Source organism: Streptomyces albicerus (genome assembly GCF_008905045.1).
Lineage (GTDB): Bacteria > Actinomycetota > Actinomycetes > Streptomycetales > Streptomycetaceae > Streptomyces > Streptomyces albicerus.
The window spans coordinates 52787-166762 of sequence record NZ_VWMY01000004.1 but is presented as its reverse complement, the minus strand read 5'-3'; the positions used below and the strand labels follow the sequence as shown (position 1 = coordinate 166762).

At 70.2% G+C, this 113976-nt stretch carries 102 protein-coding genes and 6 pseudogenes (1 of these 108 running past the window's edge); 63 read left to right on the top strand and 45 right to left on the bottom strand.

Annotated features, from left to right (window positions below; genetic code table 11):
• From GAS53_RS04850 to GAS53_RS04840, 3 genes are all read left to right on the top strand, one after another.
• A protein-coding gene (locus GAS53_RS04850; RefSeq protein ID WP_225858732.1) for a non-ribosomal peptide synthetase/type I polyketide synthase crosses the window boundary here: on the top strand, positions 1-2771 show its final stretch. The gene continues 10228 nt to the left of window position 1, outside the view; the window shows 2771 of its 12999 coding nt (coding positions 10229-12999); its start codon lies off the left edge, out of view; it ends in the stop codon at positions 2769-2771.
• 117 nt (positions 2772-2888) lie between these two features.
• Positions 2889-3176, top strand: coding sequence for a hypothetical protein (locus GAS53_RS04845; RefSeq protein WP_151476153.1), 288 nt, complete (start codon positions 2889-2891; stop codon positions 3174-3176).
• 307 nt (positions 3177-3483) lie between these two features.
• Positions 3484-4278 (top strand): hypothetical protein, encoded by a 795-nt coding sequence (locus tag GAS53_RS04840; protein ID WP_151476152.1) that lies wholly within the window; start codon positions 3484-3486, stop codon positions 4276-4278.
• Between the two features lie 118 nt (positions 4279-4396).
• Here the strand turns inward: GAS53_RS04840 and GAS53_RS04835 are convergent, their stop codons facing one another.
• From GAS53_RS04835 to GAS53_RS04800, 8 genes are all read right to left on the bottom strand, one after another.
• Positions 4397-5695, bottom strand: a complete 1299-nt coding sequence (locus tag GAS53_RS04835) for a type 2 periplasmic-binding domain-containing protein (RefSeq protein WP_225858730.1) — start codon at positions 5693-5695, stop codon at positions 4397-4399.
• Positions 5692-6918: a hypothetical protein gene (locus tag GAS53_RS04830; RefSeq protein WP_225858729.1), complete on the bottom strand. Its 1227-nt coding sequence runs from the start codon at positions 6916-6918 to the stop codon at positions 5692-5694. The genes GAS53_RS04835 and GAS53_RS04830 overlap by 4 nt, the downstream gene beginning before the upstream one ends.
• Positions 6915-9221 carry a serine/threonine protein kinase gene (locus tag GAS53_RS04825; RefSeq protein WP_151476151.1) on the bottom strand — a complete coding sequence of 769 codons (2307 nt, stop codon included), beginning with the start codon at positions 9219-9221 and terminating at the stop codon, positions 6915-6917. Before GAS53_RS04825 ends, GAS53_RS04830 begins: the two co-directional genes overlap by 4 nt.
• Before the next feature lie 100 nt (positions 9222-9321).
• Positions 9322-9642, bottom strand: coding sequence for an SCO5918 family protein (locus GAS53_RS04820; protein WP_151476150.1), 321 nt, complete (start codon positions 9640-9642; stop codon positions 9322-9324).
• A 52-nt stretch (positions 9643-9694) separates the two neighbouring features.
• Positions 9695-10093, bottom strand: coding sequence for a CBS domain-containing protein (locus tag GAS53_RS04815; protein ID WP_404829173.1), 399 nt, complete (start codon positions 10091-10093; stop codon positions 9695-9697).
• A 61-nt stretch (positions 10094-10154) separates the two neighbouring features.
• Positions 10155-11699 carry a DEAD/DEAH box helicase gene (locus tag GAS53_RS04810; RefSeq protein WP_151476149.1) on the bottom strand — a complete coding sequence of 515 codons (1545 nt, stop codon included), beginning with the start codon at positions 11697-11699 and terminating at the stop codon, positions 10155-10157.
• Between the two features lie 337 nt (positions 11700-12036).
• Complete coding sequence (locus GAS53_RS04805) at positions 12037-12240, bottom strand: cold-shock protein (RefSeq protein ID WP_151476148.1); 204 nt, start codon at positions 12238-12240, stop codon at positions 12037-12039.
• A gap of 437 nt (positions 12241-12677) precedes the next feature.
• Positions 12678-13049: a hypothetical protein gene (locus GAS53_RS04800; protein WP_151476147.1), complete on the bottom strand. Its 372-nt coding sequence runs from the start codon at positions 13047-13049 to the stop codon at positions 12678-12680.
• 550 nt (positions 13050-13599) lie between these two features.
• Between GAS53_RS04800 and GAS53_RS04795 the strand changes: the two genes are divergently transcribed.
• Positions 13600-13941: a MerR family transcriptional regulator gene (locus GAS53_RS04795; RefSeq protein WP_151476146.1), complete on the top strand. Its 342-nt coding sequence runs from the start codon at positions 13600-13602 to the stop codon at positions 13939-13941.
• A 92-nt stretch (positions 13942-14033) separates the two neighbouring features.
• Here GAS53_RS04795 and GAS53_RS04790 read toward each other — a convergent pair whose 3' ends face one another.
• Positions 14034-15488, bottom strand: a complete 1455-nt coding sequence (locus GAS53_RS04790; protein ID WP_151476145.1) for a glyceraldehyde-3-phosphate dehydrogenase — start codon at positions 15486-15488, stop codon at positions 14034-14036.
• Positions 15489-15978: 490 nt separating this feature from the next.
• Complete coding sequence (locus GAS53_RS04785) at positions 15979-16557, bottom strand: TetR/AcrR family transcriptional regulator (protein WP_151476144.1); 579 nt, start codon at positions 16555-16557, stop codon at positions 15979-15981.
• A 295-nt stretch (positions 16558-16852) separates the two neighbouring features.
• Between GAS53_RS04785 and GAS53_RS04780 the strand changes: the two genes are divergently transcribed.
• The 10 genes from GAS53_RS04780 to GAS53_RS04735 all read left to right on the top strand — a co-directional run bounded on the left by GAS53_RS04780 (position 16853) and on the right by GAS53_RS04735 (position 26555).
• Positions 16853-17425 carry a 2Fe-2S iron-sulfur cluster-binding protein gene (locus GAS53_RS04780; RefSeq protein WP_151476143.1) on the top strand — a complete coding sequence of 191 codons (573 nt, stop codon included), beginning with the start codon at positions 16853-16855 and terminating at the stop codon, positions 17423-17425.
• Positions 17422-18414 carry an FAD binding domain-containing protein gene (locus tag GAS53_RS04775; protein ID WP_151476142.1) on the top strand — a complete coding sequence of 331 codons (993 nt, stop codon included), beginning with the start codon at positions 17422-17424 and terminating at the stop codon, positions 18412-18414. The genes GAS53_RS04780 and GAS53_RS04775 overlap by 4 nt, the downstream gene beginning before the upstream one ends.
• Complete coding sequence (locus GAS53_RS04770; protein ID WP_151476141.1) at positions 18411-20561, top strand: xanthine dehydrogenase family protein molybdopterin-binding subunit; 2151 nt, start codon at positions 18411-18413, stop codon at positions 20559-20561. The genes GAS53_RS04775 and GAS53_RS04770 overlap by 4 nt, the downstream gene beginning before the upstream one ends.
• The gene (locus GAS53_RS04765; protein ID WP_151476140.1) at positions 20554-21705 is read left to right on the top strand and encodes an XdhC family protein; all 1152 of its coding nucleotides are present in this window, start codon (positions 20554-20556) and stop codon (positions 21703-21705) included. The genes GAS53_RS04770 and GAS53_RS04765 overlap by 8 nt, the downstream gene beginning before the upstream one ends.
• Positions 21706-21786: 81 nt before the next feature.
• On the top strand, positions 21787-22026 hold the full coding sequence (locus tag GAS53_RS04760; protein ID WP_192582954.1) for a hypothetical protein: 240 nt from the start codon (positions 21787-21789) through the stop codon (positions 22024-22026).
• On the top strand, positions 22026-22403 hold the full coding sequence (locus GAS53_RS04755; protein WP_151476139.1) for a toxin Doc: 378 nt from the start codon (positions 22026-22028) through the stop codon (positions 22401-22403). Before GAS53_RS04760 ends, GAS53_RS04755 begins: the two co-directional genes overlap by 1 nt.
• A 366-nt stretch (positions 22404-22769) precedes the next feature.
• Positions 22770-22973 (top strand): cold-shock protein, encoded by a 204-nt coding sequence (locus tag GAS53_RS04750; protein WP_151476138.1) that lies wholly within the window; start codon positions 22770-22772, stop codon positions 22971-22973.
• Positions 22974-23260: 287 nt separating this feature from the next.
• Complete coding sequence (locus GAS53_RS04745) at positions 23261-24799, top strand: DEAD/DEAH box helicase (protein WP_151476137.1); 1539 nt, start codon at positions 23261-23263, stop codon at positions 24797-24799.
• Positions 24800-25038: 239 nt separating this feature from the next.
• Positions 25039-25470: a hypothetical protein gene (locus GAS53_RS04740; RefSeq protein WP_151476136.1), complete on the top strand. Its 432-nt coding sequence runs from the start codon at positions 25039-25041 to the stop codon at positions 25468-25470.
• A gap of 326 nt (positions 25471-25796) precedes the next feature.
• Positions 25797-26555 carry a YqjF family protein gene (locus GAS53_RS04735; RefSeq protein WP_225858728.1) on the top strand — a complete coding sequence of 253 codons (759 nt, stop codon included), beginning with the start codon at positions 25797-25799 and terminating at the stop codon, positions 26553-26555.
• A 26-nt stretch (positions 26556-26581) separates the two neighbouring features.
• Here the strand turns inward: GAS53_RS04735 and GAS53_RS04730 are convergent, their stop codons facing one another.
• From GAS53_RS04730 to GAS53_RS04720, 3 genes are all read right to left on the bottom strand, one after another.
• A complete protein-coding gene (locus GAS53_RS04730) occupies positions 26582-29137 on the bottom strand; it encodes a SpoIIE family protein phosphatase (RefSeq protein WP_151476134.1) in 2556 nt (851 codons plus the stop codon).
• Between the two features lie 253 nt (positions 29138-29390).
• Positions 29391-31013 (bottom strand): CocE/NonD family hydrolase, encoded by a 1623-nt coding sequence (locus GAS53_RS04725; RefSeq protein WP_151476133.1) that lies wholly within the window; start codon positions 31011-31013, stop codon positions 29391-29393.
• The gene (locus GAS53_RS04720; RefSeq protein WP_151476132.1) at positions 31010-31618 is read right to left on the bottom strand and encodes a TetR/AcrR family transcriptional regulator; all 609 of its coding nucleotides are present in this window, start codon (positions 31616-31618) and stop codon (positions 31010-31012) included. Before GAS53_RS04720 ends, GAS53_RS04725 begins: the two co-directional genes overlap by 4 nt.
• Positions 31619-31846: 228 nt before the next feature.
• Between GAS53_RS04720 and GAS53_RS04715 the strand changes: the two genes are divergently transcribed.
• Entirely contained in the window at positions 31847-32452 is a 606-nt protein-coding gene (locus tag GAS53_RS04715; RefSeq protein WP_151476213.1) for a response regulator transcription factor, read from the top strand.
• Between the two features lie 170 nt (positions 32453-32622).
• Here GAS53_RS04715 and GAS53_RS04710 read toward each other — a convergent pair whose 3' ends face one another.
• The 6 genes from GAS53_RS04710 to GAS53_RS04685 all read right to left on the bottom strand — a co-directional run bounded on the left by GAS53_RS04710 (position 32623) and on the right by GAS53_RS04685 (position 41743).
• Complete coding sequence (locus tag GAS53_RS04710) at positions 32623-34569, bottom strand: ATP-binding cassette domain-containing protein (protein WP_151476131.1); 1947 nt, start codon at positions 34567-34569, stop codon at positions 32623-32625.
• Entirely contained in the window at positions 34566-36362 is a 1797-nt protein-coding gene (locus tag GAS53_RS04705; RefSeq protein WP_151476130.1) for an ABC transporter ATP-binding protein, read from the bottom strand. Before GAS53_RS04705 ends, GAS53_RS04710 begins: the two co-directional genes overlap by 4 nt.
• A gap of 76 nt (positions 36363-36438) precedes the next feature.
• Positions 36439-36558 (bottom strand): SapB/AmfS family lanthipeptide, encoded by a 120-nt coding sequence (locus tag GAS53_RS04700; protein WP_151476129.1) that lies wholly within the window; start codon positions 36556-36558, stop codon positions 36439-36441.
• Positions 36559-36565: 7 nt separating this feature from the next.
• Entirely contained in the window at positions 36566-39178 is a 2613-nt protein-coding gene (gene lanKC / locus GAS53_RS04695; protein ID WP_151476128.1) for a class III lanthionine synthetase LanKC, read from the bottom strand.
• Positions 39179-39438: 260 nt separating this feature from the next.
• On the bottom strand, positions 39439-40866 hold the full coding sequence (locus GAS53_RS04690) for a coniferyl aldehyde dehydrogenase (RefSeq protein ID WP_225858726.1): 1428 nt from the start codon (positions 40864-40866) through the stop codon (positions 39439-39441).
• 88 nt (positions 40867-40954) lie between these two features.
• Positions 40955-41743 carry an SDR family NAD(P)-dependent oxidoreductase gene (locus GAS53_RS04685; RefSeq protein WP_151476127.1) on the bottom strand — a complete coding sequence of 263 codons (789 nt, stop codon included), beginning with the start codon at positions 41741-41743 and terminating at the stop codon, positions 40955-40957.
• Between the two features lie 72 nt (positions 41744-41815).
• Between GAS53_RS04685 and GAS53_RS04680 the strand changes: the two genes are divergently transcribed.
• From GAS53_RS04680 to GAS53_RS04655, 6 genes are all read left to right on the top strand, one after another.
• The gene (locus tag GAS53_RS04680) at positions 41816-42430 is read left to right on the top strand and encodes a TetR/AcrR family transcriptional regulator (RefSeq protein ID WP_192582953.1); all 615 of its coding nucleotides are present in this window, start codon (positions 41816-41818) and stop codon (positions 42428-42430) included.
• On the top strand, positions 42427-42828 hold the full coding sequence (locus tag GAS53_RS04675) for a maleylpyruvate isomerase N-terminal domain-containing protein (RefSeq protein ID WP_151476125.1): 402 nt from the start codon (positions 42427-42429) through the stop codon (positions 42826-42828). Before GAS53_RS04680 ends, GAS53_RS04675 begins: the two co-directional genes overlap by 4 nt.
• Entirely contained in the window at positions 42828-43229 is a 402-nt protein-coding gene (locus GAS53_RS04670) for a hypothetical protein (protein ID WP_151476124.1), read from the top strand. The genes GAS53_RS04675 and GAS53_RS04670 overlap by 1 nt, the downstream gene beginning before the upstream one ends.
• A gap of 437 nt (positions 43230-43666) precedes the next feature.
• Positions 43667-44605 carry a MerR family transcriptional regulator gene (locus GAS53_RS04665; RefSeq protein WP_151476123.1) on the top strand — a complete coding sequence of 313 codons (939 nt, stop codon included), beginning with the start codon at positions 43667-43669 and terminating at the stop codon, positions 44603-44605.
• Positions 44606-44685: 80 nt separating this feature from the next.
• A complete protein-coding gene (locus GAS53_RS04660) occupies positions 44686-45264 on the top strand; it encodes a GNAT family N-acetyltransferase (RefSeq protein ID WP_225858725.1) in 579 nt (192 codons plus the stop codon).
• A gap of 396 nt (positions 45265-45660) precedes the next feature.
• Positions 45661-47334, top strand: a complete 1674-nt coding sequence (locus GAS53_RS04655; RefSeq protein WP_151476121.1) for a hypothetical protein — start codon at positions 45661-45663, stop codon at positions 47332-47334.
• Positions 47335-47513: 179 nt separating this feature from the next.
• Here the strand turns inward: GAS53_RS04655 and GAS53_RS04650 are convergent, their stop codons facing one another.
• Positions 47514-47774 (bottom strand): hypothetical protein, encoded by a 261-nt coding sequence (locus tag GAS53_RS04650; protein ID WP_151476120.1) that lies wholly within the window; start codon positions 47772-47774, stop codon positions 47514-47516.
• Positions 47775-48292: 518 nt separating this feature from the next.
• On the opposite strand from GAS53_RS04650, the gene GAS53_RS04645 reads away from it, so the two are divergent.
• The 3 genes from GAS53_RS04645 to GAS53_RS04635 all read left to right on the top strand — a co-directional run bounded on the left by GAS53_RS04645 (position 48293) and on the right by GAS53_RS04635 (position 50174).
• A complete protein-coding gene (locus GAS53_RS04645; protein WP_151476119.1) occupies positions 48293-48919 on the top strand; it encodes a hypothetical protein in 627 nt (208 codons plus the stop codon).
• A gap of 290 nt (positions 48920-49209) precedes the next feature.
• Complete coding sequence (locus tag GAS53_RS04640; protein ID WP_151476118.1) at positions 49210-49395, top strand: hypothetical protein; 186 nt, start codon at positions 49210-49212, stop codon at positions 49393-49395.
• 212 nt (positions 49396-49607) lie between these two features.
• Positions 49608-50174, top strand: a complete 567-nt coding sequence (locus tag GAS53_RS04635; protein WP_151476117.1) for a snapalysin family zinc-dependent metalloprotease — start codon at positions 49608-49610, stop codon at positions 50172-50174.
• 254 nt (positions 50175-50428) lie between these two features.
• Here GAS53_RS04635 and GAS53_RS04630 read toward each other — a convergent pair whose 3' ends face one another.
• Entirely contained in the window at positions 50429-52612 is a 2184-nt protein-coding gene (locus GAS53_RS04630; protein WP_151476116.1) for an MMPL family transporter, read from the bottom strand.
• Positions 52613-52927: 315 nt separating this feature from the next.
• On the opposite strand from GAS53_RS04630, the gene GAS53_RS04625 reads away from it, so the two are divergent.
• Both GAS53_RS04625 and GAS53_RS04620 read left to right on the top strand, forming a co-directional pair.
• Positions 52928-54154 carry a sensor histidine kinase gene (locus tag GAS53_RS04625; protein WP_225858722.1) on the top strand — a complete coding sequence of 409 codons (1227 nt, stop codon included), beginning with the start codon at positions 52928-52930 and terminating at the stop codon, positions 54152-54154.
• The gene (locus GAS53_RS04620; RefSeq protein WP_151476115.1) at positions 54151-54828 is read left to right on the top strand and encodes a response regulator transcription factor; all 678 of its coding nucleotides are present in this window, start codon (positions 54151-54153) and stop codon (positions 54826-54828) included. The genes GAS53_RS04625 and GAS53_RS04620 overlap by 4 nt, the downstream gene beginning before the upstream one ends.
• 117 nt (positions 54829-54945) lie before the next feature.
• Here the strand turns inward: GAS53_RS04620 and GAS53_RS04615 are convergent, their stop codons facing one another.
• Positions 54946-55866 carry a helix-turn-helix transcriptional regulator gene (locus GAS53_RS04615; protein ID WP_151476114.1) on the bottom strand — a complete coding sequence of 307 codons (921 nt, stop codon included), beginning with the start codon at positions 55864-55866 and terminating at the stop codon, positions 54946-54948.
• 136 nt (positions 55867-56002) lie between these two features.
• Here GAS53_RS04615 and GAS53_RS04610 point away from each other — a divergent pair, with 136 nt between their 5' ends.
• From GAS53_RS04610 to GAS53_RS04585, 6 genes are all read left to right on the top strand, one after another.
• On the top strand, positions 56003-57355 hold the full coding sequence (locus GAS53_RS04610) for an MFS transporter (protein ID WP_225858721.1): 1353 nt from the start codon (positions 56003-56005) through the stop codon (positions 57353-57355).
• 25 nt (positions 57356-57380) lie between these two features.
• Positions 57381-58418, top strand: a complete 1038-nt coding sequence (locus GAS53_RS04605; RefSeq protein ID WP_151476113.1) for a zinc-dependent alcohol dehydrogenase family protein — start codon at positions 57381-57383, stop codon at positions 58416-58418.
• A gap of 96 nt (positions 58419-58514) precedes the next feature.
• Positions 58515-59165 carry a (2Fe-2S)-binding protein gene (locus tag GAS53_RS04600; RefSeq protein ID WP_151476112.1) on the top strand — a complete coding sequence of 217 codons (651 nt, stop codon included), beginning with the start codon at positions 58515-58517 and terminating at the stop codon, positions 59163-59165.
• An 11-nt stretch (positions 59166-59176) separates the two neighbouring features.
• A complete protein-coding gene (locus GAS53_RS04595) occupies positions 59177-60157 on the top strand; it encodes an FAD binding domain-containing protein (protein WP_151476111.1) in 981 nt (326 codons plus the stop codon).
• Positions 60154-62349: a xanthine dehydrogenase family protein molybdopterin-binding subunit gene (locus GAS53_RS04590; RefSeq protein ID WP_151476110.1), complete on the top strand. Its 2196-nt coding sequence runs from the start codon at positions 60154-60156 to the stop codon at positions 62347-62349. Before GAS53_RS04595 ends, GAS53_RS04590 begins: the two co-directional genes overlap by 4 nt.
• A 152-nt stretch (positions 62350-62501) precedes the next feature.
• Entirely contained in the window at positions 62502-63671 is a 1170-nt protein-coding gene (locus GAS53_RS04585) for an XdhC family protein (protein WP_151476109.1), read from the top strand.
• Positions 63672-63899: 228 nt separating this feature from the next.
• Here the strand turns inward: GAS53_RS04585 and GAS53_RS04580 are convergent, their stop codons facing one another.
• Positions 63900-64604: an SDR family NAD(P)-dependent oxidoreductase gene (locus tag GAS53_RS04580; protein ID WP_151476108.1), complete on the bottom strand. Its 705-nt coding sequence runs from the start codon at positions 64602-64604 to the stop codon at positions 63900-63902.
• A gap of 226 nt (positions 64605-64830) precedes the next feature.
• Here GAS53_RS04580 and GAS53_RS04575 point away from each other — a divergent pair, with 226 nt between their 5' ends.
• On the top strand, positions 64831-65529 hold the full coding sequence (locus GAS53_RS04575) for a TetR/AcrR family transcriptional regulator (RefSeq protein ID WP_151476107.1): 699 nt from the start codon (positions 64831-64833) through the stop codon (positions 65527-65529).
• A gap of 34 nt (positions 65530-65563) precedes the next feature.
• The gene (locus GAS53_RS04570; RefSeq protein ID WP_225858720.1) at positions 65564-65992 is read left to right on the top strand and encodes a hypothetical protein; all 429 of its coding nucleotides are present in this window, start codon (positions 65564-65566) and stop codon (positions 65990-65992) included.
• Positions 65993-66229: 237 nt separating this feature from the next.
• Here the strand turns inward: GAS53_RS04570 and GAS53_RS04565 are convergent, their stop codons facing one another.
• The 3 genes from GAS53_RS04565 to GAS53_RS04555 form a co-directional block, all read right to left on the bottom strand.
• The gene (locus GAS53_RS04565) at positions 66230-67660 is read right to left on the bottom strand and encodes an FAD-dependent oxidoreductase (RefSeq protein WP_151476106.1); all 1431 of its coding nucleotides are present in this window, start codon (positions 67658-67660) and stop codon (positions 66230-66232) included.
• Positions 67661-67863: 203 nt separating this feature from the next.
• Positions 67864-68385, bottom strand: a complete 522-nt coding sequence (locus GAS53_RS04560) for an MFS transporter (RefSeq protein ID WP_225858718.1) — start codon at positions 68383-68385, stop codon at positions 67864-67866.
• Between the two features lie 360 nt (positions 68386-68745).
• Positions 68746-69360 carry a BlaI/MecI/CopY family transcriptional regulator gene (locus GAS53_RS04555; protein ID WP_151476105.1) on the bottom strand — a complete coding sequence of 205 codons (615 nt, stop codon included), beginning with the start codon at positions 69358-69360 and terminating at the stop codon, positions 68746-68748.
• 454 nt (positions 69361-69814) lie between these two features.
• On the opposite strand from GAS53_RS04555, the gene GAS53_RS04550 reads away from it, so the two are divergent.
• From GAS53_RS04550 to GAS53_RS04540, 3 genes are all read left to right on the top strand, one after another.
• A complete protein-coding gene (locus tag GAS53_RS04550) occupies positions 69815-70312 on the top strand; it encodes a DUF2975 domain-containing protein (protein WP_151476104.1) in 498 nt (165 codons plus the stop codon).
• Entirely contained in the window at positions 70312-70533 is a 222-nt protein-coding gene (locus tag GAS53_RS04545; RefSeq protein WP_151476103.1) for a helix-turn-helix domain-containing protein, read from the top strand. The genes GAS53_RS04550 and GAS53_RS04545 overlap by 1 nt, the downstream gene beginning before the upstream one ends.
• A gap of 298 nt (positions 70534-70831) precedes the next feature.
• Positions 70832-71374, top strand: coding sequence for a DUF1707 SHOCT-like domain-containing protein (locus GAS53_RS04540; protein WP_151476102.1), 543 nt, complete (start codon positions 70832-70834; stop codon positions 71372-71374).
• 514 nt (positions 71375-71888) lie between these two features.
• Here the strand turns inward: GAS53_RS04540 and GAS53_RS04535 are convergent.
• Positions 71889-72086: pseudogene (locus tag GAS53_RS04535) on the bottom strand (glutathione-dependent formaldehyde dehydrogenase); the annotation flags it as partial.
• Between the two features lie 45 nt (positions 72087-72131).
• Positions 72132-73344 (bottom strand): annotated as a pseudogene (locus GAS53_RS04530) (RNA-guided endonuclease InsQ/TnpB family protein).
• A gap of 53 nt (positions 73345-73397) precedes the next feature.
• On the opposite strand from GAS53_RS04530, the gene tnpA reads away from it, so the two are divergent.
• From tnpA to GAS53_RS04505, 5 genes are all read left to right on the top strand, one after another.
• Positions 73398-73826 (top strand): IS200/IS605 family transposase, encoded by a 429-nt coding sequence (gene tnpA, locus GAS53_RS04525; protein ID WP_151476101.1) that lies wholly within the window; start codon positions 73398-73400, stop codon positions 73824-73826.
• 124 nt (positions 73827-73950) lie between these two features.
• Positions 73951-74349, top strand: a complete 399-nt coding sequence (locus GAS53_RS04520) for a hypothetical protein (RefSeq protein ID WP_151476100.1) — start codon at positions 73951-73953, stop codon at positions 74347-74349.
• A gap of 356 nt (positions 74350-74705) precedes the next feature.
• Positions 74706-77945, top strand: a complete 3240-nt coding sequence (locus GAS53_RS04515; protein ID WP_225858716.1) for an ABC transporter permease — start codon at positions 74706-74708, stop codon at positions 77943-77945.
• The gene (locus tag GAS53_RS04510) at positions 77945-80740 is read left to right on the top strand and encodes a hypothetical protein (RefSeq protein ID WP_151476099.1); all 2796 of its coding nucleotides are present in this window, start codon (positions 77945-77947) and stop codon (positions 80738-80740) included. Before GAS53_RS04515 ends, GAS53_RS04510 begins: the two co-directional genes overlap by 1 nt.
• Positions 80737-81756, top strand: coding sequence for an ABC transporter ATP-binding protein (locus GAS53_RS04505; protein WP_151476098.1), 1020 nt, complete (start codon positions 80737-80739; stop codon positions 81754-81756). The genes GAS53_RS04510 and GAS53_RS04505 overlap by 4 nt, the downstream gene beginning before the upstream one ends.
• A gap of 134 nt (positions 81757-81890) precedes the next feature.
• Here the strand turns inward: GAS53_RS04505 and GAS53_RS04500 are convergent, their stop codons facing one another.
• The 5 genes from GAS53_RS04500 to GAS53_RS56045 form a co-directional block, all read right to left on the bottom strand.
• On the bottom strand, positions 81891-82400 hold the full coding sequence (locus GAS53_RS04500) for an SRPBCC family protein (RefSeq protein WP_151476097.1): 510 nt from the start codon (positions 82398-82400) through the stop codon (positions 81891-81893).
• 159 nt (positions 82401-82559) lie between these two features.
• Positions 82560-83060: a GNAT family N-acetyltransferase gene (locus GAS53_RS04495; RefSeq protein WP_151476096.1), complete on the bottom strand. Its 501-nt coding sequence runs from the start codon at positions 83058-83060 to the stop codon at positions 82560-82562.
• 159 nt (positions 83061-83219) lie between these two features.
• Positions 83220-83768 (bottom strand): dihydrofolate reductase family protein, encoded by a 549-nt coding sequence (locus GAS53_RS04490; RefSeq protein ID WP_151476095.1) that lies wholly within the window; start codon positions 83766-83768, stop codon positions 83220-83222.
• A 2-nt stretch (positions 83769-83770) separates the two neighbouring features.
• A complete protein-coding gene (locus tag GAS53_RS04485; RefSeq protein ID WP_151476094.1) occupies positions 83771-84652 on the bottom strand; it encodes a metalloregulator ArsR/SmtB family transcription factor in 882 nt (293 codons plus the stop codon).
• Between the two features lie 88 nt (positions 84653-84740).
• Complete coding sequence (locus GAS53_RS56045) at positions 84741-85631, bottom strand: LysR family transcriptional regulator (RefSeq protein ID WP_318721145.1); 891 nt, start codon at positions 85629-85631, stop codon at positions 84741-84743.
• Positions 85632-85758: 127 nt separating this feature from the next.
• Here GAS53_RS56045 and GAS53_RS04475 point away from each other — a divergent pair, with 127 nt between their 5' ends.
• From GAS53_RS04475 to GAS53_RS04445, 7 genes and pseudogenes are all read left to right on the top strand, one after another.
• Entirely contained in the window at positions 85759-86313 is a 555-nt protein-coding gene (locus GAS53_RS04475) for a nuclear transport factor 2 family protein (RefSeq protein ID WP_151476092.1), read from the top strand.
• A gap of 4 nt (positions 86314-86317) precedes the next feature.
• Positions 86318-87232 (top strand): SDR family NAD(P)-dependent oxidoreductase, encoded by a 915-nt coding sequence (locus GAS53_RS04470; RefSeq protein WP_151476091.1) that lies wholly within the window; start codon positions 86318-86320, stop codon positions 87230-87232.
• Between the two features lie 178 nt (positions 87233-87410).
• Positions 87411-88874, top strand: coding sequence for a membrane-associated oxidoreductase (locus tag GAS53_RS04465; protein ID WP_151476090.1), 1464 nt, complete (start codon positions 87411-87413; stop codon positions 88872-88874).
• A 189-nt stretch (positions 88875-89063) separates the two neighbouring features.
• A pseudogene (locus GAS53_RS58240) lies at positions 89064-89174 on the top strand (oxidoreductase); the annotation flags it as partial.
• Between the two features lie 233 nt (positions 89175-89407).
• Positions 89408-91657: an MMPL family transporter gene (locus GAS53_RS04455; RefSeq protein WP_151476088.1), complete on the top strand. Its 2250-nt coding sequence runs from the start codon at positions 89408-89410 to the stop codon at positions 91655-91657.
• Positions 91658-91664: 7 nt separating this feature from the next.
• Positions 91665-92993, top strand: coding sequence for a sensor histidine kinase (locus GAS53_RS04450; RefSeq protein WP_151476087.1), 1329 nt, complete (start codon positions 91665-91667; stop codon positions 92991-92993).
• Complete coding sequence (locus GAS53_RS04445) at positions 92990-93682, top strand: response regulator transcription factor (protein ID WP_151476086.1); 693 nt, start codon at positions 92990-92992, stop codon at positions 93680-93682. The genes GAS53_RS04450 and GAS53_RS04445 overlap by 4 nt, the downstream gene beginning before the upstream one ends.
• 108 nt (positions 93683-93790) lie before the next feature.
• On the opposite strand, the gene GAS53_RS04440 is transcribed toward GAS53_RS04445, so the two are convergent.
• Together GAS53_RS04440 and GAS53_RS04435 are read right to left on the bottom strand one after the other, a co-directional pair.
• Positions 93791-94246, bottom strand: coding sequence for an NlpC/P60 family protein (locus GAS53_RS04440; RefSeq protein ID WP_151476085.1), 456 nt, complete (start codon positions 94244-94246; stop codon positions 93791-93793).
• A 91-nt stretch (positions 94247-94337) separates the two neighbouring features.
• Positions 94338-94910 (bottom strand): GNAT family N-acetyltransferase, encoded by a 573-nt coding sequence (locus GAS53_RS04435; RefSeq protein ID WP_151476084.1) that lies wholly within the window; start codon positions 94908-94910, stop codon positions 94338-94340.
• Between the two features lie 834 nt (positions 94911-95744).
• Between GAS53_RS04435 and GAS53_RS04430 the strand changes: the two genes are divergently transcribed.
• From GAS53_RS04430 to GAS53_RS04420, 3 genes are read left to right on the top strand one after another with little or no spacing between them, the layout of a single operon-like run.
• Positions 95745-96302, top strand: coding sequence for a sulfite oxidase-like oxidoreductase (locus GAS53_RS04430; protein WP_151476083.1), 558 nt, complete (start codon positions 95745-95747; stop codon positions 96300-96302).
• A 2-nt stretch (positions 96303-96304) separates the two neighbouring features.
• The gene (locus GAS53_RS04425) at positions 96305-97015 is read left to right on the top strand and encodes an FAD-binding oxidoreductase (protein ID WP_151476082.1); all 711 of its coding nucleotides are present in this window, start codon (positions 96305-96307) and stop codon (positions 97013-97015) included.
• A gap of 28 nt (positions 97016-97043) precedes the next feature.
• Positions 97044-97313 carry a DUF6510 family protein gene (locus GAS53_RS04420; RefSeq protein ID WP_151476081.1) on the top strand — a complete coding sequence of 90 codons (270 nt, stop codon included), beginning with the start codon at positions 97044-97046 and terminating at the stop codon, positions 97311-97313.
• Here the strand turns inward: GAS53_RS04420 and GAS53_RS04415 are convergent.
• The 4 genes and pseudogenes from GAS53_RS04415 to GAS53_RS04405 form a co-directional block, all read right to left on the bottom strand.
• Positions 97303-97788, bottom strand: a complete 486-nt coding sequence (locus GAS53_RS04415) for a hypothetical protein (protein ID WP_151476080.1) — start codon at positions 97786-97788, stop codon at positions 97303-97305. The genes GAS53_RS04420 and GAS53_RS04415 overlap by 11 nt on opposite strands.
• 167 nt (positions 97789-97955) lie before the next feature.
• A pseudogene (locus GAS53_RS58765) lies at positions 97956-98150 on the bottom strand (helix-turn-helix domain-containing protein); the annotation flags it as partial.
• A gap of 244 nt (positions 98151-98394) precedes the next feature.
• Positions 98395-98889, bottom strand: a complete 495-nt coding sequence (locus tag GAS53_RS04410; protein WP_151476079.1) for an SRPBCC family protein — start codon at positions 98887-98889, stop codon at positions 98395-98397.
• Positions 98886-99239: an ArsR/SmtB family transcription factor gene (locus tag GAS53_RS04405; protein ID WP_151476078.1), complete on the bottom strand. Its 354-nt coding sequence runs from the start codon at positions 99237-99239 to the stop codon at positions 98886-98888. The genes GAS53_RS04410 and GAS53_RS04405 overlap by 4 nt, the downstream gene beginning before the upstream one ends.
• Positions 99240-99717: 478 nt before the next feature.
• Between GAS53_RS04405 and GAS53_RS04395 the strand changes: the two genes are divergently transcribed.
• The 4 genes from GAS53_RS04395 (at position 99718) to GAS53_RS04380 (ending at position 102220) form a co-directional block, all read left to right on the top strand.
• The gene (locus tag GAS53_RS04395) at positions 99718-100161 is read left to right on the top strand and encodes a MarR family winged helix-turn-helix transcriptional regulator (protein WP_151476076.1); all 444 of its coding nucleotides are present in this window, start codon (positions 99718-99720) and stop codon (positions 100159-100161) included.
• Complete coding sequence (locus tag GAS53_RS04390) at positions 100154-100681, top strand: aspartate carbamoyltransferase (protein ID WP_151476075.1); 528 nt, start codon at positions 100154-100156, stop codon at positions 100679-100681. Before GAS53_RS04395 ends, GAS53_RS04390 begins: the two co-directional genes overlap by 8 nt.
• A gap of 200 nt (positions 100682-100881) precedes the next feature.
• A complete protein-coding gene (locus GAS53_RS04385; protein WP_151476074.1) occupies positions 100882-101343 on the top strand; it encodes a GNAT family N-acetyltransferase in 462 nt (153 codons plus the stop codon).
• Between the two features lie 223 nt (positions 101344-101566).
• Positions 101567-102220, top strand: a complete 654-nt coding sequence (locus tag GAS53_RS04380) for a class I SAM-dependent methyltransferase (protein WP_151476073.1) — start codon at positions 101567-101569, stop codon at positions 102218-102220.
• A gap of 473 nt (positions 102221-102693) precedes the next feature.
• Here GAS53_RS04380 and GAS53_RS04375 read toward each other — a convergent pair whose 3' ends face one another.
• The 3 genes and pseudogenes from GAS53_RS04375 to GAS53_RS04370 form a co-directional block, all read right to left on the bottom strand.
• Entirely contained in the window at positions 102694-102861 is a 168-nt protein-coding gene (locus tag GAS53_RS04375) for a dihydrofolate reductase family protein (protein ID WP_151476072.1), read from the bottom strand.
• 34 nt (positions 102862-102895) lie between these two features.
• Positions 102896-102961 (bottom strand): annotated as a pseudogene (locus tag GAS53_RS58235) (hypothetical protein); the annotation flags it as partial.
• A 126-nt stretch (positions 102962-103087) separates the two neighbouring features.
• Entirely contained in the window at positions 103088-103570 is a 483-nt protein-coding gene (locus GAS53_RS04370; protein ID WP_404829172.1) for a sigma-70 family RNA polymerase sigma factor, read from the bottom strand.
• Between the two features lie 297 nt (positions 103571-103867).
• Here GAS53_RS04370 and GAS53_RS54995 point away from each other — a divergent pair, with 297 nt between their 5' ends.
• Positions 103868-104353 carry a hypothetical protein gene (locus tag GAS53_RS54995; RefSeq protein WP_192582963.1) on the top strand — a complete coding sequence of 162 codons (486 nt, stop codon included), beginning with the start codon at positions 103868-103870 and terminating at the stop codon, positions 104351-104353.
• Positions 104354-104638: 285 nt separating this feature from the next.
• Here GAS53_RS54995 and GAS53_RS04365 read toward each other — a convergent pair whose 3' ends face one another.
• Positions 104639-105655 carry a LacI family DNA-binding transcriptional regulator gene (locus GAS53_RS04365; protein ID WP_151476071.1) on the bottom strand — a complete coding sequence of 339 codons (1017 nt, stop codon included), beginning with the start codon at positions 105653-105655 and terminating at the stop codon, positions 104639-104641.
• 284 nt (positions 105656-105939) lie between these two features.
• On the opposite strand from GAS53_RS04365, the gene GAS53_RS04360 reads away from it, so the two are divergent.
• From GAS53_RS04360 to GAS53_RS04345, 4 genes are all read left to right on the top strand, one after another.
• A complete protein-coding gene (locus GAS53_RS04360) occupies positions 105940-107253 on the top strand; it encodes an extracellular solute-binding protein (RefSeq protein ID WP_151476070.1) in 1314 nt (437 codons plus the stop codon).
• Positions 107254-107367: 114 nt separating this feature from the next.
• Positions 107368-108357: a carbohydrate ABC transporter permease gene (locus tag GAS53_RS04355; protein ID WP_151476069.1), complete on the top strand. Its 990-nt coding sequence runs from the start codon at positions 107368-107370 to the stop codon at positions 108355-108357.
• Positions 108358-108370: 13 nt separating this feature from the next.
• Positions 108371-109312, top strand: a complete 942-nt coding sequence (locus tag GAS53_RS04350; RefSeq protein WP_151476068.1) for a carbohydrate ABC transporter permease — start codon at positions 108371-108373, stop codon at positions 109310-109312.
• 94 nt (positions 109313-109406) lie between these two features.
• Positions 109407-110867: a GH1 family beta-glucosidase gene (locus tag GAS53_RS04345; protein ID WP_192582949.1), complete on the top strand. Its 1461-nt coding sequence runs from the start codon at positions 109407-109409 to the stop codon at positions 110865-110867.
• Between the two features lie 249 nt (positions 110868-111116).
• Here the strand turns inward: GAS53_RS04345 and GAS53_RS04340 are convergent, their stop codons facing one another.
• Both GAS53_RS04340 and GAS53_RS04335 read right to left on the bottom strand, forming a co-directional pair.
• A complete protein-coding gene (locus tag GAS53_RS04340) occupies positions 111117-111803 on the bottom strand; it encodes an alpha/beta fold hydrolase (protein ID WP_151476067.1) in 687 nt (228 codons plus the stop codon).
• Positions 111804-111805: 2 nt separating this feature from the next.
• On the bottom strand, positions 111806-112138 hold the full coding sequence (locus tag GAS53_RS04335; RefSeq protein ID WP_151476206.1) for a DinB family protein: 333 nt from the start codon (positions 112136-112138) through the stop codon (positions 111806-111808).
• Positions 112139-112288: 150 nt separating this feature from the next.
• Here GAS53_RS04335 and GAS53_RS04330 point away from each other — a divergent pair, with 150 nt between their 5' ends.
• Positions 112289-113251 carry a helix-turn-helix transcriptional regulator gene (locus tag GAS53_RS04330; protein ID WP_151476066.1) on the top strand — a complete coding sequence of 321 codons (963 nt, stop codon included), beginning with the start codon at positions 112289-112291 and terminating at the stop codon, positions 113249-113251.
• 491 nt (positions 113252-113742) lie between these two features.
• Positions 113743-113976, top strand: a pseudogene (locus tag GAS53_RS56035) (IS200/IS605 family accessory protein TnpB-related protein); the annotation flags it as partial.

The window sequence follows — 113976 nt, the reverse complement described above, 5'->3', positions numbered from 1 at the left end:
CAGCGGCCATCGATGCCACGCCCGCCGCCGACCCCACCGGGACGCATCAGGCTGCCCCGGCCGTCACCGCTGCCGACGAAGCCCCCTCAGGCCCGGCCGGCCCCGCCGAGAGCCGTCCGGCCGAGTCGGCGGTCACCGCCACCCACGGCGACGACGGCTCGGGGCTTGACGGCCCCTATCCCCTCACACCGTCCCAGCGGGGATTCCTCCTCGCCGAGACCATCGCACCCGGGGCGGGCTCCGGCTGGCTGGCCCGGTTCCGGCTCAGCGGCCCGCTGCGCCTCGACGTGTTCCAGCGCGCCGTCGACGTCCTGATGGCCCGTCACCCCATGCTCCGCACCATGTTCCCCGCCGGTGCCCGTCCGCCCGTTCAGCAGGAACTGCCGCCCTCGCTGCGCCTGCCCGTCGAGACGGAGACCCTGGCCCACCCCGATTTGCTGGAGTCGCGAGTCAGCGAGGAGGCGCGGCGCCGGTTCGAGCCCTGGGCCTGGCCGCTGCTGCGCCTGCGCCTGTTCACCATCGGCACCGACGAACACGTCCTTCTCGTCCACGCCCACCACCTCATCGGCGACGGATACAGCGCGGCCCTGCTCGCACGGGAACTCCTGTCGGTGTACGACCGGTTCGGCCGCGGCCTGCCCGACGGGCTGCCGCCGCTGTGCTCGACCTTCCGGGACCACGTGGCCCTCCTCGCCGCGCGCCCGCCCGCCACCGGCCCGCAGGTGCAGGAGTACCGCGCCCGTCACCTGGCCCCCTACACACCGCCCGTGCTGCGCGGACCGCAGCACGACAGCGCCGACGGGTCACCCGGCTTCCGCACGACGGGTTTCACTCTCGAGGCCGGGCAGACCCAGGCGCTGCGCCGACTCGCGCTGGACGCCGGCAGCACGCTGTACGCTCCGCTGCTCACCGCGTACTACCGCGCCCTTGCGGATTTCACCGGTCAACGCGACCTGGTGCTCGGGCTGGCCGTCACCGGACGCGAGGAGACCGCACAGGACGCGCACCGTGTCATCGGCCCGTTCGCCGAAGCGGTGGCACTGCGCCCGGCCCTGCCCGACGAGCCGGGCGCGCCCGCCTTCGGCGAGGACCTGCGGCGGATCGCCGCCGAGACGGTCGCGGGCCGAAGCGCAGGGCCCACCGACCTGCGTACCGCCGGGGGACTGCCGCGGACCGCCCAGTTCTTCTTCACCTTCCTCGACTTCACCTCTCTCGGGACGCCGACCGGCGGCACCCTGACCCTGCACACGGACGACACCGACACCGCGCTCGCCCCGCCCCCGGTGGGCACCGATGTGTTCGTGGCCGTGCGGCCGGCCGCCAACGGCGAAGGGCTGCGCGTCACCATCCGGGTGTCGGCAGCGGCCCTCGCCGACGACCAACTCACCGATTTTGCGGGCGAGATGCGTCGGCAGTTGGAGGACGCGCTGCACGAGGCAACGCACGACCTGTCGCGCGACGACGGCGCGGGCAGGGCACCTCACGGTCCCTCAGTTCCGCAGCGTCGGCCGGGACCCGGTGAGCCGTACGCGGGCACGGGCGGCCAGGATCCGCGTCCAGGGCCTGACACGGGCCGCACCGACCGACGCGCCTCCCGCACCCGCCTCGCCTCCCGCACCCGCCTGGACGCCGCTCTCGTCGGATACCTGCCCGCGCCCCAGCACCTCGCCGCCTTCGCCGGACTCCCGCACGAAGGGCTGGGGCGTGAACAGGTGCGTGCCCTGCTCTTCCCGGACGGCCGCGCCAGGCTGCTGGAGGAGATCACCACACCTCTCGGCAGATCTGGTTTCGTGTCGATGCCGCTGTTCGCCGACGAACTGGTCCCCAGCGGTGACCTGTCCGCCAGGACCGCACGTGCCGTCGAGCACGCCGCGTCGCTCGGGGCGCGCTGCGTCTCGCTCGCCGGCATGATTCCGTCCCTGACCGGCTACGGCTACGACGTCCTGCGGGAAGCGTCGCCGACGACGGCGACGATCACGACCGGGCACGCGACGACCACCGTCTCCGTGGTCAAGACCGTCCACGCCGCACTCGCGGCAACCGGCCGCCACCTGGCGCACCTCACCCTCGCGGTCATCGGCTGCGGATCCATCGGCACGTCGTCGCTGCGGCTGCTGCTGGCCCGAAGCCCCCGTCCACCGGCCCGGCTGCTCCTGTGCGACCTGCCCGGCAGCGGCCCGCGGCTCCGTGGACTGGCCGCGGACCTGTCCTCCAGCGAGCCCGCGATGCGCATCCAGGTCGTCGAGTCCGGCCCGAGTCTGCCCGCCGAGGTGTACGAGGCCGATGTCGTCGTCACCGCGGTCAGCGGTGCCACGACCCTGCTGGACATCGACCGACTGCGGCCCGGAACGATCGTCGTCGACGACTCCTTCCCGCACTGCTTCGACACCGCGCGGGCCCTTGACCGTATGAAGGACAAGCAGGACGTCCTCGTCGTCGGCGGCGGGCTGCTCGCCCTCGACGACACCGAGACACACCTGTCGCAGGAGCTCCCGGCCGTCGCACTCGCGGGCCACGCCACCCACTTCCGGCTGTCCGGCACCCTCGCCTCGTGCCGCCTGGAGTCGCTGCTCCACGCCCACATCACCGACCCGGACCGCGCGTTGCCGCCCGACACGGAGCTGCCACTGATCCACGGCCTGGTCGACCTGCCGCGCGCCCTCGCCTACTGGGACGCCGCCGAAAGCACCGGAGTCCGTCCCGCCCCGCTGCACCTCCTCGACCACGTCGTCACCCCGGGCGCCCTCGACGCCTTGCCTCCACCGCGCTGAGGCTGAGTGCCTGTGGAGAATGTCGCCTGCATCGAGGTCTCACCCGCCCCGATCGCGCACTGGCACTCACGGAGCGGCCGACGGCACGATGTCCACCCAGAGCCCGAGGGGGTAGTCATGAGATCGCGCCTGCAGTGGATCCACGGCCGCGGAGAGCGTGTCGTCGTCGCACGCAAACAGACGTTCACGGCCGAGATCTTCCTCAAGTTCTTTGTCCTGGCCGGCCTGCTGTACATGCCGGTTCTCATCTTCCAATGGGGTGAGTGGATCCCATTCGCCGGAGCGAGCGTCTACCTGCTCTGGGAACTCGGCCGGATCAACAGCGCACTCGGCGAACTCGCCGACCTCTGGAACGAGCAGTACCAGCAGCGGCAGGAGTCTGCTCGAGTCGACTCCCTCCGGTGACACAGCGGTCGGCGACTGCATGACGATTCCGCAGTCGGCCAGGGCACTCGCCTCCGCAGGGCTGCCGGGCCACGGGACGGCCCTGCCTGCCCACTCCGCCGAGGAGCAGGGTGTCAGGGCGTCGAGGGTTGCTCCGATATCCGTCCGAAGCCGTGCTGTTGCTGTGTACGGGAACGGTGACAACGGTGTCGTGGATCAAGGACATCACTGGCCCCGCACCTCACGTTCGGCGCATGGTGATCACACGCCAGTTCGCCGAGAGGGCCGGGTATGACCAGCCCGGCTCTTCCTTGAGGGGGAAGCCATCATGATCACTGTCCGCCGTACCAAGTCCTTCCTGATCGCCGCCGCGTTCGTCGCGGGCACCACGCTGCTGACGGCCTGCCAGAACGACACGACGGACGGCGCGGCCTCCGCCTCGGACGGCGGGGACGGGAAGCCGGCCGGGGCGGCGCAGGCGGCGTCGAAGGGCGAGGGGATCAGCGGGACCTTCGCGGGCGGCACGGTGGAGTACCTGGCGCCGGGCAAGTACATCGTCAACGCCAACGGCAAGGACCAGCAGTTCTTCGTCGCCGAGGACACCAAGGTCTACGGGGCGGGCACGATCTGCGGCGAGTACAACCCGGCGGCCGACACGGTCTGTTCGACCGATGACCTGGAGAAGGTCCTCAAGAGCGGATCGGTGGCGGCGGACGTCGTCATGAAGGACGGCATCGCCGTGAAGGTCACCGAACAGGCCGCCCCGGACGAGGGCCCGGCCGTCGACGACAGCGAGGACGGCGCCGCCTCGGGCGACGGGGACCCGGAGAGCGCGCTCGACGGCGTCAACCAGGGCAAGGGCGTGAACGGCACATGGTTCGGCACGGTGTCCTACCTGGCGCCGGGCAAGTACACGGTGTCCGACATGAAGGGCACCGAGCAGCAGTTCTTCGTCGCGGACGACACCGAGATCTGGGGCACCGGCGACATCTGCGGCGACGCGGAGGGCCAGGCAGCCACCGCGTGCACCGAGGCGGAGCTGGAGAAGGCCGCCGAGGAGGGCGTCTCGGCAGAGGTGAAGGTCAGCAACGGCATCGCCACCCGCATCACCGACGACCACTGACCTCCGCCCCACAGCTGATGCAGTACGGGCTTCGGAGAGGGCCGGGGCCGGCCATGAACGCCGGGGCCCGTAACGTGACTTGCGAGGGGCACGAGTACGGCCGGGCGACCCGCCCCGCTCACCCGCCCGGGCTCGCGCAGATGTCCTCGGGCGGACGGAACGAGGGGCCGTCGGCCGACTCCTCGTCCACCTGGACGCGTACGGTCTCCAACTGCTGGAGCAGCGAAGCGACATGCGTGTCCGTGGGGTCCCGGAAGAACTCGAGGACCGCGCGGTGGAAGGCGTCCCGGAGCTCGGGCGGCATCACGTCCGAGGCGTCGAAGCAGAGTGTGCGGGCACGTGAGTTGAGCAGGGACTCGATCTCCTGCTCGACGGGGTTCGTGGGCGCCGTGGGCGGCAGCCCGACCGTGTTCGGGAACAGCGGACGCACCGCCGGGGCCGCCTCGGCCCGCCAGCGTTCCCGCCCCGCCGGGCTCGACAGCCGCTCCACCAACTCCTGAGCAGCCGGGTCGTCACTGAACACGGCGGCCATGTCACCCGCGACCTCGTACGCGTCGCGGTACTCGGCCCGCCCGTCCAGGAACCGGGCCGACGGCTCCACCCGGACGTCGTCGCCCGCGTACACATACCGGATGAAGGCGCTCTGGTGCTCGTGGGTGCAGTCGAAGCCGGGGGAGTCCAGCACGCCGCGCGGTCCGTCGGGCCCGGACGTGCCCTCGTACGACGTCGTCAGGGACCGCTCGATCGACGCCCCGGAGCGGTCGCCGAGCAGCCGTGCCCAGGTCGTCCAGGCCCGCACAACGGCCGGGTCGCGCCAGCTGAGCCTGCTCGTCGCCCACTCGGTGTAGAGGGCCGGGCCCGCCTGGTGGAGCAGGATGTCCTCGATCCAGTCGGTGCCGGGCCAGCCCGAGGTGGCCTGCGAGGCGAGCCCCACGCACCACGTCGGATCGTCGCTCGAAGTCCCCTCCTTGCTCCACACCAGGCTCTTCAGGTCGACCTTCAGCGGCACCCAGTACGTGCGGCGCCTGCCGTCCACGAGCAGTGTCGGCGCCCACGGCGGGTACGCGCGCTCGGCGGTCTCCTCGACGAGGGGCTTCAGCTCGTCGCGGCGGGCGTACTCGGTGAGTTCGCCGATGCTGTTGAGAATCGCCACGTCCGGCGGGGCGTCCGCCTCCAGCTGCGAGACGAGGGTCTCGCGCAGCGAGCGGGTTCCTTCGTACGTGTACGTCCTGCCGGTCCCGTCGTCGAGCCGCTTCAGAGCGGCCTCGAAGGCCTCGCCCTCCGCGCCGGTCCAAGGCCCCAGCACGACGAGCGGGTCGGGCGGATCGGACGTACAGCCGGGGACGAGGGCGAGCAGGCAGACCGCGAGGAGGGCGCGCAGGACACGGCTCATGAGACGGCTGATGGCACGGTTCATGAGACGGCCCCCGGACGGGCGACCACGAGATACTCGCGCCGGTATGCGTGCAGAGCACCGCCGGCGAGGCCGGCGCCGACCAGGCCCGCGGGGAACACGAAGGGGGCGATCCCGTCCAGGAAGGCGAGCCGCCCGCCGGACAGTCCGTCGTCGATCCGGGCTTCCAGTACCTCGATGGCCCAGGGGTCAGGGCCGTCGAAGGGGCGCTCCTCGGCGACCGTCTCCGTCGCGGGCGAGGTCCGCTCGGCGAGCGCGTCCGCCACCGGGACGGCCTCCGTCTGGGCATGCTGCGCCAGCAGCGCGTCGGCCGTGAGGAGGGGCACGGCGAGCAGCGGCAGGGCGGCGGTCGCGAGCGGAATGCTGAGCCGGATCCGGAAGCGGCGGCGTAGGAAGGACACCGTGCGCCAGAGCCCGGCGGCGAGCAGCACGAGGGCGAGCGCGGACACCACGGCGGCCGCATGCACGCCTGCGCCCCAGGCGGCACGGTCCGCGAGCCGTTCGCGCAACTGCCGCTCGAGCCCGGCGACCCGGTCCACGATCGAGGTCGCGCCGGAGCCGGTCGTGGGCGGACACGGCGGAAAACGATCCTGGCTGTCCGCGGCGGCGACCGGAGCCGAACAGAGCATGCTGCGCGCGTATGTGAGCTCGGCGTCCCGCAGCACCGGGTCGGTGGCGTGCCCCTGGGCCCGGCCGATCCAGCCCGTGTAGTCCACGACCAGCGCGGACACCACACGCAGCTCCTGCTCCTCGGCCACGGTCAGCGCTCCGCTGCGGGTGACCTGGTTCAGGCTCTGTGTCGCCCGCGCCACCCGTGTCCGGTAGCGCTCGCTGAGCCCGCTGAGCTCCGCCGCCCGGCCCTCGTCGAGGTTCTCCTCGGCCTCGCCCTGCGCGATGAACAGCGACGCCTTGGCGTTCGCGAGTCCGACCAGCGCGGGTCCCAGCCGGTCCTGCATGTACGCCGAGTCGTCCCGCACGTCCGCGTACGCCCAGCCGAGCGCCCCGAACGCCACCACGGCGAGCAGCGGCAGCGCGACGAGCCGATCGCGCAGATACGCGCGGTTGCGACGGCCGGCCGTCGACGGCCACAGGTAGCGCCAGACGCGGCGCGCGAGTTCGGCGGCGATGACGCGTGCGGCCCGCGCCGCGCGCAGGAAGCGTGCGGACGGCGGCGTATCGGCCCCCGCGTTCCGGTTCGCGCGCCGAGGCCACGCCGCTCCGTTCACTCGCGAGCCGTCCGGGCGTTCTTCCTCGGCGCCGGCGTGTGGGCGATCGCCCGGAGCCAGGTCGTGACTCTCTTCCCGAGCCATGGGCTGTCCCTGTGGTGTCGGAAGGCGAGCGGACGGACCGCATAGGCACGGTCCAGGAGGGTCTCGGCGACGGCCGTGTCCTCGGGGGAGGCGGAACGGGCGGCCTGGTGGGCGAGGGTGAGGTAGAGGCGGGAGAGGTCCCTGCGGAGGCCGGGCTCGTCGGACGGGAGGCCGAGCCGTTCGTCGGCAGCCGCGGCCAGCGCGGCCAGGCCCGCCCCGTCGACGGCCCCGCGGGCGAGGACACCCTGCACGGCCTCCCACACCTCCGTCGTCATCCGGACCCGGGCCTGCTCGTCCGTCAGCCCGTGCGCGTGGAAGAGCCGGGCCAGCCGTTCCAGTACCTCACGGAGCCGCTCGGCCGCCTCATCCGGGTGCTCGGCGGTCCGCACATGCTCGACGCCGACACGAACGGCGGCCGTACGCGCGGCAGTCCGGTGCCGCGAGTGCTGCGGCACCGCGTCCAGTGCCCGCAGGACGTCGTCCCACGCCCGCTCTCCGCCCAGCGCGAGGCGTGCCCGCACCCCGCCGAAGGCCGCGCTGCCCAGCGACGGATTGCGCAGCCGCACCGCCTCGTAGAACGTCAGCGCCTCGTGCCAGCGGCCGAGGCGTTCAGCGCAGTAGCCGAGGGCGAGCTTGGGCGTGTACTCGCCCGGGATCGCCGCGTACACCTGGTCGAAGTGCCGCCGCGCCGCGGCCACTTGGTCCCGGCCGAGCGCGAGCAGCCCGCGGTGCCAGTCGAGCCGCCAGTCGTGCGGGGCGCGCTCGGCCCCGATCAGCGCCTCGGCGGACCGCAGTTCACGCTCGGCGGCCTTGGTCCCGCCCCCGGCACCCCGCAACCGCAGGCGGCAGCGCAGGAGATGCACCTCCGGCGAGTCCCGCCAGTCCGCGGTGTGCTGCAGCAGCGCCTCCGGGGCGGCGTCGGCCAGCCTGCTCAGCTGCGCGTGGTGGTCGTCGTGCGGATCGGGCCGCGGTACGGGCAGCCGCTGCGCGACCTCGGCGGGCGACGGCGGCGCGTACGGGGCGCGCACATCCGGCGCGGCCCACCGGGCGAGGGGCGGCGCGGATCCGAGCGCCGCGTCGAGCGCGTACGGCGACTGGAGGAAGAGCGGCGACGGTTCGAAGGTCTCCAGCCCGGTCCGCAGCGACCGCAACTCCCGGAAGACTCCGCGCAGTTGCTCCTGCATCTCCCGTGCGGTGGCGAACCGCTCGGCCCGCTCGCTGCGGGTCGCCCGGTGCAGCACCCGAGCCAGTGACACCAGACCGAGCCCGCGGGGAGGCGGGGCCGTCATCGAGTGGGCCTCGGGGATCTCGGGGTCGTCGCCCGGTGGGCCCAGCCGACTGATCACGTCGAGGCGTCCCAGCTCGGCCAGATCGTCCGGTGACCGCCCCAGCCCGCTCAGCCGCCGCAGGGTCTCGCCCAGGCTGAACAGGTCGTCCTGGCCAGTGGATTCACCGTTCGCGCCGACGGTCGGGGCGCAAAACCCGTACGTGGTGTGGCCGGGGAGGCCGGCCACGCGGACGCTGCCCACATCGATGATCTTTGTCGTGGTCCCGTTGTGCATGACGTTGTCCGGTTTGAGGTCGCCGTAGACCTTGCGGGGCTGGTCGGCGTGCAGGTATCCCAGCGCGGCCAGGATCCGCACCCCGTAGGCGAGTACGAACTCGTGGAAGCGGCTCCTGCCGAACTCGGCCGGGGTCACCTGGGCCCGCGCCCGCACCTCTTCCAGCGTGAGCCCGTCCACGTACTGGAGGACGAGGAAGTCCCCGACCTCCGGATGGTGCCCGTAGTTGAAGACACGGATGATGTCGTCGTGGCTGAGATCGACCAGCGCCCGCCGCTCCTGGGCCAGGGCCCCCGCCGAAGCCGCCGCCTGCTCCGGGTGCAGGATCTTGATCGCGACCTCGCGGTTGTCGACCTTGGTGTCGCGTGCGAGATAGACCTCGCCCATTCCCCCGTAGCCGAGCGGCCGGATCAACTGGTACTGCCCGGCGAGCAGTTGCCCCGACGGCAGCGGGAGCCCGTCCCGCTCACTGCCGTGCGACGGTGAGGGCCCCAGCAGGGTGATCGAGGGCAGCAGGACCGGGTCGGGATTCTCCTCGGGCAGTTCGACTTTCGCGCCTCGCAGGAATGTTGGCTGCGCGGCGACGACGTGCGGTCCGAACGGCCCACTGGATTCCGGCACTTCACCGGTCGCCTCTCTGCCCGCAGCCCCTTCCATGCGTCCTCAGGATAGACGCGCGGGCCGGGAATGGCTCCGTGTCGAGGTGAGGATGATGTGGCCGATCCGTCCGGCTGCGGTCGTGGCGCGCCGGTCGCCGCTACGGCTGGGTCGGCGTTCCGAGCAGTGCCGATGCGGTCTGGAGCGGGGTGAGCACGGTCGCGGGAGTGCGGTCGGGGGTGGGGGCGGGGGCGCTCCGGCATGTGAAGCCGAGGCGGGTCAGCGCACGGACCATTTCACCGCTGCTGAAGTCGCGGCGGTTTTGCTTGGTGATGACTTCGCCGACCTGCTTGACAGGATAGTGGCGGCGGCCGATGAGTACGGAGTCGCCTGTGACGGCCTCGGGCTTGATGCCCTTCATCGATGCCTCCACATCGCTCTTGACGAGGTCGAACGGGAAGCGGGCGATGATACAGCGCATGTTTGCCTCACAAATCGGGGGAGAGGGCCGGACGGGTGGGTGACCCGAGGGCCTAGGGGTGGGGGAGGACGAGGACTCCGAGGGCGTAGCCGTCCTCGTCGATCACGGGGGACGCCCCGAGTTTGCGGCCCTGCATTGCGTCTTCGGCATCGTGGCGCGGCATCAGGACGGGCGTGAACGGTCCACGATCGTGGACGATGTCCCGCAACCGGGTGTCGTCGGTGTCCCAAGGGGTGCTCGGGATGGCGGCGAGCTGGTCCCGGGTCACCAGACCGGTGCAGCGGCCGTCGGCGTCACAGACCACCAGATGGGGGATGCGAGCGCTGGTGAGAACCGACAGAGCCACGTCGACCGCCATGTCGTCGCGGACCTGCGGCCCCGGTGTGGTCATGGCGTCGCCCGCAGTCTGCGCGGGGCCGTTCGTCCGGCACAACTGTGTCCGAAGCGTCAAGTGCGGTCTCCTTCTGGCAGGGGCGGGCCGACGAGCCGGGTGTGGTGGGCTTCGTCGTGGGCTACGCGGTCCTACCGAGAGCCTGTCCCCGGTTCTCACCGGATGCGGTCCGGGGCGAGCCGCCCGAGCGGCGGGCCTGGGCGGGGCGGCTGCGTCGCCCGCGGGAGGAGGACGCGCCGCGCTTGGGGCGCTCTGCGGCCGGTGCGGTGATGGTGACAGGAACGCCGGACGGGGCCTGGGCACCGGTGATGCGGCTGAGCTCGGCCTCGCCGGAGCGGACCTGGGCGGTCTGCGGGGTGATGCCGGCGTTGGACATCAGGCGGCTCATGTCGCGGCGCTGGTTGGGCAGGACGAGGGTGACGACGCTGCCGGACTCGCCGGCACGGGCGGTACGGCCTCCGCGGTGCAGGTAGTCCTTGTGGTCGCTGGGCGGGTCGACGTTGACGACGAGGTCGAGGTTGTCGACGTGGATGCCGCGGGCGGCGACGTTGGTGGCCACCAGCACCGTGACATGGCCGGTCTTGAACTGGGTGAGGGTGCGGGTGCGCTGAGGCTGGGACTTGCCGCCGTGCAGGGCGGAGGCACGTACACCGACGGCCAGGAGATCCTTGGTCAGCCGGTCGACGGCGTGCTTCGTGTCGAGGAACATGATCACCCGGCCGTCGCGGGCGGCGATCTCGGCCGTGGTGGCGTGCTTGTCGGCGCCGTGGACGTAGAGCACGTGGTGCTCCATGGTGGTGACCGCGCCGGCCGAGGGATCCACGGAGTGGACGACCGGGTCGTTGAGATAGCGACGGACCAGTAGGTCGACGTTGGCGTCGAGGGTGGCGGAGAACAGCATCCGCTGGCCCTCGGGGCGTACCTGGTCGAGCAGTGCGGTGACCTGGGGCATGAAGCCCATGTCCGCCATCTGGTCGGCCTCGTCCAGCACGGTGATGCCAACCTGGTTCAGGCGGCAGTCACCACGGTCGATGAGGTCCTTGAGCCGGCCCGGCGTCGCGACGACGACCTCGGCACCGGCGCGCAGCGCGCTCGCCTGGCGGCCGATCGACATCCCACCGACCACCGTGGTCAGCTTCAACTTCAGCGACTGCGCGTACGGGGTGAGAGCGTCGGTGACCTGCTGCGCCAGTTCACGGGTGGGCACCAGGACCAGAGCGAGCGGCTGGCGCGGTTGCGCGCGCTGCCCGACGGTGCGGGCGAGCAGCGCCAGTCCGAAGGCGAGGGTCTTGCCCGAACCTGTGCGGCCACGGCCCAGGACGTCCCGGCCGGCCAGTGAGTTGGGCAGGGTCGCCGCCTGGATCGGGAACGGATCATTCATCCCGAGACCGGCGAGCACCTTCATGAGGGCGGGCGGCATGTCGAGGTCCGCGAAGGACTCGACGGGAGGCAGTGCGGGGGTGCGGGTGACCGGCAGAGCGAACTCCTGCGGGAGCCCGGCAGGCCTGCGCCCGTAGCCGCCGGACCGGCTCGGCGCTCCCGAACGGCCGGGGGCGCCGGAGCGGCCGGCGGACGCTGAACGGTAGCTGCCGCCTCGGCCCGAGCCTGCGGGGCTGCCGCCTCGGCTGCGGGAATAGCGGTCGTTCGTGCGAGTGGTGCGGTTCATGCAGAACCTTCCTCGATGCGGCGCGTATCGAAGAATTCCGGCAGAAAGACCGCACGGAGCTTCACAAGAACGAGCCGGAAAAGATGAGACGAAGCACAGGGACTTGACTGCCGCCTGCTTCGAAAGAGTGAATACGCCCCGCGAAGAGATCGCTGGGGAAATACCGATGGAGGGCGGTTGGAAACCTTCGCCCGATCCCGTTTCGATGCGCTGCGGCAGTCGACCGGGCTGTCTCGCACCGCTCGTCAGGGCCGGCACGGGCGCGGAGGAGGGGTTACGAGCACGAGTTGGGGCCCGCACCCAAGGTGCGGGCCCCAACTCGTGAAACGCGTCAGCGTCAGGCGGGAGTGATGTTCTCCGCCTGCGGGCCCTTCTGGCCCTGGGTGACGTCGAAGTTCACCTTCTGGCCCTCCTGCAGCTCGCGGAAGCCGGAGGAAGCGATGTTCGAGTAGTGGGCGAACACGTCGGCGCCGCCGCCCTCCTGCTCGATGAAGCCGAAGCCCTTTTCCGCGTTGAACCACTTCACGGTGCCAGTAGCCATGTCATATCTCCTTACGGGGCAGTGCCCTGGGATCGCAACGTGCGAGCCCGGCGTTGCCGCGATGATTACCCCGTCCGGAAGGCACCGGCAAATAAAAAAGTGCTCTCATCGGCGCGTTGGGTCGATGAGGGCACTTGAAGTCTTGGGAACCACAACTGCAACTGAGCTCAACAGTAGCACGAGGCGGGTCCTGGTGCGCTGGATTCAAGTCGGCACTCCGCTGCCCCTTGGAATGCTTGCCGCTCCACGAGTCATTTCTGCAGTGACCGCATTAGATATTTCTCCTGGAATTTTCCGGCAGAAAATCGGGCAGACAGAAAATCGCTGTCCGGCCACGGGTGAGAAGTCACCCGCTCCCGCCCGCTCGCGTCCCCTTGGAACCATGTCCCAGTCGCGCGCTTCACCCACCCGAGTGAACGCGCCGGTCGACGGTGTGATCAGTGGTCGCTGTAGCTGACGTCGCCGATGGTCCAGGCGCTGACGTCATCGAGGGCGATACGGTACATCCCGCCCGTTTCCGGAATCCCCAGGCTGCCCTGGAGGATCCGTGCGACGTGGAAGTGCAGATGGGTGGGAAGTTCGTCGGCCTGCTTGGGGCGACGGTCCGTGTCCGTGAATACGGCAGAGAACGCGCCCAGGCGGTCGGAGTCCTGGAGGACCTCCGCCACGCGCTGCCTCCACATGGACTCAGGGGCCAGTCGGCCGGTGATGACGGCTCCCTGAACGACCACGGTGAGAGACATCTGATTGCTTCGCTCCGACTCCACCAGATCGGCGATGCCAACGAGCAGTTCATCAGGCTTCGACATGACCGCTGATTCTACTCCCGCGGAGATCGAGGCCGGACGTTCCGGCCGGGGGAGTGCCCACGCCGCGGACCGTACGGCGCCGAGCCCCGGCCTTGGCACGAACGGTGCGACTCGCGGTGCGCGCGGACTCCCGCCGACTCGGCGCAACTGGTACGGAGATCGGCTGACGGAGTCTTCCATGACGTTCTGGAGCAGAAGTACGCGGCCTGGCCGTGTAGAAAACCTGCCGTAGCGAGAATAGACATGCGTGTCCAGCAGGGCTAGGGTTTCGTCACGTAGCCAAGAGATCAACCGAGGTAAAGAAGACCGGCACCATCAGGATCGCCCGGGCGAGGAAAGCGAACAGCCCGGGTACCGCAAGGCCCCGGACTGGACGGTGGTCCCGGTCACACATCCGCGATCCCCGCATTCACCCTCCCTGTTGCGCACAGGTGTGCGGATGCAGAAAGCCGGCCCAGTGAACAAGCCCGGCAGATGGTGTTGGCATCACCTCGGGGCTCTGGTGTCGAACGTCACCAGAGCCCCCGCCCTTTTTCCCCAAGAGGTGTAAGTGACCGCAGATTCCCCGCTCGACCGCCTGGATGACGACGACTACCCCGCCTACACCATGGGGCGGGCCGCCGAGATGCTCGGCACCACACCCGCCTTCCTGCGTGCGCTCGGTGAAGCTGGCCTGATCACCCCTCTGCGCTCCGAAGGCGGACACCGCCGCTACTCGCGCTACCAGCTGCGCATCGCAGCCCGCGCCCGTCGGCTCGTCGACGAGGGCACCCCGATCGATGCCGCCTGCCGCATCGTCATCCTGGAGGACCAGCTCGAGGAAGCCCGACGCATGAACGACGAGTACCGCCGCGCCGCCACGGACTCCCAGAGCAAGCCCGCCGACAGCTGACCACCCAGTAGGGCCGCACCCACCGGACGGCCACCGCGACACCGTTGAAACGGCGCGACGTACGCGGACCGGGACCGGACAGTCCGCCGAGATCAGGCCGCCGGGGCCGGGTAGGTCGGGTACTCCACCCCGGAGACGTGCTGGACGACGCGGATGACCTGGCAGGAGTAGCCGAACTCGTTGTCGTACCAGAGGTAGAGGATCGCGTTGTCGCCGTCGACCTTGGTGGCGCCGGCGTCGACGATCGAGGCGTGGCGTGAGCCGATGAAGTCGCTGGAGACCGCGTCGGGAGCGGTGGTGAAGTCGATCTGGCGCTTGAGCGGGGACGTCAGCGACACGTCGCGGAGGTGGTCGAGGACCTCCTCGCGGGTGGTCTCGCGCCCGAGCCGCAGGCTGAGGATCGCGATGGAGACGTCCGGCACCGGGACACGGATCGAGCTGCCGGTGATCGGCGCCTTGAGGTCGGGCAGCGCCTTGGCGACGGCGGAGGCCGCACCCGTCTCGGTGATGACCATGTTGAGCGGCGCCGAGCGGCCGCGACGGTCGGCCTTGTGGTAGTTGTCCAGCAGATTCTGGTCGTTGGTGAACGAGTGGACGGTCTCCACGTGGCCACGCAGGACGCCGTACTCGTCCGCCATCGCCTTCAGCGGCGGGACGATCGCGTTGGTCGTACAGGACGCGCAGGACAGGATCCGCTCGTCCGGCTTGATCATGTCGTGGTTGACGCCGTGCACGATGTTGGGGACGTCGCCCTTGCCCGGCGCGGTCAGGACGACCTTGTCGATGCCGGGCCGCAGGTGCTCCGACAGGCCCGCGCGGTCGCGCCACTTGCCGGTGTTGTCGATGAGGATGGCGTCCTTGATGCCGTACGCCGTGTAGTCGATCTCCGACGGGTCGTTCGCGTAGATCACCTTGATCGCGTTTCCGTTGGCGATGATCGTGCTGTTCGCCTCGTCGACGGTGATCGTGCCCTGGAACTGGCCGTGGATGGAGTCCCGGCGCAGCAGCGAGGCGCGTTTGACGAGATCCTCGGCGGCCCGGCCGCCGCCCCCGCGAACGACCACGGCGCGCAGCCGCAGTCCGTTGCCGGAGCCGGCCTTCTCGATGAGCAGGCGCGCGACGAGGCGGCCGATGCGGCCGAAGCCGTACAGGACGACGTCGCGTCCCTCGCCGCGCTCGATCTTGTTGGCGCCCGTGGCACCGGCGACGGCCTCGGCGGTGAACTCCTCCACCGAGAGACCGCGGTCGTCGGTCCTGTACGTCGCGGCGAGCATGCCGATGTCGATCTGGGAAGGGCCGAGATCGAGGGCGGCGAGCGCCTGCAGGAAGGGCAGCGTCTCGGTGACCGAGAGCTCCTCACCGGCGATCTGCCGGGCGAATCGGTGGGTCTTGAGGATGCTGACCACCGACTTGTTCACCAAGGAGCGGCTGTGCAGGAGGACGGTGACGTCCCGTTCCCGGTGCAGCTTCCCGATGATGGGGATCATCGACTCCGCGATCTCCTCGCGGGTCTTCCAGTTGGTGAACGAGTCGTCGTTGACAGTCACAGGTTTATCTTTCGAGCTAGACGGCGCTCATATGCTAAACCTACGCCGCTTCGATCATGCACCCGGTGCCGTCTGAGGGCGAAGCTGCCAAGGCTGAGCGGTTCCACAGCCGGCCTGGTCGCGCAGGGACCGCGCTGCAACTCTGCGTGGGCCAGCGGGAGTTCGGTGGCGGGGCGGATGACCGAGGGCTCGAATTCCAGCGGGCCGGCAGCCGAGGTGATCGCCTGGTGCGGCACGCTGCTCTCGATCAGCGCGCCGACGTTGACCGCCGGGACTGACCCGCGGCGAACAGGCTCGCGCCGTCACCGCGCTCGACCATGGCGGGCAGTACGGCTCGCACCGTCACCGCGCTCGACCATGGCGGGCAGTACGGCTCGCACCGTGGTGACCCCCGACGGCAGGACCCGGCCCTGAGCCGTCGGCCCGGCCGTCGGGAACCACCGGAGCCCGTCGCGGACCGTAGTCTCGCCGCCCCCTGACCGGGCAGCGCTCACCGCCCGGGTGCTCCCGCGCGCAGTCCGTCCATGACGAGGTCCAGGAGCCGGGTGGCGCGCGGTTGCCAGTCGCCGCCGGGATCGATCTGCCAGAGGCCGGCGATGGCGAGCATGAAGTCGTCCGCGGTCACTCCCGGACGGATGGTGCCGACCTGCTCGTTGGCGCGGAGCAGGAGTTCGGTCGCGGAGGTCACCGGGGTGTGCCCCGGTTTCGCCGGGCCCCCCGGCGCGCTGGTGGCCTGGCGGATCGCGTCGGCCAGGCCGGCCTTGGCCATGGCGAACCGGGCGAGGTGGTCCATCCACTCGCGCAGAGCCTGGGCGGGTTCCCGGGTCTCGAGCAGTTCGGCCGCGGCGTCGGCGACCTGCTGCATCTCGTGGCGGTAGATCTCGAGGACGAGCGCCTCGCGATTGGGGAAGTTGCGGTAGAACGTGCCCTGCCCGACGCCCGCCTGCTTGGCGATCACACTCAGCGGGGCGTCTGCGGAACGTGTCAGCTCGGCCAGCGCCACTTCCAGGATGCGCTCGCGGTTTCGCTGCGCGTCCGAGCGCAGAGGTGCGTCCTTCTTCTGCTGCACTCGTCCTCCTCACGGTCGTGGCCGAATCCCGGCCTTGCTTAACCGGACAGCTGTCCGCTACGTTTTTTCGAGAGCGGACAGCTGTCCGGTTGTGCTCACCATAGCGGTGGGCGCGGCCTGCGCGGGCAGCCGGTGACCGTCGTCACCGGCGTGCCTTCTCCGCATCCTGCATGGTTCCGAAGCCACATCGCTACGTACATCGCCCTCTCTCTTTGTCTCGCGATACGTCTCCCGATTCGACTGACTGCCGGAGCGTCCCCTCGACGTGTTCCGGATCTGCGAAAGAAGGCTGATCATGGCCCCAGCCCCCTCGTCGACATTCAGTGCCATCACCCTGAACATCAACGGCGAGAAGCACACGCTGTCCGTCGACCACCGCACCACCCTGCTCGACGCACTGCGCGAGCGCCTCGATCTGACCGGCACCAAGAAGGGCTGCGACCAGGGACAGTGCGGTGCCTGCACCGTCCTGCTCGACGGGCGCCGGGCCGTGGCCTGCCTGCAACTCGCGGTGGCGGCCGAGGGACGTGAGATCACCACCATCGAAGGCATGGCCGAGAGCGACCAACTGCACCCGGTGCAGCAGGCGTTCCTCGACCTGGACGGCTATCAGTGCGGCTACTGCACCCCTGGGCAGATCTGTTCGGCCGTCGCCGTCATCGAGGAACACGCGGCGGGCTGGCCGAGCGCCGTCACCGATGACGTCCGTCCCGAAGCCGGGCCACCACCGCTGACCGCGGACGAAATCCGGGAGCGGATGAGCGGCAACCTGTGCCGCTGCGGCGCGTACGTGTCCATCGTCCAGGCGGTCGCCCGCGCGGCCGCAGCCGAGGCGGAGACCACAGAGACCGCGGAGGCTGCGGCATGAAGGAATTCGGATATCAGCGCGCGTTCGACGTCTCCGGCGCGGTCGCGCTCCTCGATGCCGATCCGGACGCGCGCGTCCTCGGCGGCGGCACCAATCTCGTCGACCTGATGAAGACCGGTGTCGAGCGGCCCGCCCGGCTGGTCGACGTACGCGAACTCCCGCTGGACAAGATCGAGTTGACGGACGACGGCGGTCTGCGCATCGGCGCGACCGTCACCAACAGCGACCTCGCCGTCCACCCCGAAGTACGCCGCCGCTACCCGGCGTTGACGCAGGCCGTGCTGGCCGGCGCCTCCGGGCAACTGCGCAACATGGCCACGGTCGGCGGCAATCTGCTCCAGCGCACCCGCTGCGGCTACTTCGCCGACGTGACCAAACCCTGCAACAAGCGCGTCCCCGGCAGCGGTTGCCCCGCCATCGAGGGCGAGCACCACAACCACGCCATCCTGGGCGCCTCCGAGCACTGCGTAGCCACCCACCCCTCGGACATGGGCGTGGCACTGACGGCCTTCGATGCCGTCGTGACGTACGAAACGGCCGACGGGCCAGGCGAGTTGCCGCTCACCGAGTTCTACCTGCCCGTGGGCGACACCCCGCACCTGGAGACCGCCCTGCCGCCGGGAGCACTGATCACCGGCGTTACCCTGCCGCCTGCCCCGGTTACCGTCCTCTCGCGCTACCGGAAGGTACGCGAGCGCGCCTCGTACGCGTTCGCGATCGGCTCGATCGCCGCCGCCCTCGATGTCCGGGACGGCGTCGTACGCGACGTACGCCTGGCCTTCGGCGCGGTCGCGTCCCGGCCGTGGCGCGCCCGGGCGGCCGAACGCGTACTGACCGGGGCACCGGCCGACGCCGCAACCTTCGCCGCCGCCGCGGACGCCGAACTCGCGGCCGCGGAGCCGCTGCCGCACAACGCCTACAAGGTGACCCTGATGCGCAACCTCGTGGTGGCCGTGCTGACCGAACTCACCGAGGAGAGCACCCGATGACCACCGCCACGACCGGGACCACGACGGCGAAGGGCTCCGTCGGCACCGCGCACACCCGCGTGGAGGGCCGCGACAAGGTCACCGGAGCGGCCCGCTACGCGGGAGAGATCCCCTTCGCCGAACTCGCTTACGGGTGGCTGGCGCTGTCGACCGTCGCCCGTGGCCGTATCCGCTCGATGGACACCGCGCCCGTTCTCGGGATGCCGGGCGTGCTCACCGTCCTGCACCACCAGAACGCCCCGCGTGTCGACAGCGACTACGTCGGCATGCTGGGAGTCCCGCCGGACCCGACCGCGGCCGTCTTCCAGCACGACCGGGTGCCGCACGTGGGCTGGCCGGTGGCCCTGGTCGTCGCCGAGACGTCCGAACAGGCCAGGGAGGCCGCCGAGGCGCTGGTGGTGCACTACGAGGAGGAGCCGCACGATGTGGCGTTCTCCGGCGAACACCCGGACGCCTACCCGCTGGACGCGCACATGCCGGCGGTGACGGAGAAGGGGGAACTGGAGCCAGAACTCGCCGCCTCCGCCGTCGTCATCGACGCGGAGTACACCACACCTGAAGAGCACCACAACCCGATGGAGCCGCACGCGGCGACCGCCCTCTGGGACGGCGGCCGACTCGAAGTCGTCGACTCCAACCAGGGCACCATGTGGGTCGCCGACGAGCTGGCGAAGCTGCTCTCGCTCGACCCGGCCTCGGTGCGCGTGCGGTCCGAACACGTCGGTGGCGGCTTCGGGAGCAAGGGGGTCCGCGCGCACCAGGTGGCCGCCGTGATGGCCGCGACCGTCCTCCAGCGCCCGGTCCGGGTCGTCATGACCCGCCGTCAGATGTTCGCGCTCGCCGGCTACCGGAGTCCCACGACACAGCGCATCCGGCTCGGCGCCGACACCGATGGGCGGCTGCGCGCGCTCGACCACCGCTCTCTGAGCCTCACTTCGACCGTGCACGAGTTCATCGAACCGAGCGCCGGAGTGGGACGGGTGATGTACGACGCCGACGCCCACCACACGGCCAACCGCCTTGTACGGCTCGACGTGCCCACGCCGACCTGGATGCGCGCCCCGGGAGAGGCGCCGGGGTCGTTCGCGCTGGAAGCGGCGCTAGACGAGCTCGCCGAGAAGTGCGGCATCGACCCCATCGAGCTGCGCGTACGCAACGAGCCCGAGCGGGGTCCCGTGTCCGGACTGCCGTTCAGCAGCCGCGAGTTGCTCACCTGCTTCCGGGAGGGCGCCCGCAGGTTCGGCTGGGCGGACCGGGACCCGCGTCCCGGTCTGCGCCGGGAAGGGCGCTGGCTGCTGGGCACCGGCACGGCGGCGGCCTCCTTCCCCGCGGGAGCCATGCCGTCCACGGCGGCCATGACGGCGGAGGCGGACGGCACCTTCACCGTGCGGATCAACGCGTCGGACATCGGAACCGGGGCACGGACCGCGCTCACCCTGATCGCCGCCGACGCGCTGCAGGTGGCACCTGACCGTGTCCAAGTGCGCATCGGAGACAGCGATTTCGGACCGGCGATGATCGCCGGCGGCTCGATGGGCACCCGTTCCTGGGCGTGGGCGGTCACGGCCGCGGCCGACGAGCTCCGGCAACGACTCGCCCTGAGCGCCGGTCTCCCACCGGAGGGGATCACGGTGCGGTCGGACACCTCCGAGGCCATCGGCGCCCTGGCCCAGAAGGAACGGCACTCCTTCGGGGCACAGTTCGCCGAGGTCGCCGTGGACCCCGCCATCGGCGAGGTACGCGTGCGCCGCATGCTCGGCATCTTCGCGGCGGGCCGGATCGTCAACCCGCTCACGGCCCGCAACCAGTTCGTCGGAGGAATGACCTGGGGCATCTCCATGGCCCTGCACGAAGAGGCGGTCCGGGACCAGGCCACGGGCGGCCACTACGGCGCCGACCTCGCGGGCTACCACGTCGCCACCCACGCCGACGTACCGCTCATCGAGGCGGACTGGGTGGACGACCCGGACCCGGACGACCCGGTCGGGATCAAGGGCATCGGCGAGATCGGCATCGTGGGCGCCGCGGCGGCGATCGCCAACGCGGTCTGGCACGCGACCGGCGTACGCCACCGGAGTCTGCCCATCCGGCCAGACCGCGTCCTGGCGGCGGGCGGGGAAGCGGTTACGGGAGCTCCGGATGCTTGACATCGCCGAGGAGCTGAACCGCTGGGCCGAGGAGGGCCGGGACTTCGCCGTCGCCACCGTCGTGTCCGTCGGCGGCAGCGCGCCACGCGGCCCCGGCGCCGCCCTCGCCGTCGACAGCGCGGGCACGGTCATCGGCTCGATCTCCGGCGGCTGCGTGGAAGGAGCGGTGTACGACCTGTGTGTTGAGGCACTCCAAACCGGCGAGACCGTCCTCGAACGGTTCGGCTACAGCGACGAGGACGCCTTCGCGGTCGGCCTGACCTGCGGCGGAGTCATCGACGTCATGGTCACGCCGGTCGGTACGGACTCGCCTTTCAGGACGGTCTTCGTGTCGGCGCTCTCGACCGCCGCCGGGGGCGAACCGACGGCCCTGGCCCGGGTCGCCCGGGGCCCGGCCGAACTCCTCGGCAGGGCACTGCTCGTGGGCCCCGATGGCTCGAAAGGATCGTATGAGGGCAGTCTCGGCGGCCACGCGAAGCTGGACCGGTCGGCGGCGGCCGAGGCCCGGGCCATGCTGGACGCCGGACGCACCGGCACGGTCGAGCTAACGGAGGACGGATCGCACTGCCCAGGTGGCCTCACGCTGCTCGTCGAGTCGAGCGTGCCACCGCCCCGCATGATCGTCTTCGGCGCGATCGACTTCGCCGCGGCGCTCGTGCGCGCGGGCAAGTTCCTCGGCTACCACGTGACCGTGTGCGACGCCCGCCCCGTCTTCGCCACCCGGGCCCGCTTCCCCGAGGCCGACGACATCGTGGTCGACTGGCCGCACCGCTATCTCCGGCGCACGACGACCGACGAACGCACGGTCCTGTGCGTCCTCACCCACGACGCCAAGTTCGACGTACCCCTGCTGAAGGCGGCGCTGCGGTTGCCGACCGCGTTCATCGGCGCGATGGGCTCGCGGCGCACGCACGCGGACCGCGAGCGCCGACTGCGGGAAGTCGGCTTGAATGAACGGGAGTTGGCCCGCCTGAGGTCGCCGATCGGCCTCGACCTCGGTGCCCGTACGCCCGAGGAGACCGCCTTGTCCATCGCGGCGGAGATCGTCGCGGCCCGCCGGGGCGGCACGGGCGTTCCGCTGACCGGCTCGGGGACGCCGATTCACCGTGACGGGGGAGAGCGCGGTGCCGTGGCGGCCGCGTGAACCCATGGCAAGGCACGGGCAGGAAGGAGTGACGCACGGTCGCGGCTCGCCTTACAGGTACCAACTAGGTACCATCCCTGTATGCCATCACTGAATGTGTCGTTCACCGACGACGAGCTCGAGGGTGTGCGCGCGGCCGCCGCCGCCGAAGGAAAGAGCCTCAAGCAGTACCTGCATGATCTCGGCGTCCGTGAGATGCAGCGTCGGCAGTTCGTGGCCGGCGCCGCCGAATGGGCCGACCGGCTGCGCGGCGAGTTCGACGAGGCGTTCCCCGACGAGGTGCCGGCCTCCGAGAGTCACGACGGGTCCGCGGCTGCCTGATGCACCTCCACGTCGATGTCTCCTGGCTGCTCGATATCCAGGAGGTCGCTCTGGTCCGCGAGGACATGTCGGTCTCGGACTACTCCGCGCTCGTGGCGGCCGTAGCCCGGCACAAGACCAAGCTGCCGACCCTGGCCGCGGCCGATCCGGACGCCGCCTGGCGCGCGGCTGCGCTGATGCACACCATCGTGCGCCTGGAACCGCTCCCGAACCGCAACAGCCTGTACGCCGCGTTCGTCGCCGCTCAGTACATGGACCAGTCGGGAGAGGGCATCGACCCTCCCTATGGCGCGCTGTCCGACCTCGTACGCAAGATCCGCGACACCCGCGTCGGAGTCCGCGCCGTCGCCGACCAGCTGAGGTCCTGGAAGGTATGAGACGGGCTCTCTTCTGAAGGGTCGCCGTGCCGTGGCCACTTGGGGCGGAGTGCCCGGCGTCCGTCACGGAGCGGCCCCCCGCGTGGCGGCCGCCGGTGCGCGCCCCATCGGCGGGGTCCGGGGCCGGGCCCGCCATCCGTCGTCAAGCGCGTTCCGGTGGAGCGGTTCAGCCGTTGCCGGATGGGCGTGCCGTGATAGTCTTGATCCAGTTGCAGTTGTGGTTCCCGAAGACTTCAAGTGCCTTGGACGATTTCATATCGTCGGGCACTTTTGTATTTCCGGCGCTCTTTCCGGACGGGTTCATTGCGGCGGCACGGGGGTCCACACAGTGTGGGCCCCGGAATACTGCCCCGAAGGGGATATGACATGGCTACTGGAACCGTCAAGTGGTTCAACTCGGAAAAGGGCTTCGGCTTCATCGAGCAGGACGGCGGCGGCCCGGACGTCTTCGCCCACTACTCGAACATCGCGTCCTCCGGCTTCCGTGAGCTGCAGGAGGGCCAGAAGGTGAACTTCGACGTCACTCAGGGCCAGAAGGGCCCGCAGGCGGAGAACATCACTCCCGCCTGACGCTCAAGCGTACGAGGCAGCTGGGGCCCACCTTGCGGTGGGCCCCAGCTTGCTGCTTTCTCCAGGGATTGCCCCTGGCCCGGCGGGGGCCGCGGCCCAGGCCCCCTCCGTAACCTGCCCCGCTCTCCCATTCCGGGACATTCCCGGCCGCTTGATGACGGCTGCCCTCATGCGCCGCGTCGGTACGGCCGGTTTCGTTTGGTCCTACATCGGCTCGTTCTTGCAATTCATTCGGCTCATATCCGCCGGGAATTCCTCGATACGTGCCATATCGAGGAAGGTTCTTCATGAACCGATCGGCTCGCACGAACGACCGTTTTTCCAACGCCCGCAAGGACGGCTTTTCCGGTTCCGACCGAAGCGGCCGCTCCCGCTCGCAGAGCCAGGGGCGCCCTGTCGCCCGTTCGGGCGGCAACGGACGCCGTCCCTCCGCGGTGCAGGGCGAGTTCACGCCGCCGGTCACGGTCACCCCGGCCCTCCCGGCGGTTTCGACCTTCGGTGAACTGGGCCTTCCCGCCGAGTTGCTGGAGATGCTCACCAGCCTCGGCATGAACGAGCCGTTCCCGATCCAGGCCGCCACGCTGCCGAACTCCCTCGTGGGCCGGGACGTCCTGGGCCGCGGGCGCACCGGCTCGGGCAAGACGCTCGCCTTCGGACTGGCGCTCCTCGTCCGCACGGCCGGGCGGCGTGCCGAGCCCCGGAAACCGCTGGCCCTGGTCCTCGTCCCCACGCGTGAGCTGGCCCAGCAGGTCACCGATGCGCTCACCCCGTACGCCCGGTTGCTGAAGCTGCGGCTGGCCACCGTGGTCGGCGGGATGTCGATCGGCCGGCAGGCCGGCGCACTGCGGGGCGGTGTCGAGGTCGTCGTCGCGACTCCGGGCCGCCTCATGGATCTCGTCGAGCGCAAGGACTGCCGCCTGGACCGGGTGGACATCACCGTCCTGGACGAGGCGGACCAGATGGCCGACATGGGCTTCATGCCCCAGGTCACCGAGTTGCTCGACCAGGTGCGGCCCGACGGCCAGCGCATGCTTTTCTCGGCCACGCTGGACCGCAATATCGACCTCCTGGTCCGTCGCTATCTCCATGACCCGGTGGTCCACTCGGTCGACCCGTCGGCGGGCGCGGTCACCACGATGGAGCATCACGTGCTGTACGTGCACGGCGCCGACAAGCACGCCACCGCCACAGAGATCGCCGCCCGTGACGGGCGCGTCATGATGTTCCTGGACACCAAGCACGCCGTCGACCAGTTCACCAGGCACCTGCTGAGCAGCGGCGTGAGGGCGGCGGCGCTGCACGGCGGCAAGTCGCAGCCCCAGCGCACCCGCACCCTGGCACAGTTCAAGACCGGTCACGTCACGGTGCTGGTGGCCACCAACGTCGCCGCCCGCGGCATCCACGTCGACGACCTCCACCTCGTCGTCAACGTCGACCCGCCCAGCGACCACAAGGACTACCTGCACCGCGGCGGCCGTACGGCCCGTGCCGGCGAGTCCGGCAGCGTCGTCACCCTCGTCCTGCCCAACCAGCGCCGTGACATGACCCGTCTGCTGTCGGACGCCCGCATCAGGCCGCAGATCACCCAGGTCCGCTCCGGCGAGGCCGAGCTCAGCCGCATCACCGGCGCCCAGGCGCCCTCCGGCGTTCCCCTCAGCGGTAGCGCGCCGGCCGCGGAGCGCCCCCAGCGCGGCGGTGCCCCCTTCCGTGGCATGGGCACCCGCCCGGGCCGGGCCGGGCGTGCCGGTGGCGAGTCCCGCCGGTCCGCCGAGGCCCGCCAGACAGCCGAGGCCCGCAAGGCAGCCCGGGTTCGTCGCGGCGCCTAGCAGGGCCGAGCGCGAGCTGAAAGCCTCGCTTGTCGCTTGTCCTCGGTCCCCCTGCCCGGCGGAGGGGGACCGAACGGGTGAATCCCGCTTGCGCATGAGCATCACGTGCCCAGCCGGGGTCGCTACGACCGCAGGTCACAGGGATCACGGTGGACGATGCCGAGCGGCGGTGGGCGCGGAGATCCACCATTGTGGAGACAGATGCGATCACATCGCCCACATCGGGGAAGTCGAGTCCCATGAGCGAATCAGAGTTTTCGCCCGAAGGTCGGCCCGTGGACCTCTATCTCGACCTACTGCGCGCCCGTATGGCTCCAGCCGACTACGCGCTGCTGCTTCGTATGGTCGAACCAGTGCTCGAGGCAATGGAGGAGCAACGTGCGGGAACGATCGAGTTGAGTCTGGAAGGCCCGGATGGTGCCAGCGTCTCGCAGGAGATCCGTGACGAGGCGTCCCTCGTCGTGGCGGTCGCCGTCACGGGCCGTCTGGACAACCAGATCGTCGAGATCGAGACCGAGGAGACCGGACCCATCAGGGTCGTCACGGATTCGGGCACCGCGGCCGATCCCGCCCGGTGCAGGGAGATCGCCGACTTCATCGGTGAACGGCACCGGCAGGACGAGGAGCTGCGAGGTATCGCAGAGGTCAGCGGCTTGCCCACCGATGTCTGATACGCGCCGCGGCATCCGGCCCCGGGTGTGGCGGACAGCGGCGAGACATGGGCAGGGCGCCGGCCTGCTCGGTATCCCGGAACTCACGCCTGGTCAGGGGCAGCCGTACGCGAGGTGAGCCGCGTTCGTGCGAACTGCGGGTGAGAGCAGGCGCACCTCAGGGCGTGCGACGGGCGGCCACTGCCCCGCCATGCCCACAGGAGGCACGGGCGTGCCTGTTCCGGGCCGCGGGGTCTCCTCCCCGCAGGGTGCGTGCCGGTGCCAGACTCGTCACACGGCATGCCTTTTCGCCGTGCCCCGGGCAGGGCCCTGCGATGCTGGCGCTCGTGTCGATCACCTCTTCCGTGCCGGAACCGATCACGCCCGATGCCCCGGTCGCACTCCACCGTCCCCTGCTCACCCAGCAGTGGTTGGACCTCACATTCGTGCACTGGGCCGTGGATCCGGCGGCCGTGGCGGGACTGCTACCGACCGGCACCACCCCCGACACCGTCGATGGCGTCACGTTCGTCGGCCTGGTCGCGTTCCGGATGCATCGGGTGGGCTGGCTGCGCCTGCCGGGGGTGCCGTACTTCGGTTCCTTCCCGGAGACCAATGTGCGCCTGTACTCGGTGGACGCGTACGGGCGGCGCGGCGTGGTCTTCCGCTCCATGGACGCGTCCCGGCTCGTGCCGGTGCTCATGGGGCGTCTTGCCTTCCGGCTGCCGTACGTGTGGTCCCGGATGTCCGTGCGGACCCGCGAGGACACGGTCGGCTACACCAGTGCGCGGCGCCTGCCGGGACCGCGCGGTGCGCACAGTCGGCTCCTCGTCAGGCCCGGGGAGCGCATAACCGAGCCGACCGGTCTTGAACACTTCCTGACCGCCCGGTGGGGCATGCACAAGCCGTTCTTCGGCGACGCCGGGTTCCTGCCGAACGACCATCCGCGCTGGCCGCTGCACCGGGCGACGCTGGTCGCGTACGAGGAGAACCTCATCGAGTCGGCCGGGATACCGGCGCCCTCCGAGGAACCGGTGAGCGTGCTGTACTCCCCGGGCGTTCCCGTACGTCTCGGCCGCGCCGTGGCAGGCCCTCCGCGCAGGTGAGTTCCGTACGGGGGAGTGCCGTCGGCTCAGTGGCGGTGCCGGGGCGTCGGACGACGGGTGGTGAGCAGCAGCGCGATGTCATCGGGGCGGTCGGCGACATGCCGGGCCGTGGCGGTGAGCCGGTCGGCGACACCGGCCAGTGAACGCCGGCCCGGGCGGGCGGCGGGGGAACCGGCCCGGGCCAGGGCCACGCGCAGCGCGGTGATGCCCTCGTCGATGTCGACGCCGGGCCGCTCGACCAGCCCGTCCGTGTAGAGCGCGAGGATGGCGCCGGGCTCCAGCTGCAACTCCGTCACCGGGTACTGGGCCTGCGGGTCGACTCCGAGTACGACACCGCCGGGGATGTCCAGGATGTGGGTACGGCCGTCCGGGTACCGGATGATCGGTGGCGGATGCCCTGCCCGGGCCACCCGGGCCAGACCGGTGACGGGATCCAGCCGGATGTAGCAGCAGCTGGCGAACTGGCCGGGATCGAGGTCGATCAGGAGGTGGTTGGTGCCGCTGAGGACCTCGTCGGGCGGACGGTCACCGAGCGCGAAGGCCCGTACAGCGCTGCGTAGTTGACCCATGGTGGCGGCCGCCTGCACGCCGTGTCCCTGGACGTCGCCGATGACCAGGGCCAGACCGTCCCCGGACTCGACGACGTCGTACCAGTCCCCTCCCACGTCCATCCCCTGCGTGCCCGGCAGATAGCGCCCGACGGTCTCCACCTGCGGGTGTGACGACAGGCGCCGGGGGAGGAGGGCCTGCTGAAGACCGCGTGCTAGGGCGGCTTCGGAGTCGTAGCGCTGCGCCTTCTCCATGGCGTGGGCGATCAGTCCGGCGAGCGCGGTGAGCACGGTGCGTTCCTCGGTGCTGAAGCCTCGGGGGCGGTCGAAGCCCAGGATGCAGGATCCGACCGGGCGTCCGGAGGCGATGAGGGGCAGGAAAGCGCGGGCGCCCTCCGTCGCGTCGAGCGGGATACCGGGGTACGCGGCCGCGAGCTGGTGCATCGACTCGAAGAAGATCGGCCGGCCGCTGGTGAGAGTCTCGACGCCGGGCAGCCGGGTGTCGAGACCCACCCCTTCGAACGGGGCGAGGAATCCCTTGGGGAAACCCGTTTCCCAGGCCAGATACAGGTGCCGGTCCTGCAGCAGGTAGATGGCGAGCCGGCGGCCGCCGAAGGCCGGCAGCAGTTCCTGCATCACGACCGCGGACACCTGGCGGGCGGTGACCGCCTCCGTCAGCGCGATCGCGAGGACGATCGGACGGTACAGCGGAGCCATGGAGGTGACTTCGGCCGCGGATCCGTCGGCCTGGGGCATGGCGGCCGTTTCAGGACTCTCGTGTGGGGGCGCGGGGTCGGGAAGCGGATCCTCCACCCGGTTCGCCGGCACCACTTTGCAGGTCAGAATGTCGGGACCGGGATAGACGGAGAGCGCGAGCCAATCACCCCCGTGAGACTCCGACGGCGGCTTCTCACCGTCTTGGAGAGGCCGTACGACATGGAAGTGCACCGGGTCCGGTGACAGCAGGGCTTCGCGCAGATGGTCCTCGTAGGCAGGCCGGTCCAGCCACGGCACTCCCTCTCCCAGGGGGCGGCCCAGAAGCTGTGTCCGCGGTCGGCCCAGGAGCTGCGTGGCCCGTCGATTCGCGTAGACGATCAGGCCCAGCCGGTCGAGGCAGAACACGCCCTCCGGGAGCAGGTCGGCCGCTCCGTCGGCCGCCGAGCCGCTGCCCGGATCGAGGACCAAGCCGCGGACCGGGTACGGGCCGGACGCTACGGACGCCTCGTGCGGGGTCCAGAGTTCCAGCAACCGCAGGGTGCCGACGGCGGTGTGCACCTGCAGGGGCAGGGGCGGCGGTCTTCCTGCGGCCGTCTCCCTCAGGGCGGTCAGGATCTGCTGCGCGTCGGCTGCGGCCACGGCGTCCGCCAGCGCCTGCGGAGTGTCGGCGAAGTTCTCCGGCGTCACGCCGAGCAGGGCATGCAGACGGTTGTCCGTGGTCACGACATCCGTCGCAGGATCCCAGGTGAAACGCCCGATGCGCTCGACAGGAGGGCCGGCGGACGGTGGCCGCACGCACAGCGGCTCGCCGTCCCATGCGACCTGCGGCCCAGCGCTGTCCTCCAGGCTCCGAAGAGCCGCGCCCAGATCCTCGGCCAACTGCGCCATGCGGTCACGGTCGGGCAGCACCTCGGTGGCGTCCGACACCGAAGGACGCAGGAGGGTCAGTACGCCGTAGGTCGTCGACTCTCCCACGACGGGCACGTACACGGACCCGAACTGGAACGGCAGACCCGCCGCGAACTGGGGGTAGCGGCGCATCGTCTCCGTGGCGTCCGGGAGCACCACCTGGACTCCCAGCCGGTAGGCGTCGGCGACGGGGAACCGGCGGTCCACATGCAGGCGCCACCAGGGGCGGAACAACGGCCCGGGCAGCCCCGAGAGCACGGCCAGCCGCAGCAGTCCGGGCGTACTGGAGCGCAAGTACACGCCCCCGGCGAAGCCGCCGGCCGCGCTGATCGCCTCCATGGTGATCCCGGTCAGCAGCGTGGCCAGGCGTCCGGGCGTCCGGGTGTCGTGCTCGGCTCTCCCAGTCATCGGCCCTACCTCGTCCGTGCGCCGCCAAGTGGCTGACACAGCAAGAATGCGCCACGACGCCCTCCGCCTGCACCCGGGCGAGGAACTTCGCCTATGGACCCGGAGAGGGTACCGGGGCCTGCGCGGCCTGGAACATCCCTCGGTCCGTGTAGGGACCCGTGGTCTAAGCCCTTGCTCCGGCCCTGAAGTGGGATGTCCTGCCGTGGAAGGGACGGACTGAATGCGGCGGCACGTGTGTGTCAGCCGACGGTGGTCAGCCCGCTTCCCGTACCGGGAGGACGACCGCGGAGGGGTGTGCCGGGTCGTGGAAGACCTGCTGGTGGGCGATGCGGAGGGCGGTGGCGGTGGCGCGGGGTTCGCCGGTGCCGGGGTTGCGGTTGTAGCGGGGGAAGGCGCCACTGGAGACCTGGAGGCGGATGCGGTGGCCGCGCTTGAAGCGGTACGCCGTCGGCCACAGCCGCACCTCGGCCCGGGCGGTCTGGTCGGCGCCGGTCAGGCCGGTGAGGCCGTCGCACACATTGGTCGAGCGGCCTTCACCGTCGACGTCGCACAGTCGGACGAACACGTCGGCGTACGGAAGGCTGGAGCGGAACCAGATCTCGGCGTTGATCTCGCCGATCACCTCAGCGTCCTGGTCGAGGGCGGCGGTGGTGTAGACGAGGACGTCGGGGCGTGCTTCGAGCGTGGTGTTGTCGACACGGCCCGATTTCACGCCGACTGCCATACGTACGCCGCCGACGGCCGGGGTGGGGTCGGCCGGGTCGTAGCGGTAGCCGTCCGGCGCTGATTCGGCGGGCTTCTCGACGGACAGGGCACCGCCCGGCTGGAGGTGGAAACGGCGCGGCTCGTATCCCGGCGGCGGCCAGGACGGGAAGTCGCGCCACTGCTCCTCGCCCATCACGAACAGGCGGACCGGCGCGCGATCGGTCGGCCTTTCGCCGTAGGCGTGGGCCAGTCCGAAGTCGAGGGCCTCGGCCGTCGCCACTTCCCCCACGCCCAGGGAGATGTGCGCCCAGGGTCCGACGGTGAGTCGGGCACTCCGTCCGGCGTCCTGCAATGTCCGGTAGTCGCGGATCTGGCCGGGGAGGAAGATGTCGTACCAGCCGCCGACCGTGCTGACCGGAACGGTGCTGTCGGCGAGGCGGTGGCTGTGGTCGAGGACCTGCCAGAACGGCGAGTCGGCGTCGTGGGTGATGACGTTCTGGAAATAGTCGGAGGGGCGGCCGATGGCCGCGGTGTCGGCCTGGCTGAGAGGCAGCGTGTACCAGGCGTGCCGTTCCTTGCGGATCCGCAGCAGTTGGCGCAGCAGCGCGAACCGGCGTTCCTGCTCGGCGACCTGGAGGCCCCAGCCGAGCGTCGCCTCCAGGGCGAACGACTCCTTGCGGAGGAACTCCAGGGTGAAGGCGGATTCGGACACCGACGGGATCATCGCCTTGACCTGGGGCGGCAGTTGGCCGGCCACTGCCCACTGGGTGAAGCCGAGGTAGCTGCCGCCGTAGAGCACGACCGCGTCCCCGCACCAGGGCTGTTTGACCAGCCAGTCCAGGGTGTCCAGGCCGTCCTCACGCTCGCAGCGCAGCGGATCGAAGTCGCCACCGGATCCGAAGGTGCCGCGTGTGCTCTGGACCAGCACCTGGTAGCCACGCTCGGCCAGCGGCCGGACCAACTGCGCGGCGATCATGCCCGACCTGCCGTAGGGGATGCGGACGAGCGCGGTCGGCAGGCCGTGGCCGCCGGATCTGGGGGCCCAGCGGTCGGCCAGCAGTTCGGCTCCGTCGCGCATGGGCACACGCAGGTCGCGTTCGACGGCCAGGTCCCTGGTAAGGGGCGGGGGCAGGTGCAGCATGCGCTGGACGAGGTGACTGCTGAGCTTCATCGGACGGGGCCTCCGTCTGTGGGGGTGTGGCTGCTGCCGGCGAAGACCGACGCGAGGCGGAGCAGGCGCTGTGTCAGTTCCTCGGGGTCGAGGGGATCGTCGCCGTCTGTCAGCCAGTCGTTGACCACCGCGCCGGTGCCGCCCGCGACGAACGCCGTCAGATCCCGCGTCGTCTGATCGTCCAGCTCGTCGAACAGCTGCCCTACGGCCTTCTCGTTGGCGGAGCCGAACAGGCTGTTCAGCGTCCGGGTCATGGCGAACGCGCACGAGCCGGTGAGCATCGCCCGGTAGTAGCCCCGGTGCCTCGCGAAGTGCCGCGCCATCGTCGACACGCCCGCAGCCGCGTCGGTGTCGTCGCCGGCCTGCGTGACCAGTTCCCGTCGGACCAGGTCGGCCGCCGTCTCCACGAGCAGGGCGTCACGGTCGCCGAACTGGAGGTAGACCAGCTGCCGGCTCACATCGGCCGCCTCGGCCAGGTCCTTGACGGGGATGTCCGTAGTGCCGCGCTCGGACACCAGGCGTTCGGCGGCGGCCATCAGAGCGGAGCGCGAGCGCAGCACGCGGCGGTCCTGGCTGCGGGGTTCCCGGGTGGATTCGGGCTGCATGGCCTAATGGTAGACACGTGTAAATAACGGGACAAATGTAAAAGAGGGTGGCGAAGGCCTGGGCTCGGGAGATCGAAGCGCATACCGGGGCCGACGGCGGCTTCAGAGGCCGGGCGGGGCGGCTTCCGGCAATTGGGTAGATAACTGGAGATACTTCGTACAGCGTCGTCGGAGTGTCCGGGACGCGTCCGCGCGATGGAGGCCGCGTACGGCCGGGCGGGAGCGATGTTGATCCGTGTTCTTCTCGTCGAGGAGACAGACCTGGTGCGCGGGGCACTGGCTGCCCTGCTGACACGTGAGGAGGACATCGACGTGGTCGCGGCATCACCGGGGCACCATCAGACCGTCCCGCGGGCGCTGTGGTGCCAGCCCGATGTGGTCGTCATCGACGTCGACGGCGATGAGGACGAGGCGCTCGGCATCTCGCTGGAGCTGGCGGCGCGGCTGCCGGATTGCCGGACCCTGCTGGTGGCCGGCAAGGCGACCCCTGAGTATCTGCGACAGGCGCTGGCGCTGAGTGTCGCGGGCCTCATCAGTAAGAACGGCCCCTGCGACATCCTGGCTCAGGGGATCCGCAAGGTGGCGGCGGGCGAGCGGTTCATCGATCCGTCACTGGCGCTGCTGGCGCTCTCCTCGGCGGAGAGCCCGCTGACCTCGAGGGAACTGGAGGTTCTGCGGCTGGCGGCGGACGGCACGCCGACGCGTGAGATCGCCGACCGGCTGTCGTTGTCGGTGGGCACGGTCCGCAATCACCTCAACGCGGTCTCCAGGAAGACCGGGGCGCGCAACCGCATCGACGCGATCCGGATCGCCCGGGAGTCGGGGTGGCTGTAGGGCGCCCTCCCTTTTTTGAGGGCGCCTTCGCCGCCGCTTCGCCGCCGCTTCGCTCAGCCACTGTCGACAGTCGACCGTGCTCGATGGCTCGTCCCTCACGATCTCCGCGCGCTCTCCTTTTCGACAGCGGCCGCTCCGCTTTGGCTCAGCCGCCGACCCGGCACTGCAGATCAGGATCGGGCCTGAGCGTCGGCCGCCACGTGGTCCCAGTGGCCGATCAGGTCGCGGTAGAGGGCGCAGTCGGCCATCAGCCGGTCGTGCGTGCCGAGGCGGCAGCGCGGGCCGTCCATGACGAGGACGAGGTCGGCGCGCAGGGCGGAACTGATCCGATGGGCGCAGACGACAAGGGTGGCCGGGCGGCGGGCGAAGGCCCGCTCGGCGACCGCCTCGGCGGCCTGGTCGAGGTGGCAGGTGGCCTCGTCCAGCAGAACCAAGCGGGCGGGCGGCAGCAGGGCGCGGACGAGAGCGACCAACTGACGTTCACCGGCGGAGAGCTGGGCCGGGTTCACGGGTGCGTCGTAGCCGCCGAGGCGTTCGGTGAGCGGTCCCGCGCCGATGGCGCTGACCGCCGCGTCGAGGTCGGGCGGGGTGACCGTGGGGTGGAGGTAGGTGAGGTTCTCACGCAGGGTGCCGGCGAAGACGTACGCCTCCTGCGGGATCAGCACGCGGGACCGGGACAGCCGGCCGCTGTCCAGGGACCGGACCGGGACACCGCCCAGGCGGACATGGCCTGCCTGCGGGTCGAGCACTCCGGCGATGAGCGCGGCGAGAGTGGACTTGCCGGCCCCGCTGGGCCCGACAACCGCCAGGTGGGTGCCCGGCGCGAGGGAGAGATCGAGATCCCGGACGACCGGTTCGGCGGAGCGGGCGTAGGCGAAGGTGACACCGCGCAGCTCGACACCGCCGTCCCCCGGCTGCACTCCCCCCGACACACCGCTCATCACTGCGGGCTTCGTCGAACCGGCGGCTGCGGGTGGGACGTTGTCCGGCTCGGCGTTGGTGGCTCGGGGCGGGGCTGTCCCCGGTGTTCTTGTCACCGTCGCGGGTGAGGGGCGGGAGGCCCCAGGCATGTCCGAACCGGCGGTCGCGGGCGGGACGTTGTCCGGCTCGATACCGGTGGCTCGGGGCGCGTCCGCCGCCGGTGCCCCGGCCACCGCCGTGGGCGACGGGTCCGCCGCCTCGATGATCCGGCCGAGGGTGACCAGCAGCCACAGCCCGCTGCCACCGACGCCCTGGACGAAGCCTCGCAGGGCCGGTTGCAGGCTCTGCGAAACGTAGGTCAGCGCGCCCAGGATGGCGCCGACCGTCAGGCCGCCTCGGACCAGCCAAGGGGCCCCGGCCAGGATGAGCACGATCGGCAGCCAGCCGCCGACGCCCAGCGCGGCGGTCCGCAGGGCGGCGAGCCGGGCCAGGGCGCGGGCCGCGCTCGCCGCCGCATCGATGCGGATGCCGGCCCGGTCGCGTACGAGGTCCTCGGCGCCGCAGGCCGCCACGTCCCGCAAGCCGTCGGCCACCGCGCTCACGTGCTCGGCGATGGCCTCGTCGGCGAGGACGACCGCCCGCTGCCGGGCCGCCAGCGCCCGCAGGGCCAGCAGGAAGAGTCCGAGCCCGGCCGCCAGGGGCGGCATCACGAACAGCAGGAGGGCGGGATCGAGTGCGGCCAGCCCGAGCAGCACGCTCACCGCCGTCACCGTGAAGGTCTGCACGAACATCACGACCGCCCCGTACGACTCGCGGGCGATCTCCACCTGCTCGGTCAGCCGTGCCACACCGGCCGTGTCGGCGGGCTGACCGAAGGAGGCGGAGCGGTGCAGCGTACCGGTGGTGACGAGGGTGACCAGGTCGTCGCGGAACGGCTCGACGACCCCGGCCAGTTCGAGCGTGGCCCGGCGGGTGCCCCACGCGCCGACCAGGACGGCGCAGGCCAGCAGCCCCAGCCAGGCAAGGCCCTCCGCGCTGCGACCGGCGAGAAAGCCGTCGTCGACGGCGCGGGCGACCAGCCAGCCGGACAGCAGCGCGGGCACGGCCTGGAGCAGCGACCAGCCGGTGAGCCGGACGAACTCCCGGCGCCGCGTGCGCAGCGCGGAGCGCAACAGCCCACGTGCCCCCCGGATCACCGCACGCCCCCATGGAACTCCGGTTCAGGAAGCACGCCCTCGTCGACCTCCGGCTCCGGGTCCGGAAGCACGCTCTCGTGGTGCTCCGGTTCCGGACAGAAGACGGCCCGGTACTCCGGCTCTGCCCACAGTTCCCGGTGAGTGCCCTGACCCTGGACATGGCCCGCCCCTAGCCAGACGACGAGGTCCGCGCGAGCGGCGGTGGAGGCCCGGTGGGTCACGACGAGTCGCGTACGGTCGGCCAGGGCCCCGGCCCCGGTGAGCACCTGGCTGATGTGGTGCTCGGTGACGGTGTCGAGGCTGGCCGTCACGTCGTCGAGCACGAGGAGACGGCCGTGCGGGCCGGCCTGTACGAACGCCCGTGCCAGGCCGACCCGTTGGGTTTCCCCACCGGACAGCGGTGCTGTGCTGAGCCGGGTGCGGTACCCCTCGGGCATGGTCCGGATGAAGGTGTCGGCGCGCGCGCCGACGGCCCCGGCCGATACCTCCGCGTCCGAAGGCCTCCGTGGCCCGAACCCGATCGCGTCGGCGAAGGTGTCGCCCAGCAGCACCGGGCGTTCGAAGCCGTACGCGACGCCCCGCCGCAGCTCCGCGCGGTCCATGTCGCGCAGCGGCACTCCGTCGAACCGCACCTCGCCCTCGTCCGGATCGGTCAGCCGCCCGGCCAGCGCGGCCAGCAGGGACTTGCCGGATCCGGAGCGCCCCACGACGGCGATGAGGGACCCTGCCGGCAGGTCCAGGTCGACGCCGTCCAGCACGGCGTCGCCTTCGGCGGTGCGCATGGTCACCCGGTGGAACTCCAGACGGCCGCCGCCGGCAGCGGGCAGCCGCGCGTCGCCGTAGGCCACCATGGGTTCGCCCAGCACCTCGGCCACCCGGCCCGCGGTGGCGCGCGCGAAGGCAAGCCGGTTCACCGAGGCCACCAGCGAACTCACGCCGGTGGCCAGCAGGACGTACTCGCTCGCGGCGAGCATCTGACCCAGTGTGATGCGGCCCCGGGCGAGCTCCAGTCCGGCCACCGCCAGTACGGCGACCTCCAGCAGGGGGACGATCGTCGCGTCCCGTGCGGAGACCCGGGCGAACGCGCGCCACATCCCCATGCCGTGGCGGTGCAGTTCGGGCAGCGGCTCCAGCACCCGGCCGGTCTCACGGGCCGTGGTCCCGGCGGCGGTGATGGTGCGGATTCCGGTGAGGGCGTCGACGAGCCGGGCGGCGATCCGGCCCTGCGTGGCGAAGTAGCGGTCGTTGAGGTCGGAGACGTCGCGGACAAAGGCGCGGACCACCAGGACGACCAGCGGAAGTCCGGCGAGGAAGGTGAGGCACAGCCAGGGGTCTATGAGAGCCAGGGCCACCACCGCCCCGACCGGAGGGACCAGTTCGGTCACCGCCCACACCAGGCCCGCCGGGGCGCTGCCGGCCCGGGCGGTGTTGCCCACCAGGCGGGCCACCAGGTCTCCGGGGGTGTAGCGGCGAGTGGCACGGGTGCCCATGTCGAGGACGTGGCCGAGCAGGGTGTGCCGGAGCCATGCCGTGGAGCGGGAGTTGGCGACGGCGCCGGCGTAGTCGTCCGCGGCGTCGCACACCACGAGCAGTGCCACGGCGACGGCAGACAGGGTCAGCCACAGGGTGGAGTCGCCGCGCCCGAGGACGGCGTCGACCGTGCGGCCCATGACGGCGGGCAGTACGACGTAGAGCCCGGCGAGCAGGAGGGAAGTTGCGGCCAGGACGCCGCCCCAGGTACCGCCCCGCCGGACCGCCGTCAGCAGCAGACGGTCCGCCGCGCCTCGGTCCACCGGCTGCTCCCGTCGTCGTACCGTTCCAGCGGACGGGGCGGGGACACTGGAAGTGTCCCCGCCGTGGTGGTCAGGACTAGCAGAACAGCAGGCTGAGGCGGCTTCCTCCGCAGCCCTTGCTCGCGCGGCTGCCCGGCGGCGGGCGGTGGCCGGTCTCGGTGTCGATGGTGAGGCCCTGCAGTTCGAGGAGCGACATGATGTCCTCACCTCCTCTCTGGTACTCGCGTGGGGACGGGGTAGTCATGAGCGGGCAGGTCAGCGGTCAGGAACGGCAGTCCGGCCGGCTGGGAGTGGAAGGCGGCGCCCAGGGCGAGCAGAACGCCCGCGCCGCCGGTGGCCAGGTCCATGGACAGCCGCATCAACTGCTCGCCGGGGAACGCCAGTCGGCCGTCGAGCAGGCAGGCGTGGCGGGCCAGGCGGCGAACGTGGTCCGCGACCACGGGGTCCCGTGCGGCGGCGATGCCAGGCGGGTGCGGGCGGCTGAGATGGAGGATCATCCCGGCGAGGCCGTCGAAGAGCCCGGGCTCGATGTAGAAGGACGCCCTGGCGGCCTTGCGGATCGCTTCGGCGGCGGTCGAGAATTCTTCGTCGGCGCGGTGGGCCAGGTAGTCCTCGAGCACCATCGCGATGCCCACGCTGCCGTCGGCGAGATAGGGCATGGTGCGGTAGCCCTCGTTCACCTCCATGGACCCCTCCTCGCGCACGACGCAGCGGCGCAGGTCCTGGCGCAGCGCAGTGGCGGCCAGGTCGAGGAGGGTCGGATCCCCGCTGCGCTCGTATAGGCGCAGGAACAGCAGCGCGGGTCCGGACGCCCCGAACATCAGCCCCGCTCTCGGGTGGGCGCCACCGCTGGTCTCCGGTACGCCGTCGGCCGGACCCAGGCGTTCGGCGACGGCTTCCGCCACGCGGCAGGCGGTGTCACGGCAGGCGGCGTCGCCGGTGGCGGCTGCGAAGTGCAGCAGGTTGAGCCCGATGCCGGACAGGCCGCCGTTGAGGTCGAGGGGCAGGGGTTCCCATCGCTCGCCCAGGCACATGTCGAGGACCTTGACGGCTTCCTCGTGGTGCCCGAGGTGTTCGAGGACGTGGGCGACGCCGTGCAGGCCGTCGTAGAAGCCGAGGCGGGTGCCGGGTTCCGGGTGAAGTGCGTGCCGGATCAGCCAGTCCTCGTGGTCGGGGTGGCGTCCGGCGCCCGTCACGTCCAGTGCGTACAGCACGCCCGCAGCACCGTGGGCGACGTCCAGGCCGCCTCCCGGGATCATGAACTGCTCGATGTCGCCCGGGAAGAGCCGGTCACTGCGCTGGGGCGTGGCGGAGGCGAGGACGGCGGAAGCGATCGATTCCCTGGCGCGGAGCCAGCCCGACTGGTCGGCCTCCAGGCGGGGCTCGTCGCCCGCTCCGGCGGTGATGCCGCCGTCGCCGGTGAGGGTGCGTACGGCCTCGTCGAGGAACCGGTGGGGCACCGGGAACAGTCGAGCGGCCTCCCTGGCAAGTTGCCCCGCCTTGCCGCCGTCCAGTTCGATCAGGCCGGTCAACGGCAGGAACAGGGAGAGCCGCAGGCTGGCCAGCGCGTACCGGTCGATGTCGAATCCGGTGACGTCGGGCGGGGCGATGAAGCCCGGGGCGGCGAGAACCTGGTGCTGAGCAATCGCCACGTCCGACGCGCCCTCGAAGTCGATCAGCACCACCCTGCCGTCGGGGCGGACCAGGATGTTGTCCGTGTGCACGTCGCCGATGACGATGCCCCGCTTGTGGACCGCCGCGACCGCGTCCTCCACCTGCCGGTGGATGTCGAGGGCCCAGGTGGTGTAGTCGGCGAAGGCGGCGGCCGCGGGGGCCAGCGCGGCGAGCGGATAGCGCTTGACGAACTCGTTGTACAGAGCCGCCCCCTCGATGAGCTCCTCGACGAGGAAGTGGTGGCCGCCCAGTTCGAAGTGATCGCGGAGCGCGGGGACGCAGGGCAGGCCGCGCAGCCGTTCCAGGGCGTCCCGCTCACGCTCCAGCCGGGTGACGGCGTCCGCGCCGTCCGGTGTGAGACCCGCGTGGGGCCGAGCCTCCTTGAGGACGACGCGCTCCTGCGTGCGCGTGTCCACGGCGGCGTACAGGCCGCCGGCGTTGGAGAAGTGCAGCGCCTTGTCGATCCGGTAGGGCAGATCGGCGACGGTGGTCTGCCGGCTCTCGGCGAGGTGCGGTTCGAGGTATCCGGGCAGCCGCACCCACTCCGGCACCTGAAAGGTGGGACCCCGGAGATCGGGCACCAGACGCCCGGAGGGATCCTCCACCGCCTGCTCCAGCACACCGTCGGCCGACACGCAGTACCGGTCGGCGAAAGCCCCGTATCTGACGTAGAGGGGACCGGCCCCCCAGCGCAGGTCGCTGAGAATGTACGGTCCCGGTCGGCCGTCGAGGACGGTGCCCAGCTCGGTGAGCACGCGCTCGCACTCGGCCTCGTCCACGGGGTAGACGGTCACGAACTTCCCGCTGGAGCCGCGGTGCGCGTACTTCGCGTTGGCGAGGAACAGGATGTCCACGCTGGGAAGGAACTTGAAGGCGACGCGGTGCGGGAGGCAGTAGTCCCACACCGCGTCCAGGATCGCCTGCGCGTTGTCCAGACATGCCGAAACGTGGATTTTCCAGCCCTGTGGCGGAAGCACCGCGTCGGCGGGACGGCAGACCAGCCAGTCACCGAGTTCCTCGCGCTTCCACGACGCCGGGAGCGGGTGCCGGGCCTGCCGGAAACTGCCACGCGTCCGGTGGTGGGACGGAGCGTCGTAGAAATGCGGGTGCGTGAGGCAGTACACCTCGTACCGCTTGTCCACCGAAGCCTCCCGTCAGGGGCGCTCTCCTCCTTGAGCGGGTGCCTCGCGGCGGCGGTGCGGCGCCGGGCGGAGAACGGAGGGCCGGGGATGCTGTTGCCGCCTTCCCGGCGCCTCTCACCTCCTACGATGGCAGAGTGCAGGGGCACGGACATCGATCGTCTGTCACCGGACGAACGTGAGATTCGCATGGGCCGCCTGTACGAACCTCACATCCCTGTAGGGATGGTCGGGTCCCGCTGAATCTGCTCGGAGGCCGCCGGTTAGCGAAGGAAGAAGTTGAGGAGAGCGTCGGTGCGCTTGCCGAAGGGGGCATACAGGAGGCGGGCGGCGTTCCAGCGGCCTTGCACGTAGATGCCCTTGGGGTGGCTGAGCGTCCGGAAGCCCTCGATCCCGTGGTACTGGCCCATGCCGCTCGCGCCGACGCCGCCGAAGGGAAGGTCGTCCTGCCCGACGTGCATGATGGTGCCGTTGACGGTGACGTTGCCGGAGGTCGTGCGGTCGAGGACCTTGTGCCGGTCCGCGTCGTTGTTGCCGAAGTAGTAGAGCGCGAGCGGTCGTGGTCGTGCGTTGACGTAGTCGATGGCATCGTCGATGTCGCGGTAGGGGAAGACCGGGAGGATGGGGCCGAAGATCTCCTCGTGGGCTATCCGCATCTCGTCGGTGACGCCGAGCACGACGGTCGGTGCGAGGGTGTGCGGGCGGTGGGCGGCCTCGCCCGGCCGGTGACCGACCTCAATGATGCGTGCCCCGTGGCTGCGGGCGTCTTCGAGCAGGTCGGCGAGGATCGCGTACTGCTTGTCGTTGATGATCGAGGTGTAGTCCTTGCTGGTCGGGCCGTCGGGGTAGGCGGTCTTCACCAGTTGGTCGTAGCTGTCGATGAAGGTGTCGATCTCGGACTCGTGCACCAGGGCGTAGTCGGGGGCGATGCAGGTCTGCCCGCCGCTGAGGAGTTTGCCGAAGACGATGTCGGACACGGTCCGGTCGGTTACGTGTCCCTTGGCGACGATGGTCGGGGACTTGCCGCCCAGTTCCAGTGTGACGGGGACGAGGTTCTCGCTCGCCGCCTTCATCACGGCTCTTCCGACCTCGGTGCTGCCGGTGAAGACGAGATGGTCGAAGGGCAGGGAGGAGAACGCGGCACCGTCGCCGCTGACGATCGTGACCTGCTCTTGTAGGAAGAGCTCGCTCAGTATCGACGCGAGCACGGTGTTCGTCGCCGGGGTGAACTTCGACGGTTTGAGCATGACGCGGTTGCCGGCGGCGATCGCGGTGACGACCGGCATCAGGGAGAGGTTGACGGGATAGTTCCACGGTGAGATGACCCCGACCACTCCTAGCGGCTGGTACTCGATGCGGTTGGTTCCGAAACGCATGTGCCAGGCGGTGTGGCGGCCGGTCGGGCGCATGAACCGGCGGAGATTGCGCTGAAGGTAGTCGATGCCCTGGACGACGCCGCCGAGCTCCATCATCGCGGTCTCGTGGCGCGAGCGGTTTCCGAAGTCGGTGTTGATCGCCTCCTCGATGGCACTGCGCCGGACGATCAGTGCCGCCTTGAACCTGCTTAGTTCGCTGCGCCGCGCCGCCAGTGAGGGCGCGCCGTCGCGGCGGTAGGCAGCGCGCTGAACAGCGAGGATATGGCCGAAGCGCTCCGCGTCCGTGGGCTGTGGGGTGACTTCTGTGATGGTCACGATGGTGGTCCTTTGCTGCTGGTGGGGACGACGGAGGAGCAGTGCCGCCTGGGACGTGGAGCGGGTCGCCGAGAGCGGCGGCCTCCGGTTAGCGGCGGGCCATGCGGCCCATGAACCGGACGATCAGGCGGCGCGGCAGGACCTTGCTGGCGAGGGCGAGCGGGCGGCCGTTGGTGATCACCGACGGGGGCGCGGAGCGGCGGTCGAGCGTGTCGAGGGCGGTCCTGACGACGTGGTCGGGGGTGACTCGCTTCGCGCCGTAGTCGGCCGTCTCGCTGCCGGCGGCGTCGTAGAACTCGGTCTTCGTGGCGCCGGGGCACACGGCGAGGACGCGTAGGCCGGTGCCACGGTTTTCTTCCCACAGCGATTCGGTGAAGCTGAGGACGAAGGCCTTGGTGGCGCCGTAGACGCTCAGGTACGGGGTCGGCTGGAAGCCCAGCAGGCTGGCGACGTTGATCAGGATGCCGGTGTCGGCGGAGTTCAGCGGGTCGATGTAGGCGCGGCTGAGGTCGACCAGCGCGCTGACGTTCAGCGCGATCATGCTCTGCAGGCGGTCCGGGTCCTCGTCTGTGAGGGCGTTGTGGGTGCCGAAGCCGGCGTTGTTGACGAGTCCGGTGGCGTAGATGCCGCGGGATTCGAGTTCGGCTCGCAGCGTGCGGCCGGCGTCGGGCCGGCCGAGGTCGCGGGCGACGACGGTCACCGTGACGCCGTGGGCGCGGGTGAGCTCGTCGGCCAGGTCCTTGAGCCGGTCCGCGCGGCGGGCGACGAGTACGAGATCCGCGCCGCGACGGGCCAGTTGGCGGGCGAATTCCGCGCCGAGCCCGGAGCTGGCTCCGGTGACGATGACGGTCTGGCGGCGATAGTCGATTTTGCTCATGTCTGCACTCTACGCACTCTCTTGCACTGAGTGCAAGTTATTGCATCTCGCGAAGAGATGTACCATCGATGCATGGCTCAGAAACCGGCACCTCTTCGTGAGCAGACCCGCTCGGTGGTTCGCACACTCCTCACCAAGACCGCCCTCGAACTGTTCGCCGCCAAGGGGTACGACGACACGACACTCGAGGAGATCGCCGCCGCAGCGGGCGTCTCCAAACGGACCCTGTTCAACTACTTCCGCAACAAGGAGGACCTCGCGCTCAACGGCCTGTCCGAGCAAGGGGAATTGATCGCCGCGCGGCTCGCCGAGCGCCCGGCTGACGAAGACCCGTGGACGTCGCTGCGTGCGGCGTTCCAGGTGCTCGAGGAGATCGACCTCACCGCCGAGCGCCGGCTCGAGATGACCACGCTGCTGTTCGGCAACGAATCCCTGCGCGCCGGACACGCCGAGAAGCAGGCTCGCTGGCAGGACCTGTTCGCACCGCTGATCGAGCCGCGACTGCCCGACTCCGACCACCGCACCCTGCAGGCACGCGCGATCGCGGCCGCGGCGATCACCTGCCTCCAGGCAGCAACAGAAGAGTGGATGCGCCTGGGCGGACAGGCCGACCAGTTCGACCTCTACGACACGGCCGTACAGGCCATCCGCCGCCCCGCCGCACAACCAGAGAAGAAGACGGCATGACCGATCGCCTGCCCACGGTGGACCTGCCGAACATGGCCGCCGCCCTCCGCGCCGAACGCGCCGAGATGCTGAACTTCACCAGCAGCCTCACCGACGAAGAATGGACCGCGCCCAGCGCCGCGGCCGGATGGCGCATCGCCGACGTCGTCGCCCACATCGGTGCGACGGCGCGGGGCGCCTACACACCCGCCGGGCTGCGCACGAGCTTCGCCACCAGCCTCGAACAGGCGAACGAAGACCCCGTCGACCGACGGCGAGACTGGAGCCGTGCCAAGGTAATGGCCGAGTACCAGCGCGCCAGCCGGCGAGCCACCACACTCCTCGACGTCGTCAGACGCACGCCCGCCGCCCGAGTGCGGTACCGCTGGCCGATCTCGGTCGCCACCCCCTGGGTTTGATGATCGGCGGCGCACTCGTCTTCGACCATCACACGCATCTGCGCCACGACCTGGCCCCAGCGCTCGGCCGGCCCGTGCCGCCCACGGATGCGGACAGAATGCGCGCGGTCCTGACGTGGATGATCGCCGTACTGAGCAATCAGGTCGCGCGGGCGCCGGTCGCCGGGCTCGACGCCCGCGTCGCACTGACTCTCACCGGCCCCGGCGGCGGGACCTGGTGGATCGACGAAGCAGGCGGCCTGGCTCCATCCGACGGCGCGGTCGCCGCGCACGTCACCGCCCCCGCGCTGACCTTCCCCGACTGGGGCACACAACGGTCGCCCTGGCGCGACAGCGACGTGACGGTCACCGGCGACACCGAGCTCGCCGCCCGCTTCCTCGACACCGTCAACGTCATCTGATCGGGGCACGGGAAGCCTGCCTCCCAGGCAGCCCCGGACCGCTCGTCCGCTACGCGGACGCACCGGCCAGAGCGACGGTGCGTTGGGGGATCGCCCCCTACGCGACGGTGAGGCTGCGGCGGCGCGCAGCAGGAGGGGCATCCGGCGGCTGTGCGAGGCCTGCGGCCAGGAGCGCTTGGCGCTCCCTCACAAGTGGCGGCATCCGGGGGGCGGTGCGGCTGAGCCGGGCTCCGAAGTGGGGTGGAATCGCGAGGCGTTGACGAGCTTCTGGACCTCGGCGGGCAGCTTCTCGCCGGAGTCGACCACGAAGATCTCGACTGCGTCGCGGCAGCCGGTCGGAGACGAAGAATTGCCAAGACGTGTGGATGACGAGTGGTTGGCGCCTGGCAGGCGAAGGGGCTTGAGTCTCCCGTAGGGGGAGACGCAAAGGTGGGGGCATGGACGGCGACACGCTTTACTCGATCGGCGAGCTCGCTCGGCGGACCGGTCTCACAGTCAAGACCATCCGGTTCTACTCCGATCGCGGAATCGTGGCGCCGACGGACCGCAGCCCGGCCGGCTACCGCCTCTACAACATCGACGCCGTCGCGCGCCTGGACCTCGTGCGAACCCTGCGCGAGCTGGGACTTGACCTTCCCACGATCCGCAAGGTCGTGGACCGGGAACTCTCGCTTCCCGAGGTCGCCGCGGCGCACGCCGAAGCACTGGCAGTGCAGATCGGCGTCCTGCGCCTGCGACGCGCGGTGCTGACGGCGGTGGCCGAGCGCGGGTCCACCCCTGAGGAGACGGAACTCATGCACCGACTGGCCCAGCTCTCCGAGGACGAACGCAGACGTCTGATCGGAGATTTCCTCGATGCCGTCTTCGGCGGTCTTGGCGACGCCCCAGGGTTCATGGGGGTCATGCGCTCGATGACCCCCGAGCTGCCCGACAACCCCGAGGCGGAGCAAGTCCAGGCGTGGGTGGAGCTGGCCGAACTGTCCCTGACCCCGGAATTCCGCGCCGCCGTGCGGCGGATGGCCGAGGACCAGGCGGCTGAGCAGGCCCAGAGCGACATGAAGGGCCCGCGCCGCGACATTGCCGTAGCTGTTCGTGACCACGTCGCGCCGGCCCTGACGGCCGGCATCGACCCGGCCTCACCCCAAGCCGATCCGATCGTCTCGGCCTTCACGGCGCACTACGCGCACCTCCTCGGCCGTCCCGACAACGTCGAGCTTCGCCGCCGACTGTCGGCCCGGCTGGAGAACGTGAACGACCCCCGCAGGGCGCGGTACCTCCAACTGCTCGCGGTGGTCAACGGCTGGCCAGCTCCGGAGAGCCTGGCGCCGGTGCTCGACTGGTCCGTCCAGGCGCTGCGCGTCCGGACACAGCGATGACGGGGCGGTCGCAAGGCGGAGGCGGTGTGGGCCGGACACGGCTGGCGTCGGATGAGAACGCCGCCGCAGATGATCGGTTGGTGCATGCCCCCGTCGTCCTTCAGGTAGCCCCGACGCCGACCTCTCCCGCTCTCGTTCTTCGCCCCTGGTGCACGGAGGACGTTGCCGCATTGGTCGAGGTGTGCCGGGATCCCGGATTGCGCCGCTGGACGAGCCATGTCGTGGAGAACGATGCTGACGGGGCACGGTGGGTGCAGGCCCAGCAGCGGCACTGGGCAGCGGGGGACCGGTTCAGTTTCGGGGTCCTTGAGGCACAACCCGCGGCACAACCCGGTTCAGTTCGTGAACAGTTGGTGGGCAACGTGGTCCTCAAGGAAGTCACCTCCGGCAAACCGGCGGCCGAAGTGGGCTACTGGACCGCGGCGCACGCACGCGGGCGGGGAGTGGCTCCCCGCGCTCTGGAGGCGCTCACCGGCTGGGCCTTCGACACCTTCGCGGCCGACGGGCTGGAGCGTCTCGAACTCCTGCACCAGGTGGACAACCTGGCTTCGTGCCGGGTTGCGCAGAAGAGCCGGTACGACTTCGACAGCGTCCTCCCCGCGGCGCCGCCCTCCTTCCCTCGCGACGGCCACCTGCACATACGGTGCCTGAGTGCCTGAGTGCCTGAGTGCCTGAGTGCCTGAGTGCCTGAGTGCCTGAGTGCCTGAGATCCTGTCCCTGGAACTGACGCGCATGTCGTCAAGTTGACTCCGGTCAATTCGCACGCGGCCCCGCGTGTAGATCATTCGAGTTGCCCCACCGGAAGCCGTGTCGCGTAGCCGCACGGCATTCGGAGACCCGGGTCGGCATACCCACCCTTCACGTCAGGGCCGACGAGCAATTCAATGTGCGCTCGGGATCGCCACCAGCCTCGGAGGTACAGGTCTCTCGGGGTTCCGGCCATGAAGGGAAAGCAGGCGTCGGGCGGGCATGGCTCAGCGTCATGATGGGAAGCCCGGCTGGGCAGACCAGCCGGTTCGCACCCCTGGTCGGCCGTACATGTACAGGAGAGGCGCATGGACTACTACGATCTCGGCACCCACAACCGCCCCGTGACGACGTCGTCCCCCCAGGCTCAGACATGGTTCGACCGCGGCCTGATCTGGGCGTACGCCTTCCACCATGAGGAAGCCGTCTCGTGCTTCGAGGCAGCCGCGGCGGCGGACCCCGACTGCGCCATGGCCTACTGGGGCATCGCCTACGCCCTCGGCCCGAACTACAACAAGCCCTGGGAGTTCTTCGACGGTGAGGATCTGACCCGCACGGTCGACCGAACCCACGCCGCCGTGGAACTCGCACAGGAGAAGGCAGCCGGCGCCACCCCCCTCGAACAGGCGCTCATCGGCGCGCTGCGTGCCCGCTACCCGCAGGCGGAGGCCGTTGAGGACTGCTCGGTGTGGAACGAGCCCTACGCCGACAGCATGCGCGCCGTGTACGAACTGGCCCCCGACGACCTCGACGTCGCCACCCTCTACGCCGACGCGCTGATGAACCTCACCCCCTGGCAGCTGTGGGATCTGCGCACGGGCGAACCGGCCGAGGGTGCGCGCACGCTCGAGGCGAAGGCGGTCCTCGAGCGGGCGATCGCCACCGGGGCCGGAGCACGGCACCCGGGCATCCTGCACATGTACATCCACCTGATGGAGATGTCCTCGACCCCCGAGACCGCGCTGCCCACGGCGGACCGGCTGCGCGGCCTGGTCCCCGACGCCGGCCACCTGCAGCACATGCCCACGCACCTGGACGTGCTCTGCGGCGACTACCGGCGCGTGGTGTCCGACAACAGCACGGCGATCGTCGCCGACGAGAAGTTCCGCGCGCGGTCCGGGGCGATGAACTTCTACACCCTGTACCGGTCGCACAACTACCACTTCAAGATCTACGGCGCGATGTTCCTCGGGCAGTCGCAGACCGCCCTGGAGACCGCCGCCCAACTCGAGGCGTCGATCCCCGAAGAACTGCTGCGGGTGCAGAGTCCGCCCATGGCGGACTGGCTCGAAGGCTTCCTCGCCATGCGGGTCCATGTGCTGATCCGCTTCGGCCGCTGGTCCGACATCTCGAATCTGCCGCTGCCTGCCGATCCGCAGTTGTACTGCGTGACGACCGCGATGCTCCACTACGCACGCGGTGTCGCGTTCTCGGCCACCGGCCGCATCGCCGTGGCCGAGGGCGAACGTGACCTGTTCCGCGAGGCGGTCACCCGCGTTCCGGAGACACGGATGTTGTTCAACAACACCTGTGCCGACATCCTCGCGATCGCGTCGGCGATGCTCGACGGCGAACTGGAGTACCGCAAGGGCAACCACGAGGCCGCGTTCGCCGCGCTGGAGCGGTCGATCGCACTGGACGACGGACTTCCCTACGACGAGCCGTGGGGGTGGATGCAGCCCACCCGGCACGCGTACGGTGCCCTGCTCCTCGAACAGGGGCGGGTCGCGGAGGCGGAAGCCGTCTACCGGGCCGATCTGGGGCTCGACGACACTCTTCCGCGCGCCTTGCAGCATCCCGGCAACGTCTGGTCCCTGCACGGGTTCCATGAGTGCCTCGTCCGGCTGGGCAAGGTGGGGGAGGCGCAGATCGTGGCCCAGCAGCTGAAGATCGCCGCCGCCCTGGCGGACGTACCCATCGAGGCGTCCTGCTTCTGCCGCCTCGAAGCGGTCACCGGCGCCGCCGACCCCGGTTGTTGCTGAGGCCCATCGGCCGGCCGGGGCCGTGTGAGGGACGTGGGCGGCGACAAGCCCTGTGCCGCCGTCCAGCGGCTCAAGAGCCTCAGCGCCCAGATCGGTGGGCTGCCGGGGGAGCAGGCCTGGTGTATTGGCTCGAAATACCGTTGGCCGCTGGGTAGTTGAGGGGAGCTGGTTGAGCGGGGTCAGTCTCCCATGGGGCATGAGCGGGAGTGTTCCCAGTAGCGGCGGATCTGCTCGCTCTCTTCGTCGTTGCCGTCGGGCGTGCCGCACATGCACAGCCCGGCGCGGGGGTCGATGAGGTTGGCGGCCTCGCGGTGACCGGCCTCCCGCAACTGGACAGCGAGCTGGTGGGCGTAGTCCTGAACGAGGAGTGCTGCTGTTGGTCCGGTATGCCCGGTGCCGTCGCGTCGTAGTTCCTGGATCAGTTTGGTACGTGCCATCATGCGGTCGACTCCTCGTCCGGGTGCTGCGGACCCCCAACTGCCTTGCGCAGCTGCTGAATGGTCCTGCGAGCCACGATGGCCTTGACGGGCGGCGTGGACCGCGTGCGGCAGGTGCCCAGCGGCGGATGCGTCGGCCGGACACGGCCACCGGGCCGCTTCAGTGTCGCGTACTGCGCTGCAATGTCGAGCATTGGCCACCGGCCTCAGCCTCCAGGCCTCCTTCCCCGCCGCGTGGCCTGGTCCTGTCGTCCTCCACGGCGTCGGCTGGTGTCAGCCCGGCGGCAAGCGCACACCCGAGGACCACAGGGCCCTGCGCACTGTTCTACGAGGCAGTGACGTGGACGCCCCGGGCCCTCACCTGCAGCCTCGCGTCAGGCGGCGCCTGTCCGGGCGGCGCCCTGTCCGTTTCCGGCGCAGGATGGGATGAGGACGACATTCCTGGGGGGACTCTCTAGCGGGAGGCCGCCATGACGGCGTCGCAGAGCGAAGAAACCACCCGGGCAGGGAGAAGCGGAACCTTGTGGACCGGGATCGCCGGGATCCTGGCCGGCGGACTGCTGATCGCCGGCCAGGCCCTGACCTGGCGGACGCCGGACACCGAGGACGACGACGCCATCCGTGAGGTCGTGACCTTCTACTCCAAGGACAGCAATCAGGCCCTGTCCGAGACCGCCGCCCTGCTGCTGCTCGCGGCCGGGCTGGCCTTCCTGTGCTTCCTGCCGGTGCTGGTACGTGCCGCCGGCAGCCGCTCCACGGCCGCGCTCGCGGGCGGGACCGTTTTCGTGGTGCTCCTCATGGTCTCGGCGATCGCCGGGAACATCTACGGAATCACGGCGAACCAAGCCGACGTCTTCCGGGTCGTACCCGAGACGGCCCTGATCGCGATCCTGCTGCTGGACGTGGCATACGGGGGACTCATCGGAGCGATGGTGGGCGCGGCCGTGCTGCTTCTCGCCATCTGGCGCACCACCCGCACCACCCGTGGCACCGAGGGCGTCACGGTGCTGCCCTCCTGGCTGGCCTGGGCTGCTCTGGTCGTGGGCGTGCTGTGCCTGGCAGGGCCGTTCAGCGCCTGGCTGACTCCGATGCTGCTGGCGGTGTGGCTGGTGGCGGCCGGTGTTGTGGTGATGCTGAAGCGGTCATGAGGTCGTGCGAGGGCGGGCCGGAGACCTTGTCGATCAACCAGCAGGCCAAGCGCGGCGCCTTGGGGCCTTAGGGCGGACCACCTCAACGGGCCTGCGGCGTCCGGCTTTCCGCGGCGCGGTCGGGGAGTTGTCCCGCTGACGGGTCCGAGGGTGTGACCACCGTCGCCACACCCAACTGCGTTGGCAGGGGCGGCTCGTCAGGCTCCTGGACCTCACTTCCTGCCCTCTGGGGCAGGTGTGCGACGGTGCTGACCAGGGCATGGCTGAGCAAGAGACCGGCAGGAGGCCAATTGATCAGTCTTGGAGCGGGTGCGCTGGTTCTTTTCTGCTTCCTTGACGTCCTCGTCGTGCTTTCCATGCTCGGAGCCGTCGACAATGTCGGGCCGATCCTCCTCTTCGGCAGCCTCGCCTCGTTCGGCATCGGGATGTTCGAACCGACGATTCGCTCGCTGCTCGTACGACAAGACCAGCAGTAGGCAGCGCGGACCCGGCAGCCGCGTGGCTGCGGCTGCCGTCGTTCGGCCTCATCGTCCCGACCGCCACCTTCCAGGAGCATCTCTGCCGACGGTGGGCGCGAAGTGTGACGTGAGAATCTGCGCCGGAATGACGGATTGGCGTCCGTGCTCGCAGGGCAATGAGCCAGGGAATGTCATGTGCACGACTACCTTCCCCCACAAGGAGGTCGACCATGCACGTCCGTAAGCTGACAGGTGGATTCGCTGTCGTCCTGGCCGTGACCCTTTCCCTGATGGGCGGCCAGGCCATGGCCGCCCCTTCCGCGGTGGCGGACCGCGCCGCGGCCGCGCGCGTACTCACCTACGACGCCAGTGGTTCCGCGGAGTTCAAGTCCGCGGTCGACCGGGGCGCGGCGATCTGGAACGAGAGCGTCGAGGCCGTCGAATTACGGCCGGCCGCTGCCGGGCAGCGCGCCAACATACGGATCCTGGCGGACAACGGCTGGCCCCGGGCGCTGCCTACCACGCTGGGCAACGGAACCGTCTACATCGGACGACAGGCGGTGGACCAGGGCTATGACACGATCCGCATCTCGGCCCACGAACTTGGCCACATCCTCGGTCTGCCGGACCGCAAACCCGGACCGTGTTCGAGTCTGATGTCCGGTTCCAGCGCGGGCACCGCATGCAAGAACCCCTATCCGGACACGGTGGAGAAGGCGGAGGTCGAGGACAGCTTCGGCGGTGCGCTGGCGCGGACGGGCGCAGCAGCGCCGCATGGCGTCGTGATCATGGACTGACGCGGCGCGGGACGCCGGGGTGCGGGTGTTCGTACGCCGCGGCACGAAGGTGGCGTCCCGGTGCGTACGCTTCTCGGCCTGGTCCAGGGCCGAGAAGCGTGAGCGTCGGGACGCGTCCTGCCGTTGCGGTGTGCCCGGCCGGGCATCGTCGCATTGGACGGCGGCCTCCACGAGGAACTCCCTCCGACTCCACGAGGAACTCCCTCCGATCGGCGGGTTGTCGGGGGCTCTGCCGGACGGCCGGGGGCGTGGCTTCAGCGGCTTCCGGGTGCGGGAGCCAGCACCGGCTCGGGGTGAGGCTGCCGGTCGGTGTCCTCGACGCCGATGCGGGGCAGCCGATGGTCGAGCCAGCGGGGCAGCCACCATGTCGCGCGCCCCAGCAACGCCATGGCCGCGGGCACGAGCACCATGCGGACGATCGTCGCGTCGAGCACGATCGCGGTCGCCAGGCCCAGGCCCATCATCTTGACGAGCGGCGACGGGTTGGCGACGAAGCTGAGGAACACCACCGTCATGACCAGTGCGGCAGAGGTGATCACCCGGCCCGTGGCCGCCATGCCCCGTGCCACCGACTCGGTGGTGTCGCCTGTGGCGTCGTACTCCTCGCGGACACGCGAGAGCAGGAACACCTCGTAGTCCATGGACAGACCGAACAGGACCGCGAAGAAGATGGTGGGCAGGGGTGAGGCGATCGAGACGGTGCCTTCCAGGTTGAACAGGGCCCCGAGCCAGCCCCATTGGAAGACGGCGACCACGACTCCGTATGCCCCGCCGATGGACAGCAGGTTGACCAGGGCGGCCTTCAGCGGCAGTACGACGGAGCGGAACACCACCATCAGCAGCAGGAACGACGCCGCCAGGATCGCGGCGATGAACACCGGCAGGGTGTCGGCGAGTTGCTCGGTGAGATCGTCGGTCATGGCGGTCAGGCCGGATACGGCGACGTTGTCGGGGACGAGGTCACGGACGCGCTCAAGGGTCCGGGAGGTCTCGGCGTCCGCGGGCGCGGTGGTGGGGAGCGTGGGCAGCACGACGGTGCCCCCGGTCGCGGAGGTCTGCGGCTCGCCGACCGTGGCGATGCCGGGGTCGGCGGCGATGCGCCGGGACAGGGCGGGGACGTCCTCGGCGTCGGCACCGGGGCGGGTCAGGTCGGCGACGATCAGAAGGGGAGCGTTGAAGCCCGGACCGAAGCCCTCGGCCAGCAGGTCGTAGGCGCGGCGGTGGGTGGTGCTCGTGGAGTCGTCGCCGGCGTCGGGGAAGCCGGTCTCCATGCGCAGCGCGGGGGCGGCCAGCGCGAGCAGGACCGCGGATGCGGCGAGCAGGTAGCGCCACGGCCGGCCGGACACCCGGTGGGCGAAGCGCCACCATGCCGTGTCCTCGGACTTCTTCACGGGACGGCGATTACGGCCCCGGAAGCGCCCTTTGGTCACCCGGCGTCCTTTGTGGACTCGGTCGCCCAGGAGCGACAGCAGGGCAGGCAGCAGCGTCAGGGCGGTCGCCACGGCGAAGAGAACGACCAGGGCGGTACTCAGGCCGATCGACGTCAGAAAGCCCAGGCCGGTCAGCGCGAGAGCGGCCATCGCCACGACGACGGTGCCGCCGGCGAACAGGACGGCCGCGCCCGAGGACTCCATGGCGTTCGACAGTGCGGTGGCGTTGTCCTGGCCGGTGGCGCGGTTCTCGCGGTGACGGGCCACGATGAACAGGGCGTAGTCGATGCCGACGCCCAGGCCGATCATCGCGCCGATCGTGGGGGCGGCGGTGGAGACGTCCATAGCGTTGGCCAGCAGCGTGACGCTGCCCAGGCCCGCGGCGACGGCCACCAGGGCGAGTGCGATCGGGACCAGCGCGGCCACGATCGTGCCGAACGCCACCACCAGGATGACGAATGCGGTCAGCAGACCCGCAGCCTCCGCGCCCGAGGTCTTGGTCTCGGCGTTGATGAAGACGGCGTCGCCGCCCAACTCGGCGACCACGCCGTCGCCGCGTGCGGGCTCGATCGCGTCGGTCAGGGCCTCGATCTCCTCGGGGTCCACGTCCATCGCGGGCACGTCGAACGCGATCTGGGCGTAGCCGATACGTCCGTCGGGGGAGAGCGCGCCGGCGGTGAAGGGATCGCCCACGGTGGCGACGTGCTTCACGTCGGCGATCCGGGCGACCGCGGCATCGACGGCAGGCCGGTGGCGCTCCAGTCGCTTCCCTTCCGGCGCGGCGAAGACCGCCATGGCACTGCCACCGGACGCTTCCGGGAAGCGTTCTTCGAGCAGCTCCATCGCCTCCTCGCTCTGGCTGCCGGGAGCGACCAGGTCGTCGACGAACGAGCCGCCGACCGTGCCGGCCAGGGGCAGCACGAGGAGGAGGGCAACCGCCCAGGTGACGACGGTGACCCATGGTCGGCGGGCGCTCGCGCTGCCGATGCGACGGGTGAATCGGTTCATGGCTGTGTGGGCTCCCCGTGAGATGGCCGCCGTCCGCCGCCGGTCCGTGGCGCGCCGGAGGCAGGAGTCGTGAGCGGTTCCCATCGTGGGTTCCGGCGCCGGTGCTGTCCTCCGCCACCGGACGGGTTCGGGGCTCCCGCGCGGGACGGGCAGAACGCGGCGGCACCTCCCCCCGGCGGGGGAGTAGCGGATCCGCCCCCAGGCGGGTGACTGCGCCTGCGACCTGGACCTACGATGGCTTGCCCGGTGCACCCTGATGGCCCCGGTGCATCCTGATGACCAACGCCAGGGCGCCGGAAGCCTTTAGACGGAGCGATGATGAACCGCACGGCGCTGCCTTCCGAGACGCTGGTCCGCGGTGTGCCGGGCAGGTTCCGCGGGCCCTTCGCCCGATGGCCGCGGAGCGCGGACGCCGTCCTCGCGGTCGCCATGCTCCTGGCCGCGGTGTTCGTGGAGGACGCACCCGGCGACGCGCTCGGCGTCCGCCCGATCACCGAGGTGCCCGTCCCGTTCCTGCTGCTGTACGCCGTGGCCGCCGGGGCGCTCTACCGGCGTCGCCGCGAACCTCTCGCGATGCTGGCCGTGGCACTCGTCGCCTGGGGCCCGACGCTGGGGAGCAGCTACTCCACGGGGGGCGGGTTCGTGATCGTGGCGCTGTACAGCGCCGGGCGATACGCCGCGGACACCCGGCGCAGCCGCATCGGTACCGGCGCGGGCATCGCCGCGGCCGCCGCCGGGCTCGTGATCGAGGGCCTGCTGGACTCCTCCCCCTGGGGGGACGTCGGCTTCGGTGCCGTGGTCATGTTCGTGGCCTGGTACATCGGTCGGCGTCTGCGGCTGCGTGCACAGCGCCGCGCCCGACTTCGCGAGGAGCAGGCCGCCGAGGCGCGTCGGATCGTCGCCGAGGAGCGCAACCACATCGCCCGCGAACTGCACGACGTGGTCGCCCACCGGGTGAGCATGATGACGGTGCAGGCGGGCGCGGCCCGGATGGTGGCCGCCGAGGATCCCCAGGAGGCCCTCGAAGCGATGGCGGCGGTGGAGCAAGCCGGGCGTCAGGCGCTGGACGAACTGCGTCACCTGCTGGGAGTTCTGCGGCCGGACGCCGACCGCGACGGGCTCGGCCCTCAGCCCCGGCTGGCCGACCTTCACCAACTCGTCGAGCAGGTCCGCGAAGCGGGTCTGGACGTCTCGGTCACCGGCGGTGTCCCCGCTGCTCTCCCGGCCCGCGTGGAGCTGTCGGCGTACCGCATCGTCCAGGAGGCACTGACCAACGTGCTCAAACACAGCGGACCGCGGACCCGCACCGAGGTGCGCCTGAGCTGCGACAGCAGCGGCCTCACCATCGAGGTGCTCGACGACGGTCGTGGAGCCGCCGTCCAGTCTGTTTCGGCCGGCGCCCACGGCGGTGTGCCCGGCCATGGGATCGTCGGCATGCGGGAGCGGGCGCTCCTCCTCGGTGGCAGCCTCGATGCGGGGCCGCGCCCCGGCGGCGGGTTCCGGCTGGCCGCCCATCTGCCCACTGGAGGAGAACCCGCATGAGCATCGGTGTCGTCGTCGTGGACGACCAGGCGCTGGTCCGCCGGGGCTTCGTCATGATTCTGCGAGTCCATGACGACATCAAGGTGATGGCCGAGGCGGGTACCGGACTTGAGGCCGTCGAAGCGGCACGCACGCATCGTCCGGACGTGATCCTCATGGACATCCGCATGCCCGGCATGGACGGCATCGAGGCCACCTCCCGGATCCTGCGGGAGGCGGACTGGGACGTGCGGGTGCTGATCCTGACCACGTTCGATCCGGACGAGTACGTCTACAAGGCGCTGCGCGCCGGTGCCAGCGGCTTCGTACTCAAGGACATTCCCCCCGAGCAACTCGCCACCGCCGTACGCACCGTGGCCGAGGGCGGATCGCTGCTGGCACCGTCGATCACCCGGCGCCTCATCGACCAGTTCGCGGAGCGACGTGTCGTCAGCACCACCGTGGCGGGTCGCCTAGAGCGACTCACCGACCGCGAACGCGAGATCGTGGGCGCCGTCGCGCGGGGCGCGAGCAACTCGGAGATCGCCGCCCAGCTCTTCATCGGGCCCGCCACCGTCAAATCGCACGTGTCGAGCATCCTCACCAAACTCGGTTTGCGTGACCGCATCCAGATCGTGATCTTCGCCTACGAGAGCGGACTCGTCGAAGCGGGCGACCACGACATCGGTCACTGAGAACAACCGTTTTGCGGCTTCCCCGCCCCCCCCACGGACCTGTCCTCGCGTCCCGCGGGCAAGCCCCTCATCCCGCTGCTGCCCGATGACCTCGGAAGGACTTCGGGCTCCGCCCGCTCAGCGAGGGTGGCGGGTGGGCTCCGTGGCCCCTTGGGACTGGGTGGCGGCCCAGCTGGCGAGGAGCCTGAGCCGGTCTTCGTCGGCGGTGCCCGGTTCGGCGGTGTAGAAGGTCAGTTCGTGCACTGCCCGGTTGGACACGGGCAGGTCCAGAGCGCGGAAGGTCAGCTCCAGGGGGCCGACCTCGGGGTGCTGCAGCCGCTTGATGCCCTCGTGGCGGATGCGGACGTCGTGCTTGGCCCACCTGGCGCGGAACTCGGGGCTGAGCGTGGACAGTTCGCCGATGAGCTCGCGCAGGACCCGGTCGTGGGGCTCGCGCGCGGCTTCGGCGCGCAGCAGCGCGACGGTGGCGTTCGCGCCGTGGTCCCAGTCGACGAAGAAGTGCTGGGAGCCGGGGTCGAGGAAGAAATAGCGGGGGAAGCTGGCGCGGCCCTGCTCGTCGGTGGTGTCGCTGTCGAGCATCGGCGCGTACAGGGCGCGGCACAACGAGTTGCACGCGACGATGTCCCCTCGGCCGCTGCGTACGAAGGCGGCGGACATCGTCACGGAGTCGAGCATCCACTGGACCGCGGGCGGAACCTCGACGTCCTTGCGGCGCGGTGGCCTGCTGCGGGCGGGCCGGGCCGCCCTGGCCAGGTCGAACAGGTAGGTGCGCTCGTCCTCGTCCAGCTGCAGTGCCTGGGCGACCGCGTCGAGCACGTCCTCGGACACGCCGCCGATGTGGCCCTTCTCCAGGCGCGTGTACCACTCGGTGCTCACACCGGCGAGAACGGCGACCTCCTCGCGCCGCAGCCCCGGGACCCGGCGCCGGCCGCTGGTTGGCAGCCCGACCTGCTCCGGGGTGATCTTGGCGCGCCGGCTGGCGAGGAAGTCCCGGATGTCGGCGCGATTGTCGGCGCGGTCGCCGGCGCGGTGGTCCATGTCCTCCACGGTAGCCACGTATCGCCGCAGAGGGAGGTTGAGCTTATACCCCCCATAAACGCGACCTTCTCCGTGCGCGACGAAGCCGGTTTCGTGGGGTCGGAAGCGCGATCACGACCCCTTCTGGAGATGGAAATTGAGCACGCGAGCAGGTGTCCTCCACGCGTCCGGCGACGTGCGTGTCGAAGACCGCGGGCGTCCGCCCAGCCGGCTCCCGCTCGTCGTGTATGTGCTGGCGCTGGGCACGTTCCTGATGGGTACGACCGAGTTCGTCGTGGCGGGGCTGCTGCCGGAGATGGCCGGCGAACTGCAGGTGAGCGTGGCCCGGGCAGGGCTGTTGATCACGGTGTTCGCGGTCGGGATGATCGTCGGCGCGCCGGTCATGGCGATGCTGACGCTGCGGCTGCCTCGCCGGCTGACGCTGGTGCTCGCCCTGGGAGTCTTCGCCGCCGGACATGTCCTCGTCGCACTCGGCTCCAGTTTCGCGCTCCTGCTGGCGGCCCGGTTCCTGACGGCGCTTGCGACCGGAGCGTTCTGGGCGGTGGCCAATGTGGTGGCCGCCCGTATCGCCGGGCCTGCCGCGAGCTCCCGGGCTCTGGGCGTGGTGGGCTCGGGTGCCATGCTCGCCAATGTCGTCGGTGTGCCGCTCGGTGCGTTCGCCGGGCAGCTTGCCGGCTGGCGGGGACCGTTCTGGGCACTCGCGGTGCTCGGCGCGGCCGCCATGGGCCTCATCGCCCGCCATGTGCCCCATGACGGCCCCGACCACCGGGCGGTGTCCATCCGCTCCGAGCTGTCCGCCCTGCGCTCCGGGCGCCTCTGGCTGGCGCTGGCGGCCTGCGCCACCACGACCGGCGGCGTGCTGTCGACGTACACCTACATCTCGCCGCTGCTGACCGACCGGGCGGGTCTCGCCGCCGGCCTCGTACCGCTGGTGCTCGTCGGCTTCGGCGCCGGCGCCCTGGCGGGCTTCCTTGTCGGGGGCCGGCTCGGAGACCGTCGCCCGCATGCGACGACCATCATGGCGGCCGCGGCGACCACGGTCGTCCTGCTGGCGATCTGCCTGTTGTCCGGCTTCGCCGCACCCACGGTGGTACTGGTCGCCCTGCTGGGGCTCTTCGGGCTCGGCGCCAACCCCGTGCTGATCTCCCTGGCCGTCCGCTTCTCGGGCCAGGCGCCCACCCTGGGGTCCGCGCTGACCGTCTCGGCGTTCAACTTCGGCACCGCGGCCGGTTCCTGGGGCGCCGGACTCGCCCTCGACTCCACCCTCGGGGCCACAGGTCCCGCCGTGGTCGGCACCGCCATCGGCGCACTGACGCTCATCCCCACCATCGCCATCGCCGTCACCCAGCGCCGCCGCTTCGCAACTGCCGCCATCCAGGGCATCGAGGCCGGCGCCGCGCCGTGGCCGCGTGAACCCGATCGCAGCCACAGCCAGGCTCACTGGCCGCCGACAGGCGTCAACCCGAAACACCAGACATGCGCGAAGTAAGCACCACCCGATCGGAGAACAACTCATGCGCGCAACCCTCATGTACGGAGCAGGCGACGTCCGGGTCGAGGACGTACCGGATTCCGTCATCAAGCAGCCCACCGACGCGCTGGTCCGCGTCACCGCCTCCTGCATCTGCGGCAGCGACCTGTGGCCGTACGGCTCGATGGCCCCGGCAGACGGTCCCGCACGGATGGGACACGAGTTCATCGGCATCGTCGAGGCCACTGGCTCCGAGGTGACCACCGTCAAGACGGGCGACCTGGTCGTCTCCCCGTTCGCCTTCTCCGACGGCACCTGCGCCTTCTGCCACGAGGGCCTGTACACCTCCTGCGAACACGGCACCTTCTGGGACATGGAGCCCTACGAGGGCGGCCAGGCCGAAGCGGTGCGCGTCCCCCTCGCCGACGGCACCCTCGTCAAGCTCCCGGTCGCCGCCGACTCGGCCCTCATGCCGTCCCTGCTGACGCTCTCGGACGTCTTCGGCACCGGCTACCACGCCGCCGTGGCGGGCGGCGTCAACGAACGCACCAGCGTCACCGTGATCGGCGACGGCGCCGTCGGCCTGCTGGCGGTGCTGTCCGCCAAGCGTCTCGGCGCCGAGCAGATCATCCTCATCGGCCGCCACAAGGTGCGCACCGACCTCGGCCGTGAGTTCGGCGCCACCGACATCGTCTCCGGCCGCGGCGAAGAAGGCATCGCCGCGGTCCGCGAACTGACCGGCGGGCACGGCACGCACGCGGTCCTGGAGGCCGTCGGCAACATGCCCGCCTACGAGCAGGCGGTCGGCGTCGTCCGCCCGGGCGGTGTCATCAGCCGCGTCGGCGTCCCGCAGTACGAGGATGCACCGATCGGCTTCGGGAGCCTCTTCGCCCACAACATCCGCCTTGCCGGCGGACCGGCACCGGTCCGGGCCTACATCGAGGAGCTGATGCCCGACATCCTCAACGGCACCCTCGAGCCCGGGAAGGTCTTCGACGCAACCACCGACCTCGACGGCGTCCCGGCCGGCTACCAGGACATGGCCGAGCGCACCAGCCTCAAGGTCCTCATCAAGCCCTGACCTCGGCGCACCACCGAGGAGGGGCCCGGCCCCTCCTCGCGCGCAACAACCACTTGTGGTCCGCAGCGCAACTCTCCCTGACGCGAAGGCGTACGTATGTCTACTGAACTCCCTGAATCCGCTGTCCCACCCCCCACCGGAGCCGACGAGTCCTCTTCGGCGCCCAGTCGGCGCACCTTCATCGCCACCAGTACTGCGGTCGGCGGTGTTGTCGTTGCGGGCGGCGTCTTCGCAGGGACGGTTCTCGCCGACCCGGAGGAAGCGTCCGCCGCAGAGAAGCCGCCCTCCAGCCGCGTCTCCCTGACGGTCAACGGCACCCGCCGGACCGTGACGGTCGACAATCGCACGTCGCTACTGGATCTGCTGCGCGAGCACTTCGAACTGACGGGTTCCAAGAAGGGCTGCAACGCCGGGGCCTGCGGTGCGTGCACCGTGCTGATCGACGGGCAGCGGCACAACGCCTGCCTGACGCTCGCGGTACGTCTTGAGGACGCCGAGGTCACCACCGTCGAGGGGCTGGCCGATGGCGACCAACTCCACCCGCTCCAGCAGGCGTTCATCGACCAGGACGCCTTCCAGTGCGGCTACTGCACACCGGGCCAGATCGTCTCCGGTGTCGGCTGCATCAAGGAGGGTCATACCAACTCGCCGGAGGAGATTCGCGAGTGGATGAGCGGCAACATCTGCCGCTGCGGCTGCTACGTGAAGATCGTGCGCGCGGTCGAGCAGACCGCGGGCCGGAAGTAAGGAGCGGCCCCATGCATCCCTTCACCTACACCCGCGTCTCCGACACGCGAGAGGCTCTCAACGCCGGTCGTGGAGGCGGGCGTTACATCGCCGGGGGCACCACCCTGGTCGACCTGATGCGGGAGACCGTCGAGCAGCCGGAGACATTGGTCGACATCAGCGGCCTGCCGCTGCGCGAGATCACGGTCGCCGAACACGGGGCCTTGCGGATCGGTGCGCTGGTGCGGATGGCCGAGGCCGCCGCCCACCCGAAGGTGCGCGTGCTGTATCCCGTCATCTCCGAGGCGCTGGAGCTGAGTGCGTCGGCTCAGCTGCGGAACATGGCGACCATCGGTGGCAACATCATGCAGCGCACCCGGTGTACGTACTTCCGGGACGTGACCGCCGACTGCAACAAGCGCGAGCCCGGCTCCGGTTGTGCCGCGCTGCACGGCTTCAACCGCAGCCACGCCATCCTCGGCACCTCCGACCACTGCGTTTCCACCCACCCCTCGGATGTCGCCGTGGCTTTCGCCGCCCTGGAGGCGCGGGTGCATCTGCTGGGCCCGGACGGGGAGCGCCAAGTGCCCTTCGCCGACTTCCTGTTGCGACCGGGCAGCACTCCGGATCGTGAACAGGCGCTGCGGCGGGGCGAGTTGATAACTGCGGTGGAGATCCCGGCTCTTCCGCGTCCGCTGAAGTCCGGCTATCTGAAGGTGCGTGACCGGCAGTCGTACGAGTTCGCCCTGACCTCGGCGGCCGTCGCGCTGCACGTCCGCGGCGGGGTGATTCGCGAGGCGAGGATCGCCGCCGGGGGAGTGGGCACCGTGCCGTGGAAGCTGCCCGAGGTCGAACAACAGCTGATCGGTGAGCGTCCCTCGGAGTCCTTGTGGGCGTCCGCCGCCGCGAAAGCGGCGGACGGGGCCCGTGCCCTTCAGCACAACCGGTTCAAGGTCGAGCTGCTGAAACGGACCGTCGAACGCCAGCTGCGCATCGTAGGAGGTACCAAGTGAGCCCCCAGCCGCAGGCAGCCGTGGGCGCGCCACTGTCCCGGGTGGACGGCCGGCTGAAGGTCACCGGCCAGGCGCAGTACGCCGCCGAGTTCGACGTCGAGGGGGCCGTGCACGCCGTCGTCGTCGACAGCAGCATCGGCCGGGGCCGTATCACCGGCATCGACACCGGCGCCGCCGAAGCCCAGCCGGGCGTCCTGACGGTGATCCACCACCGCAACGCGCCGAAGCTGCCCTACCGCGACAACTCCGGGTCCAACAACCCACCCGGGCGACGGCTGCGGGTCTTCCAGGACGACCGGGTGCTCTTCCACGGCCAGCCCGTCGCCGTCGTGGTGGCCACCACCCTGGAGGCCGCACAGCATGGCGCGAGCCTGGTCAAGGTCCGCTATGACGCCGAACAGCCCTCGACCGACCTGCACGAGGCCAAGCCGGACAAGCCGACGAACTACGCGCGCGGCGATGCGGAAGCCGGCCTGCGCTCCGCGGCCGTACGCCTGGACCTGACATACCAACTGGCGCGCAACCATCACAACCCGATGGAGCCGCACGCCACCATCGCCCGCTGGGACGGCAACAAGCTCACCGTGTGGGACAAGACCCAGTGGGTGATGGGCACACACGACGAGCTCGCCGCCGTGTTCGACCTGCCCGCGGGGTCGGTGCGCGTCATCAACCCGTTCGTCGGGGGCGGCTTCGGCAGCGGGCTGCGCTGCTGGCCGCACACGGTCGTCGCCGCGCTGGCGGCGCGGGTGACGGGCCGTCCGGTGAAGCTGGTGTTGAGCCGTCGGCAGATGTACCTCGGCACCGGCTTCCGGCCGTCGTACGAGTACCGCGTCCGGCTGGGCAGTGATCGGCGCGGCCGGCTGTCCGCCGCGATCCACGACATCGACGCCGAGACCTCCTCGTACGAGACGTTCACCGAGGCCGTCATGGGCGCGGGACAGATGACCTACAGCATGCCCAACGTCAGCCAGGCGTACCGGACGGTGCCGCTGGACGTGAACACCCCGATCTGGATGCGCGGCCCCGGCTTCGCCTCGGCGTCGTTCGCGATCGAGTCGGCCATGGACGAGCTCGCGGACCGGCTCGGCATCGACCCGATCGAGCTGCGCCGGCGCAACGAGCCGAGCGAGGACGAGTCGAACAACCTGCCGTTCTCCACCCGTCGGCTGCGCGAGTGCTACACCGTGGGTGCCCGCGAGTTCGGCTGGCAGCGGCGCTCGTCCAGGCCGCGGTCGCGGCGCGAGGGCGACTTGCTGATCGGTATGGGCATGGCCACCGGCGTCTATGACTGCGGGCGTTTTCCCGCGGAGGCCAGGGCCCGCCTGGACGCCGACGGCACCGCGGTGGTGGAGGCGGCCACCAGTGACATGGGGCCGGGCACCTACACCTCGCAGACCCAGGTGGCCGCGGACGCGCTCGGGCTGACCATGCGTACGGTCACCTTCCGGCTCGGCGACTCGCTGTATCCGCCGACGTCGCCACACGGTGGCTCGGCGACCATGGCCAGTGTCGGCTCGGCCGTCGTCGACGCCTGCAACCAGGTGCGGCAGCAGGCGATCAAGCTGGCCGTGGAGGACCGCGAGTCGCCGCTGCACGGCGTGGACGCCGCCGACGTGGTGGTCCGCGGCGGCCGACTGCATGTGCAGGGCAATCCGGCGCGCGGTGAGAGCTACCGGAGCCTGCTGGCCCGCAACGACCGTACCCATCTGGAAGCGCGCGGTCAGTATGCCGGGGCGCCCAGTCCCGCGCGGCGCTCCTACTTCGCCTACAACGCGACCTTCGCCGAGATCGCCGTGGACGCGACCCTGGGCCTGGTGCGGGTACGGCGGATGCTCGGGGTGTACGACGCGGGCCGGATCATCAGCCCGAAGCTGGCCGAGAGCCAGGCGTTCGGCGGCATCGTGGGCGGCATCGGCACCGCCCTGCTGGAACACACCGTCACCGACCACCGCGACGGCCGGATCGTCAACGCCAACCTGGCTGACTACCTCGTCGCCGTGAACGCCGATGTCCCCGAGGTCAGGGCGATCTATCTGGACGGCGAGGACAACGACGGCAACCTTCTGGGCGTGAAGGGGCTCGGTGAGGTCGTGCAGGTGGGTGTGGCGGCCGCGATCGGCAACGCGGTCTTCAACGCCACCGGGCGGCGGGTCCGTGAACTGCCCATCACGGCCGAGGCGTTGGTCTGACCCCAGCACGTCGGCACGTCCATTGACCGGTCCGGCGGCAGGTCCCCTGTCCGGTCGCCGGACCTCCCCAGGGTCGCCGCCGCCCATGCACTCCCCGACGGCGCGGCGGCGGCCCGTCCCACGCCCCCACGGCGAACCACGGAGACAGCCCCATGCTGAACATCGCGGACACACTGCACCGCTGGTGCCGCGAGGCACGCCCCTTCGCCCTGGCCACCGTCGTCGGCGTCACCGGCAGCGCACCGTTGCCGGTCGGTACGTCGGTGGCGGTGGACGAGGACGGCAACGCCGTCGGCAGCATCTCCGGCGGTTGTGTCGAGGGAGCCGTCTACGAGTTGTGCCGACAGGTCCTCCAGGACGGCGGCGCTCCCCAGCGGGCCTGGTTCGGTTACTCCGACGACGACGCCTTCGCCGTCGGCCTGACCTGCGGCGGCGAACTCGACGTCCTCGTACAGCGCGTCGACCCCGCGACCGACCCCCATCTCGGCGTCGCCCTGGACGACATCGTTCAGGGCAGGCCCACCGCCATGGCGCAGGTGGTCGACGGCCCTCACCACCTGCTGGGCCGCACGGTGTGTGTCCTTGCCGACGGCACCGCCTCCTACGGAACCCTGGACGGAGGGCTGAGGGACCGTGCGGTGACCGCACAGGCGGGCGCCCTGCTCCGCTCGGGACGTACCGCCCGCGTCGAGCTGGGCGGAGACGGCGACACCTGCCCGGACCGGCTGTCCGTCCTCGTCCATGTCGCGGCGTCCCGCCCCCGCATGCTGATCTTCGGCGCCGTCGACTTCGCCGCCGCGCTCAGCCGGGCCGGGGCGTTCCTGGGCTACCGGGTCACCGTGTGCGACGCACGTCCCGTCTTCGCCACCGCTGCTCGCTTCCCGCACGCGGACGAGGTGGTGGTCGACTGGCCCCACCGCTACCTGGAGCGCACGAGTGTGGACGAGCGCACCGCCGTATGCGTCCTCACCCACGACGCCAAGTTCGACATCCCCCTGCTGCGCATGGCACTCAACCTGCCCGTCGGCTACATCGGCGCGATGGGATCCCGGCGCACCCACGACGAGCGCCTGCGTCTCCTGCGCGAGGAGGGCGTCACGGAAGACCAGTTGGCGCGGCTGAGTTCCCCGATCGGCCTCGACCTCGGAGCCCGCACGCCCGAGGAGACGGCCGTCTCCATCACCGCGGAGATCATCGCCCAGGCCAACCTGGGCACGGGCCGGCCCTTGACCCGGATCACCGGCCCGATCCACCGGCCACCCCGGCAGAGGCAGTCGGCTCCTGCCGCCGGCGCGGTTCTCGCGGATGCCCGTCTGCAGTAGTTCGGTGGCTGTGTCGAGGCTGTCGGAGGTCAGTCCCTCGCCGTCGCGCATGCGGAGCAGAGCTGCTCGCGGGACGTGGCGGACTTGAGGACGCCGGAGGCCGCGGCGGGCACACCCTGCACGAGCCACAGGAACACGTTCACCGGAGCAGAACCCTTCTCCAGGATCGCGCCGCGGCACTGGCACGCCGCGACGCGATCAGGGTTCGACGAGGATGCCGGTGCGGTGTCAGCGAGGGAAACCCTCGGCACTGAGGCGGAAGACGAGTTCGGCCTCGTCTCGCTTGGTGGTGTGGAGCTCCCAGTAGAGGGGGGTGATCTGCTCGGGCTGGGCTGCCTCGACGCCGGGGATGACAGAGACGCCGATCGACGAGTCGATGCCGACGTGGGCGGCCTGGACACCGGTGTCCGCGTCGGCCAGCTCCTTGTGCAGGTTCATCACCCAGTTGCGCAGCGCCGCGGCGGCGGCGTTCACGTTGGCGACCCGCGGGTCGGGCCAGATCGAGCCGGCGCCGGTGGTGTAGAGCAGGGTGCCCGCGCCGGCCTCGCGCATCGCGGGCAGCACCGCCTTCGTGGCGGCGATGGCGCCGTACAGCTGGAAGTTCATCTCGAACTCCACATCGGACGGTTCGGTCGCGGCCGGAGCAGTCAGCGTGGTGACGCCGAACGTCCCCACCGGGGAGTACTCCAGGACATCGATGCGGCCGAACTTGGCGGCGGCGTCCTTGAGCGCCTGGGTGAGCCCGGCGCGGTCGAGCACGTCCGCCGGGAACGCGGCGGCGGTGATGCCCTCGGCGGTGAGCTTGCCGACGAGGTCGTCGAGCTTGTCGCGGTTGCGGGAGATCAGGGCGACGTCGAATCCCTGGGAGCCGAAGGTACGGGCGATGGCCAGGCCCATTTGGGGGCCGGCTCCGACGATGGCGATGCTGGTCACAGCGATCCTTTCGTAAAACTTGGCTGGGGAATTGGGTGGCGTTGGGCGATGGCGGGAGCGACCTTGCCGACGGTGTCGGCATCGAGCGCCTTGGCGGCTTGGTCCATGCGATCGCTCAATTTGGATAGGGCTATCCATTTTTTGATTCGGATAGCCCGCTCCGGTTCGCTGTGACCACAGTACCACCGAAAATGGATAGGGCAATCCGATTGCTAGGGTGGCCCGCATGAACCCTGGCGCCCAGCCCTCCGACGACGCAGCCGTCCAGCCTCTGCGCAGTGACGCCGAGCGCAACCGCGAGCGGATCATCGCCGCCGGGCGCACAGTGTTCAGGCGCGATGGCCTGAACGCCTCCATGGCCTCCGTGGCCCGCGGGGCAGGAGTCGGGATCGCCACCATCCTCCGCCACTTCCCCGCGAAGGATGAACTGGTCGCCGCCGTCTTCACCGACCGCATGGACGCCTACGCCGACGCGGTCGCCGTCGCTCTCGAGGACCCCGACCCCTGGCAGGGATTCGCCGCGTTCATCGAAACCGCCTGCGCGATGCAGGCCGCCGACCACGGCTTCGCCGACGTGCTGACCACGACCTTCCCCAGTGCCAAGGCCCTGGAACAGCGCCGGAACGAGGCGTGCGAGGCCGTGGTACAGCTCATCGACCGCGCCAAGGCGACCGGGCGGCTGCGCGAGGACTTCGCCCCCTCGGATCTGGTGCTGCTGCACATGGCCAACGCCGGCGTCGTCGGCGCCACAGGCGAGGCGGCTCCCGACGCCTGGCGACGCGTCGTCGCCCTGCTGATCCAGTCCTTCGAGGCCCCCGCCCGCGGCCCCCTGCCCGCCCCACCCGAACACGCCGCCCTCTACAAGGCCATGCACCGCGCCGGCCCGGCCGGCATTCCCGCACCGGAGCCGAGGAAGAGCACCTGACCTTGAGGGCCTTGTCAAAGCTCTTCTCGGTGAGGTGCTCGATCAAGCTCCTACCGACCTCGCCGACAGTGCTGACCTGGCCACCCCCGGCGGTGGCAAGCAGATGCGCTGGTACAGGATGAACCTCGTGCCCACCATGGTTGTTGAGATTCACGTGCCCCTGCGACCAACACCGAACCTGCCGGACGGCGCGTACGCGTATCCCTGGATCGAGGCGGTCGAGGACTTCCTCGCCGACCTCGAAGACCAGGGCGAGGCAGAGGTCTTCGATGACGGCGAGGAGGACGCGGACGCCTATGTCTTCTTCGTCACCGGAGCCGGTGAAGAGGATCTTTTGGCGGTGGCGTCCCGCGTGGCCACGCTGCCAGGAGTCCCGGCGGGGACGTTTGCGGTCATCAGCCACGCTGGGGCCGAGGAGTTCGGGCTGGGGCGACGGGTAGCGCTTCCGCTGCCCACGGCCTGACGTCGAGGACGCGCCTGTGCCACCTGCCAGGGTTCAGGCGAACCGGGGTGCGCCACCGCGCGAGTGACGAAGTGAAGCTCCTGGCGGACGTGAAGGTTGCCCGGAGTCATGGGCCGGCCTCGTAGCGGGCGGCAGCGGCGGGTGACCTGGGCTTCTTGGGGGCGCCCGCATGCCGTCGGGGGCACCGCCCGGCCGGGGCGGCGTTTTGGTGAGGTGGTGGCGGGAGTGTGGAGGGCCTCAAGGCGCGATGGTTTTGAGGAGGCCGGCGCGTGTGGGTCCCGGTGGTGCGTTCTGTTCGACGTCGGGGAGGAGGCGGGTGACGGCGTCGGTGAGGGCCGGGGTGTGCAGGAGGTCGTGGGCGTCGGGCAGGAGGTGGGCGGCGGCGCGTTCGGCACGGAGTGCGTCGGCGTTGTGCCGGGCGAGGGCGGCGAGTGCTTTGGCGCGGGTCCATTCCGGGTTCCGGTAGGGGATTCCGGCAGCGTGTGCATCCATTTCGGCGATGCGGTGGCGGGTGTAGGCGCTGGTCTGCCGGTACACCGGTCCGAGGTCGTCCCTGGTCGCCCTGGCGAACTGGGTCACGAGATCGACGGCGTGGGCGGTGCCTGTCTTCCGGAGGACATCGCGCAGCACCAGGCTGTGCTGCAGGCTCATCGCGAGCCCGCGCCCCACGGCCGGGGTGGTGAAGGCCCAGGCGTCCCCGACGGCCACCAGCCCGGTGACAGAGGGATGTTCCGTGTCGTACAGGGTTCTCTTTCGGTCCGTGAGGCCGGCCATGATCTGGATGCCGTCGGTGATGGGTTCCCCGTCGAGCCAGACGTCCGCGCCGGGGAACAGGCGCACGGCGGCGGACCAGGCGCGTTCGTCCCGCAGCGCGTGGCGCACTTCCTGGTCGTCGCTGCGGCCGATGAGGCAGAGCGAGTACGTGCCGTGGTCCGCCGGGATACGCAGGAGACCGAGCGATCCGTGCTCCGCCACCAGGGGGAACTTGTCCGTGGGCAGAGCGCCGTCGGCGGAGCGGAAGTACCGGCTGTAGTAGGTGAAGCCGCGGCGGCCGGATTCCTCGATCGGATCCGGCACGCCGACGGCCCGCAGCCAGGACGGGAGTTGAGAGCGGCGCCCGGTGCAGTCGACCACCAGATCGGCCGGCAGCGTGCCCGTGCTGGTCTCCACGCCGGTGACCTGAGGCACGCGACTGCCGGGCCCGGCGCCGCACGGGATCCGCACGCTGCGTGGGCTGTGCAGGCCCCGGCAGGTGATGCCCCGTCTGATGCGGATGCCGGCCGCCTCGGCGACGCGCGTCGCAGCGGACTCGAGCAGGGAACGCCGGGCGGCGAGGGTGTCGAAGCGCTCGTCCACGGGCAGGAGCGGGCCGCGCAGGGCCGGCTCGGGCGCCAGCACATTCATCCGGACCGCCCCTGACGCCGTCATCTCCCGCACCAGGCCCGGGAGATGGGCCTCGGCCAGTTGGTGCCACCGTGCGAGCGGCAGGTGGGTGAGGCGTAACTGGGGGATGCCGGGGCGTCGCCAATGCGACCAGGCGGATTCGGTGTCCGGCGGCGCGGGGTGCGGGTCGCGTTCCAGGACGGTCACGTCGTGGCCGTCCTGGGCGAGGAGCAGCGCGGTCTGCAGCCCGCCGAGCGCGGCGCCGAGTACCAGAATCCTCGCCATGATCAGTTCTATTCCTCCAGCGGTGGCGTCCCCGGTCCCGATCCCCGGCGCGCACCTCGCCCCACCGGTGTTCCGGTGACCTGACCCCGCGCCGGGAGCCGACGGTAGAAGTATCGCGGCCACCGGCCGCTGGCCAACGGGAAGTCCGGCCCGACTCGTGGACAGTCAACGGGCATCCGCCCGGCTGCTGCGCCACTCACTGGTCAGGTGCGGGGATGTGTCTCGTACATGCGTACCGCCACCAGCAGGCCGGAGGCGGCGGTGAGGGCGGCGATGGCCCAGATGGCGGTGGTCAGGCTGTAGGCGTCGGCGAGGGCCCCGGCGAGGAGGGCACCGACGGCGAAGCCGCCGTCGCGCCACAGCCGGTAGACGCCGACGGCGCGGGCACGCCAGGCGGGATGGGCTACGTCGCCGATGACGGCGAGGAGGGTGGGGTAGACCAGAGCAGTGCCGATGCCCAGGAGCACTTGAGCGGTGGCCCAGACGCCGAAGCTGGTGCCGGCGGCCACAAGGGCGATGGCGGTGGCCTGGAGCAGCATGCCCGCGGTGATGAGGTGCTTGCGGCCGCTGTGGTCGGACCACCAGCCGGTGAGCATCTGACCGGCGCCCCAGACAGCCGGATAGAGGGCGGCGAGAATCCCGATCTGGGCGATGGACATGCCATGGACGGCGAAGAGGAGGGGGAAGATGCCCCAGGCGAGGGCGTCGTTGAGGTTGTTGACCATGCCGGCCTGGCTTGCGGCGGACAGGGCCTTGTCGCTCAGGCTGGTGCGCCGGGCGATCTGCCCGGTGGTCAGCTCCGCATCATGCTCGTCGCCTGCGGGGCCGACGTGGCGGGCGGCCTCGAGGCGGGCGTGGTCGCGGGTCTCACCGCCGGGGTCGCACCTGCCCGCTGCCGCGAGAGTCTGACAATGGCCGCTGACTGTGGATCTCGTGTTTCAGAAGGTGTACGCACTCGGTGGGGCGTTCACATCGCCTCGGTCCCGTACCGCTGCCGGCTGGTTGGGTCCCTAGTAGTGACCTTCAGACCGGGCTTCATCGGTCCGGGACAGGGCGTTGTTGCGACAGGTGTCCGGCCGGGGTGCTCAGCGGGCGGTGTCTTCCGTCTGCTGCTTGGCCTGAGCGGGCTGCGCGTCGGCCGCGGCGGAGTAGAAGACGGATGAGCCCTGCTTGGTGCGGTGAGCGTGGCTCTTGGCTACCAGCCCTTCGAGGGTGGTGCGCACGACGGTGGTCTTGATGTTGCGGTCGGGGTGGGCTTCCGCGAGCGCGGAGGTGATTTCCGCGGCGGAGCGGGGCTCGCTCTCCTGCTTCAGGTGGCCTCGGAGCAGGTCGACGAGGGTCGGCTTGGCAGCGGTCTTGGCTCCCTTCGCGGACGGGGCCTTGGCGGCGGTCTTCTCGGATGCTGCCTTCTTCGCCTTGCCCTGCTTGGGCTCAGCGGAGGTCTGCTGGGGCACGGACGGCGCAGCCGTGGTGACGGATGGTGCGGCAGGCTCTGCTCCTGCTTCGCCGGCACCGCCGAGAGCCTGCTGCATGTTCACCAGCACGGTGTGGTCGTGCTGCAGGGCCTGCAACTGCTGCTGCAGCGCCTCCACCTCCGCGTTGATACGGTCCATCTCCTTGGCGTTGCGCTCGAGGTCGCCCGTCACCTGGGCGACGTACTGCGACGTAAGTTCTGTAGTGCGAATCTGGCCTTCAGGCATGGCACTGGCCTTCCTTCAGTTCGCGACCATGGAGGCAAAGGGGGAAGCGCCATGTTCGCGAATGGATGTGGGCATTGTGTCCCGTCCGAGATGACGGGATCACCTGCAGGCTGCAAGGGCTGCGGCCTGCGGCCGCCTAGAGATAGTACGCACGAGTGGAACCGGATGTTCCTGCCGCGTGACACTTCACTCTCTCCTTGAGGGTGAGGAGGTCGACGCGGCGGCTCACCAGGGGCACTGTCCCGGCCACACCACTGTGCTGCCGGTCATGGCCGGCGCAGACAGGTGCCAGGGGCTGTTCACGTGTACTGGGTGGTGGTGGGTGCTTGATCCCGGAGTCCCACGTGCCGGAGTCCCACACGTCGACTGACTTACCTCTTGCCATTGACTGACCTCTTGCCATGTCTATCGACTATCGATAGATTTCCATCGTGGCTCGATCGAAGGAGGGGCGATGGGAAAGCTGACAGTGCTTGCGCTGCGCGCCGTGCTCGTGGTGCTGCTCGCCGGCTCGCTGTTCGTACAGGCAGTGATGGTGCCGCTGCTCGGCGCCGACCTGGAGGGGGTCGACGCGGACCTCGCGTACCCGCCCGCCGCGTTCCTCGTGACCATCGCCCTGGGCATCATGACGGCCCAGGTCGTCCTGGTCTGCGTGTGGCGGCTGGTGACGATGGTGCGGCGCGGAACTGTGTTCTCCCACGCCGCCTTCCGTTACGTGCACATCGTGATCGGCGCGATCGTGGCGGCCGCCCTGCTGATGTTCACGCTCGGGGTGCTCCTGGCACCCGGCGAGGCCGTCGCCCCGGGCATCGTCCTCTTGGTGGGCGGGGTTGTCGTGGCCATCCTGGGGGTCGCGCTCATCGTGCTCGTGCTGCGCATGCTGCTCGCTCAGGCCGTCGCGCGCGACGTCGAGGCGACGCAGATGCAGGCCGAGCTGGCCGAGGTGATCTGATGCCGATCGCCGTCGACATCGACGTGATGCTGGCCAAGCGCAAGATGTCCGTGGGCGAGCTCGCGGAACGCGTCGGGATCACACCAGCCAACCTGGCGGTACTCAAGAACGGCCGCGCCAAGGCCGTGCGCTTCACGACCCTTGCCGCGCTCTGCGAGGTGCTCGAGTGCCAGCCGGGAGACCTGCTGCGCTGGAAGGCCGAGGGCGCCGCGGACGGGTGATGTCAGCCCGCAGTCTCGGCATGCGTGAACGACGTCGAGATCGTCGAGCGGAACCCGGTCGACCAGGGGTTCGCCCCACGGGCAAGCGGTGGGCTGTGGAGCCTATGCGACGGAACACGCATCAACCCGCGAGCCGACCTCACACGGCAAATGCTGATGCTCTGGCCACATGGGCTCATAGGTTCGCCGGGTTGGGCGATCAGGCCATGATGACGAGCGGGCGGCCTCCGCATCAAATGCCTTGCCCGTTACGGACGTCAGCGCGTTCGCGTCGCCGGCACGGCACTAGAGTGAAACGGTGACTCCCTTGCCGGAAGACCCGTCGCCACTGATCCGTGAAGACGACCGCGACACGGCCGTGCAGCGTCTGCAGGAGGCGTACGCCGAAGGGCACATCTCGCACGAGGAGATGGACGAACGCCTCCACCAGGCGCTCACCGCCAAGACGCACAGCGACCTCGTGCCGGCGCTGGCCTCGCTCCCGGAGGAGAAGGCGGGCACCACATCCACGATTGCCGCCGCCGGCGGACGGATCCAGCGGCGCGGCGCATGGCGAGTACCTCGGATCCTCAAGGTCCATTCCGCATTCGGAAGGGTGCACCTGGACCTGTCCCGGGCGGTCATCGAGCACCCGGTAGTCGACATCGAGCTGCAACTCGGCACCGGCAGGGCCAAGATCACGGTGCCGCGCGACGCAATCGTCGACATCGAGGGTGTGCACACCGGGTGGAAGGACTCGCGCTACAAGACCCGGCGGCCTTTCCATCCCGGTGGGCCGAAGATCCGGATCTCAGGGACCATGGGGTTCGGACGGCTGAAGATCCGCCACGCGTGGCGTTGACATTCCATCCGGCACCAGGACCACCTGCCGACACTCCTTCGTCCCGGCTCGACCGCTGGCGGGGCTGTGAGCGGAAGACCTTCGCCGGCCTGGCGTGATCATGATGTGAGTTGGCCGGCGAACTGCTGTGGTTGGCGAAGCCGTTCGGTGCTACGGCCCACCGGCGGTTCACCGAAAGGAGCAAGGACCGGCTCTGGGTCAAACCGCACCGCCTGGTCCCGTGGTGAGCTGACCTGGAAGCGTTCCGCGGTTCGGCGCAGTGGCCAGGTGCGGTGGGCCCGCTATACTTGATCTTGAGCGTGTTGCCGAATCTCAGGTTGCGCTTCGCGTCGGTGGTCCAAGGAAAGGCGCTCCACTTCCTGTGGGGAGATGCAGGTGCAAGGCCTGCCCGGCGCTCCGCACGAACCCAACCCACCCCGATAATCCGGGATGGGTTCGTTGCGTTGAGAGGAGCCCGGCGAGGAAGGGGTCTCCTCGCGGGTGGCGGGCCGCGCGCCGCCCGCCACTACCGGTGTCACGGACGCATGAGGATCTTCACGGCATCGTCCTCCTTGTGCTGGAAGATCTCGTAGGCGTGCGGAGCGTCGTCCAGCGGCAGATGGTGGGTGGCGAAGGCGTCCACTCCGACAGGGTCTTCGTCTGTGAGCAGCGGCAGCAGGTCGTCCACCCAGCGGCGGACATTGGCCTGTCCCATCCTGAGCTGGATCTGCTTGTGTCGAACGTGACTCCTCCCCGTCCTGAAGGACGGGGCTTCTCGCTATGCCGGGTTGGCGTCGCGACGGACCAGCCCGGCCCGTAGAACATTGAGCGCCCACCGTGTCAGCGTGCGCGTGGTGGCCGCACGAGACGCAATGGAACTTTTCCTGTGTGGGCCGGTTCCCCTTCGCGCAGTGCCCGCATACGGGGCAGGTGCGGGAGGTGTTGCGGGGGGCCACGGCGATCACTTCCCGTCCGGCGCTTTCAGCCTTGGCGTGCAGGATCGTCAGGAACACCCCCCATCCGGCATCGTTGATCGACCTGTTGAGCCCGGCTTTGGCGGCGCCCCCGTTGGGCAGGAAGGTGCACGGCTGGTCGGTGTCGGGCTTCGGTGCGGGGGCCTTGCTCATGTTGCGGATCTTGAGGTCTTCATGCGCGATGAAGTCGTGTGCGCGGACCAGGTCGAGCGCGGTCTTGTGTGCGTGGTCGAGCCGCTGGCGACGCACCTTGCCGTGGAGCTGAGCAACCTTGTGCACCGCGCGCTGGTGGTTGGCGGTTCGGTCCTTCGCCTTGCAGCGCGGGAACCGCGACAGGGCCTTTTGTGCCGCCCGGAGCTTCTCGGATGCACGGTGGCCGTGGCGCGGGTTGGGCACGAACTCGCCGTTGGAGTCGGCGAGGAAGTTCGCGATGCCCAGGTCGATGCCGGCCACGGAGCCGGTCGCGGGCAGCGGTTCGGGCACGTCCTGCTCGGCGGTGAGCACGACGAACCACTTGCGGGCCTCGCGCTTGACCGACACGGTCTTGACCCTGCCGAGCACGGCGCGGTGCTGGTTGACCTTGACGTGGCCGACGCCCTGGAAGCGGACGCGGGTGACGGGGTCGTGCGGGCTGGAGTCCCACCGGCAGCCGTCCCCGTCCTTGGGGAAGTCCACCGTGTCGAACCAGTTCACCCCGCGAAAGCGCGGGTAGCCCGGGGTGTCGCCGGACTTGATCCGGCGGAAGAACGCGGCGAACGCTTTGTCGAGACGGCGCAAGGTGGCCTGCTGCGAACTGAACGACCAGCGGCCCTGACGCTCCGGGTCGACCGCCCGGATCTCCTTGAGCTGCGCGGACTGCATCCCGTACTTGACGGTAGTCTTCGAGACGTGCCGGTAGGCGTCGCGGCGTTCCTGTAACGCCGCGTTGTAGAGGGAGCAGTGGTCCCGCAGCATCTCGCCGAGCGCCTGCCCCTGCCGGACGGTGGGCCGCATGAGGAACTTGTACGCACGGATCATCTCAAACCCACCCCCCTCCGGTCGAGTTCGCTCGATCCTACTACGCTTGGCGTATGTCACCACGCTGGGAACCAGATCCCGATATCAGACGTGGAAACCACGTCATCCACCACCTCCACGCGCACTTGGTGTTTGTCACGAAGTACCGGCGTGACGTCTTGAGCAGCGAGATGCTGACACGCTGCGAGGAGATCATGCGCGACGTGTGCGAGAGCTTCGGCGCACAGCTGCGGGAGTTCAAAGGCGAAGGCGATCACGTCCACCTTCTCGTGCACTACCCGCCAAAGGTCGCCCTGTCCAAGCTGGTCAACAGCCTCAAAGGCGTCAGCTCCCGGTACCTGCGCGCGGAGTACACCGACCACATCAACCAGATCGGGACGGGCTCGGTGTTCTGGTCCCCGTCCTACTTCGCGGGGTCCTGCGGCGGCGCACCGCTGAGCATTGTCAAGGACTACATCGAAACCCAGAAGCGCCCAGCCTGACCGTCACCACACGCAGAGATGTCCGGCACTTCGCGCCTCCGGGCCGAGAATCACATTCCCGCCTGGCCCAAAGACCGGGATTCCCTGCGAAGAACAACGGATAGCGGTGCAGGTGATCGATGCCATGAGCGGGTCCTGGGAGCCAGGCCGGTATCACGACACCTTTCAGGCGAAGGTCCGCGAGCTGGTGCGGGCGAGGGCCGCGGGGGAGGAGATCGCGGCGGCGGAGGAGCCCCCGACGGCCACCAACGTCATCGATCTGACGGAGATCCTGCAGAGCAGTCTCGACCAGGCCCGTGGCACCGGCCCCAAGTCACGGCAGAAGAAGCCCGCCGCCGGGAAGGCACCGCAGAAGGCGGCACGGAGCGGGGGCGGCAAGAGCGAGCTGCGGCAGTTGAGCAAGGCGGAGCTGTACCAGCGCGCGACGGACCAGGACATCGCGGGCCGCTCCAAGATGAGCCGAGAGCAGCTCATCGACGCGCTCGCCCGGGCCGGACGCAGCCGGAAGAAGAGTGCTGCCTGACCGGGTATGCGCCTGCGGGCCTGGACTGACGAGGCAGGGCGGATCTTCACCAAGGGCGCCTGTACCCTCGCCAACTTGTGCGTCCAGGGCGTCCGCAGAGGGTACGGGTCCCCGTACGCCGGTGCGCGCCGCGCCAGTCGCGCCGTCATGCTGTCCGCGCCCCTCGGACACCGCGTCTACCTGCCTGCGTGACTGAGCAGCGAGGAAACATTTACGAGTCCGTGGGTCCTCAACATCCGTACAAGTAAGCGGAGTTGCGGTGCCCCTGCCTGTCGTGCGAGCGAGTCGGTCCGAACGATTGCGGGTCTCCGGCATGCGGAACCATACTTTGCCGTCTACGGGGGGAGACGGGGGAGTTGAGCGGGAGACGTGCGCCTGCCGCGGTGCGGGGGACCGGGCACCATGCGCTGGTGCTGGGCGCTGCGGGGCTCGCCGTGCTGCTTGCCGCCACCGTCCTGGCCGCGCTCGCTGCTCTCACCGAGAAGGCCGTCGAAGGTGGGGCGCAGCGGCGACTGGCCCGCGATCCTGATGCCGTGGTCAGCGTGTTCGGAGCGTACCGGCCGCGCGACGCGGGGGACGTGGACGCCCGCGTACGAGCTGCTGTCGACCGGACCTTCGGCGGCGTGGCGCATCACACCTGGTCCGCGCTACGGGTCCCGGCCGCACGCTCCGCCGAACTGAACCTGACCGAGGCGGACGGCCGCCGACGCGACGACGCGCGCGTGTCCGTGGTCGCCCTCCAGGGGACGCCGCGGCACGCTCGGCTGGTCGCAGGGCGCTGGCCGGGGGAGGGAGGCGACGGGGCGATCGTCGAGACCGCGCTGAGCGACCTGTTCGCCGCGGAACTCGAGGTGCGGCCCGGCGACGAACTGCGGATCCAGCCGAACAGCGGGCCGCAGGTGCGGATGCGGGTCGCGGGGCTGTACCGGGCGGGCGACCGCAGCCCGGCCCTCTGGGCGAACCTGGGCAGTGCCACCTTCGACACGACCGACTCCGTCGCGCTGGTGTCCCGGCAGGCGCTGACGGCGACACCGGGCCTCGCCGGGGACGCCGGTGCATTCTGGCTGGGTGTACCGGACACCGGCGGTCTGCGGCTCGGTGACATCGAGCCGCTGCGACAGCGCGCTGACCGGTTCGGCGGCAGCGACGTCTCGCTCTCCGTCTTCCGCGGGACGCCGCCCACGACGCGGCTGGCTGTCACGTCCACCCTCGACAACGCGCTCGACGACCTGGCCACCCCCATCGCCGTGGCCCGCGCCGGTCTCTACATCCCGGCGACGCTGCTCGCCGCTCTGGCCGCCGCTGCCCTTGTGCTGACCGCGCGCCAGTTGGCCGAGCACCGCCGTCCCGAACTCGCCCTGCTGGCCGCACGCGGGGCCGGGACCCCGAGGCTGGTCCTGGCGACGGCCGCGCAGTGGGCGGTCGTCGCCGTCCCCGCCGGACTGGCCGCGCCGTTCCTCGCCGGTCCGCTGCTGCGGCTGCTCGCCGGGGCCGGGCTGCTGTCCGGCGACGTACCCGCGACGGCGAACCTGACGGTCGGCCGGGTGGCCGCGCTGCTCGCCGTCGTGGTGCACGGCTGCGCACTGCTGCTGCCGACGGCGCGGACCGTACGGGACCGGCATGCGGTGCGGGGGCTGCGGCTGCGGCTGGGACGGTTCGCGGGGGCGCAGCGGCTGGGCGCCGACCTGGGGCTCGCGGCGGTGGCCGTGCTCGGCTGGCTGCAGCTGCGGCAGTACCGTTCTCCGGTCACCGGTGGCGGGGTGGATCCGGTCCTGGTGCTCGCCCCCGTTGCCATGACCACCGCCGCGGCGCTGCTCGTGCTGCGGGCGCTGCCGCTGGCCGCCCGGCTCACCGACCCTCTCGCGCAGCGCGGCACCGGGCTTGTCCTGCCCCTGGGCGGCTGGCAGATCGCCCGGCGGGCCGCGCGGCATGCCGGGCCCGCGCTGCTGGTGACACTGGCCCTCGCCGTCGCGGCGCTCAGCAGCACCGCGCTCGCGATACTGGACCGCGGCGACTACGACCAGGCGGTCTTCAAGGTCGGCGCGGACCTGCGCATCGACCCCGGAGAACGGCTTGAGCGTGCCGAGCGGCGCGCCACCTATGCCGCGCTTCCCGGTGCACGGGCGGTCACCCCCGTCGTCGACACGGACGGCTACATCGGCCAGAGCTGGGTGACCGTCACCGGCATCGACACCGCACGCGGCCCCGCACCCGCCCTGCGCCCCGACCTCACCGACCGGCCGCTGCCGGACCTCGTCGCCCCGCTCGGCCGGAACATCCCCGCCCACGGACTGCCACTCGGTGGCTCGCCGCGTGAACTCCCGCTGCGCGTACGACTGTCCGCCGACGGGCCCGGCAGCCCCGTCCCGGTCCGGCTGACCGTCCACTTCGTGGATGCCGACGGCCTCACCCACGCCAGTGAGGCCATCCTGAAGGACACCGACGGCGCCGCCCGCACCGTCCGCCTGAACGTTCCGGAGGGCGGCGACGGCGTACGCGTCGTCCAACTCGGCCTCAGCATGACCGGCGAGACGGTGCGGCGCACCTACCGCCTCACCATCGACCATGTCCCGGGCCTCACCCGGCCCGCCCGCTGGCACGACATACGCACCGACGCCCCCGACCGGCACGTCGGCGGATGCCCCGCGGCCACGCCGAGCAGGCGGCCCCGAGACGCCCCGGGACCCGTGCTCTGCTCCGACCGGCCCGGGCCCGGCACTCTCCTGGACGCGGTGCTGCGCGGACCGGACACCGCACTCAAATACCCGACGTGGAGCGTGCGGCTGGGCACCGACCGCGCCAAAGGACGCACCGCCGCGCCCGCGCTCGCCGACCGCACCCTGCTGGCCTCCGGCGTGGTCCGCGTCGGCGACACCGTCACCCTGCAGAGCGCCGGCGGCGGCACCGCCCGTATCAAGGTCGTCGGGGAGATCGACGCCGTGCCCGGCGCCGACCGCGACCGGCCCCGGCTGCTCGCCGACTCCCGGGCCATGGCCGCCCAGCTGGTGCTCGACGGCGCCCTGCCCGCCGCCGAGTCCGCCTGGTGGGTGGCCACCGACCAGGGGAACGCGGCAGCGGCCCTGCGCGCGGTCCGTGCCGACCCGCGCCTCGGCACGGCCGTCGACGTGCCGCACACGCGAGCCCTGCTGGCCGCCGACCCGCTGCGCGAGGGCGCGCGCGGGGCGCTGACGCTGTGCCTCGTCCTCGCGCCGGCGTTCGCCATCGTCGGCTTCACGCTGCACACGGCACTCTCCGCACGGGCCAGAGCAGGCGAGTTCGCCCTGCTGCGGGCGTTGGGCGTACGGCGCGGCCAGCTCGCCGCGTACCTGTGGACCGAACAGCTCGCCCTGGCCGCCGTCGCGACGGTGCTCGGCACCCTGCTGGGCACCGCGCTGGCCGCCCTGATCATGCCGGTGGTCACCATCGACGACACCGGCCGGCCGGTCTACCCCGGGCTGCTCACCGAGGTGCCATGGGTGCGCGTGACCCTCACGGCGGGCGCGACGACACTCGTGATCTGCGCGATCGTGACCCTCGCCGCCCGGTTCCTGGGGCGGGTCGACCTGGCGCGGGTCCTGCGCGCGGGGGAGGACTGATGAGGCGCCCGACGCGGCGACGCGGCCCCGTCGCCCTGCGCGAGGCACGGGCCGAACTCCCGCTTCTGGTCTGCCTCGCGGTGCTGCTGGCGTTGCTCACCGCGGTCGCCGCCGCGGGCCCCGGGCTGCTCGACCGGTTCGCCGGGCGGGCGCTCGCCGCCCGGCTGGAGCAGGAGCAACAGGCAGAACCAGGCCTCCGGCTCAGCGCGCGGTTCGACCCCGTGACCAGCACGCTCCCCGGCAGCCGCACCACCGACCTGGCGACGGACCTGCTCCCGGTCACCACCGTGATCCGCAACGCGGCCCCCGGCGCGCTCAAGGGCCATCTCGTGCCGTACTCGACCCGCGTCGAACTGCCCCTCGTCCGCACCCGGGCGGCCGACAAGGACGTAGGCCTCGGCCTGGTGTACGCCTCCGACGCACCCGGACGCGCCGCGTACACCGAGGGCCGGCCGCCCGACCCGGACAGCGCGACCGTCGAGGTCGCCGTCTCCACCCGTACCCGCGAAGCGCTGCGACTGCGGCTCGGCCAAGAACTGCCGCTCGTGCCCGGCGCGTTGAAGGACATCAACACCACCGCCGTCGTGGTCGGGTTCTTCACGGCGGACGGTACCGACGCGGCGAGCGGGCGCCGGCTGTGGCGTGAACAGCCCCTGCTGGCCCGCCCGTCGCAGCATCCGCCGCGCAGCGCGTCCGAACTCGACTGGGAGGCTCGTGCCCTGGTCGCGCCGCGCACCGTCACCACCCTCCAGAACCAGGCCGACGCCACGCTCACCGTCACCTGGGGCCTGCGCCTCGACCTCGACGCGCGCACCGCCACGCGATTCGCCGACGACGCGGGACAGGCCGAACTGCTGCGGCTCCTCACCCGCTACCCGGACGACGCACGGACCGTCTACTGCGGCGACATCGCCGACTTCGGCGGCATGTTCTGCTCGATCGGCTCTCACGAAGCCTCCACCCTGGACGCCGGCACGCGGCTGCCCGACGCGCTCACCGAGTTCGACCGGCAATGGCGGCAGGGCCGCGTGGTGATCTCCTTCGCGCTCGCGTCGCTGCTGGTCGTCGGGCTGCTCACCGCCGTCGTCACCGCGCTGCTCGCGGTACGCCGCCGCCTCGACACCCACCGGCTGCAGTGCGCCCGCGGCGCCTCCGCCACCGGCCTCGCGCTGGCCCGGGCGGCCCAGACCGCACCCGCCGCACTGCTCGGACTCGCGGGCGGACTCACCGCCGCAGGACAACTCGCGGGCCCCGCACCCCAGTACCGGTACGGGGCACTCGTCGCCGCGCTCGTCTGGCTGCTGCTGCCCGCGCTCACCTGGTACGCGCTCCGCGATCGCACCGCACAGTCCCGGCACCGGACGACTGCGCACACGGCGGGCCGCCGGATCGTCGCCGAGGCAGGGATACTCCTCCTCGCCGCGGCCGGCGTGGCGGCACTCAGGGCGCGCGGCACGACGGGCGACGCGGGGCCCGACCCGCTGCTCGCCGCGGTGCCCGCGCTGCTGGGACTCGTCACCGTCGTCGTCCTGCTGCGCTGCTACCCGTTGCCGGTACGGCTCCTGGCACGCTGGTCGGCGCGGCGGCGCGGCGCCGTGGCACTCATCGCGCTCTCCCGGGCCGCGAAGGAGGCCCCGGCCAGGGCGCTCGCCCTGCTCGTCCTGGTGGTGACGCTGGCCGGGGCGGTGTTCGGCGGGATCGTGGCCGGCACGCTCGCGGAGGGACGCCGTGCGGCCGCCGCCTGGCACGCCGGCGCCGACGCTTCGTTCCTCGGCGCGAGCCGCACCCCCGATATCGCCGAGCGGCTGACGCGGGTGCGCGGCGTGCGTGACACGGTCCAGGTGCGCCAGCTGCGCGTCGACCCGACCAGCGCGACCAGCGGCGAGCGGTACGGCATCGCGAGCCTCCTCGGTGTCGACGGTGCGAAACTCCGTGCCCTGGCGCCCGGTTCGGATGCTGCCCGCGCCCTCGAATCGGCCGGACTCAGCGGGCCGGGACGGGACCGGGAGATCCGGGTCCTGGCCACCCATGCCCGCACCGGTGACGTACTGACCATCTCGTCGCACGGCACGAAGCTGCGCCTGCGTGTCGTCGGAGGCCTCCCCGACGCCGTACTGCGTGACCCGGCGCTCGGCCCGATCCGCAGCTCGACGACAGCCCGGGACCGGATGCTGCTCACCGACAACCGGGCCCTCACGGCCATCCACGCCGGCGACTTCGAACAGAGCGCACTGCTGCTGTACGGACCGAGGATCGACGCGGAGGCGCTGCGAGCGCTCGTGCCGAAGGCCCGCTCCGGCACCGCCGTCGGCGAGCTGCGCATCCGCACCGAGGAGGAGGCCGAGGCCGCCGCCGACGGCATGGTCCGCGTGCTCGGCACCGCGCACACCGCGTGCACCGCGCTCGCCGTGCTGCTCGCCCTGCTGGCCCTCGTCCTCGAACTGATGCTGTCCGCTCCGGCGCGCGGCCGCACCACCGCCTATCTGCGCACACTCGGTCTGGGCAGCCGCGCCACGTCGGCACTGCACCTGCTGCAACTCCTGCCGCTGGTGCTGGCGGCGATCGTGGGCGGCACCGCACTTGGACTGACGCTGCCCACGCTCCTCGGACCAGCCCTGCAACTGCGGGAGTTCACGGGAGGACCCGCCGCCCCCGCCGTCGAACCCGACCTGCTGCTGACCGCCGCCCTGGGCGCCGGTCTCGGCGTACTGGTCGTCGCGGCGGTGGGCGTGGAGACCTGGATAGGACGGCGCCGCGGTCTCGGCGCGGTCCTGCGAATCGCGGAGGAACGGTGAGCGAAACCGACCGCAGTGACCTGCGCAGGCTGGAGGAACGGGCCCGCGAGGCACGGCGCCCTCTCCCGGACGACGGGCTCGTCGTCTGCGACAACCTCGTCCGTGTCTACCGCACCGACGAGGTGGAGGTGCAGGCCCTCCAAGGCCTCGACCTCATCGTCGAGGAGGGCGAGTGCACGGCACTCGTCGGTGCCTCCGGATCCGGCAAGTCGACGCTGTTGTCCATCCTCTCCGGGCTCGACCTGCCGACGGCGGGCCGCGCCCGGGTCGCCGGACACGACCTGCTCGCCATGCGGCGGCGCGAACGGCTCGGCTACCGCCGGCACACCGTCGGCTTCGTCGGGCAGCAGACCGGCCGCAACCTGCTGCCCTACCTCACGGCGTTGGAGAACGTGGCCCTGCCGATGAAGTACACGCGCATACCACGCCGCACACGCTCCGCACGTGCCGCCGAACTCCTCGACGTGCTCGGCGTCGCACACTGCAGGGACCGACTGCCCGCCGAGCTGTCCGGCGGCGAACAGCAGCGCGTCGCCGTCGCGGTCGCCACCGCCAACACGCCGCAGGTGCTGCTCGCCGACGAACCCACCGGCGAACTCGACACCGCAAGCGGCGAGTTGGTGTTCGCCGCGCTGCGCCGCGCCAACGAACAACTCGGCGCGACCGTCCTGGTCGTCACCCACGACCCGCTCGTCTCCGGCCAGGTCCGCCGCACGGTCCGTATCCGCGACGGCCGCACATCGACGGAGACACTGCGCGCCGCCGCCGGCGCGGCTGCCGAGGAGTTCACGGTCCTGGACCGCGCGGGCCGCCTCCAGCTGCCCCGTGACTACGTGGAGCGCTACGGCCTGCGCGGCCGGGTCCGCCTGACAGCGGAACCGGACCACGTGGGGGTGTGGCCCGACAACACGGACCGCCCGACCCACGCGGCCGGTCCGGACGGCTTCGACACGAAGGACCCGTCCGGACAGGACGACCGACCGGACGGGCCGGCGGACCCCGGCGGGTCTGGTTGACGGTGTAGGCCGACAGCCGGGTGTAGAGGTTTTGGGAACCGAGGCCACCTCCACCCGTGCGGGCCGGGTCCGAGACCTGATCCACGACTGCGACAGCGACACCCGTACCGACGCGCGTGCCCGGACGGCTCGGCTCAGGGGCGCGCCGGTGCTTCGAGTTCCCGCTTGAGGTTGCGCAGGGTCGTGTCGATGTTGCCGGTCTGGAAGGCTGCGAAAGTCTTGCCGCCGGTGGCCGCGCGGTCGAAGACGTCGGCCACCAGCGTGGGCCAGGAGCGCCGGTCGTCGGTCCAGGTCTCCGTCACCCGGGTGGCGCTGCCCTCCGCCTCGAACCGGTACTCCCACGTGGCGATCGGAGCGTTCAGGCGCGGCCGCTTGAGTCCGATCGCGTGGACGCGGAAGGCGAAGCGGCGGCCGGGATCCGCCACGGTGACCGTGCAGCGGGTGGTCCAGCGGTATCGGCCGCGCTTGTTGTGCCCCTCGAAGACCATGCCGACGTGAGCCGGCTCGTTCCCGCCGGGCACGGTCGCTCCGAGGTTCTCGGGACTCCACCGGCCCATCTGCGCGGGACGGCTGATCTGGTCATACGCCGATGACGGTGACGCCTGTACCAGGATGCTGCGAGCGACGGTGAACGTGCGGGGCATGGGCACTCTCTCCCTGGATGCTCAACCTACTTGCGAGTAGGGAGACTATCCCGGGCCGTTGCGCGGGTGACATCCTCATGGACATCAGGACGACCTACAGTCCTGGGGGCTCAGGGCCTTCGTCGGCGGACATCAGCTGGATCACGGATCACGCACCACTCAAGATCCGGCACCGTCGGCACAGACAAGGAACTCCAGCTCGGGCCGGTCCCACACCACGGCGGGTGGGTTCGCGGACGCGGTCCCGGTGTGCACCGCGCCCACGCTGCGGTAGAAGCCCTCGGCGGGGGGATGTGACACCACCCGGACGCGGTCGAGCCCGGCGGCGCGAGCCTCGGACTTCATGTGTGCGACGAGCAGCCGTCCCACGCCAAGGCCCTGTGACTGGTCGGCGACGAACAGCAGGTCGAGCTCCGGCGGGGCGAGGACGAGCGAATAGAACCCGAGTACATGGCCTTCCGGCCCGTCGGCGGCGACGGCCACGAAGACGCGGTGGGCCTCGATGTAGTCCGGACCGACACGGTAGCCCGCCACCATGGCCGCGTACTGCCCCTCATAGGCGCGTGAGCCCCGCACGAGCCGCGTGAGCCGCTTGGCATCCCGCGCGACGGCCCGCCGTATCGAGACCGATCCGCTCCTGCTTGTAACACTCCGGCTCATGAGGAGAGTATTACGTACCAGGAAGAGCCATCATGCGGCGGGTGCGGCTGAGCGGATCTGCCGTGGAAATGTGCATGGAGGTTGCACCTGGCACCGGCCGTGATGGCGGCCGGGGACTTGGCGCGACGTCCGTGAGGATCGGGCGCTGCTGCACCGGTGTCAGCGGGTGGTCGGAACGTAGGTGAGGCCGAGGATGCCGTTGTCGAGCCGCTTGACGTCGGTCAGGTCGAAATCCGTGGTGTCGATCCCGTCGTAGAGCCGTTCGCCACTGCCGGCGATGACCGGGAACAGCCAGAACAGATATTCGTCGACCAGCCGGTGCTCGAGCAGCGTCCGGCTGAACGAGCCGCCGGTGCCGACCTTGAGGATGTCGCCGCCCGGCCGTTCCTTCAGCTTGCGCACGGCGTCGACGACGTCGTCCCCGAGCAGAGTGGCGTTCCATGTCACCTCGGTGAGGGTGCGCGATGCCACGTGCTTGGGGATGGTGTTCATGCGGACCGCGTAGTCACCGAACGCCTCTTGCAGGGTCGGCCACACCTCGGCGTGGCTCTCGTAACTGATCCGCCCGTAGAGGAGCGCGTCGACGGAGAAGAGGAGGTCCCTGGAGAGCTGCTCGAACTCGCCGGCCCACCTGGTGGGGAGCCAGTCCTGCGGTGTGCTGATCTGGCCGTCCAGGGTGACTACTGCCTGCTCGATGATCTTCCGCATCGTTACTGCTCCTTGTTGTCGATGTCGTGTGGTCCACGTTCGTCGGTGTCCGCGCCGTCGGTGTCGTGCGCGTACGTGGTGAGGGTCGCCGCGAGCTTGTCGAGGCTCTGGCCGAAGCCGATCTCGATGCCTGCGATGAAGTCCGCGGAGTCGACGGTGCTGTCGGTGATCCGGTAGTGGACGTCGAGGTCCGTGCCGGTGTCGGTGGGCCGGAGGCCGAGGTCGACGTGGGCGGTGAAGGCGAGGCCGCCGTCGGGCAGCAGCGGGGAGAGCCGGTAGGCGAGGCGCTCACCGGGGCGTACGTCGTCGACGACTCCCTCCGCGCGCCCGGCGACCAGGTCGGAGTCGTCGGCGTCCTCGGCGTCGCGGTACTCCAGGACGACCCGCCCACCTGGTCGCGCCTCGAAGACGAGCTCGGAGACGCGGAGGTCGTCGGGCGTCCACCATCGAGTGAGCAGGGAGGCCTCGGTCAGGTGGCGCCACACCAGCTCAGGTCGCCCCGTCAGCGACCGCAGGAACCTGAACGAACGGCCGTCGGCCCACCCCGACTCCTCCGCGGCGAGCCGCTCCGCGTCGAGGCTGAGCCCGTAGCGGTCGTAGGTCGCGCGCGGGCCACCGACCTGGTCCGCGGTGTCGGCGAGCCGGCTGAGCGCAGCCGCCAGATCCCGCAGGGGAGCGGGCCGGAGCGCGTAGATGCGGCGCTGGCCGGTGCGCTGGGAGGTGACTACGCCGGCGCGCTCGAGGGTCTGCAGGTGCTTGGTCGTCTGCGGCTGGCGCGCCCCGGCGAGCTGGGCGAGGACGCCGACCGAACGGGGCCGCTCGGCCAACAGGCTCACGAGCCGCCAGCGGGCCGGGTCGGCCAGTGCGGTGAGGAGTGCGTCCATGGGGACGAGTATTCGTGACAGAGAATATTCGTGTCAAGGAATAATTTAGGAGATCAGTCGGGGCCACGTCGCGCACGGAGCCGTTGGCTCATAAAGCTGCGAGGTCGATGACCGTTTCGACGAAGGCCCGGACCAGGGGGTTGGTCCGGCCGTGAGGCCAGGCGACGGCGATGCGGAGCGGCTCGATGTCTGTGACGCGGCGCCAGGTCAGTTCGGGATGGGCGTAGTAGCCCGCCATCGACTTCGTGCCGAGGCATACCGCGTTGCCGGTGGCGACGTGTTCGAGCATCTCCTCGACGTTGTCGTTCTCAGGCCCCCACAGTGGCGTCGACCCGTCCGGCCGGGGATTGACCGCCCACCAGTCGACCCACTCCTGGGGCGCCTTGCGGGTCCACATCAGGGGCTCGTCCCGCAGGTCCATGATGCTTACGGTGTCGTGGGCCGCGGCCAGCGGATGCGTGGCGGCCATGGCCACCCACCGCGGCTCGGTCGCGACGACGTGTGCGTGCAGCCCGGAGAGATCCGTCGGCAGCCAGACGAAGGCGGCATCGGCCAGCCCCTGCCGCAGCGCCTGCGCCTCGCCGCCCCAGTCGAACCGTTTCGGCTCCACCGTGATCTCCGGGTGGTGGGTGGTGAAGACCGTGCGTGCCCGCCTGCCCAGTGGTCCCGCGCCGGTCGCCACGAACCCGATTCTCAGCAGCTGTTTGCGCGCGGCCTCCGACGTCCGGACCTCGCGGACGGCCTGCCGCCAGTCGTCCAGTATCCGGCGAGCGGCGGGCAGCAGGTTCTCGCCGGCTGCCGTGAGCCGTACCTGCCTGCCGGTCCTGACGAACAGCGCGGCCCCCACCTCGCTCTCCAGCCGTTGGATCTGTCGGCTCAACGACGGCTGGGAGACGAACAGTTCCTGTGCGGCACGGGTGAAACTCAGGTGCTCGGCGACCGCCACGTAGTAGCGCAGAACCCTGGTGTCGACATCCACGGCCGGCCTCCTGAACCCGCAGTCGCAGCTTCTATGCCTCAAACGTATGGATGCAGGCATTGGACCGCATCGGATACCGCTGGTTCCGTGGAGTTACGAGAGCGGGCAAGAAGCGAAGGGGAGAGGCATGCCGGTGGGCGAGGGCGAGTCCGTGAGCAGAGGCAGCGTGCTGCGAGGTGCGGGACTGGGGGCGGTCGGGCTGGCTGCCGCGATGCTGGGAGGGGCTCAGACGGCCGGCGCGGCGACGGCCGGAGCGGGGGAGCACCCACATGTGCGGCTGATCCGCCGCTACTACGAGGCGTACGGCACGGGTGATCTCAACGCCCTCCGGCCGTTCTTCGCACCGGATGTCCGATGGACCATTCCCGGCCACCATCCGCTGTCCGGAACGAAGGAAGGCATCGACGAAGTCCTGGCCTTCTTCCGGGAGTTGGGGCGTGCCGGATTCCGCGCCGAGACGCTGTGCATCGCCGCCGACGGAGACTGGGTCATCGACCTGCACCGGGGGTGGAGCACGGCACCCGAGGGACTCGACATCACCTGGGCGCTGGCCTTCCGCATCCGGAACGGGAAGATCGCCGAGGCGATCAACTTCGCCGGGGACCAGCACCTGGCCGACGCGTTCTTCTGGCGTAACTACCCGCTGGCCCCGCTGCCGGACCGTCTCGCCGAAAGGAAGTGAAGCCATGCGCAGACAGGAGCGGGAGCTGCCCCAAGACTCGTCCCGCCGCCGCGTGCTGCGTGCCGGCGCGGCGGGTCTGGCGGCCGGCGCGGTCACGGGCTCCGTCCCGGCCGCGGCAGCAACCCAATCGGCCGGGCAACTGCCAAGCGCCGCGCCGGACGGGCGTTTCACGGACAAGGTGGTACTGATCACCGGCGCCACCTCCGGGATCGGCGAAGCGGCCGCGCGGGCGATGGCCGAAGAAGGCGCGCGGATCTTCTTCTGCGGACGCCGCGCCCATCTTGGCCGCCGCATTGAGTCCCGGATCCGTTCGGCGGGCGGTGACGCGACGTACGTGCGCGCCGACGTCCGCCAGGAGAGCCAGGTCAGGGAGTTCGTCGCGGCTTGTGTCGAGCGACATGGACGTATCGACGTGGCCTTCAACAACGCCGGCATCGAGAGCCCTCGCGCGGTACGCCTGCACGAGCAGTCCCTTCAGGACATGGATGACGTGTGGCGCACCAATGTGGGCGGAGTCTTCCTCGGCATGAAGTACGAGATTCCGCAGATGCTGTCCCAGAAGGGCGGCGTCATCGTGAACACGGCCTCGATCTCGGCGGAGGTCGGGTTCGCCACCATCGCGCCGTACAACGCGAGCAAGCATGGCGTGGCCTCGCTGACCAAGGTGGCCGCGCTGGAATACGCCGGCAACGGAATCCGGGTGGCCGCCTTCGCGCCCGGCGCGGTGGACACCCCGATGCTGCGACGCGCCGCCCAGGCGTTCGGCGTCACCTACGAACAGATCGCCCAGGACTACCCGATCAAACGCATCGTGCGGGCCGAGGAGATGGCCAGGGTCATGATGTGGCTGGGCTCCGCCGAGGCGGCACCCGTCATCGGCACGGACGTCGACGTGTCCGGCGGCTACCTGACCGGCTGACTGGGCTACTCCTCGCCGACCGCGTCTACCTGAACGCCGGCCCCTGGGTACAGCGTAGGAGCACAACAAACCGCAATCGTGGGCGTCGAGATCGCTCTCCTGAGCGCTCGACCGCCTCACCGGGCAAGCGGGACGGGGCGGTTGACAGCCATCCATCGCCCGGTCACAGTCCCGGGTGATGATGGTCTACGATCTCACCCCGGCCGAGCGGCGCGTGTGGAATGCCTATCCGCGGGGCCAGTCCGTGGACTTCCGTGCAGCGCCGGACGAGGACGCCTCAACCGGAGCCGGCTGGGGCCCGGAGCGCACACTGCGTGCCTCGGTCCTGAGGGAGCTGCTGATCAGCGCACCTCAGGAAGAAGGACAGATCGCCGGCCTCAAGATCGCGGGCGCCCGGATCACCGGGACGCTGCACCTGAGGTACGCAGTGATCGAGCACCCCGTCGGAATGCACCACTGCCACTTCGACCGCGCTCCCGACCTCTACGGATCCCGGTTGCGCCAGCTCAATCTGCGCGGTGCCGTGCTGCCGGCCATCAACTGCGACACCCTGCGCGTCGACGGCGTGCTGCGCATGACGGAGTGCCGGGTGCGGGGGCCGGTGCGACTGGGTGGGGCACAGATCTCCGGCGCGCTCTTCATGGACCGGGCCCACCTCACCGCGCCGAACGACACGGAACCGGTACTGCAGCTCAACCAGGCCGCCATCGGCGCCGACTTATGGGCACCCGGGCTGCAGACGCACGGCGAGGTGAAGCTCAGCGGCGCCGACATCGCCGGGTCGGTCAACCTGCATGACGCCGAACTCAACCAGCCCGGCGGCATCGTGCTCAACGCGGAGACACTCACCGTCGCGGCCGATGTGCTGCTGGGATGCGTACAGGCACGCGGCGCGATCGAGCTGCGCGGGGCCCGCATCGCCGGACGGCTCGCCCTGTCGCACGCCCGCCTCTCGAATCCGGGTGGCACGGCCCTTCACGCCAGCAGTTGCACCATCGGGGAGCTGTGGCTGCGCAAGGGACCTCCTGTGGACGGCATCCTCAACCTGCGCCGCTCCCAGATAGAACTCCTGACCCTGGAACCGGAGATGGTTCCGAACCAGGTGCTGTTGAACAACCTCAGCTACACGACCCTCACGCCGCACGAACCCACCGAGCGCCGGCTGCCCATGCTGGAACGTGACAGGGACGGATATGTGCCCCACGCCTATGAGCAGCTGGCCGGCTCGTACCGCCGTATCGGCGACGATCACGCGGCCCGCCTCGTCCAGCTCGCCAAGCAGCGTCGGCACAGGGCCACCCTGCCCTGGTACGCCCGGGGCTGGGGCCACGTCCAGGACGCCACCGTCGGTTACGGCTTCCGCCCGCTGCGCGCCGCCGGGTGGCTGCTGTCGCTGCTGGCGATCGGCTCGGTCGCCTACGCCCTGCACGATCCCCGCCCGCTCAAGGCGTCCGAGACGCCGCCCTTCAATCCTGTCTTCTACACCCTCGACCTGCTGCTCCCGGTGATCTCCTTCGGCCAGGAGAACGCCTTCGCGCCGGCCGGCTGGGCCCAGTGGCTGTCGTACCTCCTGATCGTGACCGGATGGATCCTGGCGACGGCGGTCGTCGCAGGAGTGACGCGGACCCTCAGCCGTCAGTGAGCCGCCACCGGCGCAGGGCTGAGCACCGGCACGGAACGGCTCAGGCCCGGCGCGTCACTACGGCGGCCATCGGGGGTCGTCGACGGCGCGCGTCCCGGACTGCGGGACACCTAGCATCCCGGACTGCGGGACATCGACCGGTCCACGCGACGCGAGGAGGCCGCAGCAGGAGACTTCGAAGCAGCGACCGTGTCGGCGACGCCCGCACAGCTCGGGCCCCGATTCCGGGTGCTCGCCTCACGGGCCGGTTACGTCAAGCGCGGCCTCGCCCTCCAGGAGGCGGCCGGCCGATCGTCCGCCGAGGGCGTGACAGTCCGGCTGTCGCCGAGGTCACTGAACTCCAGGCCAAGCCCCGCCCCGGCCCAAGTCGGCTTGTAGTGCGTAGGCACCAGGACACCTGAGTGGCTGGTCCGGGTGCACCAGGGGAAGACGGCAGCGGGGGACGATGCCCGGCGGGGCGCCGGAGGGAAGTGTGGGAGGCGCGTGAATCTCGCGCATTCCCCTTGCCTAGCGGTGTCTGGAGTGATCAACAGGTGGCGACAATTCTTTACCGGATCGGACGGTGGGCCTTCCGGCGGCGCCGGCTCGTGGGTGGCCTGTGGCTGGGTGTCCTGGTGCTGGCCGTCGCCGCCGTCGCCATGGCGCCGGCCGGGGAGGAAGAGGACCTCTCCATGCCCGGCACCGAGTCGCAGAAGGCGTTCGACCTGCTGGACGAGCGCTTCCCCCAGAGCAACTCCCAGGGTGCCGAGGCCCGCTTGGTGTTCCAGGCCCCCGACGGGCAGCGGGTGACGGCCAGGGAGCACAAGGCGGCCGTCGAGGACACGCTCGGCTCGCTGGACGGGGGCGACCAGGTCGCGTCGACCACCGACCCCTATGAGACCGGCGCTGTCAGCGAGGACGGCACCATCGCCTACTCCACGGTCACGTACACCGCGGACGCCGTCGACCTGACCGAGCCGACGAAGAGCGCCCTCGAGAACGCCGCGAGCCAGGCCCGGAACGCGGGGCTGACCGTGGAGATCGGCGGCTCGGCCCTGGAATCGGAAGAGTCACCGGGCGGTACGACGGAGCTCATCGGCGTGGCGGTGGCGGCGGTGGTCCTTGTCATCGCCCTCGGGTCGCTGGTCGCGGCCGGATTGTCGCTGCTGACCGCCTTCGTGGGCGTGGCCATCGCCTTCGGCCTGGTCTCCGCGCTGGCCGTGCCGCTGGGCCTGACGTCCACCGTCGCCATCCTGGCGCTGATGCTGGGACTGGCGGTCGGCATCGACTACGCACTCTTCATCACCTCCCGCTTCCGCGACGAGCGCGCCCAGGGCCGCGAGCCGGAGGAGGCCGCCGGCCGGGCGGTGGGCACGGCCGGATCCGCCGTCGTCTTCGCCGGCGCGACCGTCATCATCGCCCTGGTCGGGCTGGGGGTCGTCGGAATCCCCGAACTCACCAAGATGGGCATGGGCGGCGCGGGCGCCGTGACCCTTGCCGTCCTCGTCGCACTGACTCTGGTCCCCGCGCTGTTCGGCTTCTTCGGCCGGCGGGTACTGTCCCGCCGTGTCCGCAAGGCCACCCGGCCGGGAAGCGAGCGCCCGCACCTGGTGCCCACCGCGGCCGGCCGGCCTGGGCTCGGCACCCGCTGGGCGCGGTTCGTGCTGCGCCGGCCGATGGGCGTGCTGCTGATCGCCGTACTCGGTCTCAGCGCCGTCGCCCTGCCGGCGCTGAGCCTCGAACTCGGGCTGCCCGGAGACGAGTCCAAGTCGGTGGAGACCACCCAGCGCCGTGCCTACGACCTGCTGTCAGAAGGCTTCGGCCCCGGCTTCAACGGCCCGTTGACCGTGGTCGTGGACACGTCGGAGTCCGCGGACACCCAGGCCGCCACGGACCAGGTCGTCAAGACCCTACGGGGACTGGACGGCGTCGCCTCGGTCGGTGATCCGGTCCTTAACCAGGCCAAGGACACGGCGGTCCTCACCGCCGTCCCGCAGACCGCGCCGAACAGCGGCGAGACCAAGGACCTGGTGCACGCGATCCGGGGCGCGGTCTCCGGCGTCGAGGCGGATACGGGCGCCGGCATCCTCGTCACCGGCAAAACCGCGCTGAACATCGACATTTCCGAAGCCATGTCCGACGCCCTCATCCCCTATCTGACCGTGGTCATCGGCCTGGCGGTGCTCCTGCTCACGGTGGTCTTCCGCTCGGTCCTTGTCCCGGTCAAGGCCGCGCTCGGATTCCTGCTGTCGGTGGGTGCCGCCTTCGGCGTCCTCGTCGCCGTCTTCCAGTGGGGCTGGGCGGCAGACCTGATCGGCATCGAGCAGACCGGACCGGTCATGTCGCTGATGCCGATTCTCATCATCGGAATAGTCTTCGGCCTCGCCATGGATTACGAGGTCTTCCTCCTCACCCGGATGCGGGAGGCCTACGTCCATGGCGCGTCCCCCGGCGAGGCAATCGTCAACGGTTTCCGGCACAGCGGACGTGTCGTGGCCGCGGCGGCGATCATCATGATCAGCGTGTTCGCCGGATTCATCGGGATGAGCAATCCGACCATCCAGACGATGGGCGTCGGCCTGGCCGCCGCCGTCCTCTTCGACGCCTTCGTGGTCCGGATGGCGATCGCACCCGCGGTCCTGGCACTGCTCGGCCACCGGGCCTGGTGGCTGCCTCGTATCCTGAATCGCGTGTTGCCGAATGTGGATATCGAGGGCGAGAAACTGAGCAGGCATGTCCCGGCCGCCGTGACCGTGCCGGACACAGCGGTGCCGCCGCTCCCCGTCGGCCGGCATCGGCACTGAGCCGGCCATGACGAACACGGGTGGCGGTGGCCCGCGACCACGCGGCACGTGGTGGCGGGAGGCAGCGATCACGGCGACGGCGTTTGCGCTCTGTCTGTTCGGCGGCGTGGTGCAGGTCAACGAGAAGCCGCTTTCTCCGCCGACCGCCACCGCCTACCTCATCGCCGTGGTGTCCTGTGCCGTGCTGCCGGTGCGGCACAGGACACCCCTGGCCGCCATCGCGGTCACGACCGTGTGCGGCATGCTGGTCGCGCCGTTGGGTCTCCTGCTGAGCCCGCTCATCGTGGCCCCCGCCGTGATCACAGCCTACTCACTCGCCGTGCGCACCGATCGGCGCGCGGCGAGCGCGGTGTTGCTCACCTCCACGGCGCTGCTGGTCGCCTCCACCCTCCCGTTCGGGACCAACTCGTGGGAGGACGCGAGCAGGCTGGGACTGGTGGCGGCGTTCCCGCTGGCGGCCGGCGTACTCGGTCACTCGGCGCAGAACCGACGCGCCTACCTGGCGGCCGTGGAGGAGCGGGCCCAGCGGGCCGAGGAGAGCCGGGACAGCGAGGCACGCCGGAGAGTGGCCGAGGAACGGGTACGCATCGCCCGGGAACTGCACGACCTGGTGGCCCATCAGATCACCCTGGCCAACGCACAGGCTACGGTCGCCGCCCACCTCTTCGACGCCCGCCCGGAGCAGACGCGCAAGAGCCTCAAGGAGCTCGTCGAGACCACCGGCGACGCGCTCGACGACCTGCGGGCCACGGTCGGTCTGCTGCGTCAGTCCGGGGACGCGGCTGAGCCAGTTGAACCGGCGCCCGGCCTTTCCCGGCTTCCCACGCTCCTGGAGTCCTTCCGCCGCGCGGGTCTGGAGGTGTCGGTGCACCAGGAGGGCACGGCCAGGCCATTGCCGCCGGGAGTGGACCTCACCGCCTACCGCATCGTCCAGGAGGCCCTGACCAACGTGACCAAGCACGCCGGTACCGGTAGCGCCCGGGTGCGCCTCGCCTGGAACCGCGATCGCGTGACCATCACCGTCTCCGACGACGGAGGGGGCGCCCGTACGGTGCCGACCGCATCCACGGGACCGAGTGCGTCAACGACGGTGGACCGTCCGCCCGGTTACGGTCTGATCGGGATGCGTGAACGTGCCACCGCGGTCGGGGGACACCTCTCTGCGGGCAGGCGCCCGGAGGGCGGCTTCGTCGTCTCCACCGAGCTGCCGCTCCCGCACACCAAGGACACGACACGGAGCACTGACGGAGCAACAACCACGGAGGAGGGGCGGATGGCCGACGGAGCGACAGGCGACGGACGGACGGGCGGGGGAGAGGCCGGTGATGCGCCGTGACGCTCCGGGTGCTGCTCGCCGACGATCAGGCCCTGCTGCGCGGTGCCTTCCGGATGCTTCTCGACAGCACCGACGACATCACCGTGGTCGGCGAGGCCGGCGACGGCAGGGAGGCGGTGAGACTCACCCGGGAGCTGCGCCCCGACGTGGTGATCATGGACATCCGTATGCCCGAGGTGGACGGTCTCACCGCCACGTCGGAGATCTGCGCGGACCCGGAACTGCGCGCCAGCCGCATCCTGATCCTCACCACGTACGAGACCGACGAGTACGTCGCTCAGGCGCTGCGCGCGGGGGCCGGCGGCTTCATCGGAAAGGGCATCGGGGCCGAGGACCTGGCGGACGCCGTGCGTACCATCGCCGACGGCGACACGCTTCTGTCCCCCGCCGCGACCCGCTCCTTGGTCACCCGTTTCCTGGCCACACCGGACAACGCCCCGCCGCACCACGCCGAACAGCTCGCCGTGCTCACCCCGCGCGAACGCGAGATGGTGGCCCTGGTCGCGACCGGCCTGTCCAACCAGGAGATCGCCGAGCAGATGTTCCTCAGCCCCTTCACCGTCCGCGCCCACGTGCAGCGCGCCATGACCAAGCTGGAGGCCCGCGACCGGGCACAACTCGTCGTCATCGCCTACCGGACGGGCCTGGCCCACGCCGCCCCCGACGGCGACACCGACCGCCTGTCGTAGTCCGCTACCGGGGGCCCTCCGGCGGCTCGACGCGACTGGCCGCGCACACCCCGCGGCTGCCCGGCGCGGAGACGTCGACATTTATGGACGTGGACTCGTCGCTCCCGACTACTGCACCTGGTTGCCGAGAAGCTCGGCCGACTGACGGACGATCACACGCTTGATACCGATCAGGACCCGGTAGCGCTCCCGAGCGGCGAACTCTGTCATTGTCCAGACTGCTGGGCGTCCTGCCTCCGCACACAGGTGCAGCACCCTTCCCTCGCCCACCCAGACCCCGAGGTGAGCGCCGTAGGCATCGTCGGTGGCATTGAACAGCAGCAGATCAAGAGGCCGGGCAAGGGAAACGCGGACGGTGGCCTGGGTGTCCGACCACAGGTCACTCGAACGCAACGCGGGCGGAGCCAAGCCGAAGTGCCGGAGCACCTCGTAGGCGAACAGCTGACAGTTCGCTCCAGCCGCCAAGCCAGGCCGACCGGTTACCGCCGACGACCCCGGAAATCGGCGGCCCACATAGGGAACGGCCCAGAAGGCGGCCGGCAGTTGGTTCAGTACCGGATCCATGGCCCTATCCTGCAGCGCCCGGGGAAGCACGCACGAGGTACCCTTGCCGGCCGGTACGGGGCGCTGGCCGCCGGAGCCCAGGTCTGATCTGTCATCGCAGGTCGAGCCGCATCAGGACCCGGGGATGACCGGCCAGCACCGAGGTGGTGTCGGCGGCGTGGGTGAACCCGGCGCGTTCGAAGTTCTTCCGGATCCCGGCGTACGCCATCGTCAGGTCGACCTTGGCGTCACCGTTGTCGAGGGGGTACGCCTCGATCATCGGTGCGCCGTAGCTGCGGGCGAACTCGACCGCGCCGGCGATGAGGGCGTGCGAGATCCCCCTCTTCCGATAACCGGGGCGTACGCGGATGCACCACAGCGACCAGACCGGCAGATCGTCGACGTGCGGGATCTTACGGTTGCGCGCGAAGGAGGTGGCCGAGCGCGGTGCCACGGCGGCCCAGCCGACCGGCTCGTCGCCGTCATAGGAGAGCACTCCTGGAGGGGGCTCCTTACGGCACAGTTCGGCGACGTACTCACCGCGGGCCGGCCCGCGAAGCTCATTGTTGAGCTTGGACGGGATCCGGTAGCTGAGGCACCAGCAGACGTTGGCCGCAGGCGACTTCGGGCCGAGCACGGCACGGACATCCTCGAAGACCGAAGCCGGGCGAACTTCGATGGTCATGACACCACGATGTCACGGCGTAGGTGGCGACGCTGCCGAACCTTCGGTGGCAGTTGCCCTGCCCTGCCCTGGTGGTGGGAGGAGCTCGCCACAACCGCGCCGGGAAAGTCGTTGGCGAGCCAGGTCACACCGTCGTACGGGCGATGGAGCAGCGCAGGGGAACCAGTACGTAGCCCCCGGTCGGGGGTTGATACTGGCGGGCTCACCTAATCAACTGTCGCCAGTTCCCGGTGGGGTTCAGCCTGCTGGTGACCGTGTGTGCTCTCCAGCGGCGCAGGCTGAGTCGTACGGGAAGTTCGCTGAGAAGCCCACGCGTCCGGAGCTGGAGCGGTTCTTCTACCTGGACCGAGAGCTGATCGGTAAGCGGCACGCCACCTCGCGGCCATCCCGATCTGGGTGAGGTCCTGACCGCTCCGATGACCGGCGAACCAGACCCCTACGCGGACATGCTCGACCGACGGACGCTCGACTGGGCGCTCGTGCACGGCGTGGACAACGCGGTCAACCCCGCGGGTACAGCGCTTCGGCGCGAAGCCGGCAGGGGCGGCGGCTATCGTCGGGACCGAGGGGGCCTCGTACGCCGTGGCCGTCTCCCCACCGAAGCCCGAAGGAGGTGGTCGGCCTGATCCGTTTCGGTACGTGCGACGAACTGACCGCTCGAAACGGTCGGCAGACGGTCGCGCGGTCGTGCCCCCTCCGTACCGTGTGCGCGGCCCCCGCTCCACCGGCATTGCCGTCCCCAGGGTCCTGCCGGGCTCACCAGTCCGCACATCAGCTCAGGAGACGACGCCCGTGAACTCCTTCTCACCAGGCTTTCAGGGACGCGGCCGCCGCATGACGGACCGGCTGCCGCCCGGACAGTACCCGACGGAGCAGTTCCCCGTGCTGTCGGCGGGTCCCACGCCGAACGTCCCCACCGAGACGTGGGCCTTCACCGTGACCACGGAAACCGGCGAGACACACAGCTGGACCTGGGACCGGATGATGGCCCTGCCGCAGCAGGAGACGCTCCACGACATCCACTGCGTGACACGGTGGTCGAAGTTCGACACGCGGTGGCGAGGGGTACCCCTGGACGCATTCTTCGAAGACGTCGAGACGACCGCGGACTACGTCGTCGTCCACAGCTACGGCGGCTACACCACGAACCTCCCACTGGAGGATCTCCTCGACGGCAAGGCATGGATCGCCCACACCTACGACGGCTACCCGCTGTCTCCCGAGCACGGCGGACCCGCCCGGCTGCTCGTGCCGCACCTGTACTTCTGGAAGTCCGCCAAATGGGTCCGCGGTCTGCAGCTCACGGACGAGGACGAGCCCGGCTTCTGGGAGGGCGTCGGGTATCACAACTATGGCGACCCGTGGCGCGAGCAGCGCAACTGGGGCGACTGAGTATGGCCATCGCCTGGCACAGGGCCCGACTCGCCGCGCGTCTCCCGCAGACCGCGACCGCCCGCTCCCTGGTCTTCACCGTGCCCGGCTGGCCCGGACACCTGCCCGGCCAGCATGTCGACGTACGCCTCACCGCCGACGACGGCTACCAGGCGGTGCGCAGCTACTCCCTGGCCGCACCGGCCGACGGCGACCGCATCGAACTGGGCGTGCAGACCGTGCCCGGCGGGGAGGTCTCGCCCTACCTCGCCGACGACCTGCCGTCGGGCGCCGACGTCGAGGTCCGGGGTCCGCTCGGCAACTGGTTCGTGTGGCGGCCCGAACAGACCGAGCCGGTGCTCCTCGTGGCCGGCGGATCGGGAGTCGTTCCCTTGGCGGCCATGATCCGAGCCCATCGCCGCGTACCCTCGAGCAACGCCTTCCACCTGCTGTACTCCGTGCGCACCCCCGACGACGTCTGGTACGGCGACGAGCTCGCCGCCCCGGACGGACACCTCGACGTGCGCATCGTCTACACACGACAGGCACCGTCCGGCAGCCCCCGTGGAGCCGGTCGTATCGCGGCTGCCGATCTCGCCGAGCCGGTCACCCGGCTCGGCGCGACCAGCCCGGCCTACGTCTGCGGCCCCACCGGATTCGTCGAGTCCGTCGCCAGCCTGCTCGTCGACATGGGGCGCGACCCCGCCACCATCCGTACCGAGCGCTTCGGATGACCGCCCACCTCACCGCACGGAGGCCCTTGTGGCAGACGACAACACCCACCTCGACGGCAACTGCCTCGCCGGTCCGCTCTCGGAAATCCTCTCGGTGGAAGCCACCACGGCCTGGTGGCGCTGTCCGGAGTGCGCGATGGCCGGCCCACTCGCCCAGTTGCAGGTCTACGGACCCGAGCCCGGCCTCACAGCTCGCTGCCCCGGCTGCGCCTACATCGCCCTGAGACTGGTCAAGGAGGGACGGCACATCTGGCTGACCATGGGCAGCAGCACCGGCGCGTTCCGTTTCACCGTGTGACACGCCCGCCCTTTCCGGTGCCGTGACGGCGGCCGGCCGTGAGGCCGCGTCGAGGTCGCGAAGAGCGCGTCCCGGCCCACTCCTCCCAGGTTTCGGGGGAATGCTTGGTGATCGTCGTACGTCGATGGCGAGCGGCCGACGTGCTGATGTTCATGGCGGTGGCCATACGTGCCAGGCTTCCGCCGGCCGCGGTGTAGGCGCGGATCAGACCGTCGCGGACGCCCTTCAGGCGGGGTGGGAGCCGGTCAAGGCCGCGCAGGGCCGCAACCCAGTCGCCTGGAGTTGGGGCCGGTGTGCCGGGGTCGCGGGAGTTGCGCCCAGTGCGGAGCATGCCCAGGGCCCACAGATAGCTGTCGAAGATCTCGGCCATGAGGGTGGCGTCCTGGCCCATGGCCTCGGTCTCCAGGGCGGTCAAGGTGATGGTGATCTCCAAACCACCGCTCTGCTCGTCGCCGGATCGGCAGGAAAGAGTCATCAGCCCCCCTGGGCACTATGGATGGATGCGAACCGTGCCTCATTGCCCTGATCCGTGTGTCAGCCCGCGGTGTTCTGTTCCGCCCGGCCCGTAGTGGCGCCATCGCAGCCTCATCCCGCGCGGCACTTCGATGCTCCCACCGCGAGCCCTCAAGCGCTCCCAGAAGACTCCTTCTCCAGAACGGCGAACTGGGCCTCGGGCAGCTTGGGAAGTTTCGGCGGTCCCGTGGAGGCGAGAGCATCCATCCTGCCCTCTCGGCATGCACGCCTCCAGCGTTCCACCGAGCGCTCACTGCGCCGCAGATCCCTCGCGATCACCACGGACTTCTCCCCGCGCACGAACCGCTCGCCGGCCTCGTACCGGTCGCAGGTATCAGTAGATCGAAGGGCGGCGCCACCCGCAGGGGCGGCGCCGCCGTGGTCGTTCATGGGTGGGTGTCGTCAATGAACTGCCGAAACCGGTATCCGAGTCGGCGGCATCCGCGGGTGCCCGACGAGCGGTCACCAGGGCGTAGGGCGATGTTCGGAGGTCGGGCTGCGGCCCCGTAGCCGGGGTCGACAGCCGCGCGAGCCGGGACGGACGTGGAGTGGGACGCCGGGGGACGTGTCAGTGCGGGGCGTCGACGAGCAGTGTGTCGATCTGCCCCATGGCCAGACGCATGCCTTCTTCCATGCCCATGGCCAACATCTTCTCGAGCTGCTCGGCGCTGGTGAACGTCGTGACCGTCGTCATGCGCGATCCGGTTCCGAGGCCCTCGATGGTCACGACGGCACGGGTCGGCTCCATGGTGGTGACAGGTTCGCCGTCATCGCCGGCGAAGCCGTCGTCGAACTCGAGCCGGTGCGGCGCTTCGATGGCGGTGATCGTCCACCACCCGCGTGCCTTCTCACCCTCCGGGCCGGTCATGAAGTAGCGGGACCTGCCCCCCACCACGAAGTCGTGCTGCTCGAAGGTGGCCGGCCACGTGGGCGGACCCCACCAGCGCTCCAACTGACGTGGGTCTTCCCACACCTGCCATACGCGCTCGGGGTCGGCGTCGAACTCGGCGACGAACGTCAGGGTCAACGCCTCACTGTCCTTGTGCGTACTGATCACAGTCACAGTTCTGCCTTCCCTTCTTGGTCTTCGGCCAGGATCTGTTCGATGCGTGCCACTCGATGCCGCCAGACCTCCTCGTACGCGTCGAGGAGACGGGCCGCCCGGCGGAGTGCCGCCATGTCGGGATGCACGATCTGCTCCCTTCCGCGCCTTCTCTTGGCAATGAGCGAAGCACGTTCGAGAACGGCCACATGCTTCTGCACCGCCGCGAAGCTCATGGGGTAGTGCTGTGCGAGCGCCGACACGGACTCCTCCTTGCGGATCACCCGGGCGATGATGTCGCGGCGGGTCGCGTCCGCCAGGGCGTGGAAGATGCTGTCGGCGTCTGCCTCACTCAGTTCTCCTACAACCATGTGGTTGTACGTTAGTCGCGGCTGGCCGCGGATGCAAGCACGTGCACCGCGTTACGGTCGCTGAGGATCCGGACGCACCATGTGTTTGCGGCTCTTCGGCAGTGGACGGGCGAGGTCGGGCTGGAGCCCCACCCGGACAAGACCAGGATGGTGTACTGCAAGGACAGCAGCCAGCGCGGCTCCCAAGGGTGCATCGCGTTCACGTTCCTCGGGTTCATCTTCCGGGTCCGTCAGGTGCGGTCGAAGTGTCTCTCGGTGCGAGCGGACGCTGGCGACATCCCGTCCGCCTCGTGCGTGTTCGCCCTGACCTGGCAGTAGTAGACGTCGCTCTGTTCGGCGAGCACGTCGAGCACGTCGAGTGCGCCGATCCGGTGATCCGGTGATCCGGCAGGCCGGGAAGGTCACGCCGCTCCCTCCCGGCAAGCACGTCACAGCCAGGTGGTTGCAGCGTCGAACCATCTGGTTGTACCGTCGAACCATGTCGGAAGATGGTGGAGCGGCGGATCCTGCCCTGCTGCAAGACGCGCTGCGGGGCTTCGTCCGTGCTTTCGGGCTGCACCAGCCGGAAAGCACCCCGTGTGGCCAGGCGATCCCGGTCTCCGAGGCGCACGCCCTCGGTGAGCTTGCGCAGGAGGGCGAACTGCGGCAGGTGGAACTGGCTCGCCGGCTGCGACTGCAGAAGAGCACCGTCAGTCGGCTCGTCGGGCAGCTGACCGCCCGCGGCTGGGTGGAACGCGCCCCGGCCCCCGACGACGGCCGTGGTGTCGTCCTGCGTCTCACGTCCTCAGGGCAGAAGGCTGCGCACAACCTCGCCGACGCGCGGCGGGAGAAGTTCTCCCGGCTGCTTGACGCGATCCCACCCCACGAGCGAGAGGGTGTACTGCACGCCCTCGGAGTGCTGACGGAGGCACTGGATGAATGACGGCAAGCGCCGACTGTTGACGGCGGGCATCGCCGCAGGAGGTGTCGGCGCGGCGCTGGCCGCCGTCCTGCTGATCGGCGGCCCGCCGCAGGACAGTGGTGACCGGCGGACCGACCGGCAAGAGGCGGTCGCCGAGCGCGGTCGGACCGTGATGCCCTTCGACCTCGAACAGACCACCCACCACTTCACCCCCACCCGGACGGGCGGGGTCCAGGATGTCGTCGCCGACCAGCCCGACGACGAGAAGCAGATCGACCTCATACGCACCCACCTCCAACAGGAAGCCGAAGCGTTCAGCCAGGGAGACTTCGGCGACCCTGCCCAGATACACGGCGACAGCATGCCGGGCCTGGCGGAACTGGAAGACGGCCACGAGCGCATCGAGGTGCGCTACCGGGAACGGCCCGACGGGGCCACTCTCACCTACGACACCGAAGAGCCCGCACTGGTCGACGCCCTGCACGACTGGTTCGAAGCCCAGCTCAGCGACCACGGCGACCACGCCGAAGCCGACCACTGACCAGCGAGTCGTGCACCGAAGGCCGGCCCATCACTGCGAACGTCACGCGGTCCGACATGGGGCCATCCGTCTCACGCGCCAACGGCCCGTGCCGTGACGCACGACAAGCTGACCATCCGTCACGAGAATTCCGCGCCAGGGCCTGTCCAGCAGTTCAGGTTTTGTGGCGCAGCCCAGCACGGCTCGATAGCATGTAACGTGTGACTAGCTTAAATGACCCTTACGAGTTGAGTGTGGGCGTGCCCTCCGTCGACGTGTTCCGCCGCTTGCGCACGGATGCCGGCCTCTCGGACAAAGCCCCCGAAGCGGTTGCGCTCGCCCTGCCCAACACATGGCACGGAGTGGTCCTCCAGCGCGAGGGGAACCCCATCGGCATGGGGCGAATCATCGGTGACGGTGGGACCGCGTTCCAGATCGTCGACATCTGCGTACACCCGACACACCAGGGGCGCGGCCTCGGCAAGCGCATCATGGCCGCGCTCACCGAGGAACTGGAGCGCCGGGCGCCCGCCGGCGCCTATATCTCACTGATCGCGGACGGCCCCGCACGCTTCCTCTACGAGAAGTTCGGCTTCGCCGACACCGCCACGCACGACTCGATCGGCATGTACCGCGTAATGGGCGTGAGCTCCGAGCCCAGCGGACCACGGGTGGAGCGGTAAGAGAGGTGCGATTCCCGCCGGCCCACTCGTCCTTCGCATGAACACCTCGGTGCAGTCCGCCCCACCACCATCCGGGGCACTGAAGATCTCAGGTGATCTGGTCCAGGGAGAGCGGATGGCTCTTGACCTTGCCCAAGGGGGAAAGCCGACAGTGTCTGTGGCAACCAAGCCGGCGAGCTGAGCGCGCTTGGCTCTGACCGAACCCGGATGCGAGGAACCTGCATTGGATGACGACGCTCTCCTGGCAGAGCAGATGGCCTATTACAGGGCGGGCGCGGCTGAATACGACCGGCCCTATGCGGAGCGCGAAGAGCTGCAGGAGTTGCTGGCTGTCGTCGATGACCTCCCGATCGTTGGAAACGTGCTGGAGTTGGCCTGCGGAACGGGTCAGTGGACGTCGAGACTCGCGGCGCGGGCGCAGTCGGTGACCGCTGTCGACGTGGCAGCCGAAGTGTTGACCCTCGCGCGTGCGCGCACCGCATCTCCCACTGTCCAGTTCGTTGAGGCCGACTTGTTCGAGTGGAAGTCTCCAGAGCGCTACGACACGGTGTTCTTCGCCTTCTGGCTCTCCCATGTCCCGCCGACGCGGTTGCCCGAGTTCTGGAACACCGTCGCCGACGCGCTCGCGCCGGGCGGTAAAGCGATCTTCATCGACGATGGCCCCGCGGCAGCCGCAAACGAGGAAGTCCTCGTGAACCAGCCCACCCCGGCGGCGCTGCGCCGGCTCGATGACGGCAGCCAGTACCGCATCGTGAAGGTGTTCCACGATGCCCGGACCCTCACGGACGATCTCACAGCGCTGGGGTGGTCGGTCAGCATCCGGCCCATGGCCGGGAACTTCATCGGCATTGCAGAACCGCCGACCACCCCTGGCTGAGAAGCCGCATTGGCAGCGGCCAGTTGGAATTCCCATGGACGGCCCGTTGCCATTTCATGCTGGGTAGTCGCCATGGTGCCTGGAGCGGCTGCAGTCGATGGGCCACGCGCTGCGAAATACCACACCTCGGTGGCGGGCCGCCCCACAGCTGACGGTCTGCTGTCGCTCGCCCGAGGTCGGCAGCCGGTTGTTCTGCGATGCTCGGGCGAGCAGACGTCGTCGAAGGCTCCGGCGGGAACGATCCAGTAAGTCTCGTTCCTGCGTTGCGGGTTCGCGCGGAGATGCCTCTACAACACGTTCTCGTCGGCCCGGTAGATCATGCTGCGGACCGGGGGCGAGTCCTTGGAGGTGCGCCGCATTGGCTGCGGCGGCATGCCCTTCGCAGGAGGCGGAGGCTGCGCGTATTTCGCGGTAGTGCCGATCGAATGCTGTGGGATCGGCGGGCGCCTCGTACAGGGCCATGAAGAGGACGGTCATCGGGCGGCCGTTCGGTGACGAGTGAGGACGGCGGCGCCGACCTGTTCCGCCGACAGGCACTCCAACTCCGCGTGAGGGCCGCCGGCGGGGAAGAGCCGGTCGCCGGTGCCGAGGACGGCAGGGAAGGTCAGCAGCCGGTACTCGTCGATCAGGTTCTCGGCCATGAGCTACGCGGGCAAGGAACAGGCCGTACTCGCTTCTGCCCCGGTACCACAACGGGACCGGCGGCATCTCCAGGACCGCGTCGTCGGCCAGCAGCCGCACCAGTGCGGGCACGTCGGCTGCCTCGAACACCCGCACGTACCGCTGGACCACCGCCCTCACCTCGGGATCGTCCGGCTCGCAGACCGCATCGAGAGCACCCACACCTGCGACGGCGGCACGTGCGCGTTACAACGTGCTGTTGACCGCCGCGACCGTGGTCCCCAGCTGCTCGGCGACCTCGGCCGCGGTGAACTCCAGCACGTCCCGCAGCACCAGCACGGCGCGCTGCCGCGCCGGAACGACCTGCACCGCCGCCACCCACGCCAGGCGCAGGTCGGCCCGCGCCTGCACGTCGAACCGCGCGTCGGGAAACGGCTCCATCCAGGGGACGTCGAGTGCCGGCGCAAGCGGGGCCTCAGGATCGTCACTCGGCGCGCCCAGCCCGGACGGCAGCGGCCGCCGACCACGCCCCTCCAGCGCGGTCAGGCACGCGTTGGTCGCGATCCGGTACAGCCATGTCCGCACCGACGCGCGCGCCGGGTCGTACCGATCCCGGGCCTTCCAGGCACGCAGCAACGTCTCTTGAACCACGTCCTCGGCCTCGTGGAACGAGCCCAACATCCGGTAGCAGAACGCCAGCAGCTCACCCCGGTACGGCTCGAAATCCACGGGCTCATCATGCCGTACGCCCGTCTCGGCCTGCCCAAGAAGGTGGTTGGGGCGGATCCGACGGGCTGCGTACAGCCGCTTCCAACCGCTTCCTGGGCCGTTCCGGTTGTGTTCCTCGCCCCGGACATGGAAGAGCGGCGAGGGCCGGTCACGATCGCCGGCAGCGATCTCCTCAGCGGTCGATCCGGCCAGATCGGTGACCGCAGCCAGCTCCCCTCCGGTAGGGCGCAGTTGCGCTACGCTCTCGGCCCTCCGCCCGAACCAGGTGGGGGGAGGAGACGGAGGACAGGGGGCGCGATGCGAGCCGGTACGGGATTGCAGTCGCTGATACCGCTGCTGGTCTGCGGGATCATGGCGGCAGCCGCGGGCTGCGGAGGTTCGACCGACGACCAGGGCGGCGAGTCACTGGAGTTGGAGAGAAAGTGGCACGGCAGGATCAGCGACGCAGTCAGCGCGAAGCCCGACAACTGCCGGGCGGGCGTGGGCAGTGCCTGCGAGACCCATGCGGCGGCCGTGCACGCGATCACGGAGCAGCTGCACAAGGAGGTGGAGGCCCGTCCCGACAAGGAGCGCTACCAGGCGACGCTGGATGGCACCACTGCTATCAACGAGTACTACGACCAGTACTTCAGCCAGTTGTGCGCCACCGTGCCTGAGACCACCCTCGACGCTGCCACGACCCAGAAGTTCTCGACCTGCTCCGGCCTCTACACCTCGATCATCACGGGTGCGGGCGACCTCCAGGAGAATCTGCGCCCGTCCGAGGAGTCCGAGGCGGGCTGAGGCCCGGGCCTGAATGCTCACCTCGCACAGCCATTACGGGCGTTGACGAACCGGCGATACCCAGTCGGCACGAGGATTCACGGACATCGGCAATCTGCCGGCCGGTCGGCCGGACAGGGCATCGCGGCGACCGCCGGCTTCGGTGTCCGGTACGAGGGCCCAGGCCTCCTGCCCGCGTGGCCGGCAGGGTCCGCTGCCGCACTCTGCGAAGGTGTCCCGGGGCTGCCGCAGGGGCATGTCGCGGCAAGGTGATCGGCCTTGCCCGCGGGCATCCCTGATGAACACCTATGACGATTCGCGTACCACGAGTTCGGTAGGGAGAACGACGTGCTGACGCGGCTCCTCGGGATTGCCGATCTCCTCCAGAAGGATATGGGCGATCCTGTTGCCGATCTCCTCGACGGGCTGACGCACGCTGGTGAGGGGCGGGTTGGTGTGCCGGGCGATGATGGAGTCGTCGAATCCGACCACGGCCACGTCGTCGGGGACGCTGCGCCCCTGCCTGCGCAGCTCCGCCAGCGCTCCTGCCGCCATGACGTCCGAGGCGACGAACACGGCGTCGAGCGCGGGGACTTGTTCAAGGAGTGAACGCATCGCGGCCTCGCCGCCCTCCTCGGTGAAGTCGGCCGAGGCCACGAGTTGTTCCGTGGCTTCGTGGCCCGCTTTCTCGAGGGTCTCCCGCCAGCCCTGGAGCCGGCTGCGTGCTACGTCCATGTCGAGGGGACCGCTGATGGTGGCGATGGTCCGCCGCCCCTGTGCAAGCAGGTGGCTGACAGCCGTGGCGGCTCCGCCCGCGTTGTCGGAGTGCACATGGCTGAGCGACTCGGCGGGGGAGCGGCGCCCGGCGAGCACCGTGGGCAGTCCCATGTCCTCCAGCAGCCCGGGCAGTGGGTCGTGCTCGTGCACCGAGACCAGCAGCACCCCGTCGACACGCCGCTCCGCCACCGACTGGGTGAGCTGGTCCCGCTCGGCCTGGTCGCGTACGAGCACCAGTTGGAGCTGTGTGCGGGTCTCCGCGAGGGCGGTGCTGACCCCGCGGATGACCGCCGAGAAGTAGGGCTCGGAGCCCAGCTTGCTCTCCGACTCGGGGATCACCAGGGCCACGGAGTTCGTCCGGCTCGTGACGAGCCCCCGGGCAACCGAGTTCGGTACGTAGTTCAGCTCGGCGATGGCGGCGAGCACGGCGGCCCTGGCCTTCTCACTGACGAGCTCCGAGCCGTTGATGACTCGTGAAACCGTGGTGCGTCCGACACCGGCGCGCGCGGCCACGGTCTTGATGGTCGGACGTTGCCTGCCCCCCATGACGCCTCCCTCGCTAGCGCGGTGCCCCGACGGCTTTCACCTGCGCATTGTGCCAGACCCGGGAAGAGCGCCCGAAGGGTCCGAACGCAGAGGCAGGAGATCTTCCGGAAACTAAGTGGATTCAACTTCTTGACAGACGCCTTTCGCGGCGGCCAGGCTTCGGGCTCCTGGGTGGGTACGTTCCCATCGCCGTTTGGGAACGTACCCACCGGACATATCGTGCCTGCGGAGCGGTCCGTGGGGCTCGAACTCCGGTGCGTCAGCGCCGCCGCTAGGAGGACGAAATGGACAAGGTCCGAAGGAAGTTGCGTACGAGGGTCGTGGCCGCCGTGTCGGCTGCGTCGGCGCTCGGCCTGGTCGTGGGCTGCGGGGGCAGCAGTGACGGGGGGACCGGTGGCGGGAAGAAGGACGGCAAGGTCACCATCACCATGGGCCTGTTCGGCGTCATGGGCTTCAAGGAGACCGGGCTGCTCGACAAGTACATGAAGGAACACCCGAACGTCACCATCAAGGCGGACGTCGCGGGCGACGAGCAGACCTACTACACCGCCCTGCAGACCCACCTGGCCGCCGGCAGCGGGCTGAAGGACATCCAGGGCATAGAGATTGGTCGGGCCAAGGAGTTGTCCGACACGCAGAAGGACAAGTTCGTCGATCTGGCCGGCGCGGCCGGGACGGACCACTTCCTTCCCTGGAAGCAGAGCCAGGTCACCGCCGCGGACAAGAAGGTCATCGGCCTCGGCACGGACATCGGCCCGATGGCGGTCTGCTACCGCAAGGACCTGTTCGAGCAGGCCGGCCTGCCCACCGACCGCGACGAGGTCGCCAAGCTGTGGGAGGGCGACTGGTCGAAGTACGTCGCCGCGGGCAAGCGGTTCAAGGCGAAGTCGAAGGACGACAAGGTCGCCTTCATGGACAGCTCCAGCGGGCTGTTCAACGCCATGATCTACGGCAACTCCCAGCAGTTCTACGACAAGAAGGGTGAGCTGATCTACGCCACCAACCCTGTCGTGAAGGACGCGTGGAAGCTGGCCTCCGAGGCGGCCACGTCCGATCTGACCGCGAAGCTCCGCCAGTTCCAGCCCGGTTGGGACCCCGGTCTGGCCAACAGCACCTTCGCCAGCACGGTCTGCCCGGCGTGGATGCTCGCGCACATCAGCGAGAAGGCGGGCCCGAAGAACAAGGGCAAGTGGGACGTCGCCAAGGCGCCCAAGGGTGCCAACTGGGGCGGATCGTTCCTCGGAGTGATGGAGAAGAGCCCCGTCAAGAAGGAGGCGCAGGAGCTCGTCGCCTGGCTCACCGCCCCCGAGCAGCAGGCCTACCTCTTCAAGGAGATCGGCAACTTCCCCTCGTCGCAGACCGCGTTGGAGATGCCCGAAGTGGTCGATGCCGAGTCGGACTACTTCGGCGGCGCGCCGATCGGGAAGATCTTCGGCGCCGCGGCCCAGGAGATCCCCGACGAGCAGGTGCTCGGCCGCAAGGACGGCACCATCAAGGACATCTTCTCGCAGGGTCTGACCTTGATCGAGGCGCAGAACAAGAGCCCGAACGAGGCATGGAAGACCACGGACAAGCGCATCGAGAAGGCCGCCGGCTGACCTCGGGGCCCGTTTGCCCACCCACCTCCGCAGACGCCCGGCGCCCCACGCACGGCCCGTGTGGGCCGCCGGGCCCCTGCCCGCCTCCTCACCCTCCAGGAAGGACGCCTTCCGGTGGCCATCTCCGCCTCGACACCCCCAGACGGTGCGCCCGGCACCGCCCCGCCGGCCGGGACTGGTACGGAGCGTCAGCGGCGCCGTACGCTGCTGCACCGTCTCGACGTCCGCGGCGCCCCGTACGCCTTCGTCGCCCCGTTCTTCATCGTCTTCGCCGCCTTCAGCTTCTACCCGCTCATCTACACCTCGTGGATCTCCCTGCACCGCGTCGAACTGTCGACCCTGAACCTCATGGAGTGGGTCGGCTTCGACAACTACACGGCCCTGTGGGACGACGAACGCTTCTGGAACGCGCTGCTCAACACGTTCACCATCGGCGTCCTGTCGACCGTGCCCCAGCTGCTGATGGCACTCGGGCTGGCTCATCTGCTCAACTACCAGCTGCGCGGCTCGACGTTCTTCCGTGTCGCCGCCCTGACGCCCTACGCCACGTCGGTGGGTGCCGCAGCCCTCGTGTTCACGATGCTCTTCGAACGCGACTTCGGCATGATCAACTGGATGTTGAGCCTGGTCGGCGTCGACAACATCGATTGGGAGAACAACAAGTGGGCCGCGCAGACGGCCATTTCCACGATCGTCATCTGGCGCTGGACCGGCTACAACGCCCTGCTCTATCTCGCGGCGATGCAGGCGATCCCGCGCGACCGCTACGAGGCCGCGGCCATCGACGGCGCCTCGCGGTGGCAGCAGTTCCTGAAGGTCACCGTCCCCGGCATCCGCTCCACCATCGTGTTCACCATCGTCCTGTCCACGATCGGCGCCACCCAGCTCTTCGGTGAGCCCCTGATCTTCGGCCAGGGCCCGAACGGCATCACCGGGGGAGCGGACAACCAGTACCAGACGCTGGGACTGCTGCTGTACGAGGAGGGCTGGAAGAACTACCAGATGGGCCGGGCCGCCACGGTCGCCTGGGCGATGTTCCTGGTGCTCATTCTCGTGTTCGTCGTCCAACGAATCGTCAAGCGCGTCCTTGCGCGCAGGGCCTGACCGGGAGATTCCCATGACCACAGAAAGCATCCCGGTCCAGGCGGCGGACGCGCGCCCCGGGGGCGCGAAGAAGGCCCGGAAGGACACCCCCTCCGGCGGACGGCGCCCCAGGCTGTTCCGGCACCCGGGTGCCGGACGCCAGCACCACGCAGGTCCCGTCGCCTACATCCTCCTGGGAATCGCGGCCCTGTTCTCGCTCTTCCCGCTCTACTGGACGATGGTGGCGGCGTCGACCGACAACACGCGCGTCACCCAGACACCTCCGCCGTTCCTGCCCGGACCCCACCTGCTGGAGAACCTCGGCAAGGCCTGGCAGGACGCCGCGCTGGGCAAGGCCATGCTCAACAGCCTGATCGTGGCCGGCGTGATCGCCCTGTCCACGGTGCTGTTCGCCACCCTCGCCGGCTTCGCGTTCGCCAAACTCCGCTTCAAGGGCCGCAACATCCTGCTCATGCTCGTGATCGGCACGATGATGGTGCCGCCCCAACTCGGCGTCGTACCGCTGTTCATGATGATGACGGAACTGGGCTGGGGCCAGAAGCTGCCCGCCGTCATCTTCCCCACGCTCGTCAGCGCCGTCGGTGTGTTCTTCATGCGGCAGTACCTGTCCGAGGCGCTGCCCGACGAACTCGTCGAGGCCGGACGGGTGGACGGTGCGCACTCCCTGCGCATCTTCTGGAGCATCGTGCTGCCGATCGCCCGGCCCCCCATGGCCGTACTCTTCATGATCACGTTCGTGCACGCCTGGAACGACTTCTTCTGGCCCTTCATCGTGCTCGACATGACCAATCCGACGGTCCCCGTCGCCCTCACCCAGCTCAGCGCGGGATACGTACGCGACCAGTCGCTGATCATGGCAGGTGCCCTGCTCGGCACGCTGCCCCTGCTCGCCCTGTTCGTCGTCTTCGGCCGTCAGATCGTCGGCGGGATCATGCAGGGCGCGGTCAAGGGATGAGCGCCCCGCCGTCCCCCCGCTGTCGCGGCCCTTCGACGCCCCCCCCCACCCCGCTTCGCCCCTCCCGCCCCGCAGTACATCTGGAAGGACCCACGTGACCACCGTTACCCGAAGTGTCGCGCCCGCCCCGGAAATCACCACCGCCCTCCGATTCCCGCAGGGATTCACCTGGGGCACGGCGACCGCCGCGTACCAGATCGAGGGTGCCGCCGCCGCGGACGGACGCACCCCTTCGATCTGGGACACCTACTCGCACACACCCGGCAGGGTGCGCAACGGCGACACCGGTGACGTGGCCACCGACCACTACCACCGCTGGCGCGAGGACGTCGCGATCATGGCCGACCTCGGCGTGAGCGCCTACCGGTTCTCCCTGTCGTGGCCGCGGGTGCAGCCGACCGGCCGCGGCCCGGCCGTCGAGAAGGGACTCGACTTCTACCGCGCCCTGACCGACGCACTGCTGGAGAAGGGCATCGAACCGGTCGTCACCCTCTACCACTGGGACCTGCCGCAGGAACTGGAGGACGCGGGCGGCTGGCCGGAGCGCGTCACCACCGACCGGTTCGCCGACTACGCGGCCCTGGCGGCCCGTGCGCTGGGCGACCGGGTGAAGACCTGGACCACCCTCAACGAGCCCTGGTGCAGCGCCTTCCTCGGATACGGCTCGGGTGTCCACGCGCCCGGGCGCACCGACTCTGTCGCCGCCCTGCGCGCGGCGCACCACCTCAACCTCGCCCACGGCAAGGCCGTTCAGGCGCTGCGCGCCGAACTGCCCTCCCGCGCACGGACGTCCATCACGCTCAACATCCACCACGTCCGAGCGCTGACCGAGGCCGCCGAGGACCTGGACGCGGCCCGCCGGATCGACGCGCTGGCCAACCGTGTCTTCACCGGTCCTCTGCTGGAGGGCCAGTACCCGCAGGATCTCCTCCAGGACACGGCCGGCCTGACCGACTGGTCCTTCGTACGGGACGGCGACACCGCCACGATCCACCAGCCGCTGGACTTCCTGGGCGTCAACTACTACACACCCACCCTCGTTTCCGCCGCCACCGACGAGGCCGGCCACGGCTCCGACGGCCACGGGATGAGCGAACACAGCCCCTGGCCGGGCGCCGACAACGTCGCCTTCCACCGCCCTCCGGGCAGCACCACCGCGATGGGCTGGGCCGTCGACCCCAGCGGCCTGTACGACCTGCTGATGCGACTCAAGGCAGACTTCCCCACGATGCCGCTGATGATCACCGAGAACGGCGCCGCGTTCGACGACTACGTCAACCCGGAGGGCGAGGTGGCCGACCCGGAACGCATCGCCTACCTCCACGGCCACCTGTCGGCCGTACAACGGGCGATCGTGGCCGGCGCCGACGTACGGGGCTACTTCCTGTGGTCCCTGCTGGACAACTTCGAGTGGGGCTACGGCTACAGCAAGCGCTTCGGTGCCGTCTACGTCGACTACCCGACCGGCAGGCGCATCCCCAAGGCCAGCGCACGGTGGTACGCCGACGTGGCCCGCACCGGCACCCTGCCGGACGGGGGCGGCGAGAACCGGTGACCTCGCGTGTGACGCGCAGCACCACCGGACCGTGCTCCGCCGCGGTATCGGCGAAGCACGGTCCGGTGGTGCTGCAGCTGAGCACGGCAGGTGTCCAGCGGCAATGCCGCGCCTCTGTTCGTGATGGTGATCCGGTCATGCGGCGGTGTGCGCAGTCCGCAGCACTGACTCGGTCGGGGTCAGAAGCCCGCAACGGACTGCCTCGTCGATGGCGCGCGAACGTGCCGGGCCCTCAGCTGCGGATCCACGTCAGGCATCGGCAGCCACCGCGGCAAGGAGCCGGGCGAGTTCGATCGGCTTGCTGACCATCGGCCAGTGACCGGAGTCGATGTCGACGAAGTCGACGTGCTTGGCCTTGGCGAGCTCGGGTACATCACCGGCGCTGATCCACTCCTGAGCCTGGGCCGGGGTGAATTCGGGGCACACGAGCACGACAGGGACGTCGAACCGGCGCTCGTCCGCCAGACGCACCAGGCCCTTGGCCACACCTTCGGGGACGGGAATCGCAGCAGACGCGAAGCTGCGCCTGGCCTCCTCATCGAGGTCAGCAGAGTCTGGCCCCTCGAATGGGCCCCAGCCGGGGAAGGGCATGACGCCGTCCTGCAGCTCGAAAAGGTCGGCGTAGAGCTCTCCGTCAGCGGATGGGAAGCCGCCGATGAGGGCGACCTTGGCCACCTTGTCCGGTCGCGCGTCGGCCGCCAGCCAAGCGAGGCCGCAGGCGGCGGAATGCCCGACCACCATGGGTTTTTCGGACGCTGAGTCTATGGCGGCGAGCACCGCCGCCACCTCGTCGTCGAGCGTGGCGGACGCAGCTCCGTCACCCTGACCGGGGAGGGTGAGCGGCACGGGGCGGTGGCCGAGTGCCTTGAGCGTCGGCACGACAGCGTCCCACGCGGATCCGTCGAGCCACAGGCCGGCAATGAGCAGGATGTCCACGGTCAGTTCTCTTTCTCCAGTGCGGTCAGATCACGTTCGGCACAGAGCCGGTGTTCCCATGCCTCGTTGAGGACGATGCTGAGACATTCCTTGAAGGGGGAGTTCTCCATCCAGGGCCGGCCGGGCTCGGTGTGAGTCACATCAGAGGCGAGTTGCTCGTCGCTGAGTGACTCCATGACGTGGCGGGCCATCGCCTGGCGTTGGCGTAGGACCGTGAGCACCTCGTCGAGCGAGGATCGTGCCTCGCGGTCCCGCGGGATACCGTCCCGCCCGGGCGCCTCATCCCACGGCAGGTCCACCTGCTGCCACGGCGAGGTGTCGCCGCCGAGGAGCATCAAGGCCACGCAGGCAGTGCTGGCGAAGTTGACCTGTCGCAGGGTTGGATGAAGGACCACTCGTCGTCATGGACATCACCGTACGACCAGTTCCGGACAATCTACTTCCGGCTTATCCCGTGACACCTACTCGACACCTACTCTGCTCGTGTGCCGACCGATCTCAGCCCCACCGCACGAGCTCTGCGCACCCTCGAGATCCTCCAGACCCGCCCAGGAGCGACGGCCGACGAACTCGCCGCGTGCCTGGGTGTCACGGAGCGGGCCGCGCGCCGGTACGTCGCGATCCTCCGAGAGGCGGACATCCCCGTCGAGTCAATCCGGGGTCCCCACGGCGGATACCGGCTCGGGCGCGGGACGCGGCTGCCGCCGGTCGTCTTCACGGAGCCCGAGGCACTTGGTCTGGTCATGGCAGTGCTCGACGGCCAGCCGGCAGCCGCCGACGTCGGCGACCTCGTTGGTTCTGCCCTGGGCAAGGTCATCCGGGCACTGCCCGAGAGCATCGGCCGACAGGCAGCGGCGCTGCGAGAGCACGCGTCAGCTGCGCCCGACCGGCAATCGGCCCGTCCCGATCCCCTCACCACCAGCGCCCTCGTCGCTTCCGTCGCGGCCCGACGTCGCGTCCTGGTCACGTACCGGAGCGAGTCCGGCAACGAATGGGAGGCCGAGGTGGACCCCTGGGCGGTCGTCGTCCGCCACGGGCGCTGGTACCTCCTGTGTCACTCCCATCGCGCGGACGCGATCCGCACCTACCGGATCGACCGGGTCAGCGCCGTGCAGCAGACCGCCCACGGGTTCGAGCCGCCCGACGGCCTCGACCCGGTGGCAGCAGTGGAAGAGAACCTGGGCACTGGGTGGGAGTTCCCCACCCACGTCGTGTTCGACGCTCCACTGGCTGAGGTGGCCCCGTGGATCCGGCCACCCATGGGACGGCTCGAACCATCGGAAAACGGATGCGTGCTCGTAGGCAGCACAAGAAATCCGGCGATGTACGCGCAAGAGTGGCTGGCGAGCGTGCCGTTCGCATTCCGCGTCGAGGGCGGTCAAGAACTCCGTGCTGCGGTCGCGACGCTCGCTGCGCGTTTCGCTGCCGCCGTGGTGGACCAGCCCTGACAGCGATATCGAAGCACTTGGCCGACTCAAGCACAGAGGAGGAAGCGCGTCGGGTTTCTCAGTTGCTGTGGATCTGCGGCGCTGTAACGATCCGGGCATGATTACTCCTGGCCCGATAGTCCCCGACGGCGGCGGCTACCGTCATTCGTACGAGATCGCCGCTCCTGCACGCCTGGTCCACGTCTCCGGGCAGATTCCGGTGGCTCCGGACGGCTCCCTCCCAGAGGGGTTGGGAACTGGTGCCGATTTACTGAGCGGGAGTGACCTTTGGTGAGTGTGTGTGAGTGCCGGAGGCGGATGCGGTTGGCTGGCGCCCGGGACCTGGGCCGGGTTGGTCCCCTCTGGCAAGGGGTATGTTCTCGGTTTTCGTTCTTCGGGAGGGGAACGGGAGTTTGTGGGTCGAATGGGTGACTTTTGTGGCTGGTGCTCATTGAGTGCCCTGACGGGATTTTCGGCCGGGCGGCGGTGAACGGGTGGGCAGGTTAAGGGAGTTGGCGGCATCGTTCGTGGTGGCCGGGCCCGCCGGGGTGGCCATCCGGGACCGGCTGCGGGTGAGCGAGGCGGATGCGGCCGTGCTCGCCGAGGTCGGCGTGGTTCTCGGTTCGCTGGCCGCCGGGGATCTCGCGGAACGCTCCCGGCTGGGGCTGATGCATGATGCCGCCGGGTGGGCGGTGCGCAAGCGGGAGCTGACGGTGAAGCCGTCGGCGCGCTGGGCGGGCAGTATC

What these genes read in the sequence shown, in the direction of transcription:
- GAS53_RS04845 (WP_151476153.1), top strand. Translation starts at nt 2,889, where the DNA reads ATGAGATCGCGCCTGCAGTGGATCCACGGCCGCGGAGAGCGTGTCGTC.
- GAS53_RS04840 (WP_151476152.1), top strand. Translation starts at nt 3,484, where the DNA reads ATGATCACTGTCCGCCGTACCAAGTCCTTCCTGATCGCCGCCGCGTTC.
- GAS53_RS04835 (WP_225858730.1), bottom strand. Translation starts at nt 5,695, where the DNA reads ATGAACCGTGCCATCAGCCGTCTCATGAGCCGTGTCCTGCGCGCCCTC.
- GAS53_RS04825 (WP_151476151.1), bottom strand. Translation starts at nt 9,221, where the DNA reads ATGGAAGGGGCTGCGGGCAGAGAGGCGACCGGTGAAGTGCCGGAATCC.
- GAS53_RS04820 (WP_151476150.1), bottom strand. Translation starts at nt 9,642, where the DNA reads ATGCGCTGTATCATCGCCCGCTTCCCGTTCGACCTCGTCAAGAGCGAT.
- GAS53_RS04810 (WP_151476149.1), bottom strand. Translation starts at nt 11,699, where the DNA reads ATGAACCGCACCACTCGCACGAACGACCGCTATTCCCGCAGCCGAGGC.
- GAS53_RS04805 (WP_151476148.1), bottom strand. Translation starts at nt 12,240, where the DNA reads ATGGCTACTGGCACCGTGAAGTGGTTCAACGCGGAAAAGGGCTTCGGC.
- GAS53_RS04800 (WP_151476147.1), bottom strand. Translation starts at nt 13,049, where the DNA reads ATGTCGAAGCCTGATGAACTGCTCGTTGGCATCGCCGATCTGGTGGAG.
- GAS53_RS04780 (WP_151476143.1), top strand. Translation starts at nt 16,853, where the DNA reads ATGGCCCCAGCCCCCTCGTCGACATTCAGTGCCATCACCCTGAACATC.
- GAS53_RS04775 (WP_151476142.1), top strand. Translation starts at nt 17,422, where the DNA reads ATGAAGGAATTCGGATATCAGCGCGCGTTCGACGTCTCCGGCGCGGTC.
- GAS53_RS04770 (WP_151476141.1), top strand. Translation starts at nt 18,411, where the DNA reads ATGACCACCGCCACGACCGGGACCACGACGGCGAAGGGCTCCGTCGGC.
- GAS53_RS04765 (WP_151476140.1), top strand. Translation starts at nt 20,554, where the DNA reads ATGCTTGACATCGCCGAGGAGCTGAACCGCTGGGCCGAGGAGGGCCGG.
- GAS53_RS04760 (WP_192582954.1), top strand. Translation starts at nt 21,787, where the DNA reads ATGCCATCACTGAATGTGTCGTTCACCGACGACGAGCTCGAGGGTGTG.
- GAS53_RS04755 (WP_151476139.1), top strand. Translation starts at nt 22,026, where the DNA reads ATGCACCTCCACGTCGATGTCTCCTGGCTGCTCGATATCCAGGAGGTC.
- GAS53_RS04750 (WP_151476138.1), top strand. Translation starts at nt 22,770, where the DNA reads ATGGCTACTGGAACCGTCAAGTGGTTCAACTCGGAAAAGGGCTTCGGC.
- GAS53_RS04745 (WP_151476137.1), top strand. Translation starts at nt 23,261, where the DNA reads ATGAACCGATCGGCTCGCACGAACGACCGTTTTTCCAACGCCCGCAAG.
- GAS53_RS04740 (WP_151476136.1), top strand. Translation starts at nt 25,039, where the DNA reads ATGAGCGAATCAGAGTTTTCGCCCGAAGGTCGGCCCGTGGACCTCTAT.
- GAS53_RS04730 (WP_151476134.1), bottom strand. Translation starts at nt 29,137, where the DNA reads ATGACTGGGAGAGCCGAGCACGACACCCGGACGCCCGGACGCCTGGCC.
- GAS53_RS04725 (WP_151476133.1), bottom strand. Translation starts at nt 31,013, where the DNA reads ATGAAGCTCAGCAGTCACCTCGTCCAGCGCATGCTGCACCTGCCCCCG.
- GAS53_RS04720 (WP_151476132.1), bottom strand. Translation starts at nt 31,618, where the DNA reads ATGCAGCCCGAATCCACCCGGGAACCCCGCAGCCAGGACCGCCGCGTG.
- GAS53_RS04700 (WP_151476129.1), bottom strand. Translation starts at nt 36,558, where the DNA reads ATGTCGCTCCTCGAACTGCAGGGCCTCACCATCGACACCGAGACCGGC.
- GAS53_RS04685 (WP_151476127.1), bottom strand. Translation starts at nt 41,743, where the DNA reads ATGAGCAAAATCGACTATCGCCGCCAGACCGTCATCGTCACCGGAGCC.
- GAS53_RS04680 (WP_192582953.1), top strand. Translation starts at nt 41,816, where the DNA reads ATGGCTCAGAAACCGGCACCTCTTCGTGAGCAGACCCGCTCGGTGGTT.
- GAS53_RS04675 (WP_151476125.1), top strand. Translation starts at nt 42,427, where the DNA reads ATGACCGATCGCCTGCCCACGGTGGACCTGCCGAACATGGCCGCCGCC.
- GAS53_RS04670 (WP_151476124.1), top strand. Translation starts at nt 42,828, where the DNA reads ATGATCGGCGGCGCACTCGTCTTCGACCATCACACGCATCTGCGCCAC.
- GAS53_RS04665 (WP_151476123.1), top strand. Translation starts at nt 43,667, where the DNA reads ATGGACGGCGACACGCTTTACTCGATCGGCGAGCTCGCTCGGCGGACC.
- GAS53_RS04655 (WP_151476121.1), top strand. Translation starts at nt 45,661, where the DNA reads ATGGACTACTACGATCTCGGCACCCACAACCGCCCCGTGACGACGTCG.
- GAS53_RS04650 (WP_151476120.1), bottom strand. Translation starts at nt 47,774, where the DNA reads ATGATGGCACGTACCAAACTGATCCAGGAACTACGACGCGACGGCACC.
- GAS53_RS04635 (WP_151476117.1), top strand. Translation starts at nt 49,608, where the DNA reads ATGCACGTCCGTAAGCTGACAGGTGGATTCGCTGTCGTCCTGGCCGTG.
- GAS53_RS04630 (WP_151476116.1), bottom strand. Translation starts at nt 52,612, where the DNA reads ATGAACCGATTCACCCGTCGCATCGGCAGCGCGAGCGCCCGCCGACCA.
- GAS53_RS04625 (WP_225858722.1), top strand. Translation starts at nt 52,928, where the DNA reads ATGATGAACCGCACGGCGCTGCCTTCCGAGACGCTGGTCCGCGGTGTG.
- GAS53_RS04620 (WP_151476115.1), top strand. Translation starts at nt 54,151, where the DNA reads ATGAGCATCGGTGTCGTCGTCGTGGACGACCAGGCGCTGGTCCGCCGG.
- GAS53_RS04615 (WP_151476114.1), bottom strand. Translation starts at nt 55,866, where the DNA reads ATGGACCACCGCGCCGGCGACCGCGCCGACAATCGCGCCGACATCCGG.
- GAS53_RS04605 (WP_151476113.1), top strand. Translation starts at nt 57,381, where the DNA reads ATGCGCGCAACCCTCATGTACGGAGCAGGCGACGTCCGGGTCGAGGAC.
- GAS53_RS04600 (WP_151476112.1), top strand. Translation starts at nt 58,515, where the DNA reads ATGTCTACTGAACTCCCTGAATCCGCTGTCCCACCCCCCACCGGAGCC.
- GAS53_RS04595 (WP_151476111.1), top strand. Translation starts at nt 59,177, where the DNA reads ATGCATCCCTTCACCTACACCCGCGTCTCCGACACGCGAGAGGCTCTC.
- GAS53_RS04585 (WP_151476109.1), top strand. Translation starts at nt 62,502, where the DNA reads ATGCTGAACATCGCGGACACACTGCACCGCTGGTGCCGCGAGGCACGC.
- GAS53_RS04575 (WP_151476107.1), top strand. Translation starts at nt 64,831, where the DNA reads ATGAACCCTGGCGCCCAGCCCTCCGACGACGCAGCCGTCCAGCCTCTG.
- GAS53_RS04565 (WP_151476106.1), bottom strand. Translation starts at nt 67,660, where the DNA reads ATGGCGAGGATTCTGGTACTCGGCGCCGCGCTCGGCGGGCTGCAGACC.
- GAS53_RS04560 (WP_225858718.1), bottom strand. Translation starts at nt 68,385, where the DNA reads ATGGTCAACAACCTCAACGACGCCCTCGCCTGGGGCATCTTCCCCCTC.
- GAS53_RS04555 (WP_151476105.1), bottom strand. Translation starts at nt 69,360, where the DNA reads ATGCCTGAAGGCCAGATTCGCACTACAGAACTTACGTCGCAGTACGTC.
- GAS53_RS04550 (WP_151476104.1), top strand. Translation starts at nt 69,815, where the DNA reads ATGGGAAAGCTGACAGTGCTTGCGCTGCGCGCCGTGCTCGTGGTGCTG.
- GAS53_RS04545 (WP_151476103.1), top strand. Translation starts at nt 70,312, where the DNA reads ATGCCGATCGCCGTCGACATCGACGTGATGCTGGCCAAGCGCAAGATG.
- tnpA (WP_151476101.1), top strand. Translation starts at nt 73,398, where the DNA reads ATGTCACCACGCTGGGAACCAGATCCCGATATCAGACGTGGAAACCAC.
- GAS53_RS04520 (WP_151476100.1), top strand. Translation starts at nt 73,951, where the DNA reads ATGAGCGGGTCCTGGGAGCCAGGCCGGTATCACGACACCTTTCAGGCG.
- GAS53_RS04510 (WP_151476099.1), top strand. Translation starts at nt 77,945, where the DNA reads ATGAGGCGCCCGACGCGGCGACGCGGCCCCGTCGCCCTGCGCGAGGCA.
- GAS53_RS04500 (WP_151476097.1), bottom strand. Translation starts at nt 82,400, where the DNA reads ATGCCCCGCACGTTCACCGTCGCTCGCAGCATCCTGGTACAGGCGTCA.
- GAS53_RS04495 (WP_151476096.1), bottom strand. Translation starts at nt 83,060, where the DNA reads ATGAGCCGGAGTGTTACAAGCAGGAGCGGATCGGTCTCGATACGGCGG.
- GAS53_RS04490 (WP_151476095.1), bottom strand. Translation starts at nt 83,768, where the DNA reads ATGCGGAAGATCATCGAGCAGGCAGTAGTCACCCTGGACGGCCAGATC.
- GAS53_RS04485 (WP_151476094.1), bottom strand. Translation starts at nt 84,652, where the DNA reads ATGGACGCACTCCTCACCGCACTGGCCGACCCGGCCCGCTGGCGGCTC.
- GAS53_RS04475 (WP_151476092.1), top strand. Translation starts at nt 85,759, where the DNA reads ATGCCGGTGGGCGAGGGCGAGTCCGTGAGCAGAGGCAGCGTGCTGCGA.
- GAS53_RS04470 (WP_151476091.1), top strand. Translation starts at nt 86,318, where the DNA reads ATGCGCAGACAGGAGCGGGAGCTGCCCCAAGACTCGTCCCGCCGCCGC.
- GAS53_RS04465 (WP_151476090.1), top strand. Translation starts at nt 87,411, where the DNA reads ATGATGGTCTACGATCTCACCCCGGCCGAGCGGCGCGTGTGGAATGCC.
- GAS53_RS04450 (WP_151476087.1), top strand. Translation starts at nt 91,665, where the DNA reads ATGACGAACACGGGTGGCGGTGGCCCGCGACCACGCGGCACGTGGTGG.
- GAS53_RS04440 (WP_151476085.1), bottom strand. Translation starts at nt 94,246, where the DNA reads ATGGATCCGGTACTGAACCAACTGCCGGCCGCCTTCTGGGCCGTTCCC.
- GAS53_RS04435 (WP_151476084.1), bottom strand. Translation starts at nt 94,910, where the DNA reads ATGACCATCGAAGTTCGCCCGGCTTCGGTCTTCGAGGATGTCCGTGCC.
- GAS53_RS04430 (WP_151476083.1), top strand. Translation starts at nt 95,745, where the DNA reads ATGACGGACCGGCTGCCGCCCGGACAGTACCCGACGGAGCAGTTCCCC.
- GAS53_RS04425 (WP_151476082.1), top strand. Translation starts at nt 96,305, where the DNA reads ATGGCCATCGCCTGGCACAGGGCCCGACTCGCCGCGCGTCTCCCGCAG.
- GAS53_RS04415 (WP_151476080.1), bottom strand. Translation starts at nt 97,788, where the DNA reads ATGACTCTTTCCTGCCGATCCGGCGACGAGCAGAGCGGTGGTTTGGAG.
- GAS53_RS04405 (WP_151476078.1), bottom strand. Translation starts at nt 99,239, where the DNA reads ATGGTTGTAGGAGAACTGAGTGAGGCAGACGCCGACAGCATCTTCCAC.
- GAS53_RS04395 (WP_151476076.1), top strand. Translation starts at nt 99,718, where the DNA reads ATGTCGGAAGATGGTGGAGCGGCGGATCCTGCCCTGCTGCAAGACGCG.
- GAS53_RS04390 (WP_151476075.1), top strand. Translation starts at nt 100,154, where the DNA reads ATGAATGACGGCAAGCGCCGACTGTTGACGGCGGGCATCGCCGCAGGA.
- GAS53_RS04375 (WP_151476072.1), bottom strand. Translation starts at nt 102,861, where the DNA reads ATGGCCGAGAACCTGATCGACGAGTACCGGCTGCTGACCTTCCCTGCC.
- GAS53_RS54995 (WP_192582963.1), top strand. Translation starts at nt 103,868, where the DNA reads ATGCGAGCCGGTACGGGATTGCAGTCGCTGATACCGCTGCTGGTCTGC.
- GAS53_RS04365 (WP_151476071.1), bottom strand. Translation starts at nt 105,655, where the DNA reads ATGGGGGGCAGGCAACGTCCGACCATCAAGACCGTGGCCGCGCGCGCC.
- GAS53_RS04360 (WP_151476070.1), top strand. Translation starts at nt 105,940, where the DNA reads ATGGACAAGGTCCGAAGGAAGTTGCGTACGAGGGTCGTGGCCGCCGTG.
- GAS53_RS04350 (WP_151476068.1), top strand. Translation starts at nt 108,371, where the DNA reads ATGACCACAGAAAGCATCCCGGTCCAGGCGGCGGACGCGCGCCCCGGG.
- GAS53_RS04335 (WP_151476206.1), bottom strand. Translation starts at nt 112,138, where the DNA reads ATGCTCCTCGGCGGCGACACCTCGCCGTGGCAGCAGGTGGACCTGCCG.